Here is a 115343-nt window from a genome sequence, read left to right as displayed (position 1 = left end):
TTACTGGATTGACAGCTTGCTCAGACCCGAAGGGATTTATGCTCGCGTCGAACAAGCTCAAGCCGGCTGCGTCCAAATCTTAGTAGAATTCCAGCGGGAATTTGCGCCGGATACTACATTACTGGGGAGCACTCTCCGGGAAAGCTTAGTCAAATTTATTTGTCACCAAGTCTGGAGACTCAATTCCCCAGCAGTAGAAGGGGTGCGAATTCACGCGCGGTTGGCGGGAGAACCAGAGATTCTCTGGAAACAGTCGGTGCGAATTGTGACTCCGGCAAATCGGCGGCAGCGGCGCGATCGTTCCCTATTCGTCATAGATTGGGTTAAATTTAAAACGTATCGTTCTCTGCTGCTAGTGGGATCGGCACTTGCTTCATTTATTTTAGGGTGCTGGGTGAGCTACCACGAGGCTCTGGCCGTGCGGTTAGTATCTCCAGTCTCGCCGTACCAGCAAGCTGGGCTAATTTCGGGGCCGCCTCCCAAACGTCCAGATTCGGTGCAAGCGGCTTTGGAAGTAGTACCAGTAGTGCAACAAAAGCAGGTTGCTAATCCCTACGATCCCACCGTAACGCTGATGTTCGGGGGAAATGTGAATCTATCGGATGCGATCGGAGCATCTGCCGGTAACAATTATGATTGGGCTTTTGCCAATATGGACGAGTACCGGCAAGCAGATGTGTCGATGGTTAATCTAGAAAATCCCCTGACTACCTCTACCTTGACCAAGAATAAAAAACAATTAAATTTTAAAGCCGATCCAGAATTGGTGAAAATATTAACAGCGGGAGGAGTGGATCTTGTCAATCTGGCAAACAGCCACGCTATGGATTACGAGGAACCGGGGCTGGTGGAGACTATAAATACTCTAAATAATGCTGGAATTGGGCATCTGGGAGCCGGTAAAAATATTAAAGAAGCTAGGCGTCCAGATATTATTGAGGTGAAGGGTCAGCGGATCGCTTACCTCAGTTATTATGATACCGACCTTAACTCTGCCGACCAAGGGAAAGCTGGTACTAATCCCCGCCGCAACAATCGCGTGGCAGAGGATATTCGAGCTCTCAGGGGTCAGGTAGACTGGATTATTGTTAATTACCACTGGGGAGTTGAGTTGGCAGATTATCCGGGAGATTGGCAAATTGATTTGGCTCGGTTTACGATCGACCAAGGAGCAGATTTGGTAGTGGGACACCACCCCCACGTCCTCCAAGGTGCAGAAGTGTACAAAGGCCGCCCAATTGTTTACTCGCTGGGTGATTTTATATTCGGCGCGAATGCTCGCAGCGATTACGATACTGCAGTCCTGAAAGTATCGCTCAAAGACAGGAATATGAAGGTAGAATTTCTGCCTGTGGAGGTGAAAAAGTTTCAGCCGAAGGTGGTGAATGGGGCGGCGGGCGATCGGATTCTCAAACACGTCGAACAAATTTCTAGTATTTTCGATCGCCCAATGCGATCTTCTGTAGTTCTAGATGCCACAATTAACTCAGGAATCACACCAAAAACTCCAAACTATCCATTGTCCCCAGCCAAGAGCGGTATCGACGGGCCAGGGCTGAATTCGCCCAAAACACCAGGTGAAAGCAATCTGCCAGACTCAGCACCATCCAAACCTACTCCGATTTTGCCAGCTTTGCCTGCAGCGCCCAAACAGCCGGACAACTCCTCATTATTTCAGAACGGCGCTGGGCCTGCAATTGAGTCAAGCCCGCCTCAAAATCAAGATTTGCCGCCGCGCATCTACCACACTCAACCTCAAAATCCTAACCGGGAAGCAGATCCGTTTACCAAAGAGCCATTCATCAAAGAACCGTTTATTGCGCCCCTATCTGGGAGTCAAGGAGGGGCGATGAGTCCCCAAAGCTATCTTCCCCCGCCTCGGGCTCTATCTTTCAAAGTCGAGGTCAAAGAGCAGCAGACACGCAGGAACATTCCAGACACCAGCAGAGATAGGTCTAAGCAGCCGATCGCGCTGCCTCCTATAATAACTGCGAGGATGGGGACGGCCTATGAAAGTCGGATCTATGATGCACAGGGGTAAAAAAGGGGCGGTAATGGGCAAAAATCAACTAGCAGCGACCAATTACGACCGATTTACTAAGAACCAATGATCGACGACCTACTACTGATGACAAATGTGTTTGCGATCGCGCTGAAGCAAAAGCAGTATAAAACCTATATCCTCTCCGACGAAACCGCTAACTCTACTCTAGAAGTTGTGCCGGAACGGGGCGGTATTGCCACTAGCTGGCTGGTTGAAGGCAAAGAAATGTTGTACTTGGACGCGGAACGGTTCGCCAATCCCGATCAAACTGTACGCGGCGGGATTCCCATCTTGTTTCCCATCTGCGGCAATCTCGCCGACCAGACCTACACCTACAAAGGAGTCTCGCGCCAGCTCGAACGACACGGCTTTGCTCGCGATTTGCCTTGGACGGCGACGGAACAAGTCACGGAGGGTTGCGCGGCTCTTACCCTAGTGCTTAAAAGCGACGAGAAGACTCAAGCTGTTTATCCGTTTGATTTCCAGCTAGCTTTTACTTATCAAATTAAAGGCAATTCTTTGGAAATTGTGCAGGAATACACCAATCTTGGTGTCGAGCCCATGCCCTTTTCTAGCGGCTTGCACCCTTACTTTTTCGCTCCCGACAAGACAAATCTGCGCTTTCAGATTCCGGGGATGCAGTACAGAGATCGGAATACCCACTCTAAGGGTTATTTCACGGGGGTTTTTGACCCGACACTGGATGAAATAGATATTTCCTTTGATGAACTCACGGGTCTTGCTGCTATTGTTACTGACGCGGCGCGGGGCTTGCGGCTCACCCTCAGTTACAATTCCAGCTATGGGAAGTTGATCTTCTGGATGATCGAGGGCAAGGATTTTTACTGTCTGGAACCTTGGACTGCTCCTGGAAATGCTCTAAACACTGGCGAACACTTGATTTATTTGCAGCCGGGAGCGACTTGTGAGACGATCGTGCGGATGACTGCAACTTTTTTCTAAAAAACACTTGCTATTTGAAATGATGGGTGCTACTGTTAGAAATTGTCTGCGGTAATAACGTTTACACGGGTCGCTAGCTCAGCGGTAGAGCATTCGGCTTTTAACCGATTGGTCTCGGGTTCAAATCCCGGGCGACCCATTAAAAATCTAGAATTTTGAGTTTCGAGTTGAATGCTCGGAGCTCGAAATTTTGTTTTTTGAGCTTTTAAGTAGAAATTTGGAAAGATAATGCGCGATCGGCTACAAATTGTCTTAAGATTATCGTAAGAATTGAGCTTGTCTAAAATTCACGGCCCAGAAACACAAATAACTAGGAGGAATATCTATGGCGCTTGTACCTATGCGACTGCTGCTCGACCACGCGGCTGAAAACGGTTACGGCCTACCGGCTTACAACGTCAACAACATGGAGCAAATCCAAGCCATCATGCGCGCTGCTGACGAAACCAACAGCCCTGTGATCTTGCAAGCTTCTCGCGGCGCTCGCTCCTACGCTGGGGAAAATTTCCTGCGCCATTTGATTTTGGCGGCAGTTGAAACCTATCCTCACATTCCCATTACAATGCACCAAGACCACGGCAATGCCCCCGGCACTTGCTATTCTGCCATGCGCCAAGGTTTCACCAGCGTGATGATGGACGGTTCTCTGGAAGCGGATGCTAAAACTCCCGCCAGCTACGAGTACAACGTTGAAGTTACTCGCGAAGTTGTGAAAGTGGCTCATTCGATCGGCGTTAGCGTTGAAGGCGAACTGGGTTGCTTGGGTTCTCTGGAAACAGGAATGGGCGAAGCAGAAGACGGCCACGGCTTTGAAGGTGCGCTTTCCCACGATCAATTGCTCACAGATCCCGAAGAAGCTGTTAATTTCGTCGAGCAAACCGGCGTTGATGCTCTCGCAGTGGCGATCGGCACTTCCCACGGCGCTTACAAATTCACCCGCAAGCCGACTGGCGAAATTTTGGCAATCAGCCGCATTGAAGAAATTCACCGCCGCTTGCCGAATACTCACTTGGTAATGCACGGTTCTTCTTCTGTACCCCAAGAATTGCTGGAAATCATCAACAGCAACGGCGGCAAAATCCGCGAAACCTATGGCGTACCTGTGGAAGAAATCCAAAAGGGTATCAAGTGCGGTGTTCGCAAGATCAACATCGATACTGACAACCGTTTGGCGATTACCGCTGCGGTGCGCGAAGCTTTGTTTGCTAAGCCCGAAGAATTCGATCCGCGCCACTTCTTGAAGCCGTCGATCAAGTATATGCAGAAGGTTTGTAGCGATCGTTACAACTCTTTTGGTTGCGCCGGTCAAGGTACAAAGATCAAGCAAGTTTCTTTGGACGATTTCGCAGCTAAGTATGCTAAGGGCGAATTGAGTTCTTCTACTAAGAAGACTGTCGCTGTTTAAGAATTTTAGGTTTGAGATTTGAGATTTATCTGAAGTCTAAAGTTTGAATAGCCGGGTAGCTGCGAAGTTGCCCGGTTTTTGTTTTTTTGTTGGTGGACAGAAACTCCATAGAACAGTCTTGAACGCACTCGCGTCTGCACAAGCGCGTTTTGTACGGGAAATCCCGCACCCGGTTGCCCCAGTCGGTGATGTTACCTCCAGCATTATTACTGCTGGCGAATACTCTCGATCAATTCAGTCCTTGCTGCTAAAATATCAGACATTTGCACGCAACGAACTAGCAAAGTAATATCTAAATCTGGCAAAAATTCACTGCGGGAAATTTGCTCGTAATTATTTTCCTGGAGTCCATAAAGCACAAGCTGATTATTTTCCCAAAACCAGACTTCAGCGATTTTCAAACGCTTGTATTTTTCTAGTTTATCTATGCCACCGCTGGTAATAGTGACTTCTATTGCTAAATCTGGATGTGCTTTTTTGTCACCTAAATAGTAAGACTCATCTGGTTCAAATGACACATCTTGAGTTTTGTCCCTGCGAGTTGCATTGCCAACTGGAATAAACTTAATACCTTTTTCAAAAAAGTAAGCTTCTAGCAAAATAGCTAGCATTTTTTTGAAAATTTCATGCGGTTCACCAGTTGTCATAAACTCCACACACCCATCTAAATAAGTTATTCGCAAGCCTGGGGCATCTTTTATTAAGCTTTCTAGCGCCTCGAACTGCTCCCAAGTATAATAACCGGGTAAGAGAAAGCGTTGTTCTTGAAGAGTTGTTATTTGTTCTGAAACTTGTAATATCATGGGCGTAATGCTCCGAATAAAAATCAGTAGCCCTTGCTTAGCATAACAAAAATAGGGACTCCAAATCAAAAAAAATCACTCGTGTTTGAGTTTTTTATTATAAAATGAAGTTAATCAATGTTGGAAATTAACTGCTTGAATCAAAGGTGAACGCATGGCAAAGGTTATTGCAGTTACAGATGCTATTAAAAGCCTTGCTGAGGCTGAATCAAGGTTGAATTTGAGCAGAACTGAGGATGAGGCTTTTTTTACTGAGTGGCTAGCCCAATTGCCAAATCCCAGCGATTCTGAACAACCTGCTTTGGATACGCTACGACGCAGATTGCTATATCATAGAGCAGATGGAGAGTTGTTAGAAGGGTCAGTGACTTTGCTGGTGGCATCACCTTTGTTAGAACTGGCGGGTTTCTACGATCCACCGTTTAGAATGAAGGCTGAGGCTGCGGTCGAAATTGCGATCGATGATGGGGAAGAAACCCTGCGCGGACGCATTGATATTTTGATTTTGCAGAATCAGCTTTGGGTAATGGTTTTGGAGTGTAAGAAGACTACGATTTCGGTGCGATCGGCATTACCCCAAGCATTAGCATACATGATGGCAAATCCCGATCTGGATAAACCGAGATTTGGGATGTTGACGAATGGCGATGATGTGTTGTTTGTGAAACTTATGGCTCAACCTACGCCCGAATACGGGTTATCGCGGGCATTTTCGATCTATACTGTGCGTAGTGAATTGCGATCGGCATTTCAAGTCTTGAAGCATATAGGGCAAAGCATTACTAGCTGATAAGTTAATGTCGATCGTTTTCCCTAATTTCTGTTTCAATTTCATCGGGAAAAGCTTCGGCATAGGCCCAAGCGTTAGCAATATCAGTAGCAGAGAGAGATAGATAGCTTGTGAGTAAATCGGCTTCACTATAACCAATGCGACGAGCTTCGACAAGTCCCCAAACGGTGATGCGAGTTCCTGCAATGCAGGCACTGCCACCACAGACATCAGGCGTTTTTTCAATACCGCGCCCCAGGGTGATTTTGCCCTGAGATAGGAGTTGAACAACTTGAGCTTTTTCGTCGTCAGAGAGTGCCAGCAGTTGAGGCTCTAATTCTTTCAGCGTCATGGCAAACAATGGAATTGCGACTACTGATTATTCTATCTAATTTATTCTATTTAGTTTGCGATCGCACGGGTGCGTCGAAACCGGGTTTTTGGAGAAAATACTGCATCGAAGCCTTTAATCTCGCTGAAAAACCCGGTTTCTTTGGTATTTATTCGTAATATCAAGAAACCCGGAGGGCGGGCACGGGGGCACCGCCCCTACACAAACCCGTCGTTTTTTTTCTTTGAAAAGTATGGGAAATCCCCCCGTGGTTGCCCGGTTTCAACCACCGAGTCTTATCGCAGCATATTGCCTCAATACAGGTGAAATAGTGTAAAATTTTGCTTGTTGTTCTATCAAGCAGCGACGCGATAAAGATTGCAGCGCATTTACCAAATCTGAGGCGGGAATTTGGCTATTTTCTAGCAATTGGGTGAGGTTAATTGCATCGCTTGCTTTGGCTAATAAGGAGATTACTTGTTTTTCTAGTTCGGATAGGCGGCTAAATAGCTGCTGTAAAACATCTTTCAAATCTTCGGGCAACAATATGGTATCATTTGGTAATAACTGATTGACGCAGCCTCCCAATTCTTGAATCAGAGTCGCCACGCTTTTTAACCATAGGGGATTGCCTTGGTAGCGATGAATGAGTGTTTCAATGTTATCGCTTTCTGCTAACCCATAATCTATCAGAATTTTCCGTCCGGCTGCGATGTCTAAACCTTTGAGTTGTAAGGTGCGAATGGAAGTATTTTGGTTTTTAACTTGAGTCACTTCTCTGGGTTGTTCCCAACCAATTAACATCAAGCAGCTTTGATGGGATAATTTTTCTATTTGTTTGAATAAAGTGCGATATTCTTCGCATTCAGGTTTATATTTTCCTGCCAATTCGCCGCTACAAAAAAGGTTTTGAACGTCATCTAATATTATTAAACAGCGATGGTTTTGTAAATACTTAATTAACGGTAATGGTTTCTGGTTGGTTGGGGAGGAATCTTGTTTTTGTGAATTGGAAAAAAGCTGTGTTAGGTTAGATTGAAATTTATCTATGGTGGGGAATTCGTCTAGGGTGTACCAAGCTGCGTACTCAAACTCGTGTTTGATTTGTTGTACGAGTTGTACTGCTAGGGATGTTTTGCCGATGCCGCTGATGCCGGTGAGGGTGATGAGGCGGCTGTGTTGTTGTAGAATCCAGGTGGTGAGGGTTTGGTGTTCGGGAGTGCGATCGAAGAAATCACCCAACTCCGGCATTTCGCTTAAATCTTGATATATACTTTTAGTTTGTTTTGAGTTAGATGTTTCCTGATTTGGTGGGTTTGAGTTTGGTATATTTGGCGGGTATCTAGCTTCTCCACAGATGTTAACGCTGTTAATTTGCACCGATTCTTCTTGTGCAACGTTTGAATATATTGAAACTTCCCACCTCTCCATTGCCGATCTAAAATTTGTTTTATTAACATCTTCCCCTAACTCCTCTGAAAGTATCTGCCATAATTCCGATCCGATTTCCCTGATGCGACTTTCAGAACAGTCAAAGTCTTTCGCTATTTCTTTGTATGTCTCGCGTTGTAGAGTTCCCCGCAGTACCGCTGCTTGTAAATCGTCAAGGTGCTGACCTGTTTTAGCAAATACTATCTTATCCGCGAGGTTTAACATTTCTTTAAGATTCATCTGGCAGGGAGATCCGAGAGTTTTATGTATTGTAGCTCACAACTGCCAATATTTTCGTACATTTTCGTACATTATTGTACAAAGTTAGATTAAACTTAAAGTAAAAGCGAGGGAGAAGTGGCGACAAAATAGAACTTTTTTGGGCTAGACAAACCTTGAATTTATTAAGGATAATGGAACAAGTATTAAAAGGATAAATTGATTTATGAATTGGGAAGATTTTGCCAGTAAAGCAGGTGAAGAAGTTGTAGAAAATGTTGTTGAAAAAACTATAGGAATTAATGGAAATACAGTCAAAACAGTCAAAGCGGTTGCAGAAACTGGTGCTGCGGTAGGTGCGGCTGCCAGTGCTGCAACAGGGTTGACTGTTGCAGCAACTTCAGGAGCAGGAATTACTTCGGGTCTAGCTGCGGCAGGTGGTGTGGTTGGTGGTGGTATGGCGGCGGCTCCTGCGGTATTAGCAGCAGGCCCTGCTTATCTGGGGGCAAAAATAATGAATGAAACTTTGTTCAAAGAGCAATCGAACTTGTCTGAGGAAGAGAATCATGCTCGTGCAGTGGCAAGAAAAGCTACAAACATTGGGGCTGTTGCGGGTTTAGCTGGTGCTGGTGCTGTAACGGTAGCTGGCGGTGCTTCTGGTGCTGCAATTATGGGCACTCTTGCGGGTATCGGTGGCGTTGTCGGGGGAGGTGCAATTGCTGGTACTGCCATAGTTGCTGCTGCACCTGTTGCGGCGGCGGCTGCTATTGGATACGGAATATATAAACTGTTTGGAGGTAAAGGGAAAGATAGTTAGTTCAGTTTGGCTTTGAAAGTCTAATTAATCTGAAGTTTAGCGGAACATTTAATTATGATGGATGAGATAGTCAATAAGTTAGCTGGTCTAGGAGTTGCTGGTTTAGTCTTAGTTGGGCTTGTTGCAACCTCTTCTTATGCAGGAGCCGTAGCAATTACAACTTCGTTAGCTTTTTTAGGTGGTCCTTTTGGGATGATTGGTGGCGCAGTTGCTCTCACCTTGATTGCAGGCGTTTCAAGCATGATTGCAAAGGTTGGGGTTGAGACTTTAGCAAAGGCTGTAGTTCAGGAACTCAAGAAGAGTGGCAGATCTGAGAGCTCTATCATTCAAGAAATCAATAATTTTCCAATGATTACTCAAGGTCTACGTTCCCAACTACGTGAATATGTCCGCCTAGTATAAAAGGAATAAGTGTGATTGCTGCTCTCCATTAGTGCGATCGTCTTTTTTTGTAGGTTGGGTTGACGCTGGTGTCACCCAACCTCTTTTTTTACTTACAATCTTATCCATTTCCACCATTTCAAAGTGCGCTGATTGCACGGAGAGCGATCGCCCCATAACACATAAAGAGCGATCACCCTTTCTTTTTTCTGATGACCGATCGCCTAAAATGAAAGAGCGATCGCCCATAAGCTTGTAGGTTGGGTTGAAGGACAAAACCTAACCTTCATCAGTGTTTAGCGATCGCCCCATCACGCATCAAGAGCGATCGCCCTTTCTTTCACTATTTCTTGTTTCTGATGAGCGATCGCCTAAAATGAAAGAGCGATCGCCATTGGTTGGCAATTAACTTAATTTAAAAGTTTATTCGTCAATAAAACTCAAGACAATCCAAAGTAGCGCTATCGCTCAATTCTTGAATTGCGTCTGCTCCAGCTCGAAGCATTGCTTCCACACTGCTGGTAGGTGTATTGCCACACCGCAGCCAAATCACCTTTGGCGGAGAACCATAAAGACGGCTTCTTTCTGCAAAATCAGCATCCTGAGTAACAATACAAAACCCTTGAATTTTAGCTAAATCCCAAATTTCGCTATCCATAGCTTCTGTAAACCCGTGAAACTGAATATGACTAGCATCCGGGAAGATATCAGCCAAGCGATTCACTAACTTCCGGCTCAAGTTTTGATCGAACAGTAATTTCACCTTTCACCTACTACGGCAATTAAACGATGTTCTCTATCGGCCGCAAATTCAAGACAAGCTCTAATATCTTCCTCTGTTAATTCTGGGAAGTCATCTAAAATTTCTGCATGAGACATACCAGCAGCTAACCAGCCCAAAACATCGTACACGGTAATCCGCATTCGTCTGATACATGGCTGGCCACCACGCTTACCTGGTTCTATTGTAATGATGTTGCGATAGCTCATGGGAAAGGGAATTTGGTATTTATAAAGCCAGTTTAGCCTAATTTTCCATTCTTTTGGTTTTCTGCCTCACTAGACAAATTAATTGTTTCTCTCTTCTCTCAACTCCTGATGCCGAATTCCCTGAATAAACTCCGTCCTTGCCTCAATCCTTGAAGGCATTAAAACACAACGCACCAACAATTCTAAATCCAATTCCGGCAACAAATCACTTTTAGAAATTAGCTCATAATCATTCTCGCGCAGCCCATACACAGCCAACTGATTATTTTCCCAAAACCAGACTTCTGGAATGCGAAGTCGCAGATATTTAGCTAGTTTATTTGTACTACCGCTAGTAATTGTCACTTCTACTGCTAAATCGGGATGCTCTTTCGTTTCACCTATATAATAAGACTCATCAGGCTCAAATGAGACATCTTTGGCTCGATTTTTGCGAGTTGCACTTCCTACAGGAATATATTCAATTTCCCTTTCACAAAAGTAGAGTTGTATCAAAAAATTAAGAATACAACTGATTGTCTCATGTGCTTCGCCCAATGTCATAAACTCGATCCACCCATCAAGATAAATAATTCGCAAACCAGGCGCATCTGCCATTAAAGATTCCAGCGCCTCAAATTGCTCCCAACTATAATAACCGGGGAGAATCAATCGCTGTTCGGCAAGCGTAACTATTTCTTCTAAAACTTGTGGTGTCATAGGTATAGCCATTTTATTTTAATATTGCTAGCCCTTATCTAGTGTAACCCTGGTAGGGACAGCATGAAATCCCATTCAAAACTTAGCGAACAAAGTCGAGCTTACTGCGGCCCAATCCCCTTCAAAAACTCCGTCCTTGCCTCAATCCTTGAAGGCATTAAAACACAACGCACCAACAATTCTAAATCCAATTCCGGCAACAAATCACTTCTGGAAATTAGCTCATAATCATTCTCGCGCAGCCCATACACAGCCAACTGATTATTTTCCCAAAACCAGACTTCTGGAATGCGAAGTCGCAGATATTTAGCTAGTTTATTTGTACTACCGCTAGTAATTGTCACTTCTACTGCTAAATCGGGATGTTCTTTCTTTTCACCTATATAATAAGACTCATCAGGCTTAAATGACACATCTTTGGTTTTATCCCTGCGAGTAGCACTTCCTACAGGGATAAAGTTAATCCCTTTCTCGAAAAAGTAAAGTGCTATAAATATAGCCAAAATACTTTTTATCTCCTCATGTGCTTCGCCCAATGTCATAAACTCGATCCACCCATCAAGATAAGTTATCCGCAAACCAGAAGAGTTTGCCATCAAAGACTCTATAGCCTCAAATTGCTCCCAACTATAATAACCGGGCAGAATTAATCGCTGTTCCCCAAGCGTAACTACTTCTTCTAAAACTTGTGCAGTCACAGCTATCACCATCCTATTTTAAATATTGCTAGCCCCTACCCAGTAAAAACTAGGCAGGGGCATTCTTTCACATTCTAACTTAATGAACTAGCTCGATCGCCCTTTTAGTCAACGCCTCAGCAGTCAACCCGTTAAACGCCATCAACTGACCCGCACTAGCAGTAGTTTCCCCCCGCTTCCAAGCGAAAGTATCACGCGGGCAATTGCTGCGGAGCATCACCGGCTCCAACATCCCAGAAGCACCGCCTGTCACGCCAATCAAGGCATCTCCACCAAACATTTTGGCAAAATTCTCATCGCTCAAAAAGCCGCCGTCAGCTTCGGAACAAGTATCCCAAGCAACATCGCTTGGACGGTACAAGCGGCGCGGATTCACAACAGAAACAATCCGTACTCCAATCCCTTCTGTTTCCAAAAATGCTGCGGCTTCAAACACTGGCATTAAAGTCATGTCGCCCACAACAGCAAACACCACTTTCTTACTTCCCCCTTGATTTTGGGATGCTTGCGGAGAATCAATTTCGTGCAGCACAATTGCACCGTCTTGCAATCCTTGGCGAGTCTGTGCAAAAGTAGTGCGAATTGGCAGCGGAGACTTGCTCGCAGTAATCACAACACCCTTATTTCTGGCACTCAAAGCCCAATCGTAACAAGCTTGAATACTGTTAGCATCCGGTGGAAACAAAGGAAACACATTACCGTTACGCATCATCGCCGCAAAATAAGCTTCAATTTCCGGGCGTTGGTGCGTCCAACCATTGCGGCCTTGCTCCAATGCACCCGCTGTAAATAAGGTGACAGCAGCCGGAGTTGGACGGCGCAATTCTGCCATTGCTTGGGTGACAGTTTGCCAAATTGGTAAACCGTTGATGGCAAAAGATTCGTAGGAACACCACAAACTCCGCGCTCCGAATAGCGATAAACCTACAGCCAAACCCGCGCAAGCATCTTCGCTCAAAGGTTCGTAAACTTGACCGTTTGGCGATTGATTGTACAAGTCATCCGTCGTCGGGTGAATGATTTTCAGAGCTTGGTTGATGTTGGCAATTGCCGATGCTTCATTACCGTCAGCATTGGTGACAAGAAAAGTGCGATCGCGCTCACCGACTGTTCCCACCAAACGTCCCATTGCAGTTGTCGAAATTTTCGCTTCTCCACCCACCGCAAATTCTTCTAAAGGCAATTCGCCCAAATCTGCCAGTGGCAATGTAAACTCAGTAACAACGGTTTTCGCCGCAGGCCCACCGCCCGCCCGCTCGCAATTTGTCCGCACCAACTGCCACGCCTCAGCAGTCAAAGCGCGCTGTTTTAAAGCGCTGATAATGTGCGGAGCATCGAGGGTATCTTTTGGATAAAGGTTGTGAGATTTTGCGCCCAATGCGTGCACGCCAGCACCTTTCAACTGTTTGATAATAAACACAGTCAATTTGCCGCCGAGAGCAGATTTTGCCGCTTTGTCAACTCCTTGTAAAACAGCTTTGGTAAATGCCATCCGCTGTTCGAGTGAAAAAGCAGTGCTGTCAACATAAGCTTCCGGTTGATTTTTATCGTCAAATTCCTTAGCATCAACTAAGATAATTTCTTCAAAACCGTTTCCTTGCCAATAAGCAATCATTTCAGCATTAGTTTTTGTCGAAACCATACTGTGATGTTCTTGGGAATATCCGTTCCAAACTAACACTGGTAAAAAGTTAGTAGCCTTGGGATAAGCAGTGTGGAAATGCCCCATGCTGCTCATTGGATAGGGTTCGCCCATGCCGCCGTCGCCCATTGTGAAAGCAAACAGTTTTCCGGGATGCAAAAGCGCTCCCGCCATTGCAAAATGCTGTCCTTGTCCGAGGGGGCCAGCAGGTGCTAAAAGACCGGGAATGAAACCGGAAAGATGTCCTAACAAACCGTCTTTTTCGCGGAATTTATCGCGCACTTGCTGCACGTTGACAATTCCCATATCTTCTAAAGATCGATCGAGAAACATGGCACTGTAAAATCCCGGCGCGTGGTGCCCCACTTCGGTGACAATGTTCTTGTGTCCGAGCATCACCAACGCGGCATAAGCCTCGGCTTGGCTGGCAAAACCCCCCGGATGTCCCGATGCCTTGCTGGCGGTGACTTGCAGCGTCAGGTAGCGCAGGGCATCTGCTCCCAGCATTGTTTGAAAGACGGCGGCGGGATCTGCCGCATCGGCGATCGACTTGCTCCCCTGGGCGATCGCGGGTGCTTTCCCGTAAGTCTCAAAACCCGGCACTGTTTCGGAGAAATACTGGATTCCTTCGCAAAAACTGGGGATGGCTGACGTTGCCTTCGACGTAGTTGCAGTCATGCTTGATACCTGAAAAATTTGGATTAGATTAATTTAACAGTAATTTTATAACTTATTTGTTGCAAAATATCGCTATTTCTGTTATTGCCAATTATAAATCATTCAAATATCTCAAATTTTTAGATGAGTGCGCCCGACATTTTCACAAGCAAATCAGCGCGATTTTGCCGAAAAAATATCGCCGATCAGATTTCTTCCACGAGTCTTGGAGCGCTATGAAAACCGCAGATTTTAGGCAGATAAACACAAATAAACGCAGATGTTTTTCCAGATTGTTTCTAAATTTTGCCAGCAGTCTATTACAAATTAGGGTTCGCTAACATCTAACCCCAGCCGTTCCCCAACATTAATATAAACGGGACTGCTACTTTCAAAAAGAGAAGGTCTAGCCTTCTGATTCCCCAGCCACACAAAGAAACTGCTGAGTGCTGGAGCCGGATCTTGATCGCGGCGCAGCGTGTAGATCAAACCTTCGCAGGGCCCGTTAACGCGGCTGCTGGTGCAAATCACTTTCTGATTGTTTACAGTGCCTACAGTGACATAATTTAGCTGTTTGTTGCGGCTGTAATTTTCCAGGCGCTGAGTCACTTGTTTGCAGCGAGTCAGAGGATCGTAGCCAGAATCCGAAAAGAAATTAGAATTCCAGCGAATCCAAGGCTCCCTAAACCCTTGCGGATTTTGATAAACCGTCATCGGTTCGCCGGTGGAGGTATCGCAGACAAAGCCTCCTGGCCCCAGATTCGATTGAGTTTGGCTGTAGCCGCGCTGGATCGAAATATTGCTGAGAATATCAAACCCGTTAGGTTTAGCTTGCGATCGCAGCGACATCAAAGAATCGATCGGGATTGCTGCATTCAACCCAGTTTTAATTTCCTCAATTTGACCGTTCCACTGGCTGATCACCGTACCAACAGTATCACCCTGACCGTGAATTCCCACAACAGTGCCATCAGCATCAAATACAGGCCCGCCGCTCATGCCGCGCCTGGTGACAGCTTGATATCGCAGTCCGTATCCCGATGATGCGCGATCGAGACGAGAAGAAACAATACCAGCAGTAAATTCGAGTTTTCTTTCATACCAAGAAGCGATGGGCAGTGGATAGCCAGCAACGTAAATAGTAGAACCGACTACAGCACGTTTTGATTCGCCAATTGGCGCTACTGGATAATTGTCTCGGCTGTAAAACTGGATCAGAGCTAAGTCTATATCGCGGTCGTTTTTCGGCAGCCGCTGTATTCTGATTGCTCTATAATTTTTTTCTAAATGAGTGCGAATGCTGTATTCTTGGGCGAGGCTAGCAACAACGTGATTCGCCGTCAGAACTGTATAAATATTGCCTTGTTTTGCAATAATTACTCCCGAACCGCTAGTAGCAAAACCCAGCGTATTGTTAACTTCGACGGTGCTCAAAGTTGCTACCTGAGCAATTTCTTCCGCTGTTTTGGCACAAGCAGCATATTGTTGGCCGACAATTGCTGTCGCCGTTATTGCACCGGTCAAGATGATTGTCAGCGCCCCGAACCGCGAACTCCACAAATTCATCGCTAACTCCCCAGACATGACGAGACGAACTGCAAATGTATACCGATCGGAATTCCCCAACTGGATTTAACCATTTTTTCCAATAATTCTCGCGTCGGCGCGCTTCCATCTTCAAAAGTATAGACCTCAAAACCGGGCTGTCGATCGCTGCCCCGATCGTTAATTGCCACCAAGAAACCTTTGCCATTAAAAATCCGGCGGCGGTTCACGGCAATTTTAACGTTATTTGTATACCGCAAGCTATAGCCTTGACAAAAAGATTTTGGCAGCAGCAACTCTACAAAACCCCGCGCTACTGCCCACACTTCAGCACCAGCAGGGAATCAGGTGGCGGCGACTGTCCCACCGCCCTGCGTAGGAATTGCTGTCGATCGATCTGTTAACCGCAGATTTCAAGCGTACAAACACCGATCGACACAGATAATTCAATCTTGAAAATTGCCCAACCATTAAGCAACGCTGGAGGATGGCGAAAAAATCGGCTATTGTCCCCCATCATCCGTGCTTTCCCCTAGTTTTTGCCTCACGTCAATGTAAGGAATGTTACGGGATTCATCAAAAGACGGCATCCCGACATATCCTTGACGCCAAGCTAACAAATTATATAAAGAGCCGATCGGGTCTTGGCCTGGTCTGAGAGTATAAATCAAATTTTGACACAAACCGTTGACTTGATTCGCCGTGCAGATGACGTTTTGGCCGTTCATCCGGCCTGCTGTAATGTACTTGAGCACCCGGTTGCGGCGATAGGTTTCGAGGCGCTGGCTGACTAATTGGCACCGAGTTTGTGGATTGTAGCCAGAACCGGAAAAATAATCTGAATTCCACTCAATCCAAGGCTCTACCGCACCTTGAGAGTTTTGGTAAACCGTCACCGGTGCGCCCCTGACGGCGCTGCACGAAAATCCCTTTTCCCTGGGTGAACTCCAGCCGTAACTAGGCTCAAAAGGCACTGTCAGGCTGCTGAGGGCGATCGCGCTTGTCGCCAAAACCTTCGTCAATAATTGCTGTTTCATGATGATGTTCTCACTATTTTTGATGGAATTCGGTAGAAAAATCACCAAATATTGCGATCGCACCCTGAATGCGCCAGAGGCTGGCTGCAAAATTATGTTGTTAGCGACTGGCACCTTTGCAATACCAAATCCGGCTTAAATACCCGCTTTATTTCTTAGTCCGTCTCGGCGGAGGAAAGCTTGTACAGTCGAGGTTTCAACCGCCGACTCATCAGGGATTTTTAATGCGGATTTTGTTTTGTCACTGCACCGAAAGCCCAGTTATGCCACTCCGAAGCCCTCGTAAAATGCGCGGGCCAGTCAAAAATATGTCCTCATTACTACTAATCAAGGTCAAGGTTTCGCCAACCGGAAAAAAGCTGTTTAAATCAGACGGAATAAAGCGATTTGAAACGCTACATCACACCGCTGATAGGTTATTCAATCTGACTGGCAGTCTAGCGTTAGGAGCTTAATCTGATGAGATCCCGACCCTGCAGCAGCGTTGCACGCATCAAGTGCCTTAGCCGTTTACGTGAAACCACACTAAGATCCAGGTAGTAATAATAACTTTTAACTTTTTTCATCTACGTATATCTCTTGCACTGATTCACAAATTATCTGAAATTATCTAATCTAGAGTGTGCTTATCTGCTTTTAATCTGCGGTTTATGTATGGATCCAGAACTTATCCAAGACGTCTTGTATTGCGGATGCCGGGAAATAGTCATAAGTGAGTGTAATCAGGGAGTAAGTGCTTTCTACCACCAAAGTTCACCTTCCACGCACAGACGTTTAGTTGAGTATTAAAAACTATGAACCGTATCTGCAAACAGTTAGGGTATTTAGCCACTGGATTAATTTTGATGGGCGGTAGCAGTTGTTCCAGCTATGATGCAGCGAACTTAACCGCAAACCAGAGCCAATCGCAAACTAGCGCCGGTCAATTCGGAGACCTACAGCTAACGGGAAATCAACTTCAGGCTCGATCGACTCAAACAGCTCCGGCTTCTAACTTTATTTCTCCTGTTTTAGCCAGTGGAGTAGCATCAGAAAATACTGTCACCGTTAAAGTTTATAAGGTAAACAATCTCTGTCAAACTCTGAACCCGGAAACAGTAACAGGCACCGACAATCAGTTAATGTCATCCGTCATTAATGAAGTGTTAAAACAGCAGATTTTCGATAGTCTTGGTTTGGTTGGCTATCGGCTAACGATCGATCGCGACCTCGGAATAGCGACCCTCGATCTGCGGGCCTTCGGGAATTCCCGGCAGAAATTGCAAAATCTGTCGAGCTGTCAAATGCTAGGTTTGTTTGGAGGCGTGCGCCAAACTTTAACCAGTTATGCTCCTTGGCAAATCAAAACAGTGCGTTTTACAGAACTGGGACAGGACATTGTAAGCACCGTTCGAGAATAACCTCTTAAAATTATTGGAGATGGGACTTACGCAATTCTCCCCTGAAAAACAAGGGTTGGGAGGGATTGAACAAACCTTCAAACCCTTTGAGATTTGTTGATGCTGCTAAGTCCTGTGACCCAAACCCAGGTAATTCCTATGACACTACCTAACGGCCCCAAAGCTCCACCCTTTGTGCAGCTAATTCAATGGATCGGCGATCCATTGACATTCATGGATAAATATGCCAAACAATACGGCGACATTTTCACAGCTCAACTGAACAACGGGAAACCATTGGTGATGATCCACCACCCCCAAGCTGTCCAGGAGATGCTCAACAGCAACGCATTTCACGCTCCAGGCCGCCTTAACAGCATCCTAAAACCCATGCTGGGAGAAGAATCCATGATTATGCTCTCGGGAGAAAGGCACAAACGCGAGCGCCAATTATTGATGCCGCCCTTTCACGGCGAACGGATGCGGAATTACGGCCAACTAATTTGCGATATCGCTCAAGATGTTGCCAGCAAATGGTCGGCTGATCGACCTTTTGTTGCTCGCAGCGCCATGCAGGAAGTCACCATGCGGGTAATCTTGCAAGCTGTCTTCGGCATGGATGACGGGCCGCGATTGGAAGAGATCAGGCCCTTACTTGCCTCAGTCGTCGATATGACCAACTCTCCCCTGCGATCGAGTATGCTGTTTTTCGGCTGGATGCAGCAAGATTGGGGCTCTTGGAGTCCTTGGGGACGGATGAAACAGCGGCAGCGGACAATTGACGAACTGATGGACGCGGAAATTGAAGAACGCAGACTGCAACCAGACGCCAACCGCACCGACATTCTCAGCTTAATGATGACCGCGCGCGACGAAAACGGCCAACCGATGACCAATGAGGAATTGCGCGACGAGTTGATGACGCTGCTGTTTGCAGGTCACGAAACCACCGCAACGGCCTTAGCTTGGGCATTTTACTGGATTCACAGTTTGCCCTCGGTACGCCAGAAGTTGCTGCAAGAATTGGACAGTTTGGGGGAAAATCCCGACCCGATGGAGATTTTCCGCTTACCTTACCTGAGTGCAGTTTGTCAGGAGACGCTGCGTATTTACCCGGTGGGAATGCTGACGTTTGCGCGAGAAGCGCTCGCGCCCGTAGAACTGATGGGATATCAACTCGAACCGGGCACGGTTGTCGTCGGCTCGATTTATTTAACCCACCGGCGGGAGGATTTGTATCCAGAACCGCTGCAATTTAAGCCGGAACGGTTTTTGGAGAGGCAATTCTCGCCTTACGAGTATTTGCCCTTTGGAGGTGGCAGCCGCCGCTGTATCGGCTTGGCGCTGGCCCAGTTGGAGATGAAACTCGTGCTGGCAACCATTTTGCGGGATTTCAACTTAGTATTGACCGAGAAAAAGCCCGTACAGGCAAAACGCCGAGGGGTGACTTTAGGGCCGGCCGGTGGCGTGCGGATGGCTCTGCTGGGGCGGCGGATGCGGCAGTCAAAGCCTGAACCTGTGGTTAGTGGGGTTTGATGTTGTAGCTGCAAAGAATTAGGGAAGAATGGGCGATACCTTCGGTCTGCTTCGCTTACGACCGGCAAGCGCCCATTTTTTGTAGCACCCGCTACATAAAAACCGCTAGAATCCTTAACCTGTAACCATCACCCGCTCTCAAGTTTCAAATTTTAAGTCTAAAATGGTATGAACCTTGCAAACACAACCTGAAAGCAAAAGTGGGTGATTGCAATAGCCCTCTTGATATCTCGAAAGCTTGGCTGCCATACTTTAAAAACATATGCATACCCTGTTATTCAGCAAGGTCGGAAGCGTGTTGGCATTGCCAGCAATCTTCCGACCTCTTTATTTTTTGGGCTAGTTTAGACCTTGGACTTTCTGATGCAGAAGGCAAGGCAAAAGTATAAATTCTCCCTATCTTCTCACCTCCCCTCTCTTCAATTAGAGTGGTTTATCCTCAAATTGAAAAAGCATCCGCCACCAAGTTTAATAAATTTCTGTGGGTGATTGCAATAGTCCTCTTGATATCTAGAAGGCTTCCCTGCCATACTTTAGAAACATATGCATACCCTGTTATTTAGCAAAGGTCGGAAGCGTGTTGGCATTGCCTGCAATCTTCCGGCTTCTTTATTTTTTGGGATTTGAAGACTTGCGGCTAGAGATGCAGAAAGCAAGACAAAAGTAGAAATTCTCCTCTCTCCCCATCTGCCCCTCTCCGCAATTAGGGAGGTTCTGTCTGCAATTGAAATAGAATCGGGCAGCAAGTTTAAGGAATTACTAAGGAATAGTTAATAACTTGTTAAACGCTCTTCTTCTGCCCCCTTTTCAATCTTCTGTTTTCAGGAATTCCGAAACCGAGACCGACTTGGGGAGGCTCTCGACATCTTTAATTTCGCTTTCGTGGGCAAAAAATTCGACTTCTTTGTCGTCAATCTCTATCTGATAGCTAGCGGTAGCAGTCACAATCCGCCGCTTTTTTTTATCTTCTATTAAAACCCAACACACGACAGGTCTTACCCACCTCTCAACGTGCTGGCTTTGCTTGGTACTTCCAAAGGCGTACCAGCCTTTAGCTTCAATAATTTGCAGGACTTTAAAATCGTTACTTGCCATAAATATCTCGATCGCGTTAATTTCACTATTATTCTTAGATAGAACGGCACGCTGGCTAAGCAGGAAAAGGCTTGGGGAATTATCATCTGGGCTGAAAAACCAGATATTTAGTCTAAATTTAGCGATTTTCTAAGGCATGGTCTGGGTTGTATCCCGCTAAATTTAGTGCGATGTTTTTGTACTCTCCTACAATTACGGTCAAGTATTTATGCTGGATACTCAAAAAATAGTTTGGCAGTAGCCTCAAAAGCAGCCAACTAGACATGAGTTAAGTGCATTTAAGTGGATGCTAACTGCTTCTAACGCCTGGTTGTTGAGAGCTATCGGCATACAAGACTGTTCAAAATTTCTGTTGCAATCAACAGTCATGTTTGCCCGATCGGGTAAAACGTAACTAGAGATTGCTGTTTTCAATTCTAAGCCTCGGCGTGCCTAATTCCACATTAATTGTATGGTTTAGTTGATAATTGCCAAACTGTCGATCGCACAAAACAGCCGTGTCTAATTCTTCGATTACCGTCACCGTTAAACTGTTCGCCGCCTTCGGTGAAGCCTACGGCGTTTCCTTCCTTACTGTAGAACTCCCTCCCGAAACTCCAGTGTCTCAAGTGCTCGAAAACTCGATCGCCCAATATCCTCAATTAGAACAGTGGCGCGATCGCACCCGCTTCGGCGTCAACCTAGAATTCGTCTCTCCCGACACCATCCTCCAAGACGGCGACGAAGTTGTACTCATCCCCCCCGTCAGCGGTGGATAATACGATTTTGGATTTTGGATTTTCGATTGAAGAATTGGGAAAGCCCGCGCGGTTAGTGCGGTGAATTCAGAAACCGGGTTTCTGGGGATATTTCTCGTGACTCAACCCAAAATCTCGTAGAAACCTGGTTTCTCGCCCGCGCGGTGAATTCAGAAACCGGGTTTCTGGCGATATTTCTCGTGACTCAATCCAAAATCTCGTAGAAACCTGGTTTCTCGCCCGCGCGGTGAATTCAGAAACCGGGTTTCTGGCGATATTTCTCGTGACTCAATCCAAAATCTCGTAGAAACCTGGTTTCTCGCCCGCGCATCAACCCTGTAGTTTGTCGTTTTGAGTCACCCAGCAAAAAAACTTTATAAAGTTTTGAAATTAGTTTTGCAGCCAAATTATACTTGAGTTCGGTTAAACAAGAGATTTTTCCTCTGAACCAACACTATTCTGCATAGCCTAGAAACTGCTCTGAGAAAGAGATTGAGGACTATCCAACCACCTGCAGTTTCGGACAAAAAACTGCTGAAAAATTAATCCCGACCAAAAAAGTCGGGTATGGTTGACGGGGTAGATCCACCGTGTTAATCTGTCCTAAGAATTAGAAAACATCGCAAAACTAGAGAGTTGAGCTATGACCCAAGCAACCAGAACCCAATCCACAGCAGCAACCTTCACAGCCCTCAAATGTAAAGAATGCGGTGAAGAGTACGAACTCCAAGCCAAGCACGTCTGCGATTGCTGTTTTGGCCCGCTTGAGGTCAAGTACGACTACGAAGCAATCCGCCGCCGCGTCACTCGCCAAACGATCCAAGCAGGCCCCAACTCGATCTGGCGCTACCGTGAATTTTTACCCGTCGCTACAGATAACGTCATCGATGTCGGCACCGGCATGACTCCTTTAGTAAAATCCCACCGCTTGGCCCGCCGTCTCGGTCTAAAAAATCTTTATATTAAAAACGATGCCGTCAATATGCCCACTCTCAGCTTTAAGGACAGAGTGGTGTCAGTCGCCCTCAGCAGAGCGAGAGAATTGGGTTTCACAACAGTATCCTGTGCCAGCACTGGCAACTTAGCTAACTCCACCGCTGCGATCGCCGCCCACGCCGGCCTCGACTGCGTAGTTTTCATCCCCTCCGACTTAGAATCAGGCAAAGTCCTCGGGACTCTGATTTACAATCCAACTGTAATGGCAGTTCACGGCAACTACGACCAAGTTAACCGCCTGTGCTGCGAAGTCGCCAATACACACGGCTGGGGATTTGTCAACATTAACTTGCGTCCCTACTACTCCGAAGGCTCGAAAACCCTCGGCTACGAAGTTGCCGAACAGCTAGGCTGGCAGTTGCCAGATCACATCGTCGCCCCCCTCGCTTCCGGCTCTTTGTTCACAAAAATCTACAAAGGCTTTAATGAATTCATCGAAGTCGGTTTGGTTGATGAGAAGAAAGTTCGGTTCAGTGGCGCTCAAGCTGACGGCTGTTCGCCGATCGCCCAAGCATACCGCGAAGGCCGCGATTTTGTAACGCCAGTGAAACCGAATACTATTGCTAAGTCGATCGCGATCGGCAACCCAGCAGACGGTATGTACGCCTTGGAAATCGCCCGCAAAACTAACGGGAACATCGAATCCGTCAGCGACACCGAAATCATCGAAGGCATGAAACTGCTAGCCGAAACCGAAGGCATATTCACCGAAACCGCTGGCGGCACGACGATCGCAGTCTTGAAGAAACTTGTAGAAGCAGGTAAAATCAACCCCGACGAAACCACCGTCGCCTACATCACCGGCAACGGTTTGAAGACTCAGGAAGCCGTCCAAGGTTACATCGGCGAACCTATCACCCTCGAACCGAAATTAGAAGCCTTCGAGCGCGCCCTAGAACGCGCCCGCACGCTCGAACGCTTAGAATGGCAGCAAGTTTCGGTTTAATTATTAGTCATTGGTCATTGGTCATTGGTCATTGGTCATTAGTTATCAAGCTGTTGACTGTTGACTGTTGACTGTTGACTGTTGACTGTTGGCTGTTGGCTGTTGGCTACTAAGAGGGCCCGCACGCACCATCCACCGCCCCTACCTACTGACTACTGACTACTGACTACTGACTACTTACCACTGACTACTTACTACTTACTACTGATTACTTACTAAGGACTAAAAAAATGACTGTTAAAGTTTTAATTCCCACTCCGCTGCAAAAATTCACCAACAATCAAGCCACTATCCAATGCGGCGGCGAGAATATTTCTGAGTTGATTGAATCCCTCGAATCAAATTGTCCCGGTATCAAAAAAAGCTTGTGCGATGAAAAGGGAGAACCCCGCAGGTTTTTGAATTTCTACGTCAATAGCGAAGATATCCGCTTTTTGGACGGCTCAAAAACAGCCCTCCAAGATGGCGATGAAGTGAGTATTGTTCCAGCAGTTGCTGGTGGTTGATTTTTGCTACCGCAGATGCTGGCAGATTAACACAAATGGACGCAGATAGAAGAATTAACGACTATCTGCGTTTTTTTGCGTTCGTCTGCGGTTGAAAAATAAATCCCTGGCTTTACCAGGGATTGTTAATTCTAGGAGACGGTGGAAGCGACCTTGGCTGCAGTCCGGGGGCGACGACGACCTGTTACTTTATTCACAGGAACTGGCGCTGGCGGCGGCGTTGGTGCTGATGTCGGTGATGAACCTAATAGTTTGGGTGCTTCTAGAGAACCTGGTGTTACTTCTGCTGGTTCCCGTCGCACAAATGATGCTCCTTCGGGAATTTGCATCAGGAATACTAGCATGGGATTGCTTTGAAGTTCCCGGCGCAGCACTCGTGCAATTGCTCGTTCTATTTGCGTTTGCACTCCTGCCCAGTCTACGTCAACTCCTGATTCGGTAGTTGCAGAAGGCGTGACAAATTCTGACCAGCGATCGCTCAAAACTGTGTCTATCGTTTGAGCGATCGACTGTTGTAATAGTGTGCGATCGGCTGATGTGACTACACCTTTCAAGTGTATTTCTGGCTTAGCAACTAATTTGCCTTCTGCATTCAACGCCGCAGCTACTGTTACCGCGCCATCTCCGGCTAACTGCTGACGTTCTTTGAGGACGTTTGCTTTGACAACGCCCGATCGAGAAGAGTCTACTAATTCAATTCCTGAAGGTACTGTACCAGCAACTCGGATCGAATTTTCTGTTAGTTCTACGACATCGCCGTTGTCAATAATCACCATATTGCTCGCGGGAATGCCCATACTTTGAGCTGTCTTGGAGTGCTGAATCAGCATCCGGTGTTCTCCGTGTACCGGCAAGAAGAACTTGGGACGGGTCATGTTGATCATTAACTTTTGATCTTCCTGACAGCCGTGCCCGGAAACGTGAATGCCTTTGTCGCGCCCGTAAACTACGTTTGCTCCCAGCATCATCAGTTTGTCGATCGTGTTTACCACTGCGATCGTATTTCCCGGAATCGGATTAGCTGAGAAAATCACTGTATCGCCTTTTCTGATTTTCAGTTCGTGATGTTCGCCGTTAGCAATCCGAGTCATCGCCGCCATCGGTTCGCCTTGGGAACCTGTAGTCAAAATCAAAACCTTGTCATCTGGCAAATTGCGGATTTCTCTGAGCGGTTTGAACAGACTGTCTTCGCATTTAATGTAGCCGAGATTGCGGCAGTGAGAGATGACGTTCAACATCGATCGACCTACCACTCCCACAAACCGATTGTTTTTCTTAGCCAATTCTAAAACAATTTGCAATCGGTGTACCGATGAAGCAAAAGTCGTCAGCAGTACCCGTCCCGTTGCTTGAGCGATAATTCTATCTAAATTCGGAGCGACAGAACGTTCTGAAGCGGTAAAACCGGGAACTTCCGAGTTAGTAGAATCGCTGATCAAGCACAGCACGCCTCTCTCGCCGTATTCCGCCAGCTTTTGCAAGTCGAAATGTTCGCCGTCTACAGGAGTGTGGTCAATTTTAAAGTCTCCGGTGTGGATGATAATTCCGACTGGAGTGTGAATCGCCACCGTAAAGCTGTCGGCCATTGAGTGAGTGTTGCGGATGTATTCGACTAAGAAATTCTTGCCAATTCTCACCGTATCCCGCGGTCTCACTGTCCTTAATTCTGTGCGGTGAGATACTCCCGCTTCTTCCAATTTTCCGGCTAGCAAAGCCATCGCCAAACGCGGGCCGTAAATGACGGGAATTTCAAATTCTTTGAGGTGATAAGGGATGCCGCCGATGTGGTCTTCGTGACCGTGAGTCACGATCATACCTTTGATTTTGTGGCTGTTTTCCCGCAGGTAAGTCATGTCTGGGAGGACAATATTTACACCGTGCATTCCATCTGTCGGGAATGCTAAACCTGCATCTAAAAGAATTATTTCGTCACCGTACTCGAACACGCAAGTGTTTTTTCCAATTTCGTGCAGCCCGCCGAGGGGAATCACTTTTAGAGCCGATGCAGTTGTATTTTTGATCATGCGTATCCTTTGTTAGTTATTTTTGAGTGTTAACTGTTAACTGTTGACTGGTGTCTGTTGTCTGTCGTCTACTGTCTTTTGTCTGTTTTCTACTGTCTTTTGTCGTCTGCTGTTCGTTAGATGGGGGCGATTTTTTCCAAGATATTTGTGAAAAAATCCCCTACGGGTTTTACTCTCCCGTACAGTCAGTTGTCTTCCGCCTTCAATCTTTAATTCTCAGTATTTAATCCTTCACTATTAGCTAATTACTAACAGTTAATGACTGATGAATGAGGACTAATGACTAATGACTCATTACAACTAATATTCAGTTGTCTGAAAACTCGTTCTCGCCTATCTAGCTAGTAGATACTGCTGCTAGCTTATCCAGTACGTCCTTTAACTTTTGAGTTACCTCAACGGGCGGATCGCACAGGGGCGGACGGGTGGAACCTACATCCCAGCCTTGAAGTTTGAGAGCTGCTTTGACGGGAATGGGATTTGTGGTGAGAAAGAGAGCTTTAAACAAGTCAAAAAGTTGCAAGTGAATCTGGGTAGCGACTTGAACTTGACCGGTCTCAAAAGCTTCGATCATCTGTTGCAGTTGCTCTCCTACCAGATGGCTGGCTACGCTAACTACACCAGATCCTCCTACAGCCAACATCGGCAAGGTTAGGGAATCATCTCCAGCATAGATGGCAAATTCAGGTGGTGTCAAGCGTCGAATTTGGCTGGCTTGATCCAAGTTGCCACTTGCTTCTTTTACGGCCGCAATGTTGGGGATTTGGGCCAGTCGAGCTACTGTTTCCGGCAACATATTTTGGCCTGTGCGACCGGGGATGTTATATAACATTATAGGCAATTCTGGAGCAGATTGCGCGATCGTCCGAAAATGATTGTACAAACCTTCTTGCGGCGGCTTGTTGTAATAAGGAACCACCTGCAAGCACCCGTCCAATCCGAGTTTAGCTGCATTTTTCGTAGCTGCGACTGCTTCGGAAGTAGAATTCGATCCGGCTCCTGCTATTACCAAAGCTTTACCGGAGACTGCCTTTTGCACCACCTGAAATAATTCGTACTCTTCATCCCAGCTCATAGTGGGAGACTCGCCTGTAGTTCCGCACACTACCAAGCTGTCCGTACCGTGATCGGCTAAATGAACTGCCAACCGTTCTGCTACTGCATAGTTAACGCTGCCGTCTTCCTTAAACGGCGTAATCATTGCAGTCAGAACCCGTCCAAACTTTACCACACTTTCTCCGATTTTAGACTGTTGATTGTTGATTTTAACTTTTTGATTTTAGATCGAAGGTTTATCTAAAGTCGCCATTTCTCTTGCCCAATTGCCAGCCTCAGTCGATTTTAGATACTTCGGCTTCGCGAGCGTACAAGTTTGAAATTTTTCGACTTGCTTCGGCTACGCTGGCTCACAAGTCGCGAGCGAACAAGTTTTTGATTTTAGATTTACTTGCTGCTGCAGATTTATCTGGGAGATTAACTCGATCCTAAAATTTTAGGTTTTTTACGACACTACTTAAATTTGAGTAGGAGGCTTTTATCCGTTTTTTTGGGTCGAGTCCACCTTAATTATAAGCAGCCGCTGCTTTGATTCGCAACAAATCTTTTTCTGCTAGCAACTCAGCTATCTGCACCGCATTTAAAGCCGCCCCTTTGCGAATTTGATCGCCGCTCAGCCACATCTCTAACCCGCAGGGGTGAGAAATATCTTGGCGAATCCTGCCGACTAACACCTCATCCTTACCGCTGGCTTCTACAGGCATCGGGAAATAATTAGCTTGCCAGTCTTCTACCAGCTTAACCCCGATCGCCCCCTTTAATATTTCCCTGGCCTCGATCGGACTAAAAGGCTCTGCAAACTCTAGATTAATCGCTTCGGAATGGGCGCGGAGTACGGGAACCCGCACGCAAGTTGCAGTAATTTTAATTTCGTCCGTACCGAATATCTTCCGAGTTTCGTTTAGCATTTTCATCTCTTCCTCACAATACCCCAAATCGTTAATCGGCGTATTGTGCGGAAACAAATTAAAAGCTAACGGGTAAGGAAATATCTCAGTTTTGGGAGTTTCCCCAGCCAAAATTGCTCTGGCTTGAGCTTTCGTTTCCTCCATTGCTCTGGCTCCCGCGCCGCTAGCAGACTGGTAAGTCGCTACAACTATGCGCTTCACAGGCCTAACTTTGTGAAGCGGCCAAACGGCAACTGCCATCAAAATCGTCGTGCAGTTGGGATTAGCAATGATACCTCGGTGAGCAGCCACCGCTTCGGGATTGACTTCGGGAACCACTAGCGGCACCGTCGCATCCATGCGGAAAGCGCTGGAATTGTCAATTACCACTGCCCCAGCGGCCACGGCTTTCGGAGCCCATAGTTTAGAAGTAGAACCGCCTGCGGAGGCGAGCACTAGATCCACATTATCGAACGATCGCTCCGAAACTGCTTCGACCGTCAGCATCTCGCCGCCAAAGGGCACTTTTGTGCCGGCGGAACGCTCCGAAGCTAACAGCTTCAATTCAGAAATCGGAAATTTCCTGCTGTACAAGAGTTCTAGCAACTCGGCACCGACTGCGCCGGTGGCTCCTAATATGGCAACTCGGTAGGATTGAGACAAATTAGTTTCCTCCACAAATTATAGTTTCTACGATCGAAATCAAAAATTTAAATAACGGCATCACAAGCTGTTGCGCCTGAGAGCTTGTGTATGGCGAATCAGGGGGAGAGAGTCCCAGAGTCCCAGAGTCCCAGAGTCCCAGAGTCCGAGGGGGAGAGGATTTTTAAGCTGTTCGGGAAATATACAATTTAAATTTACAATAGCTTATCAAAATTAATTTATTTTATTTATGCGATATCAGAACGCGAGCCTGTGGTAGAGGTGCAGTTAACCGCAGCGGTCGATCGCACTCAATCCCAGTTTAGCATCTTTCGCCTCGCGATCGCGTCCAATTCGCATCCGGTTAGCTTTTAGGAGCTACCTGCATTTTAGCAAGCACATCCTTTGATGGCAGCGCCGATCGTCCCCGCCACATTGACATCAGAGGGCGATTTGTGCTATTGTGCATCGGCGATTGGTGGATTTAACCTCCACATTTCTAGCAGCAAAAGCTAGTATCCTCAAACTAAAGCTATTTGGTAAGATCCAAAAAAGTAGCCGGAAACGACTTACAGTCTCATCCGGTAGAGGTGTTTGTAGCTGTACAGCTATGGAAAGCGTAGAAACTTAAAATGCAGGCAAAGTCAAATTTGTATGTATTTTTTGAAGGAGGCAGGAGGCAGAAGGCAGAAGGCAGAAAATCTTATTCAGCAGGGGTATCAATCCCCTTTTGAATAAAAGTCACCCAATTAAAATTTGGTGGGGTCTTAAAACCGAACTGCTGTCACAGGCAGAGGGTAGAAATCAGTATTCCTCCTGCCTCCTGCCCTCTGCATTTCTCGATAACTATTGTTTAATATCAAAAAAAGCCGATGAAAGTAACCCAGGAAAAACTTCCAGCCAGCCAAATTGGTCTGGAAATCGAAATTCCATCAGAAAAATCCAAACAAGCTTACGAGCAGGTAATTAAACAATTCGCTCGCGAAGTGAATATTCCTGGGTTCCGCAAAGGCAAAGTTCCCCGCAACATTTTGCTGCAGCGCCTGGGCCAGACTCGTTTGAAGGCGACGGCTTTGGAAAATTTGATTAACGACTCGCTACAAAAAGCCCTCGAACAAGAAAAAATTCAGGCGATTGGCAGTTTTGAACTGCGTACCGAGTTTGAAGAATTGCTAGAAAAGTTCGATCCAGAACAGCCTCTGACTTTTTCGGCTAAGGTTGACGTACAACCAGAAGTGAAAATGAATCAGTACACCGGCTTGCAGCTTCAAGCAGAAGAAGTTAAGTATGATGAAGCTCAGGTGGATGAGGTACTGGCCAAATATCGATCGGACAAAGCAACTTTAATCCCCGTAGAAGGCCGGCCCGCTCAGTTGGGAGACGTGGCTTTGGTTGACTTCGCCGGTAGATTTGCCGAAGCACCAGAAGGCGAAACACCCGCAGAAATTCCCGGTGGCGGTGCAGAAGACTTTCAAGTAGAACTGTCGGAAGATCAGTTTGTACCTGGTTTTATCCAAGGCATGATCGGGATGAATCCCGGAGAAACAAGAGAAGTTTCCGTGCAGTTTCCAGAAGAGTACAGCAGTGAAGAATTAGCCGGAAAACCAGCAGTTTTTACGATTACTCTGAAAGAACTTAAGGAAAAAGAATTGCCGGAGTTGGACGACGACTTCGCTCAAGAAGTTAGCGAGTTTGAAACTTTAGCCGAACTGCGCGCATCCCTAGAAACTCGGTTTAAAGCCGACCAAGAAAACAAGTTATCAGCTAATAAGGAAAAAGCCATATCAGCAGCACTCGTGCAGCTAATTGAAGTGGAAATTCCCGAAACAATGGTCGATCGCGAAATCGATTATTTGCTGAACCAACAAGCGCTGCAATTGAAAAATTACGGCATAGATATCAACCAACTGTTTACCGAAGAAAATATGGGGCCGATGCGGGAACGCTCGCGCCCGGAAGCAATAGAAAAGCTGAAGCAGTCTCTAGCTCTGGCAGAAGTGGCCAAGCTCGAATCCTTGTATGTGGAAGACTCGGAAGTAGCAGCAGAAGTCGCAAAAGTCAGAAAGCAGTTTCCTAAAGGAAATTTTGACCCTGAAAAGTTGCGGGAATTTGTAGGAGAAGACTTGCTCAAACAAAAAACTCTGAAATGGTTGGAGGAAAAAGGTACGATCGAACTCGTACCTGAAGGCTCTCTCAATCCTGCTCTAGACGAAGAATCAGAAGCAGAAGACGCTGAAGTTTCTGGAGAAGAAGCAGCCACTAGCGTTGTTGATGTGGAAGTCGTAGGCCAAGAGTAAAACCTTCTACTTTTTGGCAATGCCAAAAACTACCAGCCTAGGATGCAGCGAACTTACCCGCAGGGGGCTAGAAACCCGGTTTCTATGTAGGTAACTGACGCATTCGATCGCCAAAAAACCGGGTTTTTACCGAATCTGCAGCCTGCAACGAAAGCTGTTGGTAAAAAAAAACCCGGTTTCTGAACGCTCGCGCCTCCTGCAGTGTAGATGCCTCATGGCCCAAGGCTGATGTTTCTTTGAAACCGGGTTTCTGTTGCTAAGTTATATACAAGCTCGGGGCGCGCACTAAAAACGAGAAACTAGAAACAGCGACGATCGATCGGTAAGTATTTCAACTCATTCACCCCCCAGTCGCGGGAAGTCGCCTCAGCTTTGCGCTTCGCTGCGGAAAGCAATTTGCCAACTCAAAACTCCCGATTCCCCCCATGTCGGTTCAGAAAAGGCATAATAGTTAAAAGCTGACGGCTTAATTTCAAGCTTTCATCAGCAGCAAATTGTCTAGTATCCTTGACTGGTGTCTTATGGTTGTATCTCAATCTTCCAATTACCTAATTACAAGCTATAACGATTTTGATGTCAGCTCTAGTCCCAGCAATGTAGTGCCGATGGTACTAGAACAGTCGGGGATGGGCGAGCGGGCATTTGACATTTACTCGCGCTTGCTGCGGGAGCGAATCGTGTTTTTAGGAACTCCCGTAACCGATGAAGTGGCTGACTCGATCGTAGCTCAGCTATTGTATCTAGATGCCGAAGATCCAGAAAAAGATGTCCAAATGTACATAAATTCCCCCGGTGGCTCGGTGACGGCGGGTATGGCAATTTATGACACAATGCAGCAAATCCGCCCGGATGTGGTGACGATTTGTTACGGCTTGGCCGCGAGTATGGGCGCATTTCTGCTGACAGCAGGAGCCCACGGGAAGCGGATGTCTCTTCCGAGCTCCCGGATTATGATTCACCAACCGCTTGGAGGCGCTCAAGGTCAGGCAGTTGATATTGAGATTCAAGCTAAAGAAATCCTTTATCATAAGCGTAAGCTGAATCAACTTTTAGCGCACCACACGGGTCAATCCCTCGAAAAGTTGGAGGCTGATACTGAGCGCGACTTTTTTATGTCGGCCGAGGAAGCTAAAGATTACGGATTGGTCGATCGAGTTATCGAAAAGGAAAATCTTCCGACGGCGGGAGAAAATGTCACTGCACTGAAATAAGAGGCTGTTATGTCTAAGTACGACTCCCATCTAAAATGTTCGTTTTGTGGCAAGTCTCAAGAGCAGGTACGCAAGTTGATCGCAGGCCCTGGGGTGTATATCTGTGACGAATGCGTTGACTTGTGCAATGAAATTTTAGATGAGGAGTTGTTTGATTCGAGTGCAGTGCCGGCGGCGGCGGTTCCGAAGCAGGAAACAACCCAAAAACGCCGCGCTACCTCGGGCAAAAGTATGTCGATGAGCCAAATTCCCAAGCCGAGGGAAATTAAAAATTATCTCGACGAAAATGCGATCGGTCAAGAAGAGGCGAAAAAGGTGCTCTCCGTGGCGGTTTACAACCACTACAAGCGACTGAGTTTTATCCATGCCAAAAATAGCGGCAAGCACCCGCCGGAAGAAGTAGAACTGCAAAAATCAAATATTTTGTTAATCGGGCCGACGGGCTGCGGAAAAACTCTCCTCGCTCAGACTTTGGCGGATATGCTGGACGTGCCGTTTGCGGTGGCTGACGCGACGACTCTGACGGAAGCCGGTTATGTCGGGGAAGATGTGGAAAATATTTTGCTGCGGCTGCTGCAGGTGGCAGATATGGATGTGGAAGAGGCGCAGCGCGGAATTATTTATATTGATGAAATTGACAAAATTGCCCGGAAGAGCGAAAATCCTTCGATTACGCGGGATGTCTCTGGAGAAGGGGTGCAGCAGGCGCTACTGAAAATGCTTGAGGGGACGATCGCCAATGTACCTCCCCAAGGCGGCCGCAAGCATCCCTACCAAGACTGCATCCAAATTGATACCAGCAATATCATGTTTATTTGCGGCGGCGCTTTTGTCGGTCTCGACAAGGTGATCGAGCAGAGAACGGGTAAAAAGTCAATGGGTTTTATTCAGCCGGGAGAAGCTGTGCCGAAGGAAAAACGGGCCGCTGATGTGCTCAGGCAACTGGAACCAGACGATTTGGTCAAATTTGGGATGATTCCTGAGTTTATCGGGCGGGTGCCTGTGGCGGCGGTGTTAGATCCGCTGGATGAGGAAACGCTGATGGCGATTTTGACTGAGCCTCGCAATGCTTTGGTTAAGCAGTATCAAAAGCTGCTAAAAATGGATAATGTACAGTTGGACTTTAAGCCGGATGCGATTCGGGCGATCGCCCAGGAAGCCTACCGCCGCAAAACTGGAGCGCGGGCGCTCAGGGGAATTGTCGAAGAATTGATGTTGGATGTGATGTACGAGTTGCCGTCGCGCAAGGATGTGACGCGGTGTACGATTACTAAGGAAATGGTCGAGAAGCGATCGACCGCCGAGCTCTTGGTACTTCCGTCTTCGCTACCAAAACCGGAGTCAGCTTAAAGGCAAGGTTTTCAGCACAGCAGCTTATGGAATCTCGCATTCAATCATACCTGCGCTTTGCCGCCAGCCAGCAGCGCGACACCGAGCGGATCGGGCCCTTTCTCGCTACCTTCAGCCGCCACAGCGCTAACCCTTATCTCAACTATGCCATTCCCGACGACGGCGCAGCACCTTCCCTCGCCGATGTCAACGCCCTAATCGCTGCGTACTCTTGGCGCGGGCGAAAGCCGCGTTTGGAGTATGTATCGAAACTAGCGCCTGCTGTCGAAGAAGCCCTGATCTCGGCTGGTTTCACTGTTGAGGGACGCTTGCCGCTGATGATTTGTACTCCGGGCTCGGAGAAATTGCTTCCCATCCCCCCAGAAATTGAGCTAATTTTGCCAGTTTCCGACGCTGAGCTCTTCGGTACTGTGGCGGCGCAACACGAGGCTTTCGGCGAAGTTGCACCAAGCCCTGAAGACGTTGACAGTCTTCGCAAAAGTATCGCGGCGGGCAGCATTGCGGTACTCGCCCGCGTAGCAGCAACGGGCGAACCTGCGGGGGCTGGAATCTGTACTGTGCCGGAAAATCAGACGACAGAAATCGCAGGTATCGGTGTCCGCCCTTCTTTTCGGCGGCGGGGCATCGCAGGGGCTTTGACGGCCCGGCTGCTGCGAGAAGCTTTCGACGCGGGTGTTGCGGTGGCGTTTCTGATGCCAGGACACGAGGAGGAATTTCGAGTTTACACCCGCGCGGGATTTTGTGCGATCGGCGAAATCTTGCACATTTCCCTCCCGCCCAATTTGATTACCAACCCATAAAATCATCCCCATCAACCTCAGCAGATAACTCAGGAAAATCCGGTTCAGATTCCAATCTAAAAGTTTCCGACTCCCAAATCTCTAAATCATCCGACAAATCGACTACTTCCCCCTCAAATATATGAGCCAACTCCCTAGCTAAATTTGCCACATCTCGCGCGTCATCTCGCACCGCTACAGCCTGAGCTTTAGAGTCATTCTGAGAGTCTGTAATGTGGTTTTTATCCCGCAGAGGTTCAGAAATATTTGGCAGTTTTGCGGCGGTATTTTCAGCCTCCCAAGAGCGTTTTTGCTCTTCTCCTTCATCCCTATTAAAATTATCTGGAATTTCAGAACCCGCCGAATTCTGTATCTGTTGCTTCCCATCGCCCGCCGGATGAGAATTCCTCAAATTTTCGGCAACCAGTCCGTTAGAAGCTGGCAAATCCTTGATGCTGGAACTATTAGTTTCAGCGGGATTTGTCAAGCCCACTTTTACTGTTACTCGACGGTTGAAAATTTGCACAAAAGCTTCTTCAAGATTAGCTACTTTGTCTTTAACCATCTTGAGTAACGGCTGGGAACTAATCTTAACATAAGCACTATCATTGCTAAAAATTACTAGCTGTCCATGTTGGCGGAGTAGCGATTGAGTGCCGGGAGGGCGCACGCGATCGAGTACCTGTTCCCACAATCTATCTAAATCAATTTCATCGGCTGAATTAGTCGAGGCATAATTTGTTTGATTCGTTTCAGGAGTTGGTACAGGTGCGGGAATTGCAGCAGGAGGTGTGCTTTCTATTCTATTAGCCACAGGCGGCGACTGAGGCGGAGAATTTTGCGAATTGGGAACTGAAGATTGTTCAATATGAGATGTCTGATTCCCCCCCGATTGTAGGGGCGATGCCCCCTGGCTAGCCCTAGGTTGAGAGGGGTGAATTTGGGATTGAGCAATATTTCTAGCTGGTTCTGCTGTTTGTTGCTGCTGAGTTCTAATTGCTGAGGGCAATAATCCCAATAGGGTTACTTCCAGCCACAATCGCGGCTGAGTGCTGTTTTTAATTTGCACTTCCTGGGTTTGCAATTGTTTCTGACTTGCTAAAATTAACTCGGTATCCCAGGTGCGAGCAACATCGCAAAGTTTTTCCCAAGTGGCGGCTGTTAAAGCGACTAAATCTGAGCGTTTGGGTGCTGTTTTGGCTATTAGCAAATCTCGGTAAAAGCTGGCGAGACTTTGCAGCACTATTAGCGGTTCCCGACCGCGATCCATGAGGTGGCGGGTCATGTCTATTAATGCTGTAGGGTTATCTTTTTCAATTGCTTGCAGCAGTTCCATTAAGTCGTTTTCGGGGACTGCGCCGACTAAATCCCAAACTTTTTCGATTGTTATTTGGTCGGGAAATAAGCTGAGTTGGTCGAGCAAACTTTCGGCATCTCGCAGTCCTCCTTGGGCGATTTGAGCAACCATTTGTACTGCTTCGCTGGCAATGTTGATGTTTTCTAATTGGGCGATTTTGTGCAGGTGGGCGGTCATTGAGTCGAGGGGAATCCGGCGGAAGTCGAATTTTTGGCAGCGTGAGATGATGGTGGGCAGGACTCTTTGGGGGTCGGTTGTGGCGAGGACGAATACGACGCGATCGGGTGGTTCTTCTAAGGTTTTTAATAAGGCATTAAATGCCTGGGTACTCAGCATATGAACTTCGTCGATTACATATACTTTATAGCGGCACTGGACGGGGGAAAATTGGGCTCGTTCGATCAAGTCTCGGATGTTATCTACTCCGGTGTTGCTGGCGGCGTCGATTTCGATGACATCTAGTGTGGAACCTCTGGCAATTTCTTGGCAAACGTTGCATTTGCCGCAGGGAGTTGGGGTGGGCGCGCCGGTAGAAATACAGTTGAGGGATTTGGCGAAAATTCTGGCGCTGGAGGTTTTGCCGGTGCCTCTGGGGCCTGTGAATAGATATGCTGGTGCTATGCGCTGTTGTAGGATGGCGCTGGTTAGGGTTTGGGCGATCGCCTCTTGGCCGACTAATTCGGCAAATGTCTGAGGGCGATATTTGTGATGGAGGGGTTCGTAGGTCACGATCGAATATTGGTGGTATTAGCTGTAATCTTAGCTAAGGACACGTTGTTCGATCGCACCGCTAGCGATCGTCTCCAACCAAATCACTCGCTATACCGGGCGACGGGAGCGAGGGAGCCTGTAGCAATTAGCACCTTCCTCGCCTGTACCCGGACGATCTCCGGGCGATCGGTTGTTCGGCAGAATTGTTTTGGGCAATCGCTCTCAGAGTTACTATTAATTTATGTGTGTTTACTGTTCTTTTCTGAGAAGCAGAGCCCGCCGAACCTACTTGTTTTTGAACTGTACTGGTATAATATAACACAGAGAATCCGCAATTTCTTTTTCCCATTGGCCGATCGCGATTTTGCGATATTTCGGGAACCAGCTTGCAGTTAAAGATAGAGTATTAATTAGAGGGTGCCTGTTCGAGTTGTAGAAATCCGGTTGTAGACAGATAGTGATAGAAAGAGATCGATGTTAGTCGATCGAGTTGCACTGCCAGCTCTACTCTGGAGTCCTGTAGAAATATAGTGCCAAATTTTACCCTTTAAAAGCCCATGTCAACCAAAATAATCCTTGTAGAATCAAGGTTGGCAGTAGCCTCTCCCAAGCCCAAACAGGCTAAACCAGCAGGTTTAGCCTCCGATCAACTCTTGATGGGAGCATCCGGGGCACTGTTGTTATTGCTTATCGGTTTAGCGGTGTTTACCAAGCTAAAACTCAAAGATTTGAGCAAGAAGCTCAAATTTGAAGAGTTTAGAAATCGAGAACTCCAGAAAAAATACAAAATGGCTCTGGAAACCTTGACAAAGATGGAAAAAAATCCCGACCTCATCCACTCGCGAGACTTTAATTTAGACTACCTGAGAATGCGGATGGCGGAAGAGGTTTTTCACTTTGCCATTGTGAACAAAATTAAGGTAAAAGTCAAAGACAAAATTAGTATTGCCCTGCGTCCGACTCAGGGTGCTGTCGGAGATAAAAACGGAAGTGCAGGCAGCGGCAGACAAGTGGATTCGATGTTTGATATCGAATACGAAACTGGCGATCCGGCAGTAAAAATAGAAAAGCGAGTGCTGTTTCGGATTCAAATTAAGCTGATGAAACTGCCGACTCAGGCAACATCGGCGACAATTAATCAAATTATTGATTGTTTGGAAACTTACCTGAGTCCTTCCGACGATCACGACAGTTGGCAGCCAACAATTCAAGGCCGCATTGTTCACATTGAGTGGGATCAAAAAGCCAAGCCAACGCCGATGTTGGTGCTGGAACAGTCAAACGAAGGGGTGAATGTTAGCTTTAGGACTACGAGAGCTGCTGCGGGCAGACTTGCGAACGATCTTCCAAGTCAAGTTACCTCTGTTAAAAGTTCAAAAGGAACAAAAGGTGTTACCAAGATCCCAAGTAAAACTGCATCTAAAAGTTCTAGTAAAACTGGGGCGAAGCGCCCTACTTCCCGCAAATAAGCGGATTTAATTAAGTTTATTTGCTGGCAATAGCAGCGGTGGCGGTGTTGGTGGCGGTGTCTTGTGCGAGGTAGCCGTCTTCCATGTGAATAATGCGATCTGCTATGTCTAAAATCCGGTTGTCGTGGGTGACGAGCAATATTGTACTGTGCTGTTCTTTGGCTAAACTTCGCATGATTTCTACCACATCTCTACCAGATTTGCTGTCTAGGGCTGCGGTAGGTTCGTCGGCTAATATTAATTTTGGTTGACTGACTAATGCGCGGGCGATCGCAACTCTTTGTTTTTGTCCGCCAGAAAGACTGTCCGGGTAATATTCTATTCTTTCTCCCAACCCTACAGCTTCCAGCATTCGCTCTATTTTATCGTTAGTTTCTTGGGTAGAAAGATGGCTGTGCAGTTCCAGAGACATTTGCACGTTTTGCCTTGCTGTCAAGCATTTGAGCAAATTGTGAGCTTGGAAAATATAACCGATGTCGCGGCGGAGTTGAACTAATTTATTTTTCTTGGTTCCCCGCAATTCTTGGTCAAGAATTTTGAGACTGCCTTCTTGGATCGATCGCAAAGCTCCAATCAAGGTTAACAACGTTGTTTTGCCCGACCCAGAAGGCCCGGTCATCAGCACGATTTCGCCCGGATAAATTTCGAGGTTGATGTCAAATAATGTCTGTTTGCGAAGTTGTCCTTCGCCGAAGGAATGATTGAGATTTTTAATGGAAACAACTGGTGTAGCGTTCATAATTAATTGGCATTATTTAATGAAATCAACCCATAAGGTTCAAAATAATCAGACAAGGCTCAATTGAGATCGGGATCGACTCCCTGCGATCGCAAATAAGCAGCCAATCGCTCTTTTTGTTCTCGTTCAGCATCGGCGCGTTGGCTTTCAACATCGGCGTCGAGGTAACGCTGTGGGGTTGAAGCTTTGGGTCATAGCGCAGAACCCAGGAAGAGTGCGATCGAGATGGATGCTCTCTTACAGCATAGCGTTTGATCGGCAAAACTATCAATAACAAATAACCAATAACAAATAACAAATAACCAATAACAAATAACCAATAACCAACAACCAATAACCAACAACTAATCACCAATCACCAATCACCAATCACCAATCACCAATCACCAATCACCAATCACCAATCACCCATTTAAAAAATATCCGCCGGGTCAGCAGCCTGCAACTTCCTAACTGCGATCGCCCCCGATAGACAACACATCACAACGGTCATTACAAAAACAGTTACAGCCTTCCCCACCGTCATGTACATCGGCAAACTCGTAGCACTTCTCCCTAAATTGTACAGCACCACAGAAACCCCAAACCCAGGTAAATAGCCAAGAATTGCTAATATCAAAGCCTCTTTAAAAACTACCCCCAAAAAGTAAAAATCCTTATATCCCATCGCCTTGAGCGTAGCGTATTCCGGCAAGTGATCGTTAACATCAGTATAAAGAATTTGGTATACAATCACTATCCCGACGATAAATCCCATTGCCGCGCCGAGAGTGAAAATAAAACCGATCGCCGTACTTTCTTCCCAATACTTTTTCTCAAAAGCTACAAACTCTTCCTTAGAATCAATTCGCACATCTGACGGCAAAGTTGCCCTCATTTTTTCCACAACAGCCTTAACATCCGTTGCAGGCTGCAAGTGAACAATTCCTATATCAATTAAACCTTTAGTTCTTCTAGTGTGAAAAATACGCAGAAAGTTCAAATCGCTGGTGACAAGATTTCCGTCAGCACTGAAAGAAGCCCCTATAGTAAATAAACCATCTACCCTAACGCGGCGATTGTCAACTTCAGTTTCAACAACTTTTCCCTGTTTGAAATATTCTGCTACCGGCCCAAACTCTGGGCGGGAAGCTTGGTCAAATAAAACCACATCGGGAATTTTGATTGTGTCCAAATTATTTGTGATTTCTGGCATCTCAAAAATTGGATGAGTGGGGTCAAAACCGATGACCATCAATTGCCGGGTATTGCGAACGTTTGGGTCGGGATTTTTCCACAATCCAAAGCCTATATATACCGGGCTGATTTCTGTAACGCCGTTAAAACTCAAAGCTTGATACAAGCGCCGCTGGGGAAAACTTTTCATGGCTATTAAAGCCGTAGATTGGGTGTTGGTGATGAAAATATCTCCTTTTAACTTTGAGTGGAAGCTGATGGAACTTTCAAACAGCGCGTCTCTAAATCCGAACTGCATAAACATCAGCAAGTCGGCAAATCCGATGCCTGCTAGCGCGATGACTAAGCGCATTTTTTCGCGGGTTAACTGTGCCCAAGCTAAGGGTATTTTTGCCATAATGAAGGAAGGGGGAAGAAGGCAGTTGGTGGTTGGCTGTTGGCAGTTGGCAGTTGGCAGTTGGCAGTTGGCAGTTGGCAGTTGGCAGTAGTTAACGGTTAACGGTTAACAGTCAACAGTCAACAGTCAACAGTCAACAATTCCGAATCTTAGATGTCTATTTTAACTTCAACTTGCAAGTTTGTGAGCGATGCAACTTTCTTGCTCGATTCGGGATCGAGGCGAATTCTTACTTCTACAACTCTCGCGTCGGTGTCGGCTGCGGGGTCAGTATTGAGGACATCTTTTTTGCCGATTTGTTTGCCGATTCGAGTGACTGTTCCTTCTAAATTGCCTGCAAATACGGGGCTGCTGATGGTAGCGCGCTGGCCGTTTAGGACTTTGGCGATGTCGGTTTCATAAACTTCGGCTATGGCGTACATTTGATCGGTGCGGCCTAGTTCTACTATGCCGTCTTGGGTGTTGATGCGTTCTCCTTGTCTGGTGTTAACTTTGAGGATGGAACCGGATACGGGTGCTTTGACGTAGCTTAAGTTTAAGTCTACTTGGGCTTTTTGTCTGGTGGCGATCGCACTTTCGACTGCGGCTTGGGCGGCTTGTACGTCTTCGGAACGGACTTCGGATATTTGGTCGAGATTTGCTCTGGCTTGATTGATTTGTGCTTCGCCGGTTTCTGCTTTTTGTTTCAGCATTGCTTCGGCTTGATTGATTTGTTCTCGGCCTGTTTCTATCTTTTGATTTAAAGTAGCGCGGGCTTGGTTAATTTCCTGCCGCCCTGTTTCTAATTTGCGTTTAAGATTGGCGCGGGATTGGTTGATTTCTTGTTGGCCTGTTTCTAATATTTGTTTGAGGGTAGCTTGAGTTTCAATTATTTCCTGTTGCACAGTTGCGACGGTTTTTTCTAATATCGCTTGTGCTTCTCTAACTTTTTGTTTGGCTGTAGCTACTGTTAAGCGTTTGGTGTCGTAGCTAGAAGCGGAAATTGCGCCTGTTTCGGAGAGTTCTTTGTTGCGTTGTTCCTCGGCTTCGGCGTTGGTTAATTCGGCTTTTAGTCGATCGACTGTAGCGTTTTGAGAGGCAATTTCGCCGCGCAATTGAGCTTCCAGCCTCGCGAGTTTGGCTTGCTGCGCTTGAGTTTCTCTTTGCAGTTGCGCTTCAAATTTGGCAAGATTGGCTTGTTCGGCTTCGGTTTCTCTTTGCAGTTGAGCTTCAAATTTGGCTACGTTTGCTTGTTCGGCTTCGGTTTCTCTTTGCAGTTGAGCTTCTAGGCGGGCGACATTGGCTGCTTCGCCTTCAGTTTCTCTTTGACGTTGAACTTCTGACTTGGAAACTTCGGCTTTTTGGGCGACGATTTCCCCGGTTTTTGCGCCTCCTTGAATTTTGGCTAATTCTGCTTGTTTGACTTGAACTTCTTTGTCGGCTTGTTGGAGGATGGCTTGGAGCCGATCGCGCGTATCGAGAACTGCTATGATTTGTCCTTGACTGACGCGATCGCCCTCTTCCACCCGCAACTCTTCAATTCTCGCTCCCTCCGACGCTGAAGGGGCGGACAATTTGATCACTTCCCCTTGGGGAGTCAACCTACCCAAAGCTGTGATGCTGCTGCGAGTGGAGGCTGGAGTTGCAGCCGCCGTTGCAGCCGCCTTTAACTCTTCGGCTTTTTTAATTTGAGATACTTGCCAAAAACCTACTCCTGTGATAATGACAGTAGCGGCGATCGCTAAACCAATGACTCCTCGCCCTGGAGGTTTTAAAAATGACTTATCCTTGACCCGCGATTCCTTTCCCATGACTTATCACATAGGTGATTTCTTGATTAAGTTTTTTCACACCTATTGTTAAGTAGTGTAAACTGATTTCAGCTATTTAGGGAAATCAAAAAGCACCTGAGTCATGTAATTTTCTGCCCAATCTTGACCGAAAGCTTTTTCGAGGACGCGGCGGGTTTTGTCGTTTTGCTGCTGCTGGGTGCAGTAGTAAATTTGAGCGTCGAGAATTTTCGATGCTTCGGCCGCAGAGACTGGTTCTGCTGCGACTGCGAGTTGGCAGTGAATTTCAACGTAGGATTCAACTATGTCCAGAAATCTGGTTTCTTCTTCTGGTGAATCGGGCCGGACAAACAGGCAAAATTCTGAGAAAATATCTCCCCATTCAGGAATTTGGCGGGGACAGGAAAATTGGTTGACCGGCAAATTTTGCAGTTGGGTTCGGTAATTTTCCGACAAAGTGCGGCTGGGATTGAGGGGAGAAAGGTCTGCGATTGCGGCGCTAATTTTGCCTTTGCCTGCTACGATATCGGTGCCGAACATTGGCAAAGCGTAATTCGGTCTGGGAAACATCACGCAGTGCAGAATATCCAGCACCGGCCCGACTTTAGCGAGTTCGAGGTGTATTTTGCGGAACTGCGGCGTTTGATAGCAGCGGTTTTCCACGATCAATTTTTCTCCCTCCAAGCGCCCTTCTATGTATCCCAACTCAGCGGGGAGGTGGTAGGGTTCGAGGTCGAGATAGCGGTGCCATACTGCTTCCATCCGTTGTGCTAGTTCGCGGATGAGGTAGTGCTGTTGCTCGCGCAGGGAAGGCTGGGAGATTTCTAACATTCCTAATTTATCGGGCGATCGCTTAATAAAACTTGATTCTACGGTTGCAGGATGCAGGAAAAAAGGTAGATACTTTTAAGGATACCAGCAGATTGACTTGCGATCGAGCAAGTTTTATAGGAGATGACTGTATGTTTGGTCTGGGATTGCCCGAAATGGGCATTATTGCGGTAGTCGCTATTCTAATTTTTGGCCCTAAAAAAATTCCTGAGTTGGGAAATGCTTTGGGTAAAACGCTGCGGAGTTTTAAGGAAGGGGTCGGTCTAGGAGATGATGAATCGGCTCTAGACGAGAAGGAGAAGGAGAAGAAGAAAGAGGAAGAGGCTGGGCCGAAGGTGTAAATTAGGGGAGCATCTGGGGCGCTCCTAGAAAAAATGCCCCAGATGCTCTTTAAATTAGGTTGGTTGATTGGGACTGAAATCGTCATTTGTAATGACTTGCATTCCTAACGGCGAATCTATTCGGGAAATTTTCGTTCTCTAACTTCTAGGGAATAATCTTTGACAGCTTGAGTAATTGTTTCTCGCAAATTCGCATAAGCTTTGGCAAAAGGCGGTTGTTTTTCCGAAAGTCCCAACAAATCGGAAGTAACTAAAACTTGTCCGTCGCAGTGCGGTCCGGCCCCGATACCAATGGTGGGAACAGTTAATTTTTGAGTAATTTGAGCAGCTAAGTCTGGGGGAATGTGTTCTAGGACGATCGCAAAAACCCCGGCTTCTTCCAGTGCGATCGATTCTGCTATGATGCGATCGGCAGATTCCGCTGTTTTGCCTTGTTTTTTGTAGCCTAATTGGTGTACCGACTGCGGAGTTAAACCGACGTGTCCCATCACCGGAATTCCGGCGGATGTTAGCTGCGAAACTGTAGCAGCCATTGCTGGATATCCACCCTCCAATTTGACAGCTTGAGCGCCAGTTTCTTTCAAAACTCTCCCCGCCGAGTGCATCGCTTGCTGCGGACTTTCCTGGTAAGTCAAAAACGGCAAATCCACCACAATTAATGCTTGTTTGACTCCGCGACACACTGCTTTAGCGTGGTGCAGCATTTCATCGAGGGTTAGCGGCAGTGTTGTTTCGTAGCCCAATACTGTCATTGCTAGGGAATCGCCGACTAAGATGATGTCAGCGCCGGCTTGGTCGAGTAGTTGGGCGATCGCACAATCATAACCTGTCAGCGCGACAATTGCACGTCCTTGCTGTTTCCACTGAATAAGTTGGTGTGTAGTTACTGCCATTTATTGCAAATATATATTGACTTTTTGGGTTAACAGTTTTGAACCCACGCATTCTATTGTAGGGTGCGCGGCGGTACATCTTAGCGCTATGATTAGCACGTAAACTCAATCATTTTTAGCCTTAGTCCTGACTGTTAAAACTACACCCGAATATAGCTTTGATTGCCTTCATTTGGTAAAACAATCAACCGTTGATTTTTCAAATCAGGTTCTAAGCCTAAATCTTCCAAAGGAATTAAGCCTATTAAAGGTTCTTGTCCTGCCGATAGTTCCACGCAATCATACCTTCCTTCTCTTCCCGCTAAGGCAAGACTGACATTTTTAAAGAGGCGAAATTTTCTAGATCCGATTACAGTATGTCCGTCAATTTCTCCAACTAGGGTTAAACCTAGCTGAGCGATAATTTCTTCGGGCAAACAGAGTCTAGTTGCCCCTGTATCAACCAATACGTTATCGAGAGTGATTGAACGTACTTGGTCTGTTGCTATAAACCCTCTCTCTACCAGCATCTTGTCTACTTCGTTGGTGACGGCGATTGTTGCAGTAACTCTGCCCATGTTTTTATCCTTCTGTTATGCTAGATAGTGCGATCGCGCATTTCTAAATGATATTTTTGCGATCCTGCTGGACGGCCATCTTACATTTTAGCAAAATATGTAGCTAAAAGGGCGATCGCCAAAGCTAAATCGTGCTCTGACTTACGCATCACCTAGGTAATTTTGTCATGATTCGCTGCCGTTGACAATCTCCAATCATTAGTCGATGGTTAAGCTGTCGTGCATTTAAATTGTCTGTCAAAAACCCATCAAACTATGAGTGTGTTTCACAGTCTTGGCCCGCCCCGAATATCCCAATTAAATCCACAACAGCTTAACAGTTTGCCCATAGGAATGAATGCGTCTAATTTACGCATTCATCTATTATCTCAACTACTTGATAAAGCAGATTTATGTTAAAAGTTGTCGTAGGTCATAGCAACGATCCTGACTCTCTAGAAGCAATAACAGAAGTCCTAGAACAATGCCATGAATCCCTATCAGGTGAAATTCCTCAAGCAGGCATCTTGTTTGCGGCCATTGATTTCGACTATCTCCTAATTTTGCAGCAAATCAATCAGACATATCCCGAAATTCAACTGATTGGCGGCACAACGGATGGAGAAATGTCTTCTGTTTTAGGATTTGAACAAGATTCAGTTAGCCTGATGCTATTTTGTTCCGATCGAATTACTATCCGTGCCGGCCTTGGACGAGGGATTTCTCAGGACTTGGAGGCGGCGGTTGAAACTGCTATTGTTCAAGCAAAAACCGGCCATCAAGAACCGATTAAACTTTGTATTACCTTCCCAGAAAGTCTCACCGCCAGCGCTGCTTTGATGTTAGATAGCTTGAATCAAGCTTTAGAAAAAAAAGTCCCGATTTTTGGCGGACTCGCGGCGGATCAGTGGCGGTTTCAGCAAACCTATCAATTCTTCGGTACAGAGGTTTTTAGTGATGCGATTCCCATTCTCTTAATTTCTGGAGACATTTTATTTTCTCATGGTGTGGCTAGTGGCTGGAAACCAGTAGGGAAAAAGGGCACAGTCACCAAAGCCTCTCAAAATATCCTGTACGAAATCGATCGCCAACCCGCTCTAGAATTTTATCATCACTATTTGGGGAAATTGCCGCCTTCCTCAGAATATCCCCTGGCCGTGTTTGATGTAGATGAAAGTCATTACTATATGCGAGCACCCAGTGGAGTTTGCGATGGGGTACTCGGAAGCGTAACCTTTTTTGGGGACATTCCCGAAGGGGCGATCGTTCAAATTACCGAAACTACCCACGATCGTATTCTGACTGCATCTCAAGTATCTATGATGCAAGCCTTAGAAAATTATCCGGGTAAAGTACCTGCTGCTGCTATGTATTTTTCCTGTGCTAGTCGGCGACAAATTTTAGGTAGTCGGACTCAAGAAGAATATGCGCTAACTCAAGCCTGCTTAACCGAGGCTTTACCGAGTTGTGGGTTTTACACCAATGGCGAAATTTCTCCTTTCAAGCATCAGAAAATCTCCTGTTTTCATAATGAGACATTTATTACTTTGCTACTGGGAGGAGAATAGAAATATGGAATTTAAAAAAACAGATAATTTAACAATTGAGCAGCTAGAAAAAGAAAACAGAATTTTACAAAAAAAGTTAGCTCGTTCCCAAAAAAACTGTTTGGAACTAGAACAAACTAATCAAAAAAAGGAGTCTTTGCTCCGACAAATCATCCACGAGCTAGAAGATTCACAGAGGGAAGTCAAGGAAAAGCGTCAGTTAGAAGCGACATTGCTCGAACTCAAACGAACTCAAGCCCAACTTGTTCATACTGAGAAGATGTCTAGCTTAGGACAGCTTGTAGCGGGTGTAGCCCATGAAATTAATAACCCTGTTAACTTTATCCACGGCAACCTCACATATATTGAGGAATATTCGCAAAAGCTGCTAGAATTAGTGCAACTATACCAGCAGCACTATTCCAATCCAGTCGCTGAAATTCAAGCGAAAGAAAATGAAATAGATCTGGATTTTTTGCAGATAGACTTACTCGAAATCCTGAAATCTATGAAGATAGGAACTGAACGTATCAGTCAAATTGTGTGGTCGTTACGGAATTTTTCCCGCATGGATGAAGCCGAGTTAAAGTCAGTAGATATTCACGAAGGGATAGATAGTACATTGCTGATTTTGCAACACCGTCTGAAGGAGAATCGAGGAGGCTCAGAGATTAAGGTGATTCGCAATTATGGCAAGTTACCGTTGGTGGAGTGTTATGCTGGACAATTAAATCAGGTTTTTATAAATATTCTGGCAAACGCTATTGATGCGATTGATGAGGTGAATGCTCAAAAAACTCAACAAGAAAGACAAGAAAATCTTAATCTGATTACTATTTCTACATCTGTAATTGATGTAGACTGGGTGCAAATTGCGATCGCCGACAGTGGAGCCGGAATTTTAGAATCAATAAAAAAACAGATATTTAATCCATTTTTCACTACAAAACCTGTTGGTAAGGGAACCGGAATGGGAATGGCGATTTGTTACCACATCATCACCCAAAAACATGGTGGTCAGCTAATATGTTTTTCAACTCTGGGCACGGGGGCGGAGTTTGTGATTCGTATTCCTGTCCGCAAAAATTCTGAAATATCTCCCTTACAATTAGCATAAATCTGCCTCAAGCGCGATAGAGCTTGGAGTATATCAGCATCTCCTGCATTGAAAAAAGCGTTTTTTATTATAATCCTGTCCCTGCTGGCACGACCAAAGCAAAAATGAGATGCTTCCTCAAAAAAATTGACTCGTCGTTGCGATCGCATCTGTACAAACTTCTCGACAGTTAAACGATTATTTCAGTTTTTCTGGGATTTTGATCGGTTCAATAATCCCAATTAAAAAAATACGATGCTTTTGCACGACTAATTGAGACGTGCTGTATATTGCAATACGGTTCACTTAAGACAGATCACCCTGGCAATAAATAGTGTTAAATGAACCGTATTGCTGTATATTGTACCCAAAAAATAGTGACTCAAGAATATCGTAAAATCTAGCCACATAATATCGGATAATTGTGAAGCAACCAACCAGGCAAACAGCATGAGTATTGACCAATTAAACACAGACTACGGCATTGCAGACAACCTCACCTTCGCTAGCGGAAACGGTGGTTTCCCGATGATTCACATCGACAACGGCCAAGCCAAAGCCGTGATTTCTGTGTATGCCGGCCAAGTGCTCTCCTTCCAACCAGCCACCGAAACCGCAGACGTGATGTTTTTGAGCGAAAAAGCTTACTACGCCGAAGGAAAAGCCATTAAAGGCGGTATACCCATTTGTTGGCCCTGGTTTGGCCCAGATCCCGAAGACTTGGGCCGCCCCAGCCACGGGTTTGTGCGGAATCGCCTGTGGAATGTGGTAGCAACTGCCACCACCCCAGAGGGCGCAACCAAAGTCACTCTAGGACTTCAGGATAGCGAGGAAACTAGAGAAATTTGGTCTCAAGCCTTTGAACTGGCGATCGCCATTACCGTTGGCACCAGCCTCACTGTAGAATTAATCACCCGCAATCTGGGCGACAAAGCATTTCCCCTCACCCAAGCTTTGCACACCTACTTCCAAGTCGGCGACATCAACCGCGTGCAGGTTTTGGGTTTAGAAAATAGCCAGTATCTTGATAAAGTTGATGGTGGTGTAGAAAAAACTCAAGTAGGTGCAGTTGTAGCAGTCGGTGAGGTCGATCGCATTTATCTCGATGTCACCAATCAATTAGTAATTGACGATGCCGCCCTCAACCGTCGAATTCGTATTCAATCCTCTGGCAGTAAATCCGCCGTAGTCTGGAATCCCTGGGTGACAATTTCTGCAAACATGGCCGACCTCGACGATGCAGATTATCAGCGCTTAATCTGCGTAGAAACGACCAATGCGGCTACAGATATTGTGGAAGTCCCCGCGCATGGTGAGTTCTGCTTGCAAGCAATTTACAGTGTTGAACGCGACTAAAGAATGAGAGTCTAATCTCAGCGGTGATGGGGCTATAATTTTCATGATTGGATTTAAAAACTCTGTCACCGTAACGACGAAGAATGTCTTACCCTCAGAGATATTGCTATAATGATATCTCAAGAAAAGTTATAGGGAAATCAACAGCGAACATCCGGTATTGTGACCACAAATAAATTTGACGAGGAAATTTTATTTATGTCTTCCACTACTCGCGAACAACTACATCAACAGATTGATAGCTTACCAGATCATATTGTCGAACAAATTGCCAGCTTAATCCTATCTATAACCACCCAACAGAAAATACCAGCATCAGAATACACGGAATGGCAAAGTACCCAGTGGCAAGATTTTGCATTAACGCAACTTTTCGGCGAAAATGATGAAATTGAATATTCCTTAGAAGATGCTCAAGAAATTTATCAACCATGAAACCAGGTGATATTGTATTAATTCGTTTTCCTCAAGCTGACTTGAAACAAGGAAAACTTCGTCCTGCATTGGTAATCGCCATTGCACCCGGTCGCCATCCTGATTTATTACTCGCTTTGGTTTCCTCACGCATCGATCAATCAACAGCAGGATTTGACGAAATAATAGATGTGGCAGATTCTGACTATATAGCTACTGGTCTTAAGGTTGCTTCTATTGTTCGACTAGGACGATTAGCGAGTGTCGAATCATCGGTTGTCAATGGTCGTTTAGGAAGTATTTCAAATGAAAGATTAATACAGATAAAAAAACGTTTAATTGATTGGCTCCAAAATAGTTTATAATCGAAATAGTGAGGATAGTAAAAAAATAATTATGCAAAACTATAACTGGAAAAAACTCCAAAATGGCTCAGATATTCGTGGTATCGCCCTCGAAGGCGTTCCCGGTGAACAAGTCAACCTCACGCCCGAAATTGCCACAATTTTAGGTAAATCCTTTGTCAGTTGGCTGGTGAAAAAAGTCCACAAACCGGCTGCAGCGTTGATAATTGCGATCGGGCGCGACAGCCGCCTATCTGGCCCAACTTTAATGCAAGCAGTCATGGAGGGAATCGCCTCAGTTGGTTCCACAGTCTACGACTTTGAAATGGCCTCAACTCCCGCCATGTTTATGAGTACAATCACCCCCGGTTTTGAGTGCGACGGCGCGATTATGCTCACAGCTAGCCATTTACCATTTAATCGCAATGGCTTAAAGTTTTTTACCGCCAATGGTGGGTTACAAAAAAAAGATATTACCGATATTTTAACACTAGCTCAAGGCAATAATTTTCAGCCAGCCGCAGCGCCCGGTAACATTACCAAGCATGATTTTATCTCTGTTTATGCCAACCAATTTGTCAAAAATATTCGGGAATCAGTCAATCATCCCGATAACTTTGAGCAACCGCTGACAGGGTTAAAAATTGTTGTGGATGCGGGGAATGGTGCGGGCGGATTTTATGTCGATCAAGTCTTAAAACCTTTAGGTGCAGACACTACCGGCAGTCAATTTTTAGAACCAGATGGTACTTTTCCCAATCATGTACCCAATCCCGAAGATAAACAGGCAATGCAGTCAATTTGTCAAGCGGTAATTGAAAATCATGCTGATTTTGGGATTATTTTTGATACTGATGTCGATCGCAGTGCGGCCGTCGATGGAGTTGGCAAGGAACTCAATCGCAATCGCTTAATTGCTTTGATTTCTGCGATAATCTTACAAGAACACCCAGGCTCTACCATTGTCACCGATTCTATCACTTCTGATGGTTTAACGCAATTCATCGAACAGGATTTAAAAGGGATTCACCATCGCTTTAAACGCGGCTACAAAAATGTGATTGACGAGTCGGTTCGCCTGAATCAAGCCGGACAGGAGTCATGGCTGGCGATTGAAACCTCTGGACACGGAGCTTTGAAAGAAAATTATTTTCTGGATGATGGCGCTTACTTGGTGAGCAAATTATTGATTGAATTGGCTAAATCCAAGCTGGCCAATCAATCGTTACCAGATTTAATTGCTAATTTACAAGAACCCGCAGAAAGTGCAGAATTTCGGATTAAAATTAATGTGGATGATTTCAAAGTTCTGGGAGAGGCTGTCATCGACAAACTGCAAGATTTTACTTCAACGCAAGCCGACTGGAAAATTGTTCCCAATAACTACGAAGGCGTGCGAATTTCTTGCACATCAGCTAGCGAATCCGGCTGGTTTTTGTTACGCTTATCGTTGCACGATCCGGTGATGGTTTTGAATGTTGAGTCTAATGTTAATGGTGGTGTCGCTCTCATAGTTGCTCGGCTTTTAGCTTTTTTCCAAATAACAGAATCGCTAGATTTATCTGCTTGGCAAACCCAATTTTAATTGGGATTATTACTAAACCAAACCCTAGGAGGAATTCGATAATGTGGCTTTTAATTATTAATTGTTCTGCAGCAAGCTGGGAAACCCATTCCAAAGCTTTTAAGGCGATCGCAGAAAAATATCCGGCCACGCCTCTTTCTTCCAAAAAGATGAAAGGCGACGGTGAACGCATCATGGAATATAAACTTGAAAATGTCAATGATGTAGAGGATTTCATGGAAGAATGCTTGACTTTGGATGGCTTTACCGCTACTTTTGAATCTCTATAAACCCGGGGTTGGAAGTCGAAAAATTCTCAATCAACTTCTTGCGTAAATCTTCGGTTGTTCGGTCAACTGCGGAGGTAAGGCAGATGATTTAATGAGAGTTTACGAATAAAGCAACTCTGCTTTGAATTTATGGTTTGTAGTGGGTGCGAAAGTCCTCTGTTTAATATAGTCCCCGGTCGATTGACCGATCTCGCGATTGGCTCGCGCGTGCGTCAGTCAGTGTCCGCAACAAATGAGCGGACTCGCATTCCGTACTACGAACCTTTGTTAGATCGGTTAATCGATGGGACAGGGTATGAAACCTTTTGATTTATAGAGCTGCATTGGTTTTTGGGAGTGGGATGAATTGGTAATCGGAAGACTTCAAAGCCCAAGCTAAAAAACGTTCTGTGTAATACAAAGCTAATTGATTGCTAGGCCCATTAAAAACTGCATCAAAGGCGTGTTCTGCCCAAGGAATTTCGAGCAGAATAGCACGATTTCCCGTGGCGCGTAATCGTTCGTAGAGCGATCGCCCAAACTTAGCCTGTACGATATGATCGCGACCTGCATAAACCAGTAGAGAAGGGGGAAGATTCGGTTTAACGTAATTGATGGGAGAAGCCCGACGGTAAAGCTCCTTGAGTTCCTCTGGCGTTCCTCCGAGAAAGGCACGCAAGACGGCTCGAACATCTATCGCATCAGGAAAAGGTGGGTCATTGTATCCCCCAATCAGGTTATTGGGGCCGTAATAATTCACCACTGCTCTGATGGGAAGCGCGCTTGAACCGTAAGCAGTTAGCATTGCTAAATGAGCACCTGCAGACCTTCCCATCAGAGCAATTTTATCGAGATCTATTTCCCAATCATCGGCATGAGTTTTGATGTAGGAAAGAGCGGCTTGCACGTCTTCAAGCTGAGCCGGAAACTGATATTTGGGAGCGTGGCGGTAATCAATTGCTACAACACAATAACCTCGCGCGGCCATGTAGCGGTTGAATTCTTCATTGTAATCGGGATTGCCTCTTTGCCAAGCTCCTCCGTAAAGCGTGATTATCGCCGGATATTTGCCAATTTGCATCGGCCGGTAAAGGTTTAGTTTCAGTGAAACTCCGTCAGGGTTAGCAAATACAATATCCCGATCGCTCCTGACATCTCTCATGGGAATTCCCCGGAACGCATCTGCTAGGATAAACGGTTGAGGGCGTAGCTGCGCGCGCAGGGTTTGAGGAACGGTGGCTAAATAGTTTGTGCCTAAAACTGCTGGCATTTCGGTAGCTATCGCTGCGTTCGTTGCTGTTAATTGCATCAGCGGAAGCAGGCTCAGAATGAGGGCGAACAGGTTACAAATTAGTAAAGTAATGTAGACTTTGCCTCGATGTCGTTTGAGCAGATTCAGCAAAAGGGCGATCGTATTTAGACCCACCAACCAAGGACTAATTTCTGGTGCACCCACCGCCAAAGGATACAAAAACATCGTCGGTGCTGGTACGACGATCCAGAGACTGAGAAATAGCCCGATCGCGCTGGCGAACCAACGAATAAATCGCGAGACTGAGAACCCTGTCAACAATCGTAACTTTTTGCCGTTATTCTTGGGGAGCATCGGATTTTCGCAACCTAATTTTTAATCAGCTTAAATTAATTGGGCGGTTTTGATTGGTGAGTCGATCGCCCCTGCCACCACCAAACCATAGTAATGCGTTCGGGTGCCGCAATTTGTGAGATTGCTGACATATTTCACAGTTTTTGATGCAAACAAGCCAAAATTGTGATAACATCATATATGTACAAAAATCGGTTCCAACCACAAACCAGCGTTGGAAGAAACGGGGAAAATTCGGTGCAAATCCGCTGCTGTCCCGCAACTGTGATGAGATCATAAAATCTCTCAGTCAGAAGACCCGCCGATCGCAAACCTGTTCTTTTTCGTCTGCGAGGCATAGATGATGGTTAATTCAGTATTATTTAGTCGATCGCCCTTTAGAAGATTGGGGCCTTGAAGATTTACTTGCAGCGCAGTGAATCACTAGAGCTTGAATTTTCTGCTAAAATTTAGTGTCCGGTACGACAAAAGTACGCGGCAAAAAACCGATTGTTGGGGTAAAAATCGCTCTATGGAATGAGAAAGATATTGATTTTACCTCTGGCATTCATTCACAAATTATCTGAAAAGCATCTGCGTTGCATCTGTGTCGATCTGCTTGACATCTGCAGTTGATGTATCGATCGAAGACTTATGCAGCGCAAGTCTATGAAATTTCACCGATTGCTGATAGATGTTCAGTCAGATAATAGCTGATTCGTGACAGTAAAGACTAGGCGATCGCCCATAAATCGCTAACTTTTTCGCTGTAGTCTGTCGCGACAAATAGATATCGTGAATCAAAAACGCACCAAGTTGGATTTTGTGCTAGCTCCTGAGATGATAAGAGAAAGGAAAAAATGAATTTATTTGTGGTATTTGGACTTTTGTTTGGACTGCTGGCGATCGCCCTTCTGATCTATTTAATCACGGCTCGTCCTTATCAATCATCCGACTCTGTGGCCAACTCCTACGACGAGTGGACAGAAGACGGAATTTTGGAATTTTACTGGGGCGAACACATCCACTTAGGCCATTACGGTTCGCCGCCACAACGGAAAGATTTCCTCACAGCAAAATCAGATTTTGTGCATGAAATGGTGCGCTGGGGCGGCTTAGATAAATTACCTGCTGGTACTACTGTTCTAGATGTGGGCTGTGGAATTGGCGGTAGCAGCCGCATTCTGGCGCAGGATTATAAGTTTGCTGTGACGGGAATTACTATCAGCCCGCAGCAAGTTAAACGCGCTCAAGAATTAACTCCCCCAGAACTCGATCTGCAGTTTCGGGTGGATGATGCTATGGCGCTTTCGTTTCCCGATGCGAGTTTTGATGTGGTTTGGTCGATCGAAGCAGGGCCCCATATGCCAGATAAAGCTGTTTTTGCCAAAGAGTTGATGAGGGTAATCAAGCCTGGTGGCCTGCTGGTTGTGGCTGACTGGAATCAAAGAGATTCGCGCCAAATCCCTCTCAATTTTTGGGAGAAACCCGTAATGCGACAACTGCTGGATCAGTGGTCGCATCCGGCTTTTTCAAGCATCGAGGGCTTTTCAGAACTGTTAGAAGAAACGGGGTTTGTGGATGGTACTGTAACCACCGCAGATTGGACGCAAGAAACCCTTCCTTCTTGGATAGATTCTATCTGGCAAGGTATAGTTAGACCTGTCGGATTAGTACGTTTTGGTGTATCGGGTTTTATCAAGTCTCTGCGAGAAGTACCGACACTTTTACTAATGCGATTAGCGTTTGGTGTGGGGCTATGTCGCTTTGGGATGTTTCGCGCAGTGCGATCGCATTCCTTGGCAGAATTAACCGAAATAAGTTCTACCAAAGTTATGACTGGCGTTTAGCCACTCCATCATCAATGGTTGGGAGCATCTTATACCAATTTCATAAATTAGCGCTAGATTTTACCCCCCCAACCCCCCCTTATTAAGGGGGGGCTTCGGAATTCATCTATAGCACATCTTTAGAAAAATGGTATTAGTTTTGCATTATAGTGCGAGCTTAAGAGCTCGCGTATTGTACTCGCGAGCTCTTAAGCTCGCACTATCATAAAAAAATGCTTTTTGCAAAACTGAGATGCTCCCCAATGGTTCGCACTACGAACCGTTTTTGCCCTAATTAGCGCCAGCCCAACCACCTCAGAACGGGCACAACTAAATAATGACTTACTCCCAAACAAAGCCCGATCGTACTTCCCAACAAACCAAAAAATGCGATCGCACCCCAAACTTGCAGCCAGAAATTAGTATTAGACGATTGTGACAAAATCGCAAAGAAACTCCCAGGAAAAATATTCCAAGCATTCAAAAACAGAAGAATTCCTGTAGAACAAACAGCCACCACCAAAGCATGAACTAATTGATGGCTACGCAAACCCATTCCTACAGTCATAGAGGCGATCGCAAAAGCCCCTAAAATAATCCCCTGCACGCCGCTAGAAGTTGTTGCTTCCATCCAGCACAAACCAGCCAATAAATAGGCTTGAGCTCCCATCAATCCCGACAGCCAATACTGTTTGTGCTGGCGAAAACTCCCCGCATCCGTCAAACCGATCGCAGTTCCCCAACCGGCAAAGGCAAACAGCAGCAATTCCGGCCCGACAGTAAAAGTCATGTCATGGATTAATTGGTGCAAACCTTCATTTAAAAAACTGGCAATTTCCTGGCCGACAGGCGCAGAACTCAAAACCAAACCGCCGATCGCCCCGGCACATCCACCAACCCCGCCGAGCACCATTTCCCAGCCGGTATCGAGAGAAGCTACCACGATTTGGGCGATCGCCCCGAACAGCAAAACCGTCAAATTTGCGGTTTTTTGCGCCCCCGCCACCACCACTTGCCGGCAGAATTCCACAATAGCTTGACCGGTTGGGGCGATCGCAATTTTGCCCTTACTCCTAGCATAAATCTCCTGCAAGCGCGATCGAACATCCCCAGCCGCAGCCGGACGCTGCTGCACGTTCGATCGCACCATATCATCCAACAAATTCGCCAAAGCCGGACTCACAGACACAATATGTCGCCACCGCAACTCACCCGTCATCGGATCTTCAATTTCAGCGGGATACTTCCCCGTCAGCAAATGAATGCAAGTCCGCCCCAAAGCATAAAAATCCGTCGCCGGTACCACACCACCGCCCACAATTTGTTCCGGCGGGCTGTATCCGGGCGAAATCAAGCGCGTCGAACTCGGAGAATCTTTCCCCACCGGTGCGCCACCGCCCATCTGTTTAACTCCCCCAAAGTCGATTGCCACCAATTGCAGTCCGCCCAAACCCTTGCTCAGCAAAACTTGTGGCGATTCCGGGTCTCGCAGCATCAAATTGCTCGGTTTAATGTCGCGGTGAATAATCTGACACCTGTGCAATTCCTCTAAAATATCCACAGCTTGACTCAGCCAACTAAACACCCATTCCTGCGGACACCCCTGAGAGTGTTCTTCGAGAACTGCTTCTAAAGTTTTGCCGTGAATTTTTTCCATGACCAAACAAGGCAAGTGCCTCGCTGTGACATTTCTATCCACGCCTGAAAAATTTTGGGTTTTGACATGAAAATAACCGTCCGGCTCGACTATCGGGACACCGGGATGCCGCAAAAATGCCAAAACCCAAGCTTCTTGCTCGAACAGTTTCAGCGCTTTCGGGGCAGTTTCGAGCAATACTTTCAGGACGCGCTCGGTTTGAGTTTCTGTGTCCCAAACCGTGTATATGGCTGCAAAACCCCCGGAACCGAGAACTTCTAAAGGAACGTAGCGATTTTTTAGCCGCAGCGGAGTCCCGCAATTCTGACAAAAATTGTTGCCCCAAGTCTGAGGGTAAGGCCTTGGGCAATCTGGATTGATGCAGTGGACGGCTTTTGAAGGGGGGTGAGGCACAACCAGAGTAGAAATGGGGCTAGATATCCATATTAGACTTACGCGCAGCTAAGGCAGAAACCCGGTTTTAAGCGAAGTTTAATTGCTGTAACGACGGATTTTGGTTGGAAAAACCAGGTTGCTGCACCAGTCCTGTCCATATTATGTGCTATGCTGTCGATTTTTGACTTTGCCCTCTGAGAGTCAGTCGATTTTAGATTTTCGATTTTAGATTTTCGATTTTAGATTTTGGGAGAGTTGGCGTAGAGGGCTTGACAACCTCAGAACCCGGTTTCTTGCTATATTTCTCGTTCAGCACCAATTTTTCGTAGAAACCCGGTTTCTCGCCCACCCACGGGATTTTAGATTTTCGATTTTGGATTTTCGATTGAAGATTGTGCCAGAGTTGGCGCGATCGGGCTTTACAACCTCAGAAACCCGGTTTCTTGCTATATTTCTCGTTAATACACCCAAATTTTTCCCATAAACCCGGTTTCTTGGCCCCCCACGGGATTTTCAATTAAATAATTGCATACTCGATTGCAGTTGAGTTCGATCTCCTACCCTAAAATTAAGTATTTATAACTAACTTTTCCTCCCCCCAACCTAAAATTTACAATCTCAAATTTAATCGATCTCCACCATAAAATTAAGTATTTATGACTAATCTTTCCTGTTTCCTCCATCTAAAATCTAAAATCTAAAATCCAAAATCTCCTCGATCCCCAGCCTTTCCCCCTGCATCCTTTGCCGCTTTTGTTTAATAAGATATGTTACAAAAAATATCTAAATATAAAGAAAAATAAACAATACTTATGAGGATTAAAAGAATATTAAAATTAAAGAGCACCCATTTATTGATATATTTTTAACAGCCTGCGATCGGGCAAAAAAATTAAGCGAATACTAGGAAGCGAGATATGGCTTACGCGCAAACCCAAACTCAATCAAAGGCTGGGTATAAAGCCGGAGTTCAAGACTATAAACTAACGTATTACACCCCGGACTACACGCCGAAAGATACAGATATTTTGGCTGCCTTCCGCGTCACACCGCAGCCAGGAGTTCCCCCAGAAGAAGCTGGAGCTGCTGTGGCCGCTGAATCTTCCACCGGTACATGGACAACTGTTTGGACTGACCTCCTGACCGACCTCGACCGCTACAAAGGTCGCTGCTACGACATCGAGCCAGTCCCCGGTGAAGACAACCAATACATCTGCTTCATTGCCTATCCTTTGGATTTGTTTGAAGAAGGTTCCGTCACCAACTTGCTGACCTCTTTGGTCGGTAACGTGTTCGGTTTCAAAGCTCTGCGTGCTCTGCGGTTGGAAGACTTGCGGATTCCCATTGCTTACCTGAAAACCTTCCAAGGCCCTCCTCACGGTATTACCGTTGAGCGGGACAAATTGAACAAGTACGGCCGTCCTTTGCTGGGTTGTACAATTAAGCCCAAATTGGGTCTGTCTGCTAAGAACTACGGTCGTGCCGTTTACGAAGTTCTGCGCGGCGGTTTGGACTTTACCAAAGACGACGAAAACATCAACTCGCAACCGTTCATGCGCTGGCGCGATCGTTTCTTGTTCGTTCAAGAAGCTATTGAAAAAGCTCAAGCAGAAACCGGCGAAGTCAAGGGTCACTACTTAAACGTAACTGCCCCTACCTTTGAAGAAATGATGGAACGGGCTGAGTTCGCCAAAGAAATCAAAACCCCGATCATCATGCACGACTACCTAACCGGTGGTTTCACTGCAAACACCAGCTTGGCCAAATGGTGCCGCAAAAACGGTATTTTGCTGCACATTCACCGCGCCATGCACGCCGTGATCGATCGTCAAAAAAACCACGGTATCCACTTCCGCGTACTTGCCAAGTGCTTGCGGATGTCCGGCGGCGACCACCTGCACTCCGGTACAGTTGTGGGCAAACTCGAAGGCGAAAAAGGCATCACGATGGGCTTCGTAGACTTGATGCGCGAAGACCACATCGAACAAGACCGCAGCCGCGGTATTTACTTCACCCAAGACTGGGCATCCATGCCCGGTGTCATGCCGGTTGCTTCCGGCGGTATCCACATCTGGCATATGCCGGCTTTGGTGGAAATCTTCGGCGACGACTCCTGCTTGCAGTTCGGCGGCGGCACCTTGGGCCACCCTTGGGGCAACGCACCTGGTGCAGCAGCTAACCGCGTTGCATTGGAAGCTTGCGTCCAAGCTCGTAACGAAGGCCGCAACTTGATGCGCGAAGGCGGAGACATCATTCGCGAAGCTTGCAAATGGAGCCCTGAATTGGCTGTTGCTTGCGAACTCTGGAAAGAAATCAAGTTTGAGTTCGAGGCAATGGATACCGTTTGATGATTTTGGGTTGCAGATTTTAGGTTTTAGGTCGCAAACTTGCTCTTAAGTCTTTATCTTTGAAGAAGATTTACAAGTAAGTTTGCATCTAAAATCTAAAATCCAAAATCTCAAATTTGAGGGAGCTGGGGTCAAAAATGGATCTCAAACAAGTTGCGAAAGACACCGCTAAGGTGCTGGCAAGTTACCTAACCTATCAATCCGTGCGGATTGTGGTCGCTCAGTTGAGCGAAACCAATCCTGCCCAAGCCATCTGGTTGAATGACTTTTCCACGAAGAACAAAATCCAAGATGGAGAAGCTTACATTGACGAGCTGCTGAGGGAAAATCAAGATTTAGGATTTCGGATCATGACTGTGCGAGAATATCTGGCTCACGATGTGACGGAATTTTTGCCAGAAATGGTTTGTACTGGCATTCAACAGTCGAATATGGAACACAGACGCCAGCATTTAGAGCGAATTACGCAACTTAATTGGTCTGTTTCTACCAGTCATCCTGAAGCATCAATAGATTCTGAACCGAATCTGGATAATTTGTCGAGTTAATCGATCGAGAAGTGCGATCGAACACACACCTTAGAGATACAAAAAATGAAGACTTTACCTAAAGAGCGTCGTTACGAAACTCTGTCCTATTTGCCCCCGCTGACAGACTCCCAAATTGCCAAGCAACTCCAATACATCCTGGATCAAGGCTACATTCCCGGCGTAGAATTCAACGAAAGTTCTGCTGCTGAAATGCGCTACTGGACTTTGTGGAAGTTGCCTTTGTTTGGTGCTCGCAGCGTCCAAGAAATCATGACTGAAATTCAAGCTTGTCGCCAAGAAAATCCTCAGTGCTACATCCGCGTCATGGGTTTTGACAACGTGAAGCAGTGCCAAGTGCTCAGCTTCATCGTCCACAAGCCTAACAGCAGAGGCTACTAAGCTTTAACAGCCCTATTTTTTTAGGGGAAAAGTTAGCTAAAAATTGAGGTAGGGAATTCTCCCCGCCTCATTTTTTTTTAGGGCGATGATGATTAGACTTATTAGATAAATCTTTTATTGATAGATATACCGCAGATGATAGGCAGATAAACACATATCAACGCAGATGATTTCAAGAGAGTCTCCGAATCAAAGCAAGATGTTTCTTCATCCTTCATCCTTCATCCTTCATCCTTCTTCCCTCTTCCTTCTTCCTTCTTCCTTCATCTACAGCTTACAAATAGCCTTTAAAACTTGCAGCAACAAAATTGAAGGTTCGGGTTCCATCAAGTTTAGCAAAGGCAATAGCTGATAGCTTGGGGTATTGCCCCCCTGAATATTCACGAACTGATAGTGCATTCCGTTGGTTGTCAAACCCCAGATAGTGTCTTGATATTTTAAATTTTGATAAGCATAGGTTAGCAATTGAGATAAACCCATCAATGCGTTGATTCCAGAATTTTTACTTTCAATTACCAAAACCCAAAAATATGTATCGCTTCTGATGGGCTTTATCCTGTTGACAGCCAAGATATCAAACCGTCCTTTAATGATAGTATCTTCATCTTCAATGCTAATTTCAGCGATGTCTTGTTCTAAACTAATTTTAATCGGGCGGCGGTAGAAGCCAGCCAATCGCATTAAGGGAAAGGTAGTCAGAGCTTTTACCAGTCCTTCTGAAACTCGATCCGTGGAAATATAGTCATCAAAATCATCCCTAATTTGTGTAAGTTCCTGCTGTTCGTGTTCTGTGATATCTTCAAGAGATAACAGAGAGGTAAATGAGTTAGTGTACTGCTTTTGAAAGCCGAACAGACGGTGTACTTCTGATAATGTTAGATTTTTTGCATTAATAACTGTCATAACTTTAAAACCAATTAAATCTCTATTCTAATCCTAACATATTAGGAAAAACAGGTTCGTAGTGAGGACTTTAGTTTTTTCTTCCTATGCTTTAATAAGGGACTAAAGTCTTTACTACGAACCTAATCCATCCGCTCCATTACAACTCCGTCAACTATTTCATAACCCCAACTAGAATGTCTAGCTGCAAGCTCTTTCGCCATGCCGTATTCGCCCAAACTGCAAAATTCTCTTAACTGCTGAAAACCTAAACTTTTCTCGTGCTGCAATCTTTCCTGTCGCAGCTTTTCTCTTTCTGCATCCGAAGGATTTACCCGCTCAATTCCCAGCGGATCGATATCGCTAACTCGCTTCACATTCGCCTCCTAAAAAAAAATGGATTCTATAATTTCACCATTAACAATTTCATAGCCCCATTGTGGATTAGCAGCGATTTGTTTTTCAACTATACTGCGACCGAGAGGAGTTTGGTAAGCTTTTTGTAAAGAGGAAATACTGGGGATTTCGTCAGCGGTGATCTGTTCTTGTGGTTCGAGTTTTGGTGGTTCGGCGATAGTTTCAGATGTGGATTGATTCAGGGCAAATTGCGGCCCGATCGCCCCTAATTTTCGCATTACGCTATCCTTGGTGATTTGCGGTTTTTCGTTGAAGGAAGAGGGCAGATATGGTGTGTCAACCCCCTGCAGTTTTGCTTTGAGCGCATCATCCGCAATACGATCGCACTTTCGCAAAAAACCCTCCCACAAATCCTTCCCCAACACCGGATTTCTCAAGTCAGCGCGGGCTTTAGACACTGCTGCTTCCAGCGGTTCGCCCTTGTGGACGTAATACTGAATTCGCTCCTCTTCAAACGCCGGATAAGGCACTTCCGGCTCAATTTCCCAATCCCGCTTAACTTTCTGACTTTCTCCCAAAGAAATTCCCGCGATAAATTCGTCCCAAAAAGTCGAAGTTAACCCTTTTGTCATGCTGTCAATAATTTTAAAAGCCCATCCCGAAGGATTGCCAAATCCTAAGTTGCGAACTCTGGCATATTCTTCTAAAGCCCGCTGAAAGTTGTGCAATTCTTCTTGGGAATTCCAAGGGCCGCTAAATTGGTAATTCGCGTTGACAGCAACCGCTATTTGCTGGCGCGGTTGTCCGAAATATTTGTCGGTTTTAACTGCACGCTGTGGGGGGGAAGTTTCGGATAATATTTCTACAGGGCGATTTGTGCGATCGCGAATTGGTTCTGTTATAGTCTTGGTGTGGTTATTGGCAAAAAAGTTATTAAGTTTTTCCTCAAAAGCGTCAATGTCCGCCCAGAGTTCTAGGGTGTCGGTGTGGGGATTTGTTGATTTTTCTTTCAAGAGCGATCGCACTTTTAGCAAGCGTCTCGCGATTTCTTGTTCTTCGGGACTTAAACCCGTGGCTTTTTCTATTTCGTTGCTGTTAGTTTTCACCCATTCGCTAGAGTTGGAATGTTGCACTTTCCATTGCAATAATTGGCAAAGAAAAATGCTCGCACCAACTCCGCCGGTAATTTGGGCGAGTTTGGGATAGTAGATAGCGGGATTTCCTAAATTTCCTAAAAATATTCCTATTTTCATTTTATAAATTCCTAATTTTCTTGAATCCTAGGGTACCAGTCGGCCTATCTTACCTAATATTAGAGTGTGCCAAATAACACCTTACCTCAACTAAACTAAGATTAAGAAACTTAAGATTTTCTTTAAGCTTCTGTCTATTCCAGACGGAATAAAGATTCTAGAGCAAAGACGGGGATCGCATATTCGATCGCCTGATTGACAGAACAGAATTAAGCGTAATAATAAATTATTTACTGTACCCATCCTCCCAAAATGAATCCAGAACGCCAAGAAGCTTATTTGAACTTGATCGAGCGAGTGCTCACCTGTCCCAACGGCCAAGAACCAGAGGTTTTAAGTTCCTGTTCCGATTTAATAGATGCCGGATTTGTGCAGATGCTAATCCAGATATCAGCTTCAATGGCCGGGGAAGGAGACAGAGATACTGCCAATTTTTTAGTGCAACTGGCTCGTTTGCTGGGGAAATCTTTGGGATTGTCGCCGGATTTAGTGCCGGCTGGGTACAGCAGCGCACAGGGGTAGATAAAAGTCCGCGCGATGTAGCCATCCCTCTTCATAAATCGCCTCGTTTTGTTTCAGAAAATCGGGGCTATTTTAACTGCATCAATGGCTTTACAGTTGATATTCCAGAGGCTCGCAAAAATCATTTACCCCAGTTTTAAATACATAAATAATCACGGAAGTTACCAAAATTTTAGGACAAATTTTGGCAGCGACTAAATCTCTAAATGCTGCATTCAATTGTCCGTTTGTCAAATCTTCTTTAACCTCAGATTTGCAGATAGCAACGCGGCATCTTTTGGCCAATCCGTCCAGCCACTTTTCCGAGATGTTCGGTTCTTGTCCGGCTTGAATTGCCAGAGATATTGCTGCATCTTCGATGTTACCTTCGCAATCTTCGATTTCGTCGAGGGCTTTTAGGGCTTCGGGATATTCGGCTAATTGCGATCGAAATTGGGCAATTTCTTGTGAAGTAATAATCACCATAAAATTTTAGTTTGTGCTTTGTTGACTGGAGAAGTTTAGGAGTTAAATTATATATTATAGCATTTTTTTGATTGATGTTGAGATTGGGCGATCGAACTTAATTATATTGTCACCTGAGATTGGGTACTTCGCAATAGTCCGAATCGGCTTTTAACCCCAGTCGGAAAGCGAAAGTCCTCCCTGGGAGGACTGATTTTAAAATTGATTTGTTTCGTCTGTCATTACGAAGGTCGTGAAGCAATATCACAGAGCAGGCGATAAATTTGTCATTGACAGAAAGCGGCGCTAAAATAGGTTGGCAGAACTCATATTTTTCGGGAGTTAGGAAAAATGACAACCGTTACTTTAAACTTAGATAGTGTCGAACTAACAGATGAACAGTTTTACCGTTTGTGCCAGATGAATCGAGATTGGCAATTTGAACGGACTGCTAAAGGAGAAATCATCATTATGTCACCAGTAGGCGGAGTCAGCGGCAATCGAGAAGCCGATTTAATTACAGATTTGGGCTTGTGGAACCGTCAAACGCAGCTAGGGAGAGTGTTTAGTTCTTCGACAATTTTTAGGCTGCCAAATAACGGAGACCGTTCTCCCGATGCGGCTTGGGTTAGCTTGGAAAGATGGTCGGCTTTGACAGATGAACAAAGGGAGAAGTTTCCGCCGATTTGCCCTGATTTTGTGATAGAATTGCGCTCGCGGACAGATGCGCTGCGGCCGCTTCAGGAGAAAATGCAGGAATATATCAACAGCGGTTTGCGCTTGGGTTGGCTGATTAATCCTCAAGACGAACAAGTGGAAATTTATCGCGCTAATTGCGAGGTGGAGATTGTACAGTTTCCGGTGAGTTTGTCGGGTGAAGATGTGTTGCCGGGATTTGTTTTGAATTTGCCGATGGTTTGAACGGGAATTGGGAACCAGCAATGGGAATCGGATCTTGAAATCGCTTCTACAAAAACAAAGTCCGCGCAACGCGAGACTGAAGATTAGATTAAATTTTTACGGTTTCCAATGGGATTTTTTTCGGACAAATATCATCATCATACCAACCAGTCAAAGCCACCGCCAAAGCATCCGCCGCATCGTCCGGTTTCGGAATATAAGCCAACTCTAACTCCCGCGCTACGGCCTCTTGTACTTCAGATTTATCCGCATTACCGCGCCCAGTTAATGCTTTTTTGATTTGCGCTGGGGTAAACTCGAACAGCGGCACTCCACACTGCGCTAATACCAGTGTCAAAACGCCCCGCGCTTGGGCTACGAGTATGGTATTTCCCATTTTGTAAAAGAACAGTTTTTCAGCAATTGCCAAATCTGGTTTTATTTGTTCAATTACCTCGTGCAAATCATCATAAATTGTTTTCAACCGCTGTCCCATTTCCTGTTTAGGCGTTGTTTTAATCACGCCACAATCAATCATGGAAACAAAGTTTTCATCTTGTTTTCCGGGGATGATTTGACAGCAAATTGCCCCGTAGCCGAGATTTGCTAAGCCCGGATCTAATCCTAAAATTCGTTTTTCCATTGCAGAAATTAGTAATTGGAAATGGGGAATGAGGCATTAAAAATTTGGGAAATGTTTCATCACCACCAATTACCAATTACCAATTATTAATTATCCCTCAGTTGTTTCTAGGCCGAATACCCGATCGAACACTTTAGTCACTTTATAGCCCGAATCGATCGATTCTAACGGGTCTTTCCGCAATCGGTGCCGCAAACATAGGGTCATCACCCGGCGAATATCGTCTACAGTGACCTCTGTGCGACATTCTAGGGCTGTGAAAGCTTTGGCTGCCCGATTTGTGACTAAATCGCCCCGCAGCCCGTCTACGTCCAATTCGGCGCAGACTTGGGAGATTTTTACTCGCAAATCTCGATCGATAGTTACGGATTTTAGCCTTTCCTGGGCTTCCACCAATTTCTCCTGCATATCGTCTTGTTCGTGCTGATATTTCGCGAGAAACTCTGAGGGATTTTGGTCAAAACTCGATCGCTGTTCGACAATTTCTACTCTTAAATTCGGGTCTTTGACAGTCCGAATTTCGGCGTGCATTCCGAATCTGTCGAGCAATTGCGGCCGCAATTCTCCTTCTTCGGGATTCCCGGAACCGATGAGAATAAACTTAGCCGGGTGGCGGATCGAAATGCCCTCGCGTTCGACTGTATTCCAGCCGCTGGCGGCGGAGTCGAGCAAAACATCGACTAAGTGATCGTCGAGCAAATTGACTTCATCGACGTAAAGAATGCCACGGTTAGCTTTGGCTAACAGGCCTGGTTCAAAAGCTTTAACTCCTTCGGCCAAAGCTTTCTCGATGTCGATCGTACCGCAAACTCGGTCTTCGGTAGCGCCGAGCGGCAAGTCTACCATTTGGACTTTTTTGCGGGCGATCGGCATTGTACCGTGATGCAAAGTGCGATCGCGCACCTCATCGCTCATAAAATCCGGATCGGTGGGATGACTGTTAAAAGGATCGTCAGCCACCACCTCAATTTCTGGCAGCAAGTCAGCGAGGGCGCGGATTGTGGTAGATTTGCCCGTACCGCGATCGCCCATAATCATCACTCCGCCAATTTTGGGATCGATGACATTCAACAGCAGCGCCAGTTTCATCTCCTCCTGGCCAACAATTGCAGTGAAGGGAAAAACAGCGCGGCGGGCTGCGGTGACGGTTGGCAGAGCGCCCGCATTTACGGTATTGCTGACTTCGGCAGTAGGACTCACAGGATAACTCAAAATATAATAATTGCCTGTTTATTGTAAGGGATAACCGATTTTAGATTTTAGATTTGCGATTTTAGATTAACGTATTTCTGTCATTTGGAAGGTAGTGAAGCAATCTCAAAGCCTTGCTACACCGTCATAATGCGTCCCTGACTGAGAAACCGAATTTTTGGGCAAAACTGGGCTACAGCTTTTAATCCCGGTAAAAAAACCTGGTTTCTGTGGGAGTGCAGGGGCCTTAGCTGGGGCGGGCGGGGACTGGTGAAACCGGGTTTGATGGATGAAAATCTTCTCTCCTCTGGAAGGAGGCAGCAGTTGAAAGGCAGGAGGCAGGAGGTTGGAAATTGGAAGAGGATTCAGACCCCTCCCAATTTCTGATCCCATTTAAAGGAGAGGCTTGTACCGACTTAGGGGAAAGGGATTAAGCACAAATCCTCCTGCCTCCTGCCTTCAGAGGCAGAAGCGGAGGTCACAGATTAGGTAAAAAACCAGGTTTCTGCGGTACTGATGCGTCCAAGACTGAAACTGCTGGGCGATCGTATTGAAAGATGTAATAATACTTTGCGCCAACGTGTTTCTCGTCTCGCAAGAAAGACTCTTTCATTTTCTAAAAAATTAGACAATCATATTGGTTATATTTGGTATTTTATCGATCATTATAACTATGTTTTGAGCCAATAACCATATCACTCAATATTTATTACTACCAACAACCAATAACCAATAAGCAATAACAACTAATAACCAACAACCAACAACCAATAACCAATAACCAATAACTAATAACCAATAACCAATAACTAATAACCCACAACTACCACTGCGGCTCAGAAGCCATCAAAGCAGTCGCAGCCTCGCTCGGTAAAGGCTTAGCAAAAAAATAACCTTGACCGTATTCGCAGCCGATCGCCCTTAACCGAGCTAATTGTGCCGCCGTCTCCACACCCTCAGCAATCACATCCATCCCCAAAGCGTGCGCCAGCGCCACAATCGTCCGCACGATCGCCACATTTTCCCCCTCGCTTTCGAGCTCCATCAGCCCCACAAACGACTTATCAACCTTCAAAGTATCCGTAGGAAACCGACTCAAATAACTCAACGACGAATAACCAGTACCAAAATCATCAATTCCCAACTTGACATTAAGCGCTTTCATCTCCTTTAAAACCGCGATCGCCGACTCCACATCATCCATCACCACACTCTCAGTAATCTCCAACTTCAAACTCTGAGCACTCAAACCCGTTGTTCCCAAAATAGCCCGAATGCGATCGATCAAATCCGGCTGAGCAAACTGCTTCCCAGATAAATTTACACTCATAATCAAAGGTCGATCGAAATCAAACATTCCCTCCCACAGCCGCAACTGCCGACAAGCCTCCTCCAAAACCCACTCGCCCAGCGGCACAATCGCCCCCGTTTCCTCAGCCACCGGAATAAACTTAACCGGCGAAATCAAGCCCCGCTGCGGGTGCTGCCAGCGCACCAAAGCCTCAAACCCAATAATCCTGCCGCTGGCTAAAGACACAAACGGCTGGTAGTAAAGCAAAAACTCCCGACGTTTTACAGCCATCCGCAAATCCGTCTCCAACTGCAACCTCTCCAACGCCAAATCGTGCATCGCAGCATTAAACACCTGATACCTTCCCGTTCCCAAAGCCTTAGCCCGGTACATCGCCGTGTGAGCGTCCCGCAGCAAGTGTTCCGGCTGTTCCCGGGCGGCGAGTGCGGGTTGGCCACCCACCGCAATCCCGATGCTAGCAGTGACAAACACTTCCTGGCCTCCGAGTTCAAAAGGCACAATTAAAGCTTGATGAATGCGATCGGCCAAATCCACCGCACTCTGGGCATCAACATTCCTCACCAAAATTGCAAAATCGTCGCCCCCCACCCGCGCCACAGTATCCGCCATGCTGACACTCGCCTGCAACCGCACCACCACCGCCATCAGCAACTCATCCCCCACCAAATTACCCAAAGAATCATTAATCACCTTAAATCGGTCTAAATCCAAAAAAAGCACCGCAAACAGATAGCTGCGGTGGTGCCTAGTATTGACGATCGCCCGCCCCAAACACTCTACAAACAAATCCCGATTCGGCAAACCAGTCAGAGAGTCGTGAAAAGCATCGTAAAGCTTCCTGTAAGCGCTCAACCCCGCACCAGTCACCACCAAACCCACAGCCGGCGACACCAGCGGCACCCACCCACCCTCAGTAAAAATCAAAAAACTAATCCCCAACAGCCCCACCAAAGCCGCACCCACAACCAATCCCGCCCGCAATGGGTGGTGAATCCGCCAAGCCACAAGCCCGCCCAGCACCGCCCAAGCAGCATTCCACAGAATTTCTGCCCATTCTGGCCACACCCAAAACACCGATCGCCCCTGCAAAACAGCAGTCAATATTTGGCTGAGCATTTGAGCGTGCAGCAACACCCCCGGCATTTTCGGATTTTGCTTTTTAACCGGGCTGTAGGGCGTGAGAAACACATCTCTGGTACTCGGTGCAGTCGTCCCGATCAGCACAATCTTGTCCTTTACCCAACTCGGATCAATTTCGCCCTTCAATACTTGCAGGATACTGACTTGTCGCGCCACCCCAACAGCAGAACGGTATTTGAGCAGAATTTGGTAGCCTCTAGCATCAAGATTTGCATAGCCACCGCTGTCAGATGCTAAAGGCACAAATTTTGCTTTCCCCCAGTTGATTTGATGGGGATTGACACGGCTATCTGTCGGCTGCAGCTTGTCCTTGAGATACAGCGAAGCCACTTGCAAAGAAAACGAGGAAGCAGCAGCAGTATTGTCGGGTTTCGCGACTGAGAGCAAATTGCGGCGCACCACCCCGTCAGCGTCGAGTAAAAAGTCATTAAAACCCACCCGATCCGGCGGCATCCCCGGAGGGGCGGGCACTCCCCCACTGTCTGAATCGTTCAATTTAGTAATCGCCACCAGATTCGGCGCCTTGAGCTCCGCCAGCAATTCTTGGTGTCCGGGGGCTTGAGGCAAATCGCGGTACAAGTCCAAACCGATGACTTTTGGCTGGTACTTTTGGAGTTTTGTCAAGGTTTTGGCGATCGCCCCGTCGGAAATCGGAAACCTCCCCAGAGTTTGAATATCCGCCTCAGAAATTCCCACTATCAGCATCCGCGGATCTGGGCCCGCATCCGGCTCCAAGCGCACCAACGAGTCAAAAGTTCCCAATTCCAAGCTTTGATACCATCCCAACCGCTGAGCTCCCGTATTCAGCAGCGTTACAGTTGCGCCTGCCAACAAAGCAGGCAAAATCCTGACCCGCCGGCCTTGAGAACTCCGGTTCAGGCCAGTTGCGAGAGACAGTACAGAACAAAGATTTCGAGAAAATTTGGCAGTCACAGCAAAGATATACGGGTGCAAATAAAGCTAACCACAAGTTTGTTCTTACAGAATTGAGCTTATTATGAGATTGAGTATAATTTTTTCAGAACTTGTGCCGAAACCGAGTTTATTTAAGCTAATTAATCGATTTGGCAAAGTATTTCTCGGATGGGAAACTGGGTTTGAATCGTATCTGCCGAAAAGTGCTGTCTGGGATTCCTCCGTTTCCCCAAGTTTCCACAAGTTTCCACAAGCGTTAAAATTTAGTCGATCGAACTTTCTGGATATTTTTGAGATTATGGCCAATCAACTTCCGATTCCGGTGATTGTTAACGGTGCTGGCGGCAAGATGGGCCGCGAAGTAATTAAGGCGATCGCCAGTGCTAGCGACATGACCTTATTTGGCGCTGTAGACCGCTCTCCTGAGTCCCTCAACGCCGATGCGGGAGAATTAGCCGGGTGCGGCCCGTTAGAAGTTCCCATCACCGACGACTTGCAAGGAATGCTGGCCTTAGCCGCTCAGGAAAAGCAGTTAGGCGTGATGGTGGACTTTACGCACCCAAAGTCAGTTTACGAAAACGTGCGATCGGCTATTGCTTACGGTATACGGCCCGTAGTAGGCACTACCGGATTGAGTACCGCCCAAATTCAAAACCTCGCGGAATTTGCCGACAAAGCCAGCATAGGTTGTTTGATTGTACCCAATTTCTCGATCGGCATGGTGCTGCTGCAACAAGCCGCCGTCACCGCATCTCAATATTTTGAACACGTAGAAATTATCGAACTCCACCACAATCAAAAAGCCGACGCACCCAGCGGCACAGCCATCCAAACCGCCCAAATGCTAGCAGAAATGGGGAAAACGTTCAATCCCGCCCAAGTAGAAGAAACCGAAAAATTGCCCGGTGCCAGAGGCTCTTTAGCCGACGAAGGAATTCGGATTCACAGCATCCGTTTACCCGGTTTAATTGCCCACCAAGAAGTAATTTTTGGCGGCCCTGGTCAAGTTTATACATTACGACACGATACGAGCGATCGCGCTTGTTATATGCCCGGAGTTTTGTTATCAGTGCGAAAAATCATAGAATTGCGATCGCTCGTTTACGGATTAGAAAAAATCCTGTAATTAGTTGACAGTTGTCAGTTGTTAGTTGTTAGTTGTCAGTTGTTAGTTGTCAGTTGTCAGTTGTCAGTTGTCAGTTGATAGTTATTATTAGTTTTGATAATCGCCTTAAACCTTTGATGAATCTCCCTTGTGGCCAAGTCTAGAACCCCCTAAATCTCCCTTAAAAAGAGGAACTTCGATCGGAATCTTGTCCCCCCCTTAAGAAGGGGGGCTAGGGGGGATCGAGTTATTGTAGGGTAATTAACTTATTCCCTCTTCCCTCTTCCTTATGACATTGGACGGAAAGCTCAGCCGGGACAGCACTAATAACCAATAACCCATAACCCATAACCAATAACCAATAACTTCTTCCTTCTTCCTTCTTCCCTCTTCCTTCTTCCTTCTTCCCTCTTCCTTCTTCCTTCTTCCTTCTTCCTTCTTCCTATGCTAATTCCCTTAACCCGCGAAACATTTCAAGAACTAATTCCCGCCGTCGCCACCGGAGTGCAATACAAATATATGTGGGGAAAACCCCCCGACTTTCTCAGGCGAATGTTAATCTCAGCAGTCAGCGTAATTTTGGTGCTAGTCATCTATAGCTTCGTCGGTTCCGATGTCGGGCCCCTAGTTTTAATTACCGGATTGATCGCAGGTTTGTACTGGCTGTGGGGCCCGATTTTGTGGGCAAGTTTGCGGAATGCACAATGCCGCAAACATAAATATTGTGGTTTTTGGCAAGGACGAATTTTGGATATTTATATCACAGATGAAATCACAAGTCAAGAAGAAACAGTCAATCAAAAAGGACAACTCGTAATAATCGACAACCTAGAACCCCGAATCAACTTAGAAATTGGCGACAAAACCGGATTTACTACCACACTGCGAGCTCCCTTACGCAAGGAACATCAGGGAATTGTTCCCGGCCAAGCAGCATTAATGTTAATCATGTCAGATATAGAAGACTTGGGTACAATTGCCAAAGTTTCCGACATTTACATACCCAGCCGCGACGTGTGGGTAAGCGACTATCCTTATTTACGCAGAGATTTGTTTGTAGAAATGAGCCAGCAAATTAAAAAAGGTAGAAAAAAAGGGCGGGATACCAACAATCAAAACAGAGAAGTCAAAAGACGAACCGCCGATTATTAAACAACAAATTCCCCAACCCCAGCCACCCAGAAACCGGGTTTTTCTCCCAAACATTCACCACCAACCCTAAACATCCATAAAAACGCGGTTTCTTCAACCCCAGCCACTCACCCAGAAACCGGGTTTTTACTCCGAAAACCTGTAGTCTCTCTCGCTGATAGCTGATGCTAGATTGCGGGTTTAAAGCCCAAGGAATTAGAGTATCTGGAAAGTCAGACAATTGAGATGCCACCGCGCGCTGTAGAGTATACTCGATTGCCGATCGATCTGGAAAATCGGCAAAATACGATCGCCATTAACGCCCAAAATTACCAAAAAAAATTAGATCGAATAAGTCTTGACATCAAGGCTCAAAAAAATTATAATAATAGTGATGCCGATTTGAGCTTGCTCGAATTATTCAGCAAAGAAACTTGCCCGCAGTTCAGCGAACAAATCAAATTTGACTTAGGCTATTTCAAACACGGCACCGGCTTGCTAGACAAGACGATGGAAGCAATTAGAGGCGTAGTGGCTATAGAAGAAGCCTATCGCGACGCAAAATTAGAAGCAACAATTCAAATAGTAGGTTTTGGTTTAGGAGTTGTGGGCGTAGTGGCTAGCGGCGCGCCTTATTTGATAAAACAAGACCCGCCCGATCGCAAATTTTACATACCATTAAGCAATACAGAAATTCCGCCTTTTGTGATGGTATTGTTAATCAGTTTCGGTGCGGGAATTGGTGTAGGGTTGGTGATTTTGTTGGGCGCAAAATTGAAGAATCTACCAGGAAAAATCTAGCTGCGACTGCCTTGGAGGTAATAAATCTAATAGCAATTAGGCATCAATATCGAAGAAACCAGTCAGGGGTTGAAAACCCCTGTCTCATGGCGCAAGTCCTGTGAAAAAAAACTGAATATCGATCAATTTCTAGGCAGATTTTGGGATAATGACAAGGGCTTGACACTGAGAATTAGTTAATTGTCAACTCTCAACTGTTCCCCTCTTGACCGTAGGCTTGCCAAGCCAAATCCACCAACCCGTTCATAATCGCCACAGCCACCACCGCCGAACCCTTGCGCCCCTCAATCCGAATGTGAGGAACCATCGAATCGTGCAGCCGCGACTTAGCCACATCAACCCCCACAAACCCTGAAGGAGTCCCAATCACCAAAGCCGGTCGAATTTCCTCAGCCTCAATCAAATCGACGAGGGCCGACAAAGCAGTTTGAGCCTGGCCGACGACAAAAATCCCTTCAGGATAGCGTTTAGCCAAAGTTTCAATCCCCCAAGCCGCCCGCGTCTTTTCCTTTTGAGGGCGCGTCAAAGCCTCCATCGAACAATAAACCGGATTAGCAAAGGTACTTTGAATTTGTGGCGTAATGCCCACCTGAACCATCGGCACATCTACTACGATCGTAGTTCGAGCAGCCAAAGCAGCCGCCCCGGCTTGCAAAGCCTGATCGGAAAAACTAATTAAAGACTTGTACTCAAAATCAGCAGTCGCATAGATCACGCGCCGGACTATTTCGTACTCCGCCGCTGAAAAACCGTGGTCGCCAATTTCGCTATCGATTAATCCCAGACTCTGGGCATCGCTTACGTGCCATTCCATTTGTTGGATAGCTGTCGCCTGTGAATTATCAAGTATCAGCTTACCAGCTTTTTGTCAGTTGATAGTTGACTGTTGTCAGTTGACTGTTGACTAAGAGGGCGGGCACGCACCATCCACCGCCCCTACCGACTGCCGACTGCCAACTGCCAACTGCCAACTGCCAACTGCCGACTGCCGACTGCCAACTGCCAACTGCCAAACTAATTTTCCTCAGAAGGAGACTTGCCCAAAACCGGAGTTAAGAATGCTACCAAAGCCCCGATCGCAAAACCGGCCACATTTCGAGTCAAAGGCAACCAGTCAGAAGTCCGAGTCACCACAGGCCCAATTCCGAAAGCCAAAAACAGAATCCCCCACAGCGGCGAAAAAATCAGCGCCCACTGCCAAGCCACAAGCTGTCCGGGTTTCCGGGGCTGAGCGGCAAACCCGCAGATCACCCCGCCGAGCACCGATGAAATTAATGTCAGAACCCACTGTTCCCTCGGCAAACCGGGAACCACACGACACCCGCCCTGACGCAAACAGCCTTGTATCGACTCTAAAGATTCAATGATCGATCGATCTTCGCCATTCTCCCGGACAAAAAACTGATTGCCGTAGCGAGTTTGCAGTTCTACCCAAAAACTGCGCGGCAGCAGCGGATACAGTGAGTCGCCCACATTAAAATTGAGCAAATTGCCACCTCGGGGGTCAGCAACTAGCAGCACGCTTTTGCTATCCAAGCCCCAATAACTTTTGACGGCTAAACCGGGCGTGCGATCGTACTGAGTCAGCACTCGCAGCTTCCAGCCGGTTTCCGTCTCAAATTCATTTAAATTTTTTGCCAAATCCTCTTCTTCAATATCCGTAAGGGCTTTAGCTAGGTCAATGATTGGTGTCTGAATTTCTGGCAACAAATCGGGATTGTTGAAAGCGTGGGCCACAGGTGCGATCGTCCACAGGGACAAAGCCAGGAAAAAGGCAGCAGCAGAGGCTAGAAATTTGCGGGGGAAAAGCTGTGACATAGGAATTTCTAATTCAGGTATCAATGGTAGCTGGCGGTCTTAACCAAGGGATAAGAGAAAACTAATATTTCTTTACAATTATTTACTTTACAGGAAGGCGAGAGCAAGGGGAAGAGTTGGGGGAAGAAAGTGTGGAATCCCTCTTTCTTCTTTCCTCTTCCCTCTTTTCACCCTGAGCGAAGCCCTTATAGCCCTTTTCCATCGGACTGAAATCTGTTACATCCGTTACATCCGTGGAGCGAATCCGTTGCCGAACTTCCCTCTTCCTTCTTCCTTCAGATTAAAACTGAGATTTTGCCACCACCCCCTCGCACAAACGCCGATCGCGCGAGCTCACATTAGGATTAGTTCTGAGATAATCACCAACCCAATCGCAGCCCCTCACCAGCAAATCATCAAGATCCAAATTCCACAAAATCACCCGATTGTCCCGCCCCGCAGAAGCCAGAACCTTCCCATCCGGGCTAAAACTCACGCTCATCACACTATCCCTGTGGCCCGTCAAAGTTTTCAGCAAAGTCCCGCTGCGGCTCCACAACTTCACCTTGCGATCGTAACTGCCCGAAGCAACCAACAAACCGTCCGGGCTAAAACTCACGCTAGTCACGCTATCGCTAGAACCCTTCAGCAGCGTCGCCACCAAAGTCCCGTCCACCTTCCACAGCTTCACCGAATTGTCATAACCAGCCGAAGCCAGCATTTTGCCATCAGGGCTAAAAGCAACCCCCAAGACAAAACTGTTGTGAGCCCCTTCAAAAGTCCTCAGTAAACCGCCGTCCCGATTCCAGAGTTTGACAGTACCGTCATCGCTCGCCGAAGCCAGCATCTCTCCGTCGGGACTGAAAGCCACCCCAGTCACCCAACCTTTGTGTCCAGTCAAAGTCTTAATCAACCGGCCGTTTCTCGTCCAGAGTTTCACAGTCTTGTCCTTGCTCGCCGAAGCAACAATCTCGCTGTCGGGGCTAAAACTCACACTCATCACACTGTCGCTGTGCCCGTCAAGAGTGAACAGCACAGAAGGCGAACAGGGGAATAGCGGAGCAGAAGGACAAGGGACAATACTATTACTGACGCCATCACCTTTAAGACTCCAGACTTTCACCGTTTTGTCGTAACTCCCAGAAGCTAGTAGCTGTCCGTCGGGACTGAAACTGACGCTGGAGATTTTCTGAGTGTGTCCCTCCAAGGTTTCCAGCAAAACCCCCGTGCGGCTCCAAATTTTGATAGTTTTGTCCGTAGAAGCCGAAGCCAGCCTTTGGCCGTCGGGGCTGAAAGTCACGCTTTGCACCCGGTTTTGGTGTCCGTCGAGGGTTTTTAGCGGCACGTCATCGATCCGCCACAGCCTGACTGTTTTGTCAAAACTTGCCGAAGCCAGGGTTTTGCCGTCTGGGCTAAAACTCACCTGAGTAACTCGATCGGCGTGTCCCTCAAAAGTTCTCAGCAAGCGGCTTTCCGGTTTAATATTGCTAGCATCCGCGAGACGTTTGTCACCCACATTAGCCAGATTCCAAAGTTTGACAGTTGCGTCTGCACTTCCAGAAGCCAGTGTTTGTCCGTCGGGGGAAAAACTAACCCCAAATACCCACTTGCTGTGTCCCCGCAAAGTTGCTAGCAGTTCGCCGCTAGCCTGTGTTGATTTTTTTTTGGTTCCTGGGAGTGTTAGTGCAGCGATGTTCCAGATTTTTACCGTTGTGTCTTCACCGCCACTGGCCAACAATTTACCGTCGGGGGAGAAACTGACGGTGTAAACTTTTGAAGGTTTTCTGTTTTCGCTGTGCCACAGAGTCGCGATTAACCTGCCGTCAGAACTCCACAGTTTAACAGTACCGTCATCGCTCGCCACAGCTACTATTTTCCCGTCCCGACTGAAGCTGAGCCAATTTACCGGAGCTATTTGTTCGATCGTCCGCAGCAGCGTACCGTCAGTTTTCCACAGTTTAACTGTTTTGTCTCTTGATGCACTGGCGATCGTCTCCCCGTCGGGGCTAAAAGCAACGCTAGTAACGCTATCAGTGTGACCTATAAAAGTTGCCAGCAAAGTGCCGTCAGTTTTCCAAAGTTTGACAGTTTTATCTAAACTTGCTGAGGCGATCGTTTTACTGTCTGGACTGAAAACGACACTGGCGACGCTGTTAGTGTGACCCTTGAAAGTTGCCAGCAAAGTGCCGTCATTTTTCCAAAGTTTGACAGTTTTATCTACGCTCGCCGAAGCTATTGTTTGACCGTCTGGACTGAAACTCAGACCCCAAACTACATCGCCGTGTCCCTCCAAGCGGTTAAGTTCTTTGACACCGTAAACGGCCTGTTGGAGGGCAGCAGCAATCAGAATTTCGGTGTCCTTGAGCGCGTGTATTTCTTGGGAGTGTTCGATCTGTCTCCACTTTTTACCCGCTCTCAAGCTTTCCATCATCGCGTCAAATTTGTTGTTTGAAAAATAAAGGGCTTCAGAAGCTGCTGTCAGGGTACTGATTTCGGCTCGCTGAGTTTGAGCGACAGCTACCTGTTTTTGACCGACGGCGCGCCACCAAAAGTTTACAGCGGCGATGGTGGAACTCGTCAGCAGCAGTACGCCGATCGCTGCTACTCCCAGCAGTTGTTTCAGAAAAGTATTAGCTCTGTAGAGCTGTGCTTGACTCATCTTTTTGTCGGCTTCTGCTTTGTACAGTCTGGCTTCTAAGCCGAATCTTTGGCGGATCGGCCGCACTAAATAGTCGTGTACCAATTGATAGCGGTCTTCTGGCGCTTCCCGCAGCAGAAATAGTAAACCGTGACCGACTAAAATGTCTAAAATTAATTCGAGATTGTCGGTTTTATTTTGTGTGTTTTTGGGTTTTTCGGCGAATTTTAGTTGTAAGGGAATTCGGCTCGTACTGCCGGCCAACAATTCATTTTCTTCGTCTGCTGCGGGCTGCTGGCCTGTCACTAACGATAGTTCGTGTTTGGTTTTAATCAAACGCACGCCTCTTTCATCTGTCAGGGAAAACAAGATTTTCCAAGCTGCATCTTCGTTCACCAGGCCGCAGTCTGAGATGACTCCTTCGAGCGATCGCTTGACTAATTCTGCCTTGGGATTGTCGCCCAATTGCTGGTATTGTGCTAGACTTGTAATCCCTTCTTCTTGCAGTTGCGCTCCTACTACCTGCAATTCGATCGGTCGCACTTCTTGCAGTTCGTCTGCTAAATCTTTAACAAAGGCATCGATCAGTGACGGCTCTAAATAATATTCTGCCCGTTCTGTTAAGTGTCCGATCACGGCTCGCGCGTCTTTCATCGAAAAACTTCGCAGTTGGTAGCGAATACCTTTGTCGAGGATATTATTGTTAATAGCGTCGAGGTCTGGGAAGCGATCGCAATCCAGCAAATAGTGCAAATAATCTTCGCGCAGACACAAAATTATCTTGACATAAGGCAGATTTAAAAACAATCGCAAAAAGTTATAAAAAAGTTGCCTTTGTGCCACGGAAGTCGAAACAAAGAAAAATTCTTCAAATTGATCGAAAATCAGCACGGTCAACAAATTATTTTCCGCATTTTCGCGCAACTGCTCTATAATGAAAGATGAGTTTTCCGATGGGCGATCTGAGACAACCGAGCAACTTTTTTGGTCGATTTCCTGTACCCCTTTGGCGATTAATTTCCTTTCTTCTTCGGCTTGTTTGTCGTACAGAGCGCAGTTCAAAGCCTTTTCTAATTCCATCAGCCAGTCGCTGTAAACTTTGACTACTACGGGCAAGGTATCGCGCGCGCCCGGAGTAATATTTTTCAAAGCCGGTACTAAGCCGGCGTTGACTAGAGAACTTTTTCCGACGCCGCTGGGCCCGTGAATAATAGTTAATTTATGGTCGTCCCTGCTAATTCTTTCTAGCAAGTTATTGATATCTTTTTGGCGGGAGTAAGCTGTCATGGAAGCTGCAATCGCCGCTTGATTTTGAGCTGAGGGGCTCGAAGGATTGACGGCTTGTCGCTGCTGCTGCAATTGGCTGGCTCCGATAAAAGCTCTAAATCCGTATTGATATTCGATCGATCGCTGGTTTTTCTTAATCCGAAAAGCTTTGAGATACTCTCCCTGCTGGAAATAAACCGCTTGCAGTTCGGTCAAAATATCAATATAAAGGCGGGGGTCGTACTTCGGCTCGCTTTGAGTTTGAGCCAACTCCAAAGAATGCACCGCCGCTTCCCACTGGCCTAGCTGCCGCAAACTTTGGGCCAACAGTAAAAGATACGAACTGCGATCGGATTTGGGATGTTGGATTTTAGATTTGGGCTCGTTACTAGACTCGCTAGTACCTACAAATTCTGGGTAATTTCCCTCAAACCCCAATCTCAAATCTTCTATCAACAATCTCAAATCGTTAGGGGTTTGATCCAAAATCGCCAAAGCCAATTCGGCTAGCTGGCGGGCTTGACTCCACCTCGACTGTTGCAGCGCAACTTCCGCCAAAAAGCCGTAATCTTGAGCTAGTTGGCTGGGAGTACCGTAGGTGAAGTGCAACTGCAAAGAATTTTCAGCTAATGCTTGCAACTCTCCCCAAGCTTTCAAGCGCTGCAGCACTTGTCCGAGGTGTGCTGTCACCTCAGCGACTAATTCGGGGCGCGAAGCCAGAGAAAAAGCGTTTCTAGATTGTTCCAGGCTAATCCAAGCTTGTTCCCAGTGGTGGCGGTTGGCTACCGGATTTCTGGCTGCTTGCAGGCGGTGACACAAAGCTATGTGAAACAGCACTATCCCTTCTCTCTCTAAAAATAAGATGTTGGGGACAGGATTCAATAAGGATGAGGGGAGGGTTTGTCGGTTTTCGGAATGTTCCCAGTTAGCGAGTTCCCAGTTGCCGGTTTGCTGCTGCCAAAATATTAAGCTTTCTTGGTAGTGAATCAACGCTGTTTCGGTTTTGTCGCTGACATAGTAATCTCGACCGAGAACGAATTGCAGGCTGGCTTTGAGGGCTGGTTCTAGTTCTTGACCGCGATTTTGTAAGTCTCTTAAAGCTAATTCTAGTTCTCGGCGCGACAAAGAGCCGATCGCCAAATCGAGGGTATTGCCGGGACTCAAGGGCGAATAGGAGTGAACCTCTGATTTTCGCGTGTTTTGGGGTTGAGAGGTAAAGCTGAAAAAGCGTTCTCCGGGGCTGATTTTGCTCTCCACCCGTGCGCGTTGTTCCCAGTCGGTTTCGTCGCTGGCAAAAGTAGCGAGGGTGCTGGCGGTGCTGCTGCCCAATTCTCGATCGAGTTCGCCTACTTTAAATATCGTATCGGCTCGCGCAGTCAGGAAATGAATTAATTCATCAACGGCCAATTCAAATTTAATTGTGGCGGCGGCCCAACTTTTGAAATCCGGGGCGAGACGAATCATTTTGGTCACAATGTCATCTGTTACCCACAGGATCACTGGACAGGTAAAGTTTTTGCGAAATTCGTCTCGCACTTGATTGGTAGAGGCCATCAGTTCGTCGATCGCCACGACTGTTTCTAAACCGAATACCATCAATGCCGAGGCGGAACCAACAGCCGAAGACCCGCTCGGTAACGTGTTGGCCACCAGATTAGTGTAGAGGGTTTTGACGGATGCTGGCAGGACAATATCTTGAATTGGAACTGGGGACATTTCTCGCAGCCGCTGCGCCCAGCGCTGCCGCAACTGTTCGTAGTTGCAGCGCACCAAAATTAGCGAAAATTGCTGCTGAGACATGGCGATGGATCGTACCAGAGTTTTGAGCGATCGCTCGTTGTAGCTGGCAGTTTGTTGTAGTTTAAGCAGATCGGTCATGCGTGCACCCCTGTTGCAGAAATCAATTACCTAACGATCGCCGATCGTGACTGAAACCGTATCTACTTAGAGATGCTCGTTCCTGTCTGGCGCCTTATATATGTAGTAATACGTAGTTTGTCGTACTGCTTTTATGAAAATTTACACATTCTTTATGTTGAATCTAAACACATCATACCTCTGTATCTCCGAGAATGCGAAACTTGACAGTAAAAATTCAAGTTAGCTTAATTTGATTTTTCTCGGCTACAGATAAACTACTATATACCGTAAATATCCACCCTCAATTTATGAGCAAGACCGGCAATCAGCTATTAGCAAACAACCCTACTCAATGTGTAGCACGAATTCAGAAATAAAAGCTATAACAATTGTAGTCCGCGATGGGATTAGTTGGGACTAAGAGCAACAGGTAAAAATAGATATAGCCTTTCTGTGCTCTGTTATGAGGTACTATCCGGGATAGGGCATAGGGCATAGGGCATAGGGCATAGGGCATAGGGCTATAGGAGTGATAACCGCTATATGGCACTTCTCACTCTCGATGAGGTATCAATCCCTCAATCCCTCAATCCCTCAATCCCTCAATCTAAAACTTGTAGTGAGCGAAGCCGAAGTATCTAAAATCTCAACCTCACCTTTTTGAGAGAGGCTATATAGGGGTCTGGCCTTGCAGATATGAGAGTAGAGATTGGAGAAAGTCCTTGGTGGCGGTAATTTTTTTTTGTATCGTCAAAGTCGCGACGCGCACCCAGCAATCAACAAAAATTAGCCAGTGGCAAAAACCGCTGACTGGATGCTTTATTCGATTGCAAAAGTTGGGAGTTTTTAACGGTGAATGAGAAGTTAAAAACTTGATATATCCCTCGCGGGGGAGGGCTTGGAGATTTGGGAAGCAATCTCCAAAATCCCAACTATTTTTGGCGATCGCGCTCCTGCCATTCTTGATATTTTCTGGTTTCTGCTAAAGCTGGATTGATGCCAAACCATCGACCTTCTAAATCGCGGTATTCAAAGACAAACATACTTCGCAACAAGATTTGAGATTCTTCTTCGCCGGTTACACTTTGTCGGTTGACAACTTGAAACAGTAATTCCCATTCTGTGTCATTAATAGCTCCGAGAAGATCGTCGCGATATTCTTGAATGACGCCTTCAAGACATTCGCGAGAGAAGGGGGGGTCTTCGTGCTGCAAACAGCTATACAAAAGCATCAGTAGATTGCGAACGTGACCGCCGCTAATCCTGCAGAGCCGGTCTAAAGTTTCGGGACAATCAAAGACTTTAGAAATTAAATCGATGCGTTGAGCGGGATCGACGGTGGGGAAAGCTCTAGCTAAGACTAACTGTCGCAGCAGTGCCATTCCTTCCTTGTGGTCGTCGCCCGATCGCCGGAGCACCGGTACCATCGGCATTACCTTGGGTTTGACTCCAAATCGACTGGCGAGGCGGCCGAAGTCGTTGGAAAAAATCAAAGTCAGGGGAATCGTGTAGACGACGTGGCAATTGAGTTTTTTCAACTGTTCGCCACGGTCTAAAAAGAGGTATTCTGGCTGGCTGCGCCCGCTGGGTTTGAGGGAGGGGTCGAGGCGATCGAGGTTGTCAACGATGACTGCGAGTCCTTTTTTGCCTTTGTGTTTGAGTTCGGCATTTGCTCTGTCGAGGAGTTCTTCGTTGATCGACTGCAAGATGCTGTTGGTGCGGGGTTCGAGATATTGTCTGAGTTGCGATCGCAGTTTGGGAGAGTCTTTAGTTTTAGCAGTAACTCTAGCAATGCCTACAGATAACTCGGCTTCTGCTGACAAATCGATCGGAGTCTGCAAAAATTCTGCCACTTCTGCAAACAAATTAGAAAAATAGCTCGGTCTGAGTTTGATTTTGGCCGCTTCCATAGTTTCGCTGACTTGGCGCGCAATGCTCAGCAAAATATCGCTGATATCTACATCCCCCATGTCTAAGTCTTGGGAAGACTCGAAGTAGACAACGCAAAAACCCTCTTGTTCGAGTTCAGCTTTGAGTCGAAACAATTCGGTAGATTTGCCGCAGCCGATATGTCCTGTAAATAGCTGACAGGTTGGCTCGTCGGGGGAGATCCGGGTAATTGTTCGCTGTAAAGATTCAATGATTTTGCCACCGCGCACGGAACCAAAATCAATGTAGTATTGATAGTCTCCAGGGTCTCCCGCGACGAGGGTCTTGCTCGGGTTGCAGGCTTTATAAAATCTGTCTAATTCGAGTGCGATCACAATTGAAGCCGACTAAAAGTGATAAAAGTTTATCGAAAGTCTAAACTTTCTTGCCTTGAGTTTAGTTTGATTTGTCACCTTTTGCCCTGTGGGGTAATGCCCTAAATACCCAAACAACCTCTATCTGCTAATCAACCGGGCGGCGCGGGAATTTGGAATTTTTAATTAAGCTGTTTTAATTACCTAGGTAGATCAGTGATTTTACGGAGATTGGCACTTCTTCTGGGTAATTTTGCGGGGATCTGATTAAATGGTAGGGGAGAAAGGGTCTGCAGTGCGCGAGATTAAACAGTTTTGAATTTGTGCTAATCCTTAATTACTAAATTGTCAAGAGGTAGATGGCTAGTTTTGGAGCGGTTTCTCAAACAGAGTTAGGGCGCAGGCGCCAAGAGTTGCGGCGTCTCCGTCGCGATCGAGCGGTGGCTTTGGTGTGGCAAACCCTGGCTGCGAGCTCAATGGCCTCATTTTTGTTGTGGTGGATGGCGCAGCCAACTTGGTTAATTGCCCGATCGGAACAAGTGAATGTGGAGGGCAATCAGTGGCTCTCAGACAAGGCGGTGCGCTCTTTGGTGCCGCTTTCTTACCCGCAGTCGTTGTGGGGGATTCAACCGCAGGCGCTGGCCGAAAAAATGGAGTTAACAGGCCCTATAGCCAAAGCAAAGGTGACTCGTAACTTGTTTCCACCTTCTTTGACTGTGGAAGTGGCAGAAAGGCTGCCGGTGGCGGTGGCGCAGCCGACGGCGATGTTGAGATCCAAAAGCGACAAGGAAAAAGTGGGATGGCTGGACGCTCGCGGGGGGTGGATGCCGTTGGAGAGCTATACTGCAGCGGCGCGATCGCACAATAGTTCGATCGAACCGGGCAGCGATCGAGTCCGGCAGCCCCAGCATTCTTTGCCAACTTTAAAAGTCATCGGGCCTTTGGAAAAGTACCGCGCCTCTTGGCCGAAGTTTTACCAAGGACTAAGCGGCTTGACGGTGAAAGTTTTTGAGATAGATTGGCAAGACCCCAGCAACTTGATCTTGAAAACCGAGATCGGTACCGTACACTTAGGGCCGTACAGTTCCTCCTTGACAGGCACTCAACTGAAAGTTTTAGACCGAATGCGACAATTGCCAAAACAGCTAGATTCGAGCAAAATAGCCTACATTGACTTAAAAAATCCAGCAGCGCCGATCGTCCACTTGCCAGAACCCCCCCCTAGTTTGGAGAGTGCAAGTCCCCCACCAACTCGCGGTCAGAATTGATTTTCTGTCAACAGAAGGTAGAAACTATCTGTCATCCGGCAGAATTTTTACCGCTCTGGATAGATACGCAGGGCTTGACATAGGGACAATTGTTTGATTCGGCCCCTTTAGGAAAAAAAAATCAGGATTTTTTTCCCCTCAAGAAGCGTCTCCGGCTAGTATCGATTTTTTGTTCGTCTGCAAAGCCCTACAAATGCCGAAGGCACGAGCGCCGGAATTGGGCAGGGGCGAGGTACGGGCGATCGACACTCCGCAAAATCCGAGATTGCTAACATTCAGCCTCGAACTGTGTTAGTTTTTCGGCAACTTTAGCCTATAGTTGATGTGAATTGGCGTTTAGTTAAGTTAAAAAGCTGTAATCTACTATCCCCGACTCTAATGAAGCTTAATAATAGACAGGGGTCTGACCAAGACAGTCCCCCTTCGGAAGAAGTAAAAAATTTTCCGGTGGCTCTCGATTCCGCCAATCCGTTTAGACGCAAGTCTGGTTATGTAAATGTAGATAGTATTGATATCGATCCTATGGTGAATCCCAAAGACATAATGCCCAGCAGTGCCGCGAGAATCAAAGTAATTGGTGTTGGCGGGGGTGGTGGCAACGCCGTTAACCGGATGATTGCTAGCGAGATTTCTGGGGTCGAGTTTTGGTGCGTGAATACCGATTCCCAAGCTCTGGTGCTGTCAAATGCTCCCAAACGCTTGCAAGTCGGACAAAAGTTGACGCGCGGCTTGGGTGCTGGAGGAAATCCGGCGATCGGACAAAAGGCAGCAGAAGAATCTCGCGACGAAGTTGCTAATGCTTTGAATCACGCGGATTTGGTGTTTATCACAGCCGGCATGGGCGGCGGTACGGGCACGGGTGCGGCTCCGATTGTCGCTGAAGTAGCCAAGGAAATGGGCGCGTTGACTGTGGGCATAGTTACGCGGCCTTTTACGTTTGAGGGACGGCGGCGCACCAGCCAAGCCGAGGAAGGGATTGCAGCTTTGCAAACCCGGGTGGATACATTGATCGTGATTCCTAACGACAAGCTGCTATCGGTGATTTCGGAACAAATGCCGGTGCAAGAAGCTTTTCGAGTTGCTGACGATATCCTGCGCCAAGGGGTTCAGGGTATTTCTGACATTATTACGATTCCCGGTTTGGTGAACGTTGACTTTGCTGACGTGCGGGCTGTAATGGCAGATGCGGGTTCGGCGTTGATGGGCATCGGGGTGGGTTCGGGCAAGTCGCGGGCTAGGGAGGCTGCGATGCAGGCTATTTCTTCGCCGCTGCTGGAAGCTTCGTCTATTGAGGGCGCTAGAGGTGTGGTGTTTAACATCACTGGCGGTACTGACATGACTCTGCATGAGGTGAATGCAGCGGCTGAGACGATTTACGAAGTGGTCGATCCGAATGCGAATATTATTTTTGGAGCGGTGATTGACGAGCGGCTTCAGGGAGAAATTAAGATTACTGTGATCGCTACTGGTTTTTCGGGAGAAGTTCCGCCTCCTCCCGTTCCGGGGCGCACTCAAAATGTGAATGCTCCTTGGCGGGCTGCAACAGTGCCTGTGACTCCTGCTCAACAGACGCAGGATACGAAAATTAAACCGCAAGATTTGGGATTAGATATTCCTGAGTTTTTGCGTAACCGTCGCCCACCCAAATAATTTGAGATTTGAGATTTGAGATTTTGGATTTTGGATTTTGGATTGAATCTCCAATCTCCAATCTAAAAAATCTCAAATCTCCAATCGAACATCAATCTAAAATCTAAAATCTCAAATCCAAAATCTCCAAGGTTTGTCCGGGTTCTGGTTCGAGGAGTTGGGTGGAGAGTTCGGATTTTGCAAGTAAATCGCGAAATTCGGGGATGCTGCCGATCGATCGCACTAACATTGGTAAAATACCGGTGGCTCGGATATCTCCTGCAGTTGTCGGTAAGAAAAACTTCGGTTTGAGAGTTTCGGCGAGTTTGAGGGCTTCTTTGGGGCCGATGATGACTTGTCCGAGGAATGGGAAGATTTGACCGATGACGGGGGCGATGGCTACGTCTACCGTGTCTATTTTCTGTTTGACTTTTTCTAAGGGCGGTAAGTGCGGTTCGTAATAAAGTGTCTCGCCGCTGTTTAAATCTTTTAACAAATAGCCGTTTTCTTCTTGTCCGGGCTGGATTTCGGCTCCGGGTACGGCGATTATTTGTAATAATTCTTTAAATTTAAACTCTTGCCAATTGGCTAAAGATGTGATATGGGTGTATCCCAAACTGCTGAGGACTTTGGCGGCGGTGGGGGAGGCGATGGCGGGAATGGTGCGATCGAGCTTTTCGAGTGTTGGTCTGTGACAGTGGTCGTCTAAGCCTTGGGAAATGAGGATAAGGTCGATCGGCGGTAAGGTGTCGGGCGTGAAGGCGACGGGAGTGTTGTGGTAGGCGGTGAACAGCCAGGGTTGACCGTAAAATACCAGAGGATCGATTAGCCACGGATCGACGAGGATGGTTTGGCCGGCGATGTGGAAAATCCAGGAGTTGAGGTCGATGCGGGTGAGTTTCATAGTTTGCAATAATTCTTTACACTGGTTTTAATAATAGCTAATTTTGCAACCGCAGATGGGGGCGGATGAGCGCTGATGAACGCGGATATGATAAGAGTAGGAAATCGATCTGCGTTGATTTGCGTCTATCTGCGGTTGCAAAGATGATTAATTCGAGGGTTTATATGCCACGAGACTCAGGCTTAGAGGAATGTTATATTAAAAATTAGGACTTAGTAAGCTGGATCGAAATGGAAATCAACCTGAATCCGCTCGAATTTATAACGCTCAAAGTACAACAAACTGTTGCCGATATCCAAAATTTAGATAACGAAATATCAGGTAAAGTTCAAGAAAGTGCAACTGCAGTAACGGCTTGGGTACAATCAGCACCAAGTTCAATTGTTAGTGCTGGGACGATCGCCGCTCAAGAAGCTTTCAAAGTCTCGCACAACATCCGTTTTGAAAACTTGCCAAAAAATCTGCAATTCAAATTTGCTAGGGCTGGTATGCGTGACGGAATGCGAAATGTTCTAGAAACCGCAAAAGTATTTGAATCCATCCCCGCCCAAATTCGCGCCAGAGGCCCGGAAGCAATTCGCGACTTTTGTCTAGATAAAGATTGGAGTCACATTCAAGCCCGCGTTAATGGAGGGGGAAACGAAGCTGCTAACGGGATTTTTGAATATTTTTGGGTGAATCGCGCTCGCGGTGGTAAAGACATGACGGCGGAAGAATTAGCAACCGCTAAGCAAGTTTTAGAGGCTGCTGCTTTTAAGGCGGCGGTTGCCGAAATCGTTGGGGCAGTAGCAAAAGGGGCGATCGCAGCAGCAGTAATTGAATTAGTATTTTCGATCTTAGAAAACTCGCTGCTGTGTGTTGAAGGCAAAATTACTCAGTCCCAATTAATCGAACAAGTGGCTGCAGATACTGCTAAAGCTGGTATTGCTGGCGGTGCAATTACGGGAATTTTGTTAGCGCTTTGCATGATATTTCCTCCCATTGCAGGAGTTTTAGGCGCTGCTGCGGTGCCGTTGGCAGTTGCTGGTATTGGTTTTATGGGAATTCGTGCTTGGGAAATTTTTTGTCATGGCGATCGCCTATTTGGGATAACTGAACAAGCACAAAAAATTCTGGGATTGACTGAAGCGGTAATTGAATAAAACCGTAACAATAAAATCTGATTTAAGATTTCTATGGGTTGTTAATTTTTGAGATAATTATGCCGGCAATCAAGAAATCAAAAATACCAGTTGCAATGACGATCGCCGGTTCAGACAGCGGCGGCGGTGCCGGGATTCAGGCGGATTTGCGGACTTTTGCGTTTCACTGCGTCCACGGTACGAGTGCTCTGACTTGCGTGACGGCTCAAAATACTTTGGGGGTGATGCGGGTGGATGCGATGGCTGCGGAGGCTGTGGCGGCTCAAATTGAGGCGGTGGTTGGGGATATTGGGGTGGATGCTGTGAAGACTGGGATGCTGCTGAATCGGGAGATTATGGCGGTGGTGGCGGAGCAGGTGGAGAGTTTGAAGATGGGGAATTTGGTTGTCGATCCGGTGATGGTTTCTCGATCGGGCGATCGACTCATTGACGATGGGGCGATCGCATTTTTGCGGGATAATTTGATTCCTTTGGCGGCTGTGGTGACTCCGAATCGGTTTGAAGCCCAGATTTTGAGCGGTTTACAGATTGTTTCTTTAGATGATATGAAAGCGGCGGCGCAAGAGATTTATCGCAAAGGCGCAAAAGCTGTTTTAGTCAAAGGCGGCGGGATGGCTGGAGATTTGCGCGGGATTGACGTTTGGTTTGACGGTATGAAGTTAGAAGTGTTGAAAACTGAGAATGTTGAGACTGGAAATACTCACGGGACTGGTTGCACCTTGAGTGCTGCGATCTGCGCTAACTTAGCATTAGGTAAAGATTTATTTACCTCAGTAACATTAGCAAAAGATTATGTTACTAATGCTCTGAAATATGCTTTAGATATTGGACAAGGCCAGGGGCCCGTGGGTCATTTTTTCCCACTTTTACTGAAGTAAATTGTGAACTCTTACCTTCTCTTTCTTCCTACCCTACGGGAACGGCTTCGCCGAACGCGCCCTTAGCGCCTTCGCGGTTCGTTTAACTTCTTAATTTTTCAGGCGAAAGAGCGATCGCCACCAAATCTTCAATTTTCTTAAGATTCGGATCGCCAGCCAAATAACCAATACCTCGATGCAAGTGCAGGCGAAATTGTTTGGCTAGAGTTTCCTTTTCCGTGCCCAAATTATCTTGGTGACACCGCTGCTTGAGGGCAACTATCAGGATATCCGCCATGTCGCCGCCAAAAACATCCCAGCTTAGTTCGACGTTGCTGTCGCTCTTAATTGGCACTGGGGATGGTATGCTGGGCTCGGCGAGCGATCGGCAAAACCCCCACCTGCACAGCACGTTCCAGCGATCAATTTTAGTCGATCGTTTGAGTTTTGAGAGTTGGTCTTTGGCTGTTTGAGATAAAAGGATGCGATCGACTGGTGGTTCCATAGGTTGAGAGTGTTTTGATATTTTGTAAAGAGTGTTAATATCTAGGAAGCTCAGCCTCTCAAATTACCTTTTTTGACAGAGTTGCAAAACTAAAAGTAACAAATTTTTACACGGCGCGGACTTGATATATTCAGCGTTTTTTGGTATTCTAATTGTAATAGGATATATCCTAATATAATGGGATGGTTGCAAAAATAAAATTTTCGCAACCATCCCATTATGATATATAGTACCGCAACTCCCCGGCAAAAGTCAAGGGGGTTGCGGAAAATTTTGGCGCGATTTTTTAATCCCAAAAATAGCCTGGTTCGACGGTGGTTTGGCGTTTAGCCGAGTCGTAGTTGAGGAGGTAGCTGCGGGCGATCGCCTCTAATTCTTGCAGCTTATCATATTCTACTTTGCGAATCTCCGTGTCCGTAGAAAGCAGGATTACTTGGTGGCTGGCTGAGGGAAAATACCGTTCGACTAGGTTGTTTCTGTGGGATGAGTCGAGGCGGCCCAGGGGAGTGTCGATCGCGACTGGTAACTGTCTCCCGGATACTCTGGCTAATCCCCACAAAAAGGCGATCGCCAGCAGTTGTTTTTCACCGGCAGAAAGTCGGTGTTTCGGTACAGGTTTACCTTCTGGATCGTAAATGGAGAGGCTAAATGTGTCAGTGTCGATCGCAACTCTGTGCACCAAGTCGGTTTTGTGCAAGAGGTAGCGAAAACAGTCGGTAATTTCTATTTCGAGTTTGTTGAGTTTTTTGAGGGTGAGTTTTTCTTTAAATAGTTTGAGGGTAGCTTGGGCTTTGGCGATCGAACCGATGACGTGTTGGCTGTTTCTGATGGTGATGTATTCGCTGCTATAGCTTTCTAGTTCTTTCTGGGTTTTCTCTAATTCTCTGTTTAATTCCGCGATGCGGTTGTTAGTTGATTCGTGGGCTGCGGCTGCAATTGCAACTAATTTTTGGGCATTCCTCACCTCTGCTTCTAGTTTTTCGTAGGCTTCGGGGGAGGCGGCGGCGGCGATTTGTCTGTCGGTGAAGTCGATTTCGGTTTCAATGTTTTTGATTTCAGCGATTTTTTCGGCCGCTAGGGTTTGCTGGGCTTGGATTTGGTAGCTTAGCAGGTTTTCTAGTTGCTGGATGCTGTTGTTGTCGGCGTTCAGCCAGGGCGGGCTGTCTGGGGCTGCTTGCTGTTCGAGTTCTCGGTTTTCTTGGCGGATGAAGTCTTGTATTCGATCTAGCTGTTGGGGATTTAATGAGATTTCGGCGATGTAGTTCAGGAGGCGATCGCTTCTTTGTTGGATAACATTTTGGGCAATTTGTGCTTGCTGTTGGCTGGCTTCGGTTTCTGCTTGGGTTTTGGCTGCGGTTAACAGGGGCGAAATTAGGGCTAGTGGTAGCGTATTTGATGCCAATTCCATCATGGCTTTGCGGGTTGTTTCTGCCCTGTCTGTGTAGTCGTTTAGCTGTTGGTCTAGTTTACTGCGATCGGCTGCAATTTTCCCACCTTGATAAATGAATTTTTCAGATGCTTGTTTCTGGTTTGTTTCAGCTTTATCTAATTCGTTTTTTAAGCTAGCTTGTTTTTCTTTAGCTAACTCTATTTCAGCCGTAATTTTCTTAAAAGTTTGTTCAATTTTTTCTAAAGCGGCTAAATCTTTTTTACCAGCAATTTCTTTGCGCTTGCGACTGGCTAATATTTCTAAATCGACGGCTAGGCGTTCTGCTAATTCTAAGCCTAACAAAGATTTAATCGCCCCGATTACAAATTCCGGCGGTGTTTCGAGTTCTGCGAGTTCTTTTACTTGTTCCCCATCAAACAAAAATAAATTGGATATGCCGACTGGTAAAAGGGTTTCGATGTATTCGTCCCAGGTGTTGGTAATGGCTTTGTCCGACCACCAATCGTTTACGACTTCGCTGTAGATAAGAATGCTGAGGCTATCTTTAATATCTAGTTTTTTCCAGTATCTAACGATTTTAAATTGAGTTAATTTGTCGTCTTGTACTTGTTCAAAAATTAATTCTACACGGGTATCTTCTAATGCAGGAGTGTGGCGGTTGATGGATTGATTGAGGAAGTCGCTGTAGCTTAAGTTTCCTCTGGTGGAACATTGGGCGCGGCCGCCGTATAGGGCGAGGCGAATGGCGTCTAGAAGGGTGGTTTTGCCGCCTCCGTTCATGCCGCCAAATAGGATGACTGGGGAAGGATTTCCGTCTTTTTCGGGGCGGAGATTGATGGTTTGGATGCCTGTGTAGGGGCCGAAGTTTTTGAGGACGAGTTCGAGGAATTGCATTGTAGATGTTGTTGAGATGGATGAGTGTTTGTAAGCGCGATCGATTTGTCCGACAGTCGGAGAGTCCGACAGGGATTGAAATCCCCGGCGGACTGCGGGTAAGCCCGATCGCCCGATCGACATTATTCGACCTAATCTTTGCTATTTCCCTCTTCTGAATTTGGGGTTGAATATTTAAGATCCGCCCAAGACAATTGCCTGCCTTCACTGCTGTTGCTTTCGAGTTCTTGTTTGAGTTTGGCAATATCTGCCGTATCATTTTTGGCAGAAGTGTTGGTTTGGGCGATCGCACTTTTGACTTGCTGAATGTTTTCAGTCGGATTTGCTTTAACAGCTTCCACCGCTGTTTTTAAGTTGCGTTGATAGTGGGCGTTACCAATAGCTTCATCCTGCGATCGCGAACTGGTTTCAAAACACTTGTCCAAATCGGCGTAAATGCCTGTACGGCGGGGTTTTGTGTAGTATTGGCGTTCTGTGTCGAGGAGTTTAGCCATCAATTCCAGGTGCATTTTGTCATCGCTGCAAATTTCTTCAATCGCAGTCCATTCGTCGCTACCTAGGAGTTTTCTTTCGGCGGCGGGACGGGAATCTTCAAAGGGTTCGCCCGTGACTTCTTCGTAAATCCGGGGTAAACTGTCGTCAAATTCGTGCTTTTGTTCCAACCAAATGCGGCGGATTTCGCTAAGTTCTTCCGGGGTAATTAAGGTGATGTCGCGCATTTCTTCGGGTGCGGTTTTGCGGATGTGGGTTTGTGCTTCCAAGACTCGTCTCAGCCAGTGTTCCCGCCAGAATTTGGTGTACGGGCCGGGGATGGGTTCGACGGAGGTTGTGTCGTCGCCCATGTTGCGTTCAAACAGTTCTACTCTACCGTAGATGCGTCGGAAGTCTCTTTTTGGGCGATCGTTTTTTATATCTAATTCGTTGCGAATATCGAGGAGAGGCTGCATCCATTCTTTCTCTTCATCGTTTTGAATCATTGCCTCCATAGATTTATCTTGGCTTACCATCGTACAAACCCAGCAGCCAAAGCGAGAACTGCCGCAGCTAGGCGTAGAAGTATCGACAACTAAAGGACATTCATTGTCTGCTGTCGCACCGCGATACATAGTAAATAAATCTTTGTTGCTATTTTCCCAAGGATTAGACCACTGATTCAGATAAATCCAGACTTCATCAGTTCGCCAATCTTCTATCGGACTATAAATTAGGGAATTAGGCAGACTAGGACTCTGATAAAGTAGAGATTTAATGGAACTAGATTTATCATTTAGGCGGTCACTCATGCGACCTATTTCATGTTTCTCCATTGAAGCAGCCCGTCTAATACTTTCAGCTTTGCGAGTACCCAATATGAGAATCACTTCTCCATTGATTCTTACCACATCACGAACGAACCGATTAGAAGGAAGGATTTTCAGGCGTTCAGTACACCAGCGAAATCCATGTCTCGGTGCTGGGTAGCCTTTTCCCATCAAGTTAACCCAGAAAGTATCTTTGACATCTGGATAAAGCATATGAGGCTCTATTGGGAGCTGTTGCTCTATAGCAGCAGACTTCATCTGTTTTAATGACTGACGTACCCAAGTAGAAACTATAGGGTTTTCTACCAGTGTATCGGTTGTGATAATATAGATTTTTTTTGTTCTTTTTTCTGCTGGTAATTCTGCTATTGCATACCAGATAAGCTGCACTACGGTAGTGCTGTCTTTTCCGCCAGAATATCCGACCACCCAAGGAATATCATCTAAACAATATAAATCTCTAATTTCTTGACTTAATTGTTTGATTTCTTCTACTAAATCCCTAACGGTACGGGGTGGAAAAAGTGGTAGCATTGTTTCTGTCATTTATTCAAACTCAGTTACGTAATTAAGCTCTAAATACATTCACCCGATGCCAGTGTAGCGATTCAAGTCTGGGTAGATATTGCTCTAAAGTTGGCAGGAGAATAGTTTCACTATGAAAATCTTTCATACATCTGGCATTTGGCGATTCCTCTTCTAAGTCATTAGCGACGATAATTCTGTAATTATCATCTATAGCAAACCAGCCCTGGTCAAAAGCCCAATGATGATTTTTACACAATGATATCCCATTATTAATTTGATTGTCATAAAATCTTGAAAAAGGCTTGATATGTGATCCATCTACAATATTTTGAGTGAGATTCCTGATAACTTTTAATCTACAAAATGCACATTTGTAATCATACGTATGTACTACGGCTTTCCTAAAAATAGCATTTCTTACAGCCGATTTGGTTAAATAGAACCGAGGTTCTGCATCAATATTTCCTGCTAGGCCTGATATTTCTGTTTCTGCCTGAGCCACATTTTCAAAGTCTTGATTAACTTGTAAAATATTTCCAATATCATCCTTATTAGATGAAAACCAGACAGCTACCAGTGTATCTATTAATTCCGAGCGAGAATTTTGGTCTTGGAGTAAATTGAATAATTCATTATCCCAACTCGCGTATTCTACAGCTTCTCTTAGCTTGTTAGTTGTTTTAGGCTTTGAACCATTGAATCCAGACTTAAGTGTGTTATGCCAGAATCCCTCGCTTTCCAAATGCCAAAATGGATAGTGCAAACCACGCTGATGAGATTCAGAACCTAAGACATCCCAATATTTGTTAAATGTTATAACCAAATCATCAGAAACATAAATTTTATTATCCGTAATTATTCCTTGAGCAATTAGATCGATGATTGACAATAGTAATATTGGCTTATGATGAGCGCTACCACGTTGGCGTGTACGACTTACATTAAGCTCCGCAAAACGTTTGCGATAATAATTTAAATTCTTATTTTCGGACTTTTCTCCTGTAGTCATTTTGTCCTCCCGTTATAATTAAATACAATCGAACCTCAAATTTTACACTATTTGCAACAGAGGGTTAAGCACCGCAAGGCACAATCATAACGCATAAACTAGAGAAGTTAAGCAGTGTCAGCAGACTAACAAGTAATTTTCCAGCCTAAACCGGAGATAATTATATCACTTTCTGGCTGCATCTGCGGTTCCCAAACCCAACCGATTTTTCAAATAATCAGTCATCCAACTAACACTAGCCCTCGACCTAGAAATCCCCCCTTTTAACAAAATCCCTCCCTCCCAATCAGGATTAGAAATCGACCAATCAACCTGCAGCAAAAGGCTCAAACGTTCCTCCCAACTCTCAGGAAAAACCGACAACAAAGCGGCCCCAACTTCCCCCAAACTCTCCAACACAACACTGTGACAGTGCACGCAATTCCGGCGCATTTCCCCCGCCGCAACTTGCTTTTGCAGAACTAATTGCCAATCGGGCATAAAACTGCTAACCGCATTCCAATAATTAACCGCCTGTTGTATTTGTTGAGCCAGTTCTTCCTCTTTTTTCTGTTTTGTAGTGCCAGAATGAGAGGGTTTTGTTTGTTTGCTGCTGTGAATGTTGGACAGCAAAGCCATGATAGCACGATCGATCGCACTTAGCGCAAACAATTTGGGCGATCGCCCGTTCAAACTCCCCTTCTCCATCTCCGTCAAACACCGGAACACATCAACCTGCTTAACAACTGATTTTACAACCAAAGCGCGATCGCCCCGGTGATTGAAAAGTACCCTTAGCGACGACTCCAAAGGAACTTGAAAATTGTTCAAATCGGAAAACTTTTGCTGCGAATTTTCCAACCCAATATCCAGAAACAAAATCAGCGCCACCGTCTCGTATCCCAACTGCGGATTTTCCTGCAAAGCCATCTCAAAAGCCGCCCTGCGATGCTGTCCGTCATTAATAGTAAATTTAGCATCCATCGGCACTCGCAAGCGACCGATTTTGCGTTCCTCCGCCTCATTTCCCACAGCTTCAAAAGTAATATCCGCATCAATCGAAGCGGCGATCGCCCCACAAGTATAATTCCCAGAATTATTGACCAAATAATCAGCAATTTCGGGAATTCTAGCCCAGTTAAGCGCCCGTTTCGCCCGCAGAGACGGCGGCAATTCTTCAGAATCTAAAGGAAACAATTTCGGCAAAAAACGCACCGGACACATCGACACGTAATATTCGCGGCCCGCTTGAATTCCTCGGATGACCGGCAAAATGTATTCAAAGGAAGGAGTGGACATATTTTAGAATTGGGAATTGGGAATTGGGAATTGAGAATTGAGAATTGGGAATTGGGAATTGGGAATTGGGAATTGGGAATTGGGAATTGGGAATTAATATTTATTGACTTTTGGTCTGGTTTGTGATATGTGTCCGGGCTATAGCAAGATAAGTCAAGTATTTCACAAAACTTTTTAAAAAACAAGAGTTGACATCAATTTTAACCCATGATATTTTTGAAAAAATAGCGTAATTATATAAAAACTGCGAATGAATACCAACCCAGCGGCTGACCTCGCTAACCCATTTTTGGAAAAAGAACATCGCGAAAGACAGGAAATCGCACTGTTATTAGATAATTATTTAGGAAAGGACGATCGCATTTTCGTACAAAAAACCCAAATGGGAAACACCGAAGCCTACATCGGTTCAGTCACCCTAGAATGGTTAGATTCCCGCGTCCGTTTCGCCTCACAAATGCCGCTTTTCCGACAAAAATTTGACCTCAAAACTAACAACATTGTCCGCGACGACGAAACCATTGACGAAATTATCCAGCGCCCCTTGGATTGGTCGCGCCAAGCCCCACTAACTCAATATTTAGCAGCCCGAAAAGCCCACAAATTCCCCGCAGTTTTAGTAGTCGTCAGTCCCCCTTGGGTAGACAACCCTCTAGCAGAAGAATGGGATAAAAACGGCGTAGCAACCAAATCGGCCGCTGAATTCACATCCTTTGATAAAAACGAGAATTTAGGGCTATTGAATATATCTAAAGATATTTCTATCTTTGCCTTAGACGGCCAGCACCGGCTGATGGGAATTCAAGGTTTAATGAGTTTAATTAAAACCGGAATTTTGCAAAGATACAACAAAAATAAAAAACCTGTGGGCGCTGCAATTACTCTCGAAGATTTAGCCCAAGAGTATCAAATTGACCCCGACGAAGTACACAAATTAGCTCACGAAAAAATCGGGATTGAGTTTATCCCGGCGGCTGTGACTGGGGAAACCCGACAGCAAGCACAACGGCGCGTGCGATCGATCTTTGTGCACGTTAACCTCATGGCGGTGACGCTTAGTCAGGGCCAGCTAGCATTATTAAATGAAGACAACGGATTTGCGATTTGCGCCCGCAAAATTGCCGTCACCCATCCTTTATTAAAAGAGCAAGATAACAGAAATCCCCGCGTCAATTGGGACAGCGCCACAGTCGCCGCCAAATCAACTGTACTCACCACCTTGCAAGCGCTGCAAGATATGTCGGAACGGTATTTAGAATACAAATTCCCCCATTGGAAGCCGGAAAAAAAAGGTTTAATTCCCATGCGTCCCGAAGATGATGAACTAAAAGAGGGAATTGAAGAGTTTAAGAAGTTGTTCGATAATTTAGCAACTTTACCCAGCTATCAAAGAATTGAAAGCAGCGAAGAAACCTTAGAATTGCGCCGATTTAGTTTTGAAAAGCCGGGGGGCGAGGGAAATATTTTGTTCCGTCCAGTTGGTCAAATTGCCTTAGCTAATGCTTTGGGAATTCTAGCATTTAGAAAGAAAATTTCGCTGAAATCTATTTTCGACAAACTCCGCAGATTCGATGTGGATGAAGGATTTAGCCACATGGACAATCCTGAGTCTGCGTGGTACGGGATTTTGTACGATCCGAATAAAAAGCGAGTGTTAGTTTCTGGAAGGGATTTAGCAGCGAAGTTAATTGTATATTTGGTGGCGGGAATTGACGACGATATGGATCGAGCTCATTTGCGGCAAGCTGTGGCTCAAGCGAGGACTTTTGAGGATAAAGCTGTTAGTTTTAATGGCAGGTTTGTGAATCCGAAAGAGGTGGGATTGCCGCAGGTGCTGAGTTAAGTTTCTATTGGGCAAAGTCCACAGCGACTAACACTGAGCAGGAAGCAAATTAGTTTTGTATAATTGAATCTGCACCTTACCTATAACCAGATTATGACCATCGCTGAACAGATTTATGCGATCGCCAAAACCCTTCCCAAAGACCAAGCTAGCGAAATTCTCACTTTCGCTGAATTCGTCTGTGCTAAGCATTTGAGCGCGAACCAGCAAACAGACACTGTAGACTCTCCGATTCCTTGGGCTGAACTTGTTTTTTCCCTTGCTGGAACTTGGGTAAAAGATTTTCCATCTCTAGAAGATATTCGTGCTGAATCTGGACAAGATGTTTTGCGGGAGAGTCTATAAATGTACGTTTTGGATACAAACACCTTGATCTACTATTTCAAAGGTCAAGGACAAGTTGCTCAAAACATTGCTAATGTTTTACCCCAGGAAATAGTCGTTTCTGCGATCGTTATTTTTGAGTTGCAAGTCGGCATTGCTAAATCCAATTCGCCGGCCAAACGCACTCAACAACTTCAGCAACTTTTGAGCCGAGTTAACGTTATTGCTTTCGATCGCGATGCTGCTGTTGCGGCTGCTACAATTCGCGCACAGTTGGAGCAACAAGGTACTCCCATCGGCTCGATCGATGTTTTGATTGCAGGGACAGCCGTAGCTCTCCAAGCGACTCTCGTTACCCACAATGTCAAGGAATTTTCTAGAGTTTCGGAACTCGCGATCGCAGACTGGTATTGACTACCTTCCCAACTAAAATGTTGTTAAATTCGTACTTTTAAGAGTATATCGTAATCCCCCAATTCATCCGCAAACAGAACCTGGATGCTTGGTGGTTCAGACATCAATACCATCCCAAAGTTCTGCGATCGGGTGAACTTTGCCGTCTTCTACTTCCTGAAGCGCAATCAGGAGACTGTTAAGAATATCTTCTTTAGATTGCTCCTCTTCATCTTCTTCAAATAGTTGACTTAGGGATTGCAAAATCAGGGTTTCGATCGGCAGGTTGAGTTTACCAGATTTCTCAAGAAGCTGCTGTTCTAAATATTCAGGAATGGTGAGGGTAATTTGCGTGGGGTATCTCTTCTTATCACAAACTTTCAAGCGCCGACTGTATTTAACTTGTTAAATGGCTAACTATTACTATTTCTTGCCGCTTCTAACTTTTGCTGAATTGCGGCTTGAACTTTCTCATCAAAATCAGGATCGCCGGGAGTTGCAATAATCCTCAGCGGATGCTGATTTATTCTGTCTAAGTACGCTTGAAATGCGGCTCGATCGCCTCGATGTTTGAGAAAATACTGTTTCAATTCAGTATTCGACATTTCGTTATAGTTAACTTGGCTCATCAGCAAACTCCCCATTGGGTAAAATTTGGAACTCAAGCTCTTCATCATACCCAGCCAATATGTATACGTTACGAGTTCTATCGTCAACACAAACAAGATGTATGGGTTGAAGCATTGTGTAAGTTAGTTGATAAGAAATGCGATATAAACTCTCAAGCTGGGCAGCAGTAGGCATTAGACTTAATCACTCCACCTAAAAGTTATTTTAACAGATAACTCCAGGCAATAATTGACTAATACATTAAGTTTAACTTAAGTATTTTGTGGTTTCAACAAAACCAATTCCGCCCCCACAGGCAAATGATCTGAGCCTGTTGCTTCCAAAACCGAACTCGATTTAGCACCCCAATGCTTTGAATACCAAATATAATCAATCCGACAAACGGGATAGTTTAATTTCAAATTCGATGTTTTCACCAAAAACTTAAGTGGCCAACCATGAGGCCAGGTAAAACCAAATCCAAATCCCGATTTTCGGAAAGAATCTTGCATGACTTTTTGCACGATATCATAGTCTTGACTGTCGTCTGTCATATTAAAGTCACCCGCGACAATTACTGGCAGAGTTTCTTGCTCAACTCGCTGCACTAAATCTTGAATTTCGGGAAAGCGTTTCCCATACGTGTAAACGGGAATTTTGAGAAAACGCAATATTTTATGTTGCTTAAGCCAAGGGCCTGAGCTTTCCATATTATAAACGACTATTTCTCGATATTTAAATTTAATAACGGCCCGCTGCTGCGTTTCTGGATGATCGGCCAAGTGCAGTATTTCGCTGGATACAATGGGATATTTACTGAGAATTCCTACCGGGGGAATGCCTATTTGATAGGGGTAGTCTGCTTTTAACGAGGCGAAAGCTCTTTTGATATGCTTCTGAACTATTTCTTGTAAAAATATAATATCGGGTTTTTCTCGTTCAATCAGTTTAACTAAAGTTGGCGACTGAGTTGAATACCAACCGAGGTTATTGGAGAAGATTTTGATTACAGGCTGCGAATCTGTGCTGTTTATTGGTGTGGGAGAAAAGTATTTTAGGTGCAGCCAACTTATTAGGAAAATGCAGGAGATCGTCGAAATAATCGAGAACCATCTTTTTTTGATAATTGAGAAGCCGACGACGGGAAGTAATAAAGTTGGGAAGAGAATTAAGGGCAGAAAAGTGCTAATCAAGGCAACAATCCACAGTCGATCCCAAAATATTAGTTTTAGAAGGAAATAGCAGAGAAGAAATATTGAGTAGCTATAAGCGAGAATTGTTGCAGATTGCTTGACAACTCTTTTGATTAGATCTATTGGTTTGTGGTGCATGGGGAATCTCTTAAAATAAGAACTTGCTTAAATCGAATTCTTCATTTGACCGATTTTGATTGTCTCTTTGGGAGATTAAGAACAACAAAAGGCGATCGGTATAATCGGCCGCACCCCGAAATTCTTCTCGCAATATTTCCAGTCCGCCATTAGCATATTCTTCAAAAATTTGCAAGCGTTCTGCTTCCAATTGTTCGTCGAGATGGGAGAGGATTTGAGGATTTTTGGTTTCGGCGATCGCAATTAGCTTAATCGCCATATCGTAACCCCTGGATATAAAAATATCAATATCAATGGCACCGGGTTCTCGTTTAGAAATTTCCCCCAAGGGCGATCGCTTTTTCCGCTTATTTCCCAAGGATGCCGCAAAGACAATGACATCGGCGTAAGTCTGAAAAGGGCCGGAGTTGTTATCCAATAAAGTTAAGGATTTCACTAAATCGGCTTTGTCTTTAGCAATTCTAATTCTGTTAGCAGCCATTGGGATTAATATGTAATTTTTAAATTGGTAGAGTAACCGCAGATGTCAAGCAGATCGACAGAGATTAACGCAGATAGTTTTTAGAATGTTCGTAATAACATAATTTTTTTGGCAAAACTTCCTCTGGCTTCCCGGCGCTTGATTTTTTCGGCTAAAAGTCGATCGCCCGAAATGCCAAAACTGGTCATCACCGCATCTATCACCTCATACAAATCCGCCAATTCCGCCACCAAATCTTCCTCATCAGCCTCCGCAGCTTCCCCCGCTTCCTCAATCAATTTCTGGCGCAAAGCTTGACGGTATTCTGCATCCGACAAAATGACAAACTCGCATTCACTCCCGCTTTGGCGAATAATTTCAGGAATGCGATCGCGCACCAACTTATGATACTCTTTTTCCATGTCAAACTCCCTTTAACCTTGACTAAAAGTTTGAATCAACCAGCGATTAATTTCCCCATCATCTTGCGTTTGACTCCGATTCAAAGCTTCCTCAACTAACGCGATTTCTAGCCCCGGTAAAACCCGCGACTGTTGAATCCTGCCGCTACCTCCGCCATTAATCGCAAAGGCAAAAACCTCCCCAGTGTTTGCACGATCCACCCAATATTCGCTAATTCCTGCATCTTCATAAAGCAAGCGCTTGCTACCCAAATCATCGTTAAAAGAAGATGCACCAATTTCTATTACCAAATTCGGCGGATCGTATTCATTCAAATCAATGGGTGAATTGTTGTCAGCCGGAGGAACTCTCAAATCTGAACCAATGTAGTAAGCTAGATCGGGTTGAAACTCGCGAATACCTGCTTTGCGAAAACTAGCATTAGTAAATTGAATTATTCTGATATTTTTCAATGTAGCGTACAAAATAACTACATTGGAAACAATCGAATTTTGACGCGCGTGCAATGGCCATACTGGTGACATTTCTACCCTCATGTGCTCTTGATAGTAATAAAACTTGCCTTTTTCCCAAGTTAAATCATCAGCGAAAGCCAGAAATTCTTCCCATATTGCCTTCATCCAAATATCCGTTTCCAAAACCTGTGTAATTGCCGAATTAGAAGCCATAATCCACCTCTACAATTTTCGTATATTCAAATTCATCTGAACTGCGCTTAACTAAAGCATAGCGCGTTCCGCCCAATTCGATCGCATCTTCTTCGCAATCAGCTTTCGGAGAATTGTACTCCAACACGTATTCCCTACCGATGGAACTTTCCATTTCTCTAGCAACTTCTCCGCGCCACTGAGTTTTTGTTACTAAGACTACCAATTGATTCGCCAATTTAGGCAGTTTATTAGCAATTTGTTTGCGATAAATCTCATCCAAACTGCCAAAGGGAGAATCCATCACAATCGGAAATGTACTGCTATCGGGGCCCATCAAAGTATTTTTTTGACTCCACTCGCGCACGCCCTCAATAATTCCGCCGATAAACGACAAACTGAGGATTTGATTTTCTCCTGTAGAAGCGGGAACTAAAGATTCGTTGCCCGATGTATTTTCTACTAGCGTCAGTTCGTATTTGTCGCTTAATTTGGGGAGGTAAGGAGTAAAAGAAATTTGACTAAAAATATCTTGCACTCGCTTTTCTAATTGAGAACAAAACTGTTTTTCTAAGCGCGATCGCACTTCAGTTAGGCGATCGATCGCATCCTGAGTCGCAGCAATCCGGCGCTGGGCCAATACTTGCTTTTGCTCGTTCAGTTGCTGCTTGTCGATTTGTTTGTCCAAAGCAGCAACCTGCGCGTTCAAACTCTCAATCTGCTGCTGGTTAGAGCCAGTTTCCCGGTGCAAATCGCCAAGGTTTGCCTCAATTTCATCCAAGCGCTTTTGCAAGCGGCTGACATCGCCGTCAGGGAAATTTTTCAGCTTGCTGTGAATATCGTCTAACTGGTTTTCCACCCGCGAAATTTCTGTTCTACCGCGATGAATATTGGCTTGTTGGCTGTCAAGTTCCTCCCAAAAATCAGCTACTTGTCTATCAATTTCATTAACGCGATCGCTAATCCGAATAGTAGTTTCTTCCACATCGCCAATAACCGCTTTATCCATCCAACCACTCACATTTTCGGAAGCAACAGAACCGGGAGTTAATTCCGCACCGCAGATGCAGCGCTGCTGCACTAATAACTCTTGCAAAAACGGCCGCCCAATCCCCGAAAGTAACTCACCTTTTTCGCGCAAATTTCCAAAAATTGAGTTAAATTCAGCCGCAGCATCCGACAAAAATACCGCGTAACCGCGCCCCGAAATTGCTCGTTGAAGCGCTGATGAAGCCCGATCAATTTCTTCGTGAAATAAACGCCGTTGCTTTTCCAATTCGTCTCGCAACTGTTGCAACTCGGCAGCACCACTGCGTTCCAGCAAATCACCGTTAACTGCTTTTTTTAATTCGCCTTGATTAGTCAATTCTTGCTCAATTTCTACTTGTCTTTGTGAAAGTTGGTCTACCTCTTTCTGCAAAGTTTGCTTTTCTTTTAAAAGTTTTTTAATTTCGTAACCACCAATCATACTCAAATCTGTTTCTAGAGATTTTTTTGCGTCTCCCAAATGTCGGATAGAGCGATTCAGTACCTCTACTCCCAGCAATTCCTTAGTAGCTTCGGCAATTTCTGCTTTCTTATCGTGGCGAACAATTTGCTCGATTCGTTCCCCATCAAAAAAGAAATATTGATGTAAATTTACTGGCAAAATTCGTCCGATAATATCATCGGGATGCTGGGCTGTTGGCATCCAACGGCCGTCATCTTTTGCTACTTGCAGGAACAATTCGCCTTTGATGTGTTCTACACCATTTTCACTTTTGTAAGCACGGCAAACACGCCTTGCTTGGTAGCGCTTGCTGTCGTGTTCAAACACAACTTCTGCCCAACAACCTACTGCTTTTCCCATTTCTGCTTCAGCAAGAGCGCGCTTGTTTACTAATTGTTCTTCCGCCGCAAAAGCCGTGCTAAATTTTCCGTACAGCACCCAGGTAAAAGCATTCATCAGTGCAGTTTTTCCAGCACCGTTATTACCGTGAATTACTGTAATATTTTGCTCGCCCCAAGCCAGCTTTATTTCGGGACTTTTGCCAAAAAACTGCCGAAAATTGCAAAGAGTAAGTGAAATTAACTTCATACAATTGCTTCCCTAATAATTGTTAAAATGTCATCGCTAATATAGCGGGGAGATTTCATATATAGCTTATCTTTTTCTAGTTCCAATACCTGCTCGATAATTTGTCTGACTTCCGGCGGCGCGCTAGTAATCGGTTGCTGTACGTCGCTTAAGTCTTTGTCTGTGTAATAACCAGAACGTTTTTCTGCTAAAATGCCGATCGGTACGGGTGCGATCGCACTATCTTCATATGTAAAAGCGATTACCAAATTTTCATTCAAATTTTCAGCCATAATTAGAAGGAAGAAGGAAGTTCGGCAACGAGCAATGTACGGGATGTAACGGATGTAACGGATGTAACGGATGTAAGTCCGTCGGAAGAAGGTAGAAGGAAGAAGGAGGAATGCTTATATATGGCGGTTCTCAAGCTTGGTGAGGTATGCCCTATGCCCTATTCCCTATGCCCTATGCCCTATCCTCACGAGAGCACCTCATGTTACTGAGAAAGGCTATAGTTAGCTTTTTTGTCATCTCTATTTGACGCTTAATTAAGTGGATTTACTTATTTTATTGCAAAAATCAAAAACTACAGGGTTACGTATGGGGTGAGAAACCGGGTTTCTACGAGTGTTGTTCTCGCGTCACGAGAAATCTGCAAAGAAACCCGGTTTCTAGAAGTTTTGTGACGAAAAACGAGGAATTTACCAAGAAACCGGGTTTCTGAGTTCGTAAGTGCGATCGCTCACGAAACTAGCAACTCAAACTGCAATAAAATAATTCTATCTTTTTAAGATAAACCGAACCGGAATAAATGTCAAATATCTAACAAGCCATAACGCTTTTGAAGTTGCAGCAATTTTACCCTAGCTTCCCCAGCATTATCGGCTAAATCAGCAAATTCTAAGAACCGCTTCAACTCTTTTCTGAGCAGATTGCGCTCGACTTCTAAGGTTTCTCTGCCCAAATCGGGAGGCAAAACAATCATGTCAAATAAAGTAGCTCTTTCCTTTCCCGGATGCGGTCGCAAAATGCGTCCCCGGCGCTGAATAAACTGGCGCGGATTGCTGCTGCTTGCTAAAATAACAGCATTGCGAATTGCTGGAATATCAACGCCTTCATCCAAACAGCGAATCGCGACTAAACCTTGCAATTCTCCACTCTCAAATTGCTGGCGCAATCTTTCTCTTTCTGCTAAAGGAGTTGCCGCCGTGTAGGTGTTAACTCGATAGCCTAATTCTGAACCTAATAACTTTGCGGTTTCTGTTAGTTGGCGGTTGTTATTGCGGCGCGCACTTCCTTCGATCGCGCCGTCGCCGCAGTAAAATAAAGTATGGGCCGTGTCGAGACGGTTACTCATTAACTTTCGCAAAGCTGTTAATTTATTAGCCGCCGCCCCAATTAACCGAGAACGCTGCATTAGTAAAGTTGTTAAAATATCGTTTTCTGATACTTTTTCATCGCCCCAAAGCGCCCAACCAATTTTTTTAGTTAAATAGGAATATTTGCGGGTTTCAGCTTCTGTCAATTCTACTAAAATCGGATAGTATAAATAATGTACTAAGGCTTTTTGTCGGATGGCATCGGCTAAGGTAAGCTCTGGTTGCAAAACCGGGCCGAAATAATCTAAAATAGATTCGGTTCCCTGTTCGTCAAAGTGTCTTTGTGGTGTGGCGGAAAGGGCGAGGCGCAGTCCAATATTGCGTGGCAAACTTTGTCCCAAACGGGGTGCGCCTAAGTTGTGAACTTCGTCTCCAATAATTAGGGTTTTTTCTGGGAAATAGCGGATTTGCGACTGCAAGCTATCGGACATTAAGGTGGCATTTGTGGTGATAATTGTCAGAAATAGTCCCTCGATAGCTCGCACTTCATACAAACCCGCAGCTAGCTTATTTTGCCAACTGCGGGCATTTTCAAAGGCTAAAATAGGTTTTAAGCCAAATTTTTCCGATTCGCGCGCCCACTGATTCACTAAGTGGCAGTAGGGGCAAATTACAAGCAATACTTTAAGGTTAATTTTATTATATAATTCAGTGGCGATCGCCAGTGCAGTAATCGTCTTACCGCTACCAGTCGCCATCTTCAGCGTACCGCGTCCCCGATTCGCAAACCAATTATCAACCGCCGCCCGCTGATATTGTCGCAATTCCAGCGATGGCGGCATTCTCGGAAACCCAGATTGCAAATGATTTACCGCCATCGCGATTCACCTTTAAATGCCGTTAAGAAGAAGGAAGAAGAAAGAGGAAGAAGGAAGAAAGAAGAAGGAAGAAGGAAGAAGGAAGAAGGAAGAATGAACGTTTTTTTTAGCGAGTCGTATTTTACATTTAACTAGATGGATTTAGTTGGATGCAAAAGTCCCTGTACTCAAATGTAGCTTACGCGCGATCGAAACTTAACAACCCAAACAAATTATCCGCCGACAGTTGCAAATCCGACAGCACATCGAGCACCGGCAAAATATCCAGATTCTCCTTCCCCTCTGGTTGCTGCTCCGGCTTAAAAACCAAAATTAATTTTTCTTCCGGGTCAATCAACCAACCTAACTTAGCACCGTGATTTAAACAAAACAAGATATTATTGATTACCCGAGTTGGATTTTGAGCCGGCGATAAAATCTCAATTGTCCAATCCGGCACAATTTCAAACCTGTTTTCTATCTCTCCACTAGCATTAAGAGGAATGCGCGACCACTCAAATACTGCTAAATCTGGAACAATAGCACATCCTCCAAAAGTACAGCACAATTCAGGAAAAGCAAAAGCTAACTTTTGCCGTTTACCAGCTTGATTAATAGCTGACGACAATTTGATTTGTAACGTGCTGTGTTTTCCTTGCGGCATAGCTTTTTGATGAATTTTACCGTCAACATACTCGCTAGCCGGCTTAGTTTCTGGCAGTAGCAAAAACTCTTCCAGAGAAATCTTTGACGGAGACTGAATTGACGTTAACATAAGCGATTCAACCCTCAAAAACTCCGATCAATTAACGTCGCTGTCACCTTCCCAATCCTGACAACTCTCCGATTCCACACCAGTAGGGTGCATCCCACAAACCAACAAATTTCCGCCGTAAACTTGGCCGTGATAGTTAGTGCAACCGCGACAAGCCGGCTGCTGAGTCGTCGAAGGGTCTACATAAGTCACCACCGACCAATCTATCTCATCAAGCTCCGGGTCGAACTCCCGAACAATTTCAATTATCGGCTCTAGAAATTCATTGATATAACCGTCTAATTCATTAAAATAACCGTCAAAGTCAGCAATCAGGTTATTTTGTACTTGTTCTGTAAACTCTTCCGAAATCTTTGCCAAAACGTCCAGCATTTCGACAAATTCATCGCTAACATCGCTGAAAAAATGCTCTACGTCAGAAGCAGCATTTTCCATTACTTCAAAAAAACCTTTTGACCAATCTTCCATGAATTTGACAGCTTACTATTGCAAAGTATTTAACATAGTCCGGGACACATCAAGCCCAAAAAACCGGGTTTTTTACTCTCATCAGGTTGCAACGGGCGTATTGTAGTAAAAAAACTCGGTTTCTGACTACCCCCACGTCCGGGACTATCACAGATAAGTGCAGCCAGCCTCATGCGAAGCGATCGCACCTACTCTCAATTCTATTACCTATTGCTCTATATCCGTCCACATCGGATACCATTTTCCTGAAACAATCCAACTGTAGGTCAACTCCAAACCCGCATCCAGTCAATCATCCCCAATCTAAAATCGAAAAATCTAAAATCGTAAAGGGAACTTAAGAGTATTATCTTGAGTTCCCTTTATGCTTTGCTTTGCGAGCTTTTTTTGAGCTTAATCGCGCTTCAGCTTTCGCAATTCATCTTGTAAATTCTGTACTTGTTCGCGGAGTTTATCTACGCCGCCGGTTTCTTTAGCATCTGGTGCCGAAACCTCTTCTTCCTCAGAAACAATTTCAATCCGGCGAGGTTCAGCCGTTTTTTTGTCCCCAGTGACTTCTACTGGCGGTTGCTGCTGCTGAGCTTGTTGCACCATATCTTCGACAAAGCGGCGTGCTTCTTCCGTTGACATTTCGCCCCGCTTGACTAATTCATCGGCCAGCTTTTGGGATTCAGCGCGCAATTCAGTCAACTTGCTGCCTGCTTTTTCACCAGCATAGGAAGCTAGCCCGACACCAAGATAAACTGCCTTTTGTAAAATATCTCCGAAACCAGGCATAGGAGCTACACCTCATAAAACAAGGTGAACCGGAGACCACGCCTATTACAAGCATCCCGTGTTGCTGCTACCTTCCGGTCCTGACAAGATTTGGGCGTTGGAATCGCGTGGGTCCAGTTCATTTGTGAGTATAACACATTTATTTATTCTTCAACCACACACCAGTGATAAATTTCATAAATAACGCAACCGTTTTTCACCAGGGGGTCTTCAGCAACGATCGCCCTTGCCTCATCCATCGAACCCGCCTCAAACATCAACATACCGCCGCCCCGCCTCGCCCAGTAGCCAGTTTTAGCTCGGTGTCCTTTAGAAATCAACTCTCGGACATAAGCTCTGTGAGCGGGCACATACTGGTCAAATACAGGCTTTTCGACAATTCCTTGCTCAATTTTGACAAACCAAGGCATTTTTTATTTTAGATTTTAGATTTTAGATTGGGGATTGTAGATTGGGAATGAGGTTTTTGGTACGAGGAATTGAGTAAATACTCGATCGCCCGTACTCAGCCACTCCTTCCTTACTGCGATGCTACCCTATGAACCAGTCAAAACAGCGATTTTTTATTGCTCTAGTGCCGCCCCCGGAAATTCAACAGCAGATTACTGAGATTAAACAGTATTTTGCCGAACACTACAACAGCCGCAGTGCCTTGAAGTCACCGCCCCACATCACCCTGCAACCTCCTTTTGAATGGCCAGCGGCGGAATTTCCGAAATTAGAGGAAAGCTTAAAAAAATTTTCCGCACACCGGCTGTCAATTCCCGTTAGCCTATGCGGTTTTGCCGCTTTCGCGCCCCGCGTCATTTACGTGGATGTTGTCAAATCCCCCGAATTGCTAGAAATTCAAACAGATTTGATCAGTTATATTGAGGCGAATTTGGGAATTGTCCCTCCAGTTGCTCAGAATCGCCCATTTGTACCGCACATGACAGTAGGGTTTCGCGATTTAACCAAGGAGAATTTTCAAGCTGCTTGGTTGGAATTCTCAGGGCGCCAACTCCACTTTGAGTTTACCGCTGCAGCATTAACATTGCTGCTGCACGACAGCAGCCGCTGGAACATCAGCAAACAGTTCCCGCTTAATATCGAACCCGCAACAAATTTAAATCAATCGTAAAAACTCTTCCTTCTCTACTCTTCCTTCTCTACTCTTTCTTCGCGCCGCTTCGCGTCTTCGCGGTTAGTTATTCCAAAAAAACGTGATAAACTCTCGACATCGGAATGCAATTTAGATGCGGAAAACCTGTTTAAAATTCAACGTAAAACAGGTGGCAAACTGCTCTTATTGGGACTTGCCAGAGCCACAGTTCCGTAAACCAAAATTCCCGACTCTCGCAATATTTTAATAGCCGATTTAACCGTAGTGCCGCTAGTATAAATATCATCAACTAACAGCACTCGATCGCGCGGGCGGCGGCGGCGAAAATCTTTCCCCAAAATCAAAGCATCTTTCATTTCAGCTTTTCGCTGCTGTGGTGTTAGAGCAAATAAAGGTTGAGTATTTTTCACCCGATCCAAACCGTGGCGCTGCAAAGGTAAACCAGTCAGCTCGCAAAAACTTTCCGCCAAAAGTTCCGCCTGGTTAAAACCCCGCTGCTTGACCTTTTCTTTGTGCATGGGAATTGGTACAACGGTTAGATTGTCAATAGCTAATTCGGGAAAACTCAGCCAAGCTTCGGCCAGCCAGCCGCCGAGAGGTTTCGCTAATTGGGGATTTCCCTCATATTTCAAAGCTGCGATCGCCCGTTTCAGAGTCCCGCCGTACTCGCCCCACACAAAAACCCGCTCCCGATCATCCCAAAATCGAGCGGGATCTGCTAACTGACATCGCTGAAGTTGTTTGTGACAGTACGCACAAAACTCCTCGGTCGCAGGTCGCTGACAAAGAGGACAGTTAGACTTAAGAAATAGATTAAGTAAAGATTTGACTAATCCCGTCCATTTTCGGTTGTTCATCCTAAAATTGTGGTAATTGATTAATCGGAAAAACTATCAAAATTCAATCTGTTTCTAAGGACAGGCTCGCTCGCGTGACAAACCTCTACCGGCTAGACAAAATTCAACCTTCAGACCGAGATGCAGTGGGAGAAAAAGCATTTTACTTGAGCTGTTTGCTCGCTCAAAATCATCCCGTTGTACCGGGTTTTGTCGTGCCGGCTCAAACATTTTGGCAGTTTGTAGAGTCGATCGACTGGCTAGAACCGCTATTTGCTGACTGGCCCCACTCTTCCCTGCACCTGAATGTTGACGATCCCAGACAACTGCAATCGATCGCCCGCAGCATCCGCCACCAAATCCTCGCCAGCAAACTGCCAGATTCACTGCCCTCCACCCTAGAGTCTGCTGTTTCTCAACTCAACTCAAACTCCAAAACCTTAATTTTTCGCCCTTCCCTGACTTCCTGGCACCCGAAAACAGCCGGAATCCTGGAAGATCCGGCAGTACGCGCACAACCAGAAGCCATTGAAGCCGGACTCAAACGAGCTTGGGCAGAACTGTTCAGAGCCCGAAGTCTATTTTACTGGCAGCGGTGCGGCATGAGGATACAGCAAATCAATCCTGTAGTTTTGGTGCAGCCTCTCGGGCGAGCGATCGCCGCGGGCGAAGTGAAAATTAAGGCCGGTGCAGCATGGGAAATCCAAGCCACCTGCGGTTTGGGAATGTCCCTCCCCAGGGGAGAAACCATCCCCGACTACTATCAAGTGCAGCCAGAAACAGGCGCAGTTAAATTCCAGCGGCTAGGTTACAAAACATTAGCCTACGACCTCAAAGCCGACGGAGAAAAACCGCTCGCCCAACAGCAGCTAGGCAATTTTTCCGCTTTCCCAATTCCCGATTCTCCATTTCTAATTTCTGATTGTGCTGACAGTTGCGTGGAAGTGTTGGCGCTGGAAGAGAAAGCACAAACTGAATATGTTTTAGAAGAATCGCAACTACAAAAAATTATTAAAGCCAGCAAACAAATAATAGCTGAATATGAGTCTGATTTAATCTTAGATTGGACGATCGAACAGACAGAAAACAGCGGCGAAACGCAGTTGTATTTCACTCAGATTCGTTTTTTGCCAGGGGAAAAAGTCACGCCGAAACGGGGTGTGGCGATCGCCCCGGCGAGAACTCCTGCGATACTCAGAGGTTTGGCCGCCGCCTCGGGAAAAGCCGAAGCAATTGCCCAAGTTATCACTAATTCCCACCCAGAAAACGCTCAATTCTTGGCTGGAGGCATTTTGGTAGCCCGGACAATCGAGCCGCACTGGCTGCCTTGGCTGAAAGTTGCTGCGGGGGTAGTTGCCGAAGAAGGAGGCATGACAGGCCACGGCGCGATTTTAGCTAGAGAGTTGGGGATTCCTGCCGTTGTGGGAGTTGCAGGGGCGACTCGGACGATCGCCTCGGGGGATTCGGTGTTGGTAGATGGCGATAGCGGAGAAGTTTTTAGTACCGCCCCAGATTCGGCGACTGACACAGCAGAAAGCAGCCGACTTGAGGAAACAGCAAACAATCCAGATATATACAGTACGGCAGCAAAAATGTCAATAGCCAACCACCAATTTTCTGCATCGGAGCGATCGTCCAATCCCGGTCTTCAATCTCGACTGGTACAATCTCCCGAATCTGCTTGGGGCGCGCCAACGGCGACTCAACTGCTAGTTAATGTCAGCCAAACAAGTTCGATCGAGCGCCTCAAAAATCTACCAATAGATGGCATCGGATTGCTGCGATCGGAATTGATGGCATTGGAAGCTTTGGACTGTCAAAACCCCAAAGTTTTGCTGCAAAACGGCCGCCAATCGGAATTTGTCGATCGCATGGCGGATTGCCTCAGTTTATTTGCAGCAGCCGTTGCGCCGCGGCCGATATTTTATCGCTCTCTCGATTTGCGCGAATCGGGAGCCATCGGCAGTTTTAGTTATACCTTTGAACCCGAGTTATTTGATTGGGAACTGTGCGTGCTTCAAAAAGTCTGCGATTGGGGCCATACAAATATCAATTTAATTTTGCCTTTCGTGCGCTCTGTTGACGAATTTGTTTACTGCCGCGAGCGATTAGAAAAAAATTGGCAAAACCGACCAAACGAATTTGAAATGTGGATTATGGCGGAAGTTCCCTCGGTATTATTTTTATTGCCAGATTATGTAAAAGCCGGAGTTCAAGGAATTTCCATCGGCAGCAACGATTTAACTCAATTTCTATTAGGCATTCACCGCAACTCGGAACAGTTAGCAGGTGGTTTTAGCGGGCGCGATCGAGCAGTAATGAAGGCGATCGAACAATTAATTCAACAGGCCAGGGCTGCGGGCATTCCTTGCTCGATCTGCGGCGACGCGACCGCACTGTATCCTGAGATAGTTGAATCCTTGGTGCGGTGGGGGATTTCGTCTATTTCCGTCAATGTCGATGCTGCAGAACAAACTTGCAGGGCGATCGCCCGGGCCGAACAGCGCTTGATTCTAGAAGCCGCTCGATCGATCGTTAATAATTGATATCAATTCCGGTTGCACTCCTCCAGAATTTTTGACTGTTGACTGTTGACTGTTGACTGTTGACTGTTGATTGTTGATTTTTGACTGTTGATTGTGAATCGAACAACTGGAAATTGCACCGAGATAGGTGGCGACTTGTAAAAAATATTCATGAATTGCCCTCTAATTTATCATTTCGATGCAGCCGAAAACGATAGGAGATAAGCTGTTGCGGTAAATCAACATTGCGTGTCAAAAATGACTGAGATTGCTTGTGAGACTTTGCTCCAGCCTTGTTTAAATTATTTTGGATATTTCAGCCTAATGTAAGTATTCGGATGTTAGCGTATTGGGTATTAACGATTTTATCAACCAAATTTTTTGACAGACATATTGCCCTCAACCGCAAATTTTGTCCGGGCTGCCGAGTTTGGGAACCTAAGTCCTCAATAAAAAAATGGATTTTCAAGTTAGGATAGAAATATGATCAACACCTTACTCGGAGCAACAAACAATGAAATCAAAAATCATTGCAACCGCAGCAGTTCTTGCCGCCCTCGGCTGTCTGCATCCCCATCCTGCATTATCTCAACCGGCAACTAGCGGCGGCCCACAACCCGGATTTTGGCAGCCGAGGGCGCAGGTTGACACTACTCGGAACATTACCCTGAGACTGTTAAATGAAACCGGATTAAACCTAGAATACGGTGAATCAGGTGTTCGTTTATCATCCTTACCCGTCGGAGCCAGCAAAAACATCACGGTTAGCGTCAGCAGCCGCACGGCCGACATTGCCAATATTCCGATTAATGTCAAAGGAGGAACCACAACTTTGAAATACGACTACAGCGTAGATTCTAAGACAAATCTTGTGACGGTTCGGATCACTACATCTGATGGTCGGAGTAGGCAAGATCGGTCAGTTTATATTGATGAAAAAGGCAGAATTTACTCTTTCTAAAACCGACGGCGATCGACCCGGTTTTTCCTGATAAATCTTGGTTTTAGCAGGAAAGTATCCGGGAAGAAATCGGGTTTCTGGACTCGATCGCATAAATTATATATGTTTCAAAAAGTCTGAATCAAGTGCAGCCGATCGAAAGTCGATTTTTTTGTGCAGCGGATTTAACATTGCATACTCTTAATTTTACTGTCTGCGTGCGCTCTAGCGGCGGGGGCGATCGCACCTGACTCAAAGGGTTTGCCGCACCGACAAACCCTTTGTAATAGATCGGATAGTTACTGCTGTTTCTTAGTCGATCGAGATCGACTGAGGCCCAGTGCTTTTGTTAGTCGCTTCGGTTGCGGGAGGAGTGTAGGAAGTCGAACCTGCTTGTTCGTCAATCCAGCTTCTGACGGGATCTTCGTGAAGGTTGAGTCGAAGCAGGCCCGAGAAAAATCCGCCCGCAAAGGCGATCGGCTGTTGCATCAATTCTTTGGCCACTGGGATGAGTTCGTCGAGGAACATTCAAGGTCTCCTTGTGCTGCTGGGGTTCTACCTTTACTGTACCGTTTGTACTGCGATGCTGGCAGCGGGCTAAGCTGTTGCTCCTATAGATTGTGTATGAGATTGTGTAGGGCGATTGAGGGGGAGAAGGGCCCTTCGGCTTCGCTCAGGATCAAGAGGGGGAGAGGATTTGACGATTTTTGATTGTCATCAAAATATACAGTTTAAATGCACAACAGCTTACCAAAAACCCAGTTCCCGGCGCTGGTACAAGACGGGCGATCGGGCAATTTTTGGCCGAATGATTTAGAATACTAATCAATTTGCTGTAAAAATTATATGTGCCGTTTGCTTGGCTACCTCGGGGAGCCGATTTTACTCGATTCTATTCTGTACAAGCCGGAACATTCCCTAATTGTGCAGAGTTACGAGCCCCGCGAAATGACTTCAGGCGTGGTTAATGCTGACGGTTTTGGCATCGGTTGGTATCACCCGCACCTAGAGACTGACCCGTTTACCTATAAAAACATACAGCCAATTTGGAGCGACCTCAATCTACCGAGTATCAGTCGATACGTTGAATCCGGCTGCGCGATCGGATACGTTCGCAGCGCAACTTCGGGACAATCTGTAGATTTGAGCAACTGTCAGCCGTTTGGGCGCGATCGCCTGCTGTTCGTACACAACGGCTTCGTGAAAAATTTTCGCCAAACTCTGTACAGACCAATTCGCGATCGCCTGTGCGATACCGTTTATCAATCAATTAACGGTACTACAGATTCAGAACACATCTTCGGCTTATTTGTCAATGAATTGACCGACCAAAGTCTGACCCTACAAGCAGCTTTGCAAAACTCCTTAAAAATCTTGGCAGACTTAGCAAAAGTTCAGCAAACAGAATTTTCAGCTAACATCATTATCAGCGACGGACACCAGCTCGTTGCCTCTCGCTTTGCTTCCCAAAAAGCCGCTCCTTCCCTTTATTGGGTGCGGGACGATCTAAACTTTCCAAATTCGGTCATCATTGCTTCAGAGCCTTTATTTGCTGGCAATTGGCACGAGTGTCCAGAAGACAGCATTATCAGTACGGGAGTAGACGGTGATATCCAAATCTATCCAATCTTGTAGAGAGGCAATTTATCGTGATTTGCAGCAGTGTCGGCGCGGCACTTTTAAATTATTTGCAGACATAGATTGCGATACTTTCTGCCGCCTTGCTCATCCAGATTTCAGTCCGGTTGGCTGGCATTTAGGTCACATTGCTTATACTGAAGATTTGTGGCTGTTGCAGCGATGTGCTCTTTTGAAGCCAGTTTTTCCTGAGTATCACCAACTGTTTGCTGCGGATGTTTTGCCGAAAAAACAGCGGGTTTTTCTGCCAGCGTTACCAGAAGTTAAATTGTATCTGGATGCGGTGAGAAAAAAGGTGTTAGATTATTTGGAAATAGCGCCGATCGAGGAGCAAGAACGTCTCTGGCGGTTTATGATTCAGCACGAAAGCCAGCACTGCGAAACCGTGGCTTTTGTGTTGCAAATGCAAAAGAAGCAAGCAAGGCGCGACAGGGATTTGGACGCGGATACACGGATTAATTATCCGCAAGGGGGAAGAAGGCAGAGGGAAGAAAGAATATTAATGCCCGATTGCCCTGTTTGGCCGATGCCCGATACCCGATGCCCAATTCCCAATTCAGAAATTGAAATTCCGGGCGGGGAATTTTATATGGGAAGCGATGCTGCTGAGGCTTTGGATAACGAGCGATCGCGCCACTTGTGTTATTTAGAAGCATACGCGATCGATCGCTATCCCGTCACTTGCGGTCAATACCGAGATTTTATGGCATCCGGCGGCTATCAAAACCCTGATTGGTGGTCAGTAGAGGGGTGGAAATGGCTCAAAGTTCATTTAGTCGATCGGCCGCTTTACTGGTCAGAAAATCCCGCTTTCAACAACCATCCAGTTTGTGGCGTCAGTTGGTACGAAGCCGAAGCCTACTGCAACTTTGCCGGTAAGCGTTTACCATCAGAAGCCGAATGGGAGAAAGCAGCGAGTTGGGATGCAGCAAATCAAACAAATCGCACCTATCCTTGGGGAGAAGCACAGCCAAATGCTAGCCTGTGCAATCACGGGAATAATCTTGCAAACACATCGCCAGTTGATGCTTTTCCAAAAGGAGCGAGTGCGACAGGCTGCTGCGATATGTTGGGGAATGTTTGGGAGTGGACTGCTTCCACATTTGACGCTTATCCAGGATTTGAAAGTTATCCTTACAAGGGATATTCTCAAGTTTATTTTGATGGAGAACACCGAGTTTTGAAAGGCGGGAGTTGGGCAACTTTTCCTCAAGCAATGCGATCGAGTTTTCGGAATTGGTACTATCCGGGCGTGCGGCAAATTATCGCTGGTTTTCGCTGCGCCAAGTAGTTGGTCATGCAATTATAGCCTTTTTCATAAAGATGAGGTATTATGCGGCATTGGCCAAACAGGCCAAACAGGCCAAACAGGCCAAACAGGCCAAACAGGCCAAACAGGCCAAACAGGCCAAACAGGGCATTGCAACCAACAAACAACAAACAACAAACAACAAACAACAAACAACAAACAACAAACAACAAACAACAAACAACAAACAACAAACAACAAA

Annotated in this window: 105 protein-coding genes, 1 tRNA gene, 1 other RNA gene, 1 pseudogene and 1 riboswitch (1 of these 109 running past the window's edge); of the genes and pseudogenes, 49 read left to right on the top strand and 59 right to left on the bottom strand. The window is 46.0% G+C overall.

Translation table 11 applies throughout. The features are described 5' to 3' along the window. The 4 genes from QT998_RS05500 to fba form a co-directional block, all read left to right on the top strand. Positions 1-2041: the 3' portion of a CapA family protein gene (locus tag QT998_RS05500; protein ID WP_333091139.1), read on the top strand. The gene continues 74 nt to the left of window position 1, outside the view; 2041 of the gene's 2115 nt are visible here — the last part of the coding sequence; its start codon lies beyond the left edge, outside the window; the stop codon is at positions 2039-2041. Positions 2042-2107: 66 nt separating this feature from the next. Further along, positions 2108-3007, top strand: a complete 900-nt coding sequence (locus QT998_RS05495) for an aldose epimerase family protein (protein ID WP_333115716.1) — start codon at positions 2108-2110, stop codon at positions 3005-3007. 67 nt (positions 3008-3074) lie between these two features. Beyond that, positions 3075-3146, top strand: a tRNA-Lys gene (locus tag QT998_RS05490). A 186-nt stretch (positions 3147-3332) separates the two neighbouring features. Then, on the top strand, positions 3333-4412 hold the full coding sequence (gene fba, locus QT998_RS05485) for a class II fructose-bisphosphate aldolase (protein WP_333091137.1): 1080 nt from the start codon (positions 3333-3335) through the stop codon (positions 4410-4412). Between the two features lie 206 nt (positions 4413-4618). On the opposite strand, the gene QT998_RS05480 is transcribed toward fba, so the two are convergent. Continuing rightward, complete coding sequence (locus QT998_RS05480; RefSeq protein WP_333091135.1) at positions 4619-5215, bottom strand: Uma2 family endonuclease; 597 nt, start codon at positions 5213-5215, stop codon at positions 4619-4621. Positions 5216-5369: 154 nt separating this feature from the next. Between QT998_RS05480 and QT998_RS05475 the strand changes: the two genes are divergently transcribed. Then, the gene (locus tag QT998_RS05475; protein WP_333115714.1) at positions 5370-6005 is read left to right on the top strand and encodes a type I restriction endonuclease; all 636 of its coding nucleotides are present in this window, start codon (positions 5370-5372) and stop codon (positions 6003-6005) included. A 4-nt stretch (positions 6006-6009) separates the two neighbouring features. Here the strand turns inward: QT998_RS05475 and QT998_RS05470 are convergent, their stop codons facing one another. Further along, positions 6010-6336 (bottom strand): DUF433 domain-containing protein, encoded by a 327-nt coding sequence (locus QT998_RS05470; protein WP_333091131.1) that lies wholly within the window; start codon positions 6334-6336, stop codon positions 6010-6012. 261 nt (positions 6337-6597) lie between these two features. Next, positions 6598-7986 carry an NB-ARC domain-containing protein gene (locus QT998_RS05465; protein WP_333115712.1) on the bottom strand — a complete coding sequence of 463 codons (1389 nt, stop codon included), beginning with the start codon at positions 7984-7986 and terminating at the stop codon, positions 6598-6600. Positions 7987-8191: 205 nt separating this feature from the next. Here QT998_RS05465 and QT998_RS05460 point away from each other — a divergent pair, with 205 nt between their 5' ends. Further along, positions 8192-8782, top strand: a complete 591-nt coding sequence (locus QT998_RS05460) for an RNA polymerase subunit sigma-24 (protein ID WP_333115710.1) — start codon at positions 8192-8194, stop codon at positions 8780-8782. A 54-nt stretch (positions 8783-8836) separates the two neighbouring features. Continuing rightward, positions 8837-9184 carry a hypothetical protein gene (locus tag QT998_RS05455; RefSeq protein ID WP_228049688.1) on the top strand — a complete coding sequence of 116 codons (348 nt, stop codon included), beginning with the start codon at positions 8837-8839 and terminating at the stop codon, positions 9182-9184. Positions 9185-9593: 409 nt separating this feature from the next. Here QT998_RS05455 and QT998_RS05450 read toward each other — a convergent pair whose 3' ends face one another. From QT998_RS05450 to QT998_RS05415, 8 genes are all read right to left on the bottom strand, one after another. Beyond that, positions 9594-9926 carry a DUF5615 family PIN-like protein gene (locus QT998_RS05450; RefSeq protein WP_333115703.1) on the bottom strand — a complete coding sequence of 111 codons (333 nt, stop codon included), beginning with the start codon at positions 9924-9926 and terminating at the stop codon, positions 9594-9596. Then, on the bottom strand, positions 9923-10153 hold the full coding sequence (locus QT998_RS05445) for a DUF433 domain-containing protein (RefSeq protein WP_106148543.1): 231 nt from the start codon (positions 10151-10153) through the stop codon (positions 9923-9925). Before QT998_RS05445 ends, QT998_RS05450 begins: the two co-directional genes overlap by 4 nt. Positions 10154-10231: 78 nt before the next feature. After that, positions 10232-10852: a Uma2 family endonuclease gene (locus QT998_RS05440; protein ID WP_333091169.1), complete on the bottom strand. Its 621-nt coding sequence runs from the start codon at positions 10850-10852 to the stop codon at positions 10232-10234. Positions 10853-10953: 101 nt separating this feature from the next. Continuing rightward, complete coding sequence (locus QT998_RS05435) at positions 10954-11550, bottom strand: Uma2 family endonuclease (RefSeq protein ID WP_333115702.1); 597 nt, start codon at positions 11548-11550, stop codon at positions 10954-10956. 79 nt (positions 11551-11629) lie between these two features. Then, positions 11630-13870 (bottom strand): phosphoketolase, encoded by a 2241-nt coding sequence (locus QT998_RS05430; protein ID WP_333115699.1) that lies wholly within the window; start codon positions 13868-13870, stop codon positions 11630-11632. A gap of 306 nt (positions 13871-14176) precedes the next feature. Continuing rightward, entirely contained in the window at positions 14177-15433 is a 1257-nt protein-coding gene (locus QT998_RS05425) for a COP23 domain-containing protein (protein WP_333115697.1), read from the bottom strand. Continuing rightward, positions 15418-15720 carry a hypothetical protein gene (locus QT998_RS05420; RefSeq protein WP_333091113.1) on the bottom strand — a complete coding sequence of 101 codons (303 nt, stop codon included), beginning with the start codon at positions 15718-15720 and terminating at the stop codon, positions 15418-15420. Before QT998_RS05420 ends, QT998_RS05425 begins: the two co-directional genes overlap by 16 nt. 177 nt (positions 15721-15897) lie before the next feature. Further along, positions 15898-16545 carry a COP23 domain-containing protein gene (locus tag QT998_RS05415; RefSeq protein WP_333115694.1) on the bottom strand — a complete coding sequence of 216 codons (648 nt, stop codon included), beginning with the start codon at positions 16543-16545 and terminating at the stop codon, positions 15898-15900. A 680-nt stretch (positions 16546-17225) separates the two neighbouring features. Here QT998_RS05415 and QT998_RS05410 point away from each other — a divergent pair. Then, positions 17226-17831 carry a hypothetical protein gene (locus QT998_RS05410; protein ID WP_333115691.1) on the top strand — a complete coding sequence of 202 codons (606 nt, stop codon included), beginning with the start codon at positions 17226-17228 and terminating at the stop codon, positions 17829-17831. Between the two features lie 138 nt (positions 17832-17969). After that, positions 17970-19346, top strand: coding sequence for a cytochrome P450 (locus QT998_RS05405; protein WP_333115689.1), 1377 nt, complete (start codon positions 17970-17972; stop codon positions 19344-19346). Between the two features lie 807 nt (positions 19347-20153). On the opposite strand, the gene QT998_RS05400 is transcribed toward QT998_RS05405, so the two are convergent. Next, positions 20154-20441, bottom strand: a complete 288-nt coding sequence (locus tag QT998_RS05400; protein ID WP_194010724.1) for a hypothetical protein — start codon at positions 20439-20441, stop codon at positions 20154-20156. Between the two features lie 497 nt (positions 20442-20938). Between QT998_RS05400 and QT998_RS05395 the strand changes: the two genes are divergently transcribed. The 3 genes from QT998_RS05395 (at position 20939) to QT998_RS05385 (ending at position 23626) form a co-directional block, all read left to right on the top strand. Continuing rightward, on the top strand, positions 20939-21199 hold the full coding sequence (locus QT998_RS05395) for a MoaD/ThiS family protein (RefSeq protein WP_194010723.1): 261 nt from the start codon (positions 20939-20941) through the stop codon (positions 21197-21199). A 622-nt stretch (positions 21200-21821) separates the two neighbouring features. After that, positions 21822-23120, top strand: coding sequence for a threonine synthase (gene thrC / locus QT998_RS05390; protein ID WP_194010722.1), 1299 nt, complete (start codon positions 21822-21824; stop codon positions 23118-23120). Between the two features lie 230 nt (positions 23121-23350). Beyond that, complete coding sequence (locus QT998_RS05385; RefSeq protein WP_333091109.1) at positions 23351-23626, top strand: MoaD/ThiS family protein; 276 nt, start codon at positions 23351-23353, stop codon at positions 23624-23626. A 131-nt stretch (positions 23627-23757) separates the two neighbouring features. On the opposite strand, the gene QT998_RS05380 is transcribed toward QT998_RS05385, so the two are convergent. The 3 genes from QT998_RS05380 to QT998_RS05370 form a co-directional block, all read right to left on the bottom strand. Then, complete coding sequence (locus QT998_RS05380; RefSeq protein WP_333091107.1) at positions 23758-25650, bottom strand: ribonuclease J; 1893 nt, start codon at positions 25648-25650, stop codon at positions 23758-23760. A gap of 337 nt (positions 25651-25987) precedes the next feature. Further along, the gene (gene dapA, locus QT998_RS05375) at positions 25988-26881 is read right to left on the bottom strand and encodes a 4-hydroxy-tetrahydrodipicolinate synthase (protein ID WP_333115687.1); all 894 of its coding nucleotides are present in this window, start codon (positions 26879-26881) and stop codon (positions 25988-25990) included. A gap of 331 nt (positions 26882-27212) precedes the next feature. Beyond that, entirely contained in the window at positions 27213-28271 is a 1059-nt protein-coding gene (locus QT998_RS05370; protein WP_333217941.1) for an aspartate-semialdehyde dehydrogenase, read from the bottom strand. Positions 28272-29107: 836 nt separating this feature from the next. Here QT998_RS05370 and tig point away from each other — a divergent pair. The 4 genes from tig to QT998_RS05350 all read left to right on the top strand — a co-directional run bounded on the left by tig (position 29108) and on the right by QT998_RS05350 (position 33893). Further along, positions 29108-30532 carry a trigger factor gene (tig, locus tag QT998_RS05365; RefSeq protein WP_333091103.1) on the top strand — a complete coding sequence of 475 codons (1425 nt, stop codon included), beginning with the start codon at positions 29108-29110 and terminating at the stop codon, positions 30530-30532. A 521-nt stretch (positions 30533-31053) separates the two neighbouring features. Further along, entirely contained in the window at positions 31054-31743 is a 690-nt protein-coding gene (gene clpP / locus QT998_RS05360; protein WP_194010717.1) for an ATP-dependent Clp endopeptidase proteolytic subunit ClpP, read from the top strand. 9 nt (positions 31744-31752) lie between these two features. Beyond that, positions 31753-33093, top strand: a complete 1341-nt coding sequence (clpX, locus tag QT998_RS05355) for an ATP-dependent protease ATP-binding subunit ClpX (RefSeq protein ID WP_333091101.1) — start codon at positions 31753-31755, stop codon at positions 33091-33093. 26 nt (positions 33094-33119) lie between these two features. Further along, positions 33120-33893 carry a GNAT family N-acetyltransferase gene (locus QT998_RS05350; protein WP_333115685.1) on the top strand — a complete coding sequence of 258 codons (774 nt, stop codon included), beginning with the start codon at positions 33120-33122 and terminating at the stop codon, positions 33891-33893. Here the strand turns inward: QT998_RS05350 and QT998_RS05345 are convergent. Then, the gene (locus QT998_RS05345) at positions 33880-35958 is read right to left on the bottom strand and encodes a DNA polymerase III subunit gamma/tau (RefSeq protein WP_333115682.1); all 2079 of its coding nucleotides are present in this window, start codon (positions 35956-35958) and stop codon (positions 33880-33882) included. The genes QT998_RS05350 and QT998_RS05345 overlap by 14 nt on opposite strands. Between QT998_RS05345 and QT998_RS05340 the strand changes: the two genes are divergently transcribed. Both QT998_RS05340 and QT998_RS05335 read left to right on the top strand, forming a co-directional pair. Beyond that, positions 35938-36336, top strand: coding sequence for a hypothetical protein (locus QT998_RS05340; RefSeq protein WP_333091097.1), 399 nt, complete (start codon positions 35938-35940; stop codon positions 36334-36336). The two genes, QT998_RS05345 and QT998_RS05340, sit on opposite strands and share 21 nt — an antisense overlap. 161 nt (positions 36337-36497) lie before the next feature. Further along, positions 36498-37409: a hypothetical protein gene (locus QT998_RS05335; protein WP_333091095.1), complete on the top strand. Its 912-nt coding sequence runs from the start codon at positions 36498-36500 to the stop codon at positions 37407-37409. Between the two features lie 16 nt (positions 37410-37425). Here the strand turns inward: QT998_RS05335 and QT998_RS05330 are convergent, their stop codons facing one another. From QT998_RS05330 to QT998_RS05315, 4 genes are all read right to left on the bottom strand, one after another. Continuing rightward, a complete protein-coding gene (locus tag QT998_RS05330; protein ID WP_333091094.1) occupies positions 37426-38148 on the bottom strand; it encodes a DevA family ABC transporter ATP-binding protein in 723 nt (240 codons plus the stop codon). 412 nt (positions 38149-38560) lie between these two features. After that, the gene (gene devC / locus QT998_RS05325) at positions 38561-39721 is read right to left on the bottom strand and encodes an ABC transporter permease DevC (RefSeq protein WP_333091093.1); all 1161 of its coding nucleotides are present in this window, start codon (positions 39719-39721) and stop codon (positions 38561-38563) included. Positions 39722-39870: 149 nt separating this feature from the next. Beyond that, positions 39871-41511, bottom strand: a complete 1641-nt coding sequence (locus QT998_RS05320) for an HlyD family efflux transporter periplasmic adaptor subunit (protein WP_333091092.1) — start codon at positions 41509-41511, stop codon at positions 39871-39873. 72 nt (positions 41512-41583) lie between these two features. After that, positions 41584-42321, bottom strand: a complete 738-nt coding sequence (locus QT998_RS05315) for a phycocyanobilin:ferredoxin oxidoreductase (RefSeq protein ID WP_333091090.1) — start codon at positions 42319-42321, stop codon at positions 41584-41586. A 44-nt stretch (positions 42322-42365) separates the two neighbouring features. Between QT998_RS05315 and tatA the strand changes: the two genes are divergently transcribed. Beyond that, positions 42366-42662 (top strand): twin-arginine translocase TatA/TatE family subunit, encoded by a 297-nt coding sequence (tatA, locus tag QT998_RS05310; RefSeq protein WP_333133116.1) that lies wholly within the window; start codon positions 42366-42368, stop codon positions 42660-42662. Between the two features lie 116 nt (positions 42663-42778). On the opposite strand, the gene panB is transcribed toward tatA, so the two are convergent. Together panB and QT998_RS05300 are read right to left on the bottom strand one after the other, a co-directional pair. Next, a complete protein-coding gene (gene panB / locus QT998_RS05305; protein WP_333091088.1) occupies positions 42779-43555 on the bottom strand; it encodes a 3-methyl-2-oxobutanoate hydroxymethyltransferase in 777 nt (258 codons plus the stop codon). A gap of 140 nt (positions 43556-43695) precedes the next feature. Then, a complete protein-coding gene (locus tag QT998_RS05300) occupies positions 43696-44112 on the bottom strand; it encodes an aspartyl protease (protein ID WP_333091087.1) in 417 nt (138 codons plus the stop codon). Positions 44113-44504: 392 nt separating this feature from the next. Here QT998_RS05300 and QT998_RS05295 point away from each other — a divergent pair, with 392 nt between their 5' ends. The 7 genes from QT998_RS05295 to QT998_RS05265 all read left to right on the top strand — a co-directional run bounded on the left by QT998_RS05295 (position 44505) and on the right by QT998_RS05265 (position 50702). Next, complete coding sequence (locus tag QT998_RS05295) at positions 44505-45659, top strand: FIST signal transduction protein (protein WP_333091086.1); 1155 nt, start codon at positions 44505-44507, stop codon at positions 45657-45659. 4 nt (positions 45660-45663) lie between these two features. Next, positions 45664-46755 (top strand): sensor histidine kinase, encoded by a 1092-nt coding sequence (locus QT998_RS05290; RefSeq protein WP_333115676.1) that lies wholly within the window; start codon positions 45664-45666, stop codon positions 46753-46755. Between the two features lie 429 nt (positions 46756-47184). Beyond that, positions 47185-48090: a D-hexose-6-phosphate mutarotase gene (locus QT998_RS05285; protein ID WP_333115674.1), complete on the top strand. Its 906-nt coding sequence runs from the start codon at positions 47185-47187 to the stop codon at positions 48088-48090. A gap of 198 nt (positions 48091-48288) precedes the next feature. Then, complete coding sequence (locus QT998_RS05280; RefSeq protein WP_265236273.1) at positions 48289-48525, top strand: hypothetical protein; 237 nt, start codon at positions 48289-48291, stop codon at positions 48523-48525. Continuing rightward, positions 48522-48869, top strand: a complete 348-nt coding sequence (locus tag QT998_RS05275) for a type II toxin-antitoxin system PemK/MazF family toxin (RefSeq protein WP_333091082.1) — start codon at positions 48522-48524, stop codon at positions 48867-48869. The genes QT998_RS05280 and QT998_RS05275 overlap by 4 nt, the downstream gene beginning before the upstream one ends. Before the next feature lie 31 nt (positions 48870-48900). After that, positions 48901-50433 carry a phosphomannomutase/phosphoglucomutase gene (locus tag QT998_RS05270; protein WP_333091081.1) on the top strand — a complete coding sequence of 511 codons (1533 nt, stop codon included), beginning with the start codon at positions 48901-48903 and terminating at the stop codon, positions 50431-50433. A gap of 41 nt (positions 50434-50474) precedes the next feature. After that, positions 50475-50702, top strand: a complete 228-nt coding sequence (locus QT998_RS05265; protein WP_194011858.1) for a hypothetical protein — start codon at positions 50475-50477, stop codon at positions 50700-50702. Between the two features lie 310 nt (positions 50703-51012). On the opposite strand, the gene QT998_RS05260 is transcribed toward QT998_RS05265, so the two are convergent. After that, a complete protein-coding gene (locus tag QT998_RS05260) occupies positions 51013-52287 on the bottom strand; it encodes an alpha/beta hydrolase (protein ID WP_333115672.1) in 1275 nt (424 codons plus the stop codon). 175 nt (positions 52288-52462) lie between these two features. After that, positions 52463-52607: riboswitch (cobalamin riboswitch) on the top strand. Between the two features lie 519 nt (positions 52608-53126). Between QT998_RS05260 and QT998_RS05255 the strand changes: the two genes are divergently transcribed. After that, positions 53127-54116 carry a methyltransferase domain-containing protein gene (locus QT998_RS05255; protein WP_333091078.1) on the top strand — a complete coding sequence of 330 codons (990 nt, stop codon included), beginning with the start codon at positions 53127-53129 and terminating at the stop codon, positions 54114-54116. Positions 54117-54390: 274 nt separating this feature from the next. On the opposite strand, the gene QT998_RS05250 is transcribed toward QT998_RS05255, so the two are convergent. Then, entirely contained in the window at positions 54391-56145 is a 1755-nt protein-coding gene (locus QT998_RS05250) for a serine/threonine protein kinase (protein WP_333115670.1), read from the bottom strand. Between the two features lie 899 nt (positions 56146-57044). On the opposite strand from QT998_RS05250, the gene QT998_RS05245 reads away from it, so the two are divergent. The 3 genes from QT998_RS05245 (at position 57045) to QT998_RS05235 (ending at position 59404) form a co-directional block, all read left to right on the top strand. Beyond that, complete coding sequence (locus QT998_RS05245) at positions 57045-58475, top strand: form I ribulose bisphosphate carboxylase large subunit (protein ID WP_194012734.1); 1431 nt, start codon at positions 57045-57047, stop codon at positions 58473-58475. Positions 58476-58612: 137 nt separating this feature from the next. Continuing rightward, entirely contained in the window at positions 58613-59023 is a 411-nt protein-coding gene (gene rcbX / locus QT998_RS05240; protein ID WP_194012735.1) for a RuBisCO chaperone RbcX, read from the top strand. Between the two features lie 45 nt (positions 59024-59068). Beyond that, positions 59069-59404 (top strand): ribulose bisphosphate carboxylase small subunit, encoded by a 336-nt coding sequence (locus tag QT998_RS05235; RefSeq protein ID WP_333091076.1) that lies wholly within the window; start codon positions 59069-59071, stop codon positions 59402-59404. Positions 59405-59671: 267 nt separating this feature from the next. Here QT998_RS05235 and QT998_RS05230 read toward each other — a convergent pair whose 3' ends face one another. The 3 genes from QT998_RS05230 to QT998_RS05220 form a co-directional block, all read right to left on the bottom strand. Then, positions 59672-60307: a restriction endonuclease subunit R gene (locus QT998_RS05230; RefSeq protein WP_333091075.1), complete on the bottom strand. Its 636-nt coding sequence runs from the start codon at positions 60305-60307 to the stop codon at positions 59672-59674. Positions 60308-60429: 122 nt separating this feature from the next. Beyond that, positions 60430-60663 (bottom strand): hypothetical protein, encoded by a 234-nt coding sequence (locus tag QT998_RS05225; protein WP_333115666.1) that lies wholly within the window; start codon positions 60661-60663, stop codon positions 60430-60432. Between the two features lie 9 nt (positions 60664-60672). After that, positions 60673-61896, bottom strand: a complete 1224-nt coding sequence (locus tag QT998_RS05220) for a hypothetical protein (protein ID WP_333091072.1) — start codon at positions 61894-61896, stop codon at positions 60673-60675. 252 nt (positions 61897-62148) lie between these two features. On the opposite strand from QT998_RS05220, the gene QT998_RS05215 reads away from it, so the two are divergent. After that, entirely contained in the window at positions 62149-62418 is a 270-nt protein-coding gene (locus QT998_RS05215) for a hypothetical protein (protein ID WP_333091071.1), read from the top strand. A 90-nt stretch (positions 62419-62508) separates the two neighbouring features. Here the strand turns inward: QT998_RS05215 and QT998_RS05210 are convergent, their stop codons facing one another. After that, on the bottom strand, positions 62509-62883 hold the full coding sequence (locus tag QT998_RS05210; protein WP_333091070.1) for a hypothetical protein: 375 nt from the start codon (positions 62881-62883) through the stop codon (positions 62509-62511). 330 nt (positions 62884-63213) lie between these two features. On the opposite strand from QT998_RS05210, the gene QT998_RS05205 reads away from it, so the two are divergent. Then, a complete protein-coding gene (locus tag QT998_RS05205) occupies positions 63214-63783 on the top strand; it encodes a Uma2 family endonuclease (RefSeq protein WP_333091069.1) in 570 nt (189 codons plus the stop codon). 88 nt (positions 63784-63871) lie between these two features. On the opposite strand, the gene ruvC is transcribed toward QT998_RS05205, so the two are convergent. Both ruvC and bchI read right to left on the bottom strand, forming a co-directional pair. Next, the gene (gene ruvC / locus QT998_RS05200; RefSeq protein ID WP_333091068.1) at positions 63872-64405 is read right to left on the bottom strand and encodes a crossover junction endodeoxyribonuclease RuvC; all 534 of its coding nucleotides are present in this window, start codon (positions 64403-64405) and stop codon (positions 63872-63874) included. Positions 64406-64495: 90 nt separating this feature from the next. After that, positions 64496-65605, bottom strand: coding sequence for a magnesium chelatase ATPase subunit I (gene bchI, locus QT998_RS05195; protein WP_442921558.1), 1110 nt, complete (start codon positions 65603-65605; stop codon positions 64496-64498). A gap of 534 nt (positions 65606-66139) precedes the next feature. On the opposite strand from bchI, the pseudogene QT998_RS05190 reads away from it, so the two are divergent. Continuing rightward, positions 66140-66286, top strand: a pseudogene (locus QT998_RS05190) (IS1 family transposase); the annotation flags it as partial. A 133-nt stretch (positions 66287-66419) separates the two neighbouring features. On the opposite strand, the gene QT998_RS05185 reads toward QT998_RS05190, so the two are convergent. After that, entirely contained in the window at positions 66420-68891 is a 2472-nt protein-coding gene (locus QT998_RS05185) for an EAL domain-containing protein (RefSeq protein WP_228050395.1), read from the bottom strand. 370 nt (positions 68892-69261) lie between these two features. Between QT998_RS05185 and dapB the strand changes: the two genes are divergently transcribed. The 3 genes from dapB (at position 69262) to QT998_RS05170 (ending at position 72000) form a co-directional block, all read left to right on the top strand. Further along, positions 69262-70089 (top strand): 4-hydroxy-tetrahydrodipicolinate reductase, encoded by an 828-nt coding sequence (gene dapB, locus QT998_RS05180; RefSeq protein ID WP_194071140.1) that lies wholly within the window; start codon positions 69262-69264, stop codon positions 70087-70089. A 423-nt stretch (positions 70090-70512) separates the two neighbouring features. Continuing rightward, entirely contained in the window at positions 70513-71220 is a 708-nt protein-coding gene (locus QT998_RS05175) for a phosphate ABC transporter permease (protein WP_194071134.1), read from the top strand. 225 nt (positions 71221-71445) lie between these two features. Beyond that, on the top strand, positions 71446-72000 hold the full coding sequence (locus QT998_RS05170; RefSeq protein WP_194071136.1) for a hypothetical protein: 555 nt from the start codon (positions 71446-71448) through the stop codon (positions 71998-72000). Positions 72001-72190: 190 nt separating this feature from the next. Here QT998_RS05170 and QT998_RS05165 read toward each other — a convergent pair whose 3' ends face one another. The 5 genes from QT998_RS05165 to QT998_RS05145 all read right to left on the bottom strand — a co-directional run bounded on the left by QT998_RS05165 (position 72191) and on the right by QT998_RS05145 (position 81825). Continuing rightward, positions 72191-72814: a precorrin-8X methylmutase gene (locus tag QT998_RS05165; RefSeq protein WP_194071137.1), complete on the bottom strand. Its 624-nt coding sequence runs from the start codon at positions 72812-72814 to the stop codon at positions 72191-72193. A 40-nt stretch (positions 72815-72854) separates the two neighbouring features. Continuing rightward, the gene (locus QT998_RS05160) at positions 72855-73013 is read right to left on the bottom strand and encodes a hypothetical protein (RefSeq protein ID WP_333091063.1); all 159 of its coding nucleotides are present in this window, start codon (positions 73011-73013) and stop codon (positions 72855-72857) included. Position 73014: 1 nt separating this feature from the next. After that, positions 73015-73818, bottom strand: coding sequence for a TPM domain-containing protein (locus QT998_RS05155; protein WP_333091061.1), 804 nt, complete (start codon positions 73816-73818; stop codon positions 73015-73017). Between the two features lie 280 nt (positions 73819-74098). After that, positions 74099-79579 (bottom strand): nSTAND1 domain-containing NTPase, encoded by a 5481-nt coding sequence (locus QT998_RS05150; protein ID WP_333115663.1) that lies wholly within the window; start codon positions 79577-79579, stop codon positions 74099-74101. Between the two features lie 914 nt (positions 79580-80493). Then, entirely contained in the window at positions 80494-81825 is a 1332-nt protein-coding gene (locus QT998_RS05145) for a P-loop NTPase fold protein (RefSeq protein WP_194008789.1), read from the bottom strand. A 338-nt stretch (positions 81826-82163) separates the two neighbouring features. On the opposite strand from QT998_RS05145, the gene QT998_RS05140 reads away from it, so the two are divergent. Together QT998_RS05140 and ftsZ are read left to right on the top strand one after the other, a co-directional pair. Continuing rightward, positions 82164-83072: a cell division protein FtsQ/DivIB gene (locus QT998_RS05140; RefSeq protein WP_333091058.1), complete on the top strand. Its 909-nt coding sequence runs from the start codon at positions 82164-82166 to the stop codon at positions 83070-83072. A gap of 378 nt (positions 83073-83450) precedes the next feature. Beyond that, a complete protein-coding gene (ftsZ, locus tag QT998_RS05135; protein WP_194008792.1) occupies positions 83451-84722 on the top strand; it encodes a cell division protein FtsZ in 1272 nt (423 codons plus the stop codon). A 103-nt stretch (positions 84723-84825) separates the two neighbouring features. On the opposite strand, the gene QT998_RS05130 is transcribed toward ftsZ, so the two are convergent. Next, positions 84826-85605, bottom strand: coding sequence for an MBL fold metallo-hydrolase (locus QT998_RS05130; RefSeq protein ID WP_333115659.1), 780 nt, complete (start codon positions 85603-85605; stop codon positions 84826-84828). A gap of 230 nt (positions 85606-85835) precedes the next feature. Here QT998_RS05130 and QT998_RS05125 point away from each other — a divergent pair, with 230 nt between their 5' ends. Continuing rightward, positions 85836-86747 (top strand): hypothetical protein, encoded by a 912-nt coding sequence (locus QT998_RS05125; RefSeq protein WP_333115657.1) that lies wholly within the window; start codon positions 85836-85838, stop codon positions 86745-86747. A gap of 59 nt (positions 86748-86806) precedes the next feature. Further along, the gene (gene thiD / locus QT998_RS05120) at positions 86807-87625 is read left to right on the top strand and encodes a bifunctional hydroxymethylpyrimidine kinase/phosphomethylpyrimidine kinase (RefSeq protein ID WP_333115654.1); all 819 of its coding nucleotides are present in this window, start codon (positions 86807-86809) and stop codon (positions 87623-87625) included. Between the two features lie 82 nt (positions 87626-87707). Here thiD and dndE read toward each other — a convergent pair whose 3' ends face one another. The 5 genes from dndE to dndB form a co-directional block, all read right to left on the bottom strand. Further along, complete coding sequence (gene dndE, locus QT998_RS05115) at positions 87708-88109, bottom strand: DNA sulfur modification protein DndE (protein ID WP_333115652.1); 402 nt, start codon at positions 88107-88109, stop codon at positions 87708-87710. Between the two features lie 286 nt (positions 88110-88395). Further along, the gene (dndD, locus tag QT998_RS05110) at positions 88396-90393 is read right to left on the bottom strand and encodes a DNA sulfur modification protein DndD (RefSeq protein WP_333115750.1); all 1998 of its coding nucleotides are present in this window, start codon (positions 90391-90393) and stop codon (positions 88396-88398) included. Positions 90394-90524: 131 nt separating this feature from the next. Beyond that, positions 90525-92240: a DNA phosphorothioation system sulfurtransferase DndC gene (gene dndC / locus QT998_RS05105; protein WP_333115650.1), complete on the bottom strand. Its 1716-nt coding sequence runs from the start codon at positions 92238-92240 to the stop codon at positions 90525-90527. Positions 92241-92262: 22 nt separating this feature from the next. After that, positions 92263-93231 (bottom strand): HNH endonuclease, encoded by a 969-nt coding sequence (locus QT998_RS05100; RefSeq protein ID WP_333091046.1) that lies wholly within the window; start codon positions 93229-93231, stop codon positions 92263-92265. 165 nt (positions 93232-93396) lie between these two features. Continuing rightward, the gene (gene dndB, locus QT998_RS05095; RefSeq protein ID WP_333091044.1) at positions 93397-94509 is read right to left on the bottom strand and encodes a DNA sulfur modification protein DndB; all 1113 of its coding nucleotides are present in this window, start codon (positions 94507-94509) and stop codon (positions 93397-93399) included. A gap of 250 nt (positions 94510-94759) precedes the next feature. On the opposite strand from dndB, the gene QT998_RS05090 reads away from it, so the two are divergent. The 3 genes from QT998_RS05090 (at position 94760) to QT998_RS05080 (ending at position 97090) form a co-directional block, all read left to right on the top strand. After that, positions 94760-96352 (top strand): DGQHR domain-containing protein, encoded by a 1593-nt coding sequence (locus tag QT998_RS05090; protein WP_333091042.1) that lies wholly within the window; start codon positions 94760-94762, stop codon positions 96350-96352. Positions 96353-96445: 93 nt separating this feature from the next. Next, on the top strand, positions 96446-96697 hold the full coding sequence (locus QT998_RS05085; RefSeq protein WP_333091040.1) for a DUF2281 domain-containing protein: 252 nt from the start codon (positions 96446-96448) through the stop codon (positions 96695-96697). Then, the gene (locus QT998_RS05080) at positions 96698-97090 is read left to right on the top strand and encodes a type II toxin-antitoxin system VapC family toxin (protein ID WP_333091039.1); all 393 of its coding nucleotides are present in this window, start codon (positions 96698-96700) and stop codon (positions 97088-97090) included. Between the two features lie 96 nt (positions 97091-97186). Here the strand turns inward: QT998_RS05080 and QT998_RS05075 are convergent, their stop codons facing one another. The 10 genes from QT998_RS05075 to QT998_RS05030 all read right to left on the bottom strand — a co-directional run bounded on the left by QT998_RS05075 (position 97187) and on the right by QT998_RS05030 (position 104756). Continuing rightward, complete coding sequence (locus QT998_RS05075; protein ID WP_333091037.1) at positions 97187-97453, bottom strand: hypothetical protein; 267 nt, start codon at positions 97451-97453, stop codon at positions 97187-97189. A 29-nt stretch (positions 97454-97482) separates the two neighbouring features. Then, positions 97483-97698, bottom strand: a complete 216-nt coding sequence (locus QT998_RS05070) for a DUF6887 family protein (RefSeq protein WP_333091036.1) — start codon at positions 97696-97698, stop codon at positions 97483-97485. Continuing rightward, positions 97685-97873, bottom strand: coding sequence for a DUF6888 family protein (locus QT998_RS05065; protein WP_228049914.1), 189 nt, complete (start codon positions 97871-97873; stop codon positions 97685-97687). Before QT998_RS05065 ends, QT998_RS05070 begins: the two co-directional genes overlap by 14 nt. Before the next feature lie 77 nt (positions 97874-97950). Further along, a complete protein-coding gene (locus tag QT998_RS05060) occupies positions 97951-98871 on the bottom strand; it encodes an endonuclease/exonuclease/phosphatase family protein (RefSeq protein WP_333091035.1) in 921 nt (306 codons plus the stop codon). A gap of 148 nt (positions 98872-99019) precedes the next feature. Beyond that, positions 99020-99490, bottom strand: coding sequence for a DNA phosphorothioation-associated protein 4 (locus QT998_RS05055; protein ID WP_333115644.1), 471 nt, complete (start codon positions 99488-99490; stop codon positions 99020-99022). An 80-nt stretch (positions 99491-99570) separates the two neighbouring features. Next, complete coding sequence (locus tag QT998_RS05050; protein ID WP_333115641.1) at positions 99571-99891, bottom strand: nucleoside triphosphate pyrophosphohydrolase; 321 nt, start codon at positions 99889-99891, stop codon at positions 99571-99573. A 12-nt stretch (positions 99892-99903) separates the two neighbouring features. After that, positions 99904-100560, bottom strand: a complete 657-nt coding sequence (locus QT998_RS05045) for a Uma2 family endonuclease (RefSeq protein WP_333115638.1) — start codon at positions 100558-100560, stop codon at positions 99904-99906. Continuing rightward, positions 100550-102616 (bottom strand): AAA family ATPase, encoded by a 2067-nt coding sequence (locus tag QT998_RS05040; RefSeq protein ID WP_333115635.1) that lies wholly within the window; start codon positions 102614-102616, stop codon positions 100550-100552. The genes QT998_RS05045 and QT998_RS05040 overlap by 11 nt, the downstream gene beginning before the upstream one ends. Continuing rightward, entirely contained in the window at positions 102613-102888 is a 276-nt protein-coding gene (locus QT998_RS05035) for a hypothetical protein (protein ID WP_333115632.1), read from the bottom strand. The genes QT998_RS05040 and QT998_RS05035 overlap by 4 nt, the downstream gene beginning before the upstream one ends. A gap of 521 nt (positions 102889-103409) precedes the next feature. Next, entirely contained in the window at positions 103410-104756 is a 1347-nt protein-coding gene (locus QT998_RS05030; protein WP_333217939.1) for a DNA phosphorothioation system restriction enzyme, read from the bottom strand. 21 nt (positions 104757-104777) lie between these two features. Between QT998_RS05030 and QT998_RS05025 the strand changes: the two genes are divergently transcribed. After that, a complete protein-coding gene (locus tag QT998_RS05025) occupies positions 104778-104927 on the top strand; it encodes a hypothetical protein (RefSeq protein WP_333091025.1) in 150 nt (49 codons plus the stop codon). 43 nt (positions 104928-104970) lie between these two features. Here QT998_RS05025 and QT998_RS05020 read toward each other — a convergent pair whose 3' ends face one another. The 5 genes from QT998_RS05020 to QT998_RS05000 all read right to left on the bottom strand — a co-directional run bounded on the left by QT998_RS05020 (position 104971) and on the right by QT998_RS05000 (position 107201). Then, positions 104971-105546 carry a Uma2 family endonuclease gene (locus QT998_RS05020; protein WP_333091024.1) on the bottom strand — a complete coding sequence of 192 codons (576 nt, stop codon included), beginning with the start codon at positions 105544-105546 and terminating at the stop codon, positions 104971-104973. Between the two features lie 27 nt (positions 105547-105573). After that, positions 105574-106014 carry a hypothetical protein gene (locus tag QT998_RS05015; protein ID WP_333115627.1) on the bottom strand — a complete coding sequence of 147 codons (441 nt, stop codon included), beginning with the start codon at positions 106012-106014 and terminating at the stop codon, positions 105574-105576. A 393-nt stretch (positions 106015-106407) separates the two neighbouring features. Then, positions 106408-106791, bottom strand: a complete 384-nt coding sequence (locus QT998_RS05010; RefSeq protein WP_194067167.1) for a phasin family protein — start codon at positions 106789-106791, stop codon at positions 106408-106410. A gap of 23 nt (positions 106792-106814) precedes the next feature. Next, an RNA gene (gene ffs, locus QT998_RS05005) (signal recognition particle sRNA small type) lies at positions 106815-106911 on the bottom strand. A 23-nt stretch (positions 106912-106934) separates the two neighbouring features. Continuing rightward, positions 106935-107201, bottom strand: coding sequence for a YciI family protein (locus QT998_RS05000; protein ID WP_194008815.1), 267 nt, complete (start codon positions 107199-107201; stop codon positions 106935-106937). A 128-nt stretch (positions 107202-107329) separates the two neighbouring features. Between QT998_RS05000 and QT998_RS04995 the strand changes: the two genes are divergently transcribed. After that, complete coding sequence (locus tag QT998_RS04995; RefSeq protein ID WP_333091019.1) at positions 107330-107911, top strand: 2'-5' RNA ligase family protein; 582 nt, start codon at positions 107330-107332, stop codon at positions 107909-107911. 137 nt (positions 107912-108048) lie between these two features. On the opposite strand, the gene QT998_RS04990 is transcribed toward QT998_RS04995, so the two are convergent. Then, on the bottom strand, positions 108049-108750 hold the full coding sequence (locus QT998_RS04990) for a ComF family protein (RefSeq protein WP_333091017.1): 702 nt from the start codon (positions 108748-108750) through the stop codon (positions 108049-108051). A gap of 74 nt (positions 108751-108824) precedes the next feature. On the opposite strand from QT998_RS04990, the gene QT998_RS04985 reads away from it, so the two are divergent. Together QT998_RS04985 and QT998_RS04980 are read left to right on the top strand one after the other, a co-directional pair. Beyond that, a complete protein-coding gene (locus QT998_RS04985; protein WP_333091016.1) occupies positions 108825-111275 on the top strand; it encodes a putative PEP-binding protein in 2451 nt (816 codons plus the stop codon). Between the two features lie 493 nt (positions 111276-111768). Next, the gene (locus tag QT998_RS04980; RefSeq protein WP_333115624.1) at positions 111769-112215 is read left to right on the top strand and encodes a hypothetical protein; all 447 of its coding nucleotides are present in this window, start codon (positions 111769-111771) and stop codon (positions 112213-112215) included. Positions 112216-112506: 291 nt separating this feature from the next. Here the strand turns inward: QT998_RS04980 and QT998_RS04975 are convergent, their stop codons facing one another. After that, positions 112507-112722, bottom strand: coding sequence for a hypothetical protein (locus QT998_RS04975; protein ID WP_194067161.1), 216 nt, complete (start codon positions 112720-112722; stop codon positions 112507-112509). Between the two features lie 318 nt (positions 112723-113040). Here QT998_RS04975 and egtC point away from each other — a divergent pair, with 318 nt between their 5' ends. Both egtC and QT998_RS04965 read left to right on the top strand, forming a co-directional pair. Then, positions 113041-113829 (top strand): ergothioneine biosynthesis protein EgtC, encoded by a 789-nt coding sequence (gene egtC / locus QT998_RS04970; RefSeq protein WP_333115621.1) that lies wholly within the window; start codon positions 113041-113043, stop codon positions 113827-113829. Further along, positions 113801-115123, top strand: a complete 1323-nt coding sequence (locus QT998_RS04965; protein ID WP_333115618.1) for an SUMF1/EgtB/PvdO family nonheme iron enzyme — start codon at positions 113801-113803, stop codon at positions 115121-115123. Before egtC ends, QT998_RS04965 begins: the two co-directional genes overlap by 29 nt. Positions 115124-115343: the final 220 nt, after the last annotated feature.

Origin of the sequence: Microcoleus sp. S1D4 (genome assembly GCF_036700765.1) — a bacterium.
Lineage (GTDB): Bacteria > Cyanobacteriota > Cyanobacteriia > Cyanobacteriales > Microcoleaceae > Microcoleus.
This window is presented reverse-complemented; position numbering and strand designations above follow the sequence as displayed.

Excerpts from the sequence above, each read along its gene's own strand:
- QT998_RS05265 (WP_194011858.1), top strand. The coding sequence starts at position 50,475 with ATGTGGCTTTTAATTATTAATTGTTCTGCAGCAAGCTGGGAAACCCAT.
- QT998_RS05055 (WP_333115644.1), bottom strand. The coding sequence starts at position 99,490 with ATGGCTGCTAACAGAATTAGAATTGCTAAAGACAAAGCCGATTTAGTG.
- QT998_RS05495 (WP_333115716.1), top strand. The coding sequence starts at position 2,108 with ATGATCGACGACCTACTACTGATGACAAATGTGTTTGCGATCGCGCTG.
- QT998_RS05315 (WP_333091090.1), bottom strand. The coding sequence starts at position 42,321 with ATGTTAGAAATCTCCCAGCCTTCCCTGCGCGAGCAACAGCACTACCTC.
- QT998_RS05040 (WP_333115635.1), bottom strand. The coding sequence starts at position 102,616 with ATGAAGTTAATTTCACTTACTCTTTGCAATTTTCGGCAGTTTTTTGGC.
- QT998_RS05065 (WP_228049914.1), bottom strand. The coding sequence starts at position 97,873 with ATGCCTACTGCTGCCCAGCTTGAGAGTTTATATCGCATTTCTTATCAA.
- QT998_RS05410 (WP_333115691.1), top strand. The coding sequence starts at position 17,226 with ATGAACCGTATCTGCAAACAGTTAGGGTATTTAGCCACTGGATTAATT.
- tig (WP_333091103.1), top strand. The coding sequence starts at position 29,108 with ATGAAAGTAACCCAGGAAAAACTTCCAGCCAGCCAAATTGGTCTGGAA.
- QT998_RS05210 (WP_333091070.1), bottom strand. The coding sequence starts at position 62,883 with ATGGTGATTATTACTTCACAAGAAATTGCCCAATTTCGATCGCAATTA.
- rcbX (WP_194012735.1), top strand. The coding sequence starts at position 58,613 with ATGGATCTCAAACAAGTTGCGAAAGACACCGCTAAGGTGCTGGCAAGT.
- QT998_RS05015 (WP_333115627.1), bottom strand. The coding sequence starts at position 106,014 with ATGGAAGATTGGTCAAAAGGTTTTTTTGAAGTAATGGAAAATGCTGCT.
- QT998_RS05280 (WP_265236273.1), top strand. The coding sequence starts at position 48,289 with ATGTCTTCCACTACTCGCGAACAACTACATCAACAGATTGATAGCTTA.
- QT998_RS05330 (WP_333091094.1), bottom strand. The coding sequence starts at position 38,148 with ATGAACGCTACACCAGTTGTTTCCATTAAAAATCTCAATCATTCCTTC.
- QT998_RS05380 (WP_333091107.1), bottom strand. The coding sequence starts at position 25,650 with ATGATCAAAAATACAACTGCATCGGCTCTAAAAGTGATTCCCCTCGGC.
- QT998_RS05400 (WP_194010724.1), bottom strand. The coding sequence starts at position 20,441 with ATGGCAAGTAACGATTTTAAAGTCCTGCAAATTATTGAAGCTAAAGGC.
- ruvC (WP_333091068.1), bottom strand. The coding sequence starts at position 64,405 with ATGGAAAAACGAATTTTAGGATTAGATCCGGGCTTAGCAAATCTCGGC.
- QT998_RS05245 (WP_194012734.1), top strand. The coding sequence starts at position 57,045 with ATGGCTTACGCGCAAACCCAAACTCAATCAAAGGCTGGGTATAAAGCC.
- QT998_RS05080 (WP_333091039.1), top strand. The coding sequence starts at position 96,698 with ATGTACGTTTTGGATACAAACACCTTGATCTACTATTTCAAAGGTCAA.
- QT998_RS04975 (WP_194067161.1), bottom strand. The coding sequence starts at position 112,722 with ATGTTCCTCGACGAACTCATCCCAGTGGCCAAAGAATTGATGCAACAG.
- dapB (WP_194071140.1), top strand. The coding sequence starts at position 69,262 with ATGGCCAATCAACTTCCGATTCCGGTGATTGTTAACGGTGCTGGCGGC.
- clpX (WP_333091101.1), top strand. The coding sequence starts at position 31,753 with ATGTCTAAGTACGACTCCCATCTAAAATGTTCGTTTTGTGGCAAGTCT.
- fba (WP_333091137.1), top strand. The coding sequence starts at position 3,333 with ATGGCGCTTGTACCTATGCGACTGCTGCTCGACCACGCGGCTGAAAAC.
- QT998_RS05020 (WP_333091024.1), bottom strand. The coding sequence starts at position 105,546 with ATGTTAACGTCAATTCAGTCTCCGTCAAAGATTTCTCTGGAAGAGTTT.
- QT998_RS05460 (WP_333115710.1), top strand. The coding sequence starts at position 8,192 with ATGAATTGGGAAGATTTTGCCAGTAAAGCAGGTGAAGAAGTTGTAGAA.
- QT998_RS05045 (WP_333115638.1), bottom strand. The coding sequence starts at position 100,560 with ATGGCTTCTAATTCGGCAATTACACAGGTTTTGGAAACGGATATTTGG.
- QT998_RS05030 (WP_333217939.1), bottom strand. The coding sequence starts at position 104,756 with ATGCCGCCATCGCTGGAATTGCGACAATATCAGCGGGCGGCGGTTGAT.
- QT998_RS05100 (WP_333091046.1), bottom strand. The coding sequence starts at position 93,231 with ATGACTACAGGAGAAAAGTCCGAAAATAAGAATTTAAATTATTATCGC.
- panB (WP_333091088.1), bottom strand. The coding sequence starts at position 43,555 with ATGGCAGTAACTACACACCAACTTATTCAGTGGAAACAGCAAGGACGT.
- QT998_RS05155 (WP_333091061.1), bottom strand. The coding sequence starts at position 73,818 with ATGTCACAGCTTTTCCCCCGCAAATTTCTAGCCTCTGCTGCTGCCTTT.
- QT998_RS05070 (WP_333091036.1), bottom strand. The coding sequence starts at position 97,698 with ATGAGCCAAGTTAACTATAACGAAATGTCGAATACTGAATTGAAACAG.
- QT998_RS05285 (WP_333115674.1), top strand. The coding sequence starts at position 47,185 with ATGAGTATTGACCAATTAAACACAGACTACGGCATTGCAGACAACCTC.
- QT998_RS05385 (WP_333091109.1), top strand. The coding sequence starts at position 23,351 with ATGACTGTTAAAGTTTTAATTCCCACTCCGCTGCAAAAATTCACCAAC.
- QT998_RS05140 (WP_333091058.1), top strand. The coding sequence starts at position 82,164 with ATGGCTAGTTTTGGAGCGGTTTCTCAAACAGAGTTAGGGCGCAGGCGC.
- QT998_RS05125 (WP_333115657.1), top strand. The coding sequence starts at position 85,836 with ATGGAAATCAACCTGAATCCGCTCGAATTTATAACGCTCAAAGTACAA.
- QT998_RS05205 (WP_333091069.1), top strand. The coding sequence starts at position 63,214 with ATGACAACCGTTACTTTAAACTTAGATAGTGTCGAACTAACAGATGAA.
- dndB (WP_333091044.1), bottom strand. The coding sequence starts at position 94,509 with ATGTCCACTCCTTCCTTTGAATACATTTTGCCGGTCATCCGAGGAATT.
- QT998_RS05455 (WP_228049688.1), top strand. The coding sequence starts at position 8,837 with ATGATGGATGAGATAGTCAATAAGTTAGCTGGTCTAGGAGTTGCTGGT.
- QT998_RS05050 (WP_333115641.1), bottom strand. The coding sequence starts at position 99,891 with ATGGAAAAAGAGTATCATAAGTTGGTGCGCGATCGCATTCCTGAAATT.
- dndD (WP_333115750.1), bottom strand. The coding sequence starts at position 90,393 with ATGCAATTCCTCGAACTCGTCCTCAAAAACTTCGGCCCCTACACAGGC.
- QT998_RS05350 (WP_333115685.1), top strand. The coding sequence starts at position 33,120 with ATGGAATCTCGCATTCAATCATACCTGCGCTTTGCCGCCAGCCAGCAG.
- QT998_RS04995 (WP_333091019.1), top strand. The coding sequence starts at position 107,330 with ATGAACCAGTCAAAACAGCGATTTTTTATTGCTCTAGTGCCGCCCCCG.
- egtC (WP_333115621.1), top strand. The coding sequence starts at position 113,041 with ATGTGCCGTTTGCTTGGCTACCTCGGGGAGCCGATTTTACTCGATTCT.
- QT998_RS04980 (WP_333115624.1), top strand. The coding sequence starts at position 111,769 with ATGAAATCAAAAATCATTGCAACCGCAGCAGTTCTTGCCGCCCTCGGC.
- QT998_RS05320 (WP_333091092.1), bottom strand. The coding sequence starts at position 41,511 with ATGGGAAAGGAATCGCGGGTCAAGGATAAGTCATTTTTAAAACCTCCA.
- QT998_RS04990 (WP_333091017.1), bottom strand. The coding sequence starts at position 108,750 with ATGAACAACCGAAAATGGACGGGATTAGTCAAATCTTTACTTAATCTA.
- QT998_RS05255 (WP_333091078.1), top strand. The coding sequence starts at position 53,127 with ATGAATTTATTTGTGGTATTTGGACTTTTGTTTGGACTGCTGGCGATC.
- QT998_RS05270 (WP_333091081.1), top strand. The coding sequence starts at position 48,901 with ATGCAAAACTATAACTGGAAAAAACTCCAAAATGGCTCAGATATTCGT.
- QT998_RS05335 (WP_333091095.1), top strand. The coding sequence starts at position 36,498 with ATGTCAACCAAAATAATCCTTGTAGAATCAAGGTTGGCAGTAGCCTCT.
- QT998_RS05085 (WP_333091040.1), top strand. The coding sequence starts at position 96,446 with ATGACCATCGCTGAACAGATTTATGCGATCGCCAAAACCCTTCCCAAA.
- QT998_RS05000 (WP_194008815.1), bottom strand. The coding sequence starts at position 107,201 with ATGCCTTGGTTTGTCAAAATTGAGCAAGGAATTGTCGAAAAGCCTGTA.
- QT998_RS05175 (WP_194071134.1), top strand. The coding sequence starts at position 70,513 with ATGCTAATTCCCTTAACCCGCGAAACATTTCAAGAACTAATTCCCGCC.
- QT998_RS05220 (WP_333091072.1), bottom strand. The coding sequence starts at position 61,896 with ATGAAAATAGGAATATTTTTAGGAAATTTAGGAAATCCCGCTATCTAC.
- QT998_RS05275 (WP_333091082.1), top strand. The coding sequence starts at position 48,522 with ATGAAACCAGGTGATATTGTATTAATTCGTTTTCCTCAAGCTGACTTG.
- QT998_RS05340 (WP_333091097.1), top strand. The coding sequence starts at position 35,938 with ATGGAGGGGTTCGTAGGTCACGATCGAATATTGGTGGTATTAGCTGTA.
- QT998_RS05405 (WP_333115689.1), top strand. The coding sequence starts at position 17,970 with ATGACACTACCTAACGGCCCCAAAGCTCCACCCTTTGTGCAGCTAATT.
- QT998_RS05260 (WP_333115672.1), bottom strand. The coding sequence starts at position 52,287 with ATGCTCCCCAAGAATAACGGCAAAAAGTTACGATTGTTGACAGGGTTC.
- QT998_RS05425 (WP_333115697.1), bottom strand. The coding sequence starts at position 15,433 with ATGTCTGGGGAGTTAGCGATGAATTTGTGGAGTTCGCGGTTCGGGGCG.
- QT998_RS05235 (WP_333091076.1), top strand. The coding sequence starts at position 59,069 with ATGAAGACTTTACCTAAAGAGCGTCGTTACGAAACTCTGTCCTATTTG.
- QT998_RS05445 (WP_106148543.1), bottom strand. The coding sequence starts at position 10,153 with ATGAGCTATCGCAACATCATTACAATAGAACCAGGTAAGCGTGGTGGC.
- QT998_RS05480 (WP_333091135.1), bottom strand. The coding sequence starts at position 5,215 with ATGATATTACAAGTTTCAGAACAAATAACAACTCTTCAAGAACAACGC.
- clpP (WP_194010717.1), top strand. The coding sequence starts at position 31,054 with ATGGTTGTATCTCAATCTTCCAATTACCTAATTACAAGCTATAACGAT.
- dndE (WP_333115652.1), bottom strand. The coding sequence starts at position 88,109 with ATGGAACCACCAGTCGATCGCATCCTTTTATCTCAAACAGCCAAAGAC.
- devC (WP_333091093.1), bottom strand. The coding sequence starts at position 39,721 with ATGGCAAAAATACCCTTAGCTTGGGCACAGTTAACCCGCGAAAAAATG.
- QT998_RS05025 (WP_333091025.1), top strand. The coding sequence starts at position 104,778 with ATGATTTACCGCCATCGCGATTCACCTTTAAATGCCGTTAAGAAGAAG.
- QT998_RS05215 (WP_333091071.1), top strand. The coding sequence starts at position 62,149 with ATGAATCCAGAACGCCAAGAAGCTTATTTGAACTTGATCGAGCGAGTG.
- QT998_RS05465 (WP_333115712.1), bottom strand. The coding sequence starts at position 7,986 with ATGAATCTTAAAGAAATGTTAAACCTCGCGGATAAGATAGTATTTGCT.
- QT998_RS05010 (WP_194067167.1), bottom strand. The coding sequence starts at position 106,791 with ATGCCTGGTTTCGGAGATATTTTACAAAAGGCAGTTTATCTTGGTGTC.
- QT998_RS05300 (WP_333091087.1), bottom strand. The coding sequence starts at position 44,112 with ATGGGCAGAGTTACTGCAACAATCGCCGTCACCAACGAAGTAGACAAG.
- QT998_RS05170 (WP_194071136.1), top strand. The coding sequence starts at position 71,446 with ATGCCACCGCGCGCTGTAGAGTATACTCGATTGCCGATCGATCTGGAA.
- QT998_RS05230 (WP_333091075.1), bottom strand. The coding sequence starts at position 60,307 with ATGACAGTTATTAATGCAAAAAATCTAACATTATCAGAAGTACACCGT.
- QT998_RS05035 (WP_333115632.1), bottom strand. The coding sequence starts at position 102,888 with ATGGCTGAAAATTTGAATGAAAATTTGGTAATCGCTTTTACATATGAA.
- QT998_RS05130 (WP_333115659.1), bottom strand. The coding sequence starts at position 85,605 with ATGAAACTCACCCGCATCGACCTCAACTCCTGGATTTTCCACATCGCC.
- QT998_RS05290 (WP_333115676.1), top strand. The coding sequence starts at position 45,664 with ATGGAATTTAAAAAAACAGATAATTTAACAATTGAGCAGCTAGAAAAA.
- QT998_RS05440 (WP_333091169.1), bottom strand. The coding sequence starts at position 10,852 with ATGACACCACAAGTTTTAGAAGAAATAGTTACGCTTGCCGAACAGCGA.
- thiD (WP_333115654.1), top strand. The coding sequence starts at position 86,807 with ATGCCGGCAATCAAGAAATCAAAAATACCAGTTGCAATGACGATCGCC.
- QT998_RS05090 (WP_333091042.1), top strand. The coding sequence starts at position 94,760 with ATGAATACCAACCCAGCGGCTGACCTCGCTAACCCATTTTTGGAAAAA.
- QT998_RS05430 (WP_333115699.1), bottom strand. The coding sequence starts at position 13,870 with ATGACTGCAACTACGTCGAAGGCAACGTCAGCCATCCCCAGTTTTTGC.
- dndC (WP_333115650.1), bottom strand. The coding sequence starts at position 92,240 with ATGACAGAAACAATGCTACCACTTTTTCCACCCCGTACCGTTAGGGAT.
- QT998_RS05165 (WP_194071137.1), bottom strand. The coding sequence starts at position 72,814 with ATGGAATGGCACGTAAGCGATGCCCAGAGTCTGGGATTAATCGATAGC.
- QT998_RS05475 (WP_333115714.1), top strand. The coding sequence starts at position 5,370 with ATGGCAAAGGTTATTGCAGTTACAGATGCTATTAAAAGCCTTGCTGAG.
- QT998_RS05150 (WP_333115663.1), bottom strand. The coding sequence starts at position 79,579 with ATGACCGATCTGCTTAAACTACAACAAACTGCCAGCTACAACGAGCGA.
- thrC (WP_194010722.1), top strand. The coding sequence starts at position 21,822 with ATGACCCAAGCAACCAGAACCCAATCCACAGCAGCAACCTTCACAGCC.
- QT998_RS05295 (WP_333091086.1), top strand. The coding sequence starts at position 44,505 with ATGTTAAAAGTTGTCGTAGGTCATAGCAACGATCCTGACTCTCTAGAA.
- QT998_RS05470 (WP_333091131.1), bottom strand. The coding sequence starts at position 6,336 with ATGACGCTGAAAGAATTAGAGCCTCAACTGCTGGCACTCTCTGACGAC.
- ftsZ (WP_194008792.1), top strand. The coding sequence starts at position 83,451 with ATGAAGCTTAATAATAGACAGGGGTCTGACCAAGACAGTCCCCCTTCG.